Source organism: Acinetobacter sp. A2 (assembly GCF_048537555.1).
In the GTDB taxonomy this organism is placed as follows: Bacteria; Pseudomonadota; Gammaproteobacteria; order Pseudomonadales; family Moraxellaceae; genus Acinetobacter.
This window is the reverse complement of sequence record NZ_CP183239.1, coordinates 1,211,099-1,326,441: the sequence shown is the minus strand read 5'-3', so window position 1 is coordinate 1,326,441 and position 115,343 is coordinate 1,211,099. Positions and strand designations below refer to the sequence as shown.

Annotated in this window: 109 protein-coding genes and 5 pseudogenes (2 of these 114 running past the window's edge); 52 read left to right on the top strand and 62 right to left on the bottom strand. The window is 40.5% G+C overall.

Translation table 11 applies throughout. The features are described 5' to 3' along the window. Positions 1-1,036, top strand: the 3' portion of a protein-coding gene (locus ACNS8M_RS06195) for an amidase (RefSeq protein WP_419225290.1). 455 nt of this gene lie to the left of the window's left edge; 1,036 of the gene's 1,491 nt are visible here — the last part of the coding sequence; the start codon falls outside the window, past its left edge; its stop codon occupies positions 1,034-1,036. 94 nt (positions 1,037-1,130) lie between these two features. Here the strand turns inward: ACNS8M_RS06195 and ACNS8M_RS06190 are convergent, their stop codons facing one another. From ACNS8M_RS06190 to ACNS8M_RS06165, 6 genes and pseudogenes are all read right to left on the bottom strand, one after another. Further along, positions 1,131-2,303 (bottom strand): MFS transporter, encoded by a 1,173-nt coding sequence (locus ACNS8M_RS06190; protein WP_419225289.1) that lies wholly within the window; start codon positions 2,301-2,303, stop codon positions 1,131-1,133. A gap of 253 nt (positions 2,304-2,556) precedes the next feature. Beyond that, positions 2,557-2,751, bottom strand: a pseudogene (locus ACNS8M_RS06185) (I78 family peptidase inhibitor); the annotation flags it as partial. A 203-nt stretch (positions 2,752-2,954) separates the two neighbouring features. Continuing rightward, positions 2,955-3,260 carry a DUF4298 domain-containing protein gene (locus ACNS8M_RS06180; protein ID WP_168419494.1) on the bottom strand — a complete coding sequence of 102 codons (306 nt, stop codon included), beginning with the start codon at positions 3,258-3,260 and terminating at the stop codon, positions 2,955-2,957. A gap of 335 nt (positions 3,261-3,595) precedes the next feature. Next, positions 3,596-4,685: pseudogene (locus ACNS8M_RS06175) on the bottom strand (IS3 family transposase). Positions 4,686-4,980: 295 nt separating this feature from the next. Further along, positions 4,981-5,145, bottom strand: a complete 165-nt coding sequence (locus ACNS8M_RS06170) for a hypothetical protein (RefSeq protein ID WP_168417353.1) — start codon at positions 5,143-5,145, stop codon at positions 4,981-4,983. 540 nt (positions 5,146-5,685) lie between these two features. After that, the gene (locus tag ACNS8M_RS06165) at positions 5,686-5,916 is read right to left on the bottom strand and encodes a hypothetical protein (RefSeq protein WP_168417354.1); all 231 of its coding nucleotides are present in this window, start codon (positions 5,914-5,916) and stop codon (positions 5,686-5,688) included. 212 nt (positions 5,917-6,128) lie between these two features. Between ACNS8M_RS06165 and ACNS8M_RS06160 the strand changes: the two genes are divergently transcribed. Beyond that, on the top strand, positions 6,129-6,626 hold the full coding sequence (locus ACNS8M_RS06160; protein ID WP_168460714.1) for a CinA family protein: 498 nt from the start codon (positions 6,129-6,131) through the stop codon (positions 6,624-6,626). Between the two features lie 92 nt (positions 6,627-6,718). After that, on the top strand, positions 6,719-7,354 hold the full coding sequence (locus ACNS8M_RS06155) for an aminotransferase (RefSeq protein WP_168460712.1): 636 nt from the start codon (positions 6,719-6,721) through the stop codon (positions 7,352-7,354). 124 nt (positions 7,355-7,478) lie between these two features. On the opposite strand, the gene prpC is transcribed toward ACNS8M_RS06155, so the two are convergent. Both prpC and prpB read right to left on the bottom strand, forming a co-directional pair. Beyond that, a complete protein-coding gene (gene prpC / locus ACNS8M_RS06150) occupies positions 7,479-8,615 on the bottom strand; it encodes a bifunctional 2-methylcitrate synthase/citrate synthase (protein WP_004973461.1) in 1,137 nt (378 codons plus the stop codon). A 4-nt stretch (positions 8,616-8,619) separates the two neighbouring features. Further along, positions 8,620-9,504 (bottom strand): methylisocitrate lyase, encoded by an 885-nt coding sequence (gene prpB, locus ACNS8M_RS06145; protein WP_004973459.1) that lies wholly within the window; start codon positions 9,502-9,504, stop codon positions 8,620-8,622. A gap of 336 nt (positions 9,505-9,840) precedes the next feature. Here prpB and ACNS8M_RS06140 point away from each other — a divergent pair, with 336 nt between their 5' ends. The 3 genes from ACNS8M_RS06140 to ACNS8M_RS06130 all read left to right on the top strand — a co-directional run bounded on the left by ACNS8M_RS06140 (position 9,841) and on the right by ACNS8M_RS06130 (position 12,149). Beyond that, positions 9,841-10,491, top strand: a complete 651-nt coding sequence (locus ACNS8M_RS06140) for a TetR/AcrR family transcriptional regulator (RefSeq protein WP_168417358.1) — start codon at positions 9,841-9,843, stop codon at positions 10,489-10,491. A gap of 111 nt (positions 10,492-10,602) precedes the next feature. Then, positions 10,603-11,523, top strand: a complete 921-nt coding sequence (gene argF, locus ACNS8M_RS06135; protein WP_168460710.1) for an ornithine carbamoyltransferase — start codon at positions 10,603-10,605, stop codon at positions 11,521-11,523. A 182-nt stretch (positions 11,524-11,705) separates the two neighbouring features. Continuing rightward, the gene (locus tag ACNS8M_RS06130; protein ID WP_228284146.1) at positions 11,706-12,149 is read left to right on the top strand and encodes a hypothetical protein; all 444 of its coding nucleotides are present in this window, start codon (positions 11,706-11,708) and stop codon (positions 12,147-12,149) included. 71 nt (positions 12,150-12,220) lie between these two features. On the opposite strand, the gene ACNS8M_RS06125 is transcribed toward ACNS8M_RS06130, so the two are convergent. The 7 genes from ACNS8M_RS06125 to rpiA all read right to left on the bottom strand — a co-directional run bounded on the left by ACNS8M_RS06125 (position 12,221) and on the right by rpiA (position 19,051). Further along, positions 12,221-12,574: a YnfA family protein gene (locus ACNS8M_RS06125; protein ID WP_168417361.1), complete on the bottom strand. Its 354-nt coding sequence runs from the start codon at positions 12,572-12,574 to the stop codon at positions 12,221-12,223. Between the two features lie 87 nt (positions 12,575-12,661). Then, positions 12,662-14,938 (bottom strand): ATP-dependent Clp protease ATP-binding subunit ClpA, encoded by a 2,277-nt coding sequence (clpA, locus tag ACNS8M_RS06120; RefSeq protein ID WP_168417362.1) that lies wholly within the window; start codon positions 14,936-14,938, stop codon positions 12,662-12,664. 9 nt (positions 14,939-14,947) lie between these two features. Then, a complete protein-coding gene (gene clpS, locus ACNS8M_RS06115; RefSeq protein WP_168417363.1) occupies positions 14,948-15,364 on the bottom strand; it encodes an ATP-dependent Clp protease adapter ClpS in 417 nt (138 codons plus the stop codon). A 19-nt stretch (positions 15,365-15,383) separates the two neighbouring features. Then, on the bottom strand, positions 15,384-16,157 hold the full coding sequence (locus ACNS8M_RS06110) for a DUF6776 family protein (RefSeq protein WP_168460704.1): 774 nt from the start codon (positions 16,155-16,157) through the stop codon (positions 15,384-15,386). 78 nt (positions 16,158-16,235) lie between these two features. After that, entirely contained in the window at positions 16,236-17,291 is a 1,056-nt protein-coding gene (gene argC, locus ACNS8M_RS06105) for an N-acetyl-gamma-glutamyl-phosphate reductase (RefSeq protein ID WP_171525230.1), read from the bottom strand. Positions 17,292-17,487: 196 nt separating this feature from the next. After that, positions 17,488-18,165, bottom strand: a complete 678-nt coding sequence (locus tag ACNS8M_RS06100) for a M48 family metallopeptidase (RefSeq protein WP_168460720.1) — start codon at positions 18,163-18,165, stop codon at positions 17,488-17,490. A gap of 214 nt (positions 18,166-18,379) precedes the next feature. Next, entirely contained in the window at positions 18,380-19,051 is a 672-nt protein-coding gene (gene rpiA / locus ACNS8M_RS06095; protein ID WP_419225288.1) for a ribose-5-phosphate isomerase RpiA, read from the bottom strand. Positions 19,052-19,157: 106 nt separating this feature from the next. Between rpiA and ilvA the strand changes: the two genes are divergently transcribed. From ilvA to ACNS8M_RS06080, 3 genes are all read left to right on the top strand, one after another. Beyond that, positions 19,158-20,696 carry a threonine ammonia-lyase, biosynthetic gene (ilvA, locus tag ACNS8M_RS06090; RefSeq protein ID WP_168417367.1) on the top strand — a complete coding sequence of 513 codons (1,539 nt, stop codon included), beginning with the start codon at positions 19,158-19,160 and terminating at the stop codon, positions 20,694-20,696. A gap of 187 nt (positions 20,697-20,883) precedes the next feature. Next, on the top strand, positions 20,884-21,540 hold the full coding sequence (locus ACNS8M_RS06085; protein WP_168417368.1) for a potassium channel family protein: 657 nt from the start codon (positions 20,884-20,886) through the stop codon (positions 21,538-21,540). Further along, entirely contained in the window at positions 21,537-22,877 is a 1,341-nt protein-coding gene (locus tag ACNS8M_RS06080) for a TrkH family potassium uptake protein (protein ID WP_419225287.1), read from the top strand. The genes ACNS8M_RS06085 and ACNS8M_RS06080 overlap by 4 nt, the downstream gene beginning before the upstream one ends. Before the next feature lie 92 nt (positions 22,878-22,969). Here ACNS8M_RS06080 and ACNS8M_RS06075 read toward each other — a convergent pair whose 3' ends face one another. The 3 genes from ACNS8M_RS06075 to ACNS8M_RS06065 all read right to left on the bottom strand — a co-directional run bounded on the left by ACNS8M_RS06075 (position 22,970) and on the right by ACNS8M_RS06065 (position 27,703). Then, positions 22,970-24,118, bottom strand: coding sequence for a phospholipase A (locus ACNS8M_RS06075; protein ID WP_419225286.1), 1,149 nt, complete (start codon positions 24,116-24,118; stop codon positions 22,970-22,972). A 46-nt stretch (positions 24,119-24,164) separates the two neighbouring features. Next, positions 24,165-27,104, bottom strand: coding sequence for an insulinase family protein (locus ACNS8M_RS06070; protein WP_419225285.1), 2,940 nt, complete (start codon positions 27,102-27,104; stop codon positions 24,165-24,167). A gap of 149 nt (positions 27,105-27,253) precedes the next feature. Then, positions 27,254-27,703, bottom strand: a complete 450-nt coding sequence (locus tag ACNS8M_RS06065) for a GNAT family N-acetyltransferase (protein ID WP_131260878.1) — start codon at positions 27,701-27,703, stop codon at positions 27,254-27,256. A 139-nt stretch (positions 27,704-27,842) separates the two neighbouring features. Between ACNS8M_RS06065 and ACNS8M_RS06060 the strand changes: the two genes are divergently transcribed. From ACNS8M_RS06060 to ACNS8M_RS06025, 8 genes are all read left to right on the top strand, one after another. After that, positions 27,843-28,850, top strand: coding sequence for an adenosine kinase (locus ACNS8M_RS06060; RefSeq protein WP_168525408.1), 1,008 nt, complete (start codon positions 27,843-27,845; stop codon positions 28,848-28,850). A gap of 11 nt (positions 28,851-28,861) precedes the next feature. Then, on the top strand, positions 28,862-29,170 hold the full coding sequence (locus ACNS8M_RS06055) for a Rieske (2Fe-2S) protein (RefSeq protein ID WP_168417500.1): 309 nt from the start codon (positions 28,862-28,864) through the stop codon (positions 29,168-29,170). Between the two features lie 137 nt (positions 29,171-29,307). Further along, entirely contained in the window at positions 29,308-29,916 is a 609-nt protein-coding gene (locus ACNS8M_RS06050) for an OB-fold-containig protein (RefSeq protein ID WP_168460688.1), read from the top strand. Between the two features lie 558 nt (positions 29,917-30,474). Beyond that, on the top strand, positions 30,475-30,666 hold the full coding sequence (gene cydP / locus ACNS8M_RS06045) for a cytochrome oxidase putative small subunit CydP (RefSeq protein ID WP_019837291.1): 192 nt from the start codon (positions 30,475-30,477) through the stop codon (positions 30,664-30,666). Then, a complete protein-coding gene (locus ACNS8M_RS06040; protein WP_168460687.1) occupies positions 30,666-32,246 on the top strand; it encodes a cytochrome ubiquinol oxidase subunit I in 1,581 nt (526 codons plus the stop codon). The genes cydP and ACNS8M_RS06040 overlap by 1 nt, the downstream gene beginning before the upstream one ends. A 2-nt stretch (positions 32,247-32,248) precedes the next feature. Beyond that, the gene (cydB, locus tag ACNS8M_RS06035) at positions 32,249-33,394 is read left to right on the top strand and encodes a cytochrome d ubiquinol oxidase subunit II (protein WP_168525407.1); all 1,146 of its coding nucleotides are present in this window, start codon (positions 32,249-32,251) and stop codon (positions 33,392-33,394) included. 24 nt (positions 33,395-33,418) lie between these two features. Continuing rightward, positions 33,419-33,520: a cytochrome bd-I oxidase subunit CydX gene (gene cydX / locus ACNS8M_RS06030; protein WP_004860610.1), complete on the top strand. Its 102-nt coding sequence runs from the start codon at positions 33,419-33,421 to the stop codon at positions 33,518-33,520. Positions 33,521-33,524: 4 nt separating this feature from the next. Beyond that, positions 33,525-33,827, top strand: a complete 303-nt coding sequence (locus tag ACNS8M_RS06025; protein ID WP_019837288.1) for a cyd operon YbgE family protein — start codon at positions 33,525-33,527, stop codon at positions 33,825-33,827. 138 nt (positions 33,828-33,965) lie between these two features. On the opposite strand, the gene aroC is transcribed toward ACNS8M_RS06025, so the two are convergent. From aroC to ACNS8M_RS06010, 3 genes are all read right to left on the bottom strand, one after another. Continuing rightward, complete coding sequence (gene aroC, locus ACNS8M_RS06020) at positions 33,966-35,060, bottom strand: chorismate synthase (RefSeq protein ID WP_168525406.1); 1,095 nt, start codon at positions 35,058-35,060, stop codon at positions 33,966-33,968. 13 nt (positions 35,061-35,073) lie between these two features. Continuing rightward, entirely contained in the window at positions 35,074-36,084 is a 1,011-nt protein-coding gene (gene prmB / locus ACNS8M_RS06015; RefSeq protein ID WP_419225284.1) for a 50S ribosomal protein L3 N(5)-glutamine methyltransferase, read from the bottom strand. A gap of 107 nt (positions 36,085-36,191) precedes the next feature. Then, entirely contained in the window at positions 36,192-36,572 is a 381-nt protein-coding gene (locus ACNS8M_RS06010) for a lysozyme inhibitor LprI family protein (RefSeq protein WP_419225283.1), read from the bottom strand. A gap of 227 nt (positions 36,573-36,799) precedes the next feature. Here ACNS8M_RS06010 and ACNS8M_RS06005 point away from each other — a divergent pair, with 227 nt between their 5' ends. The 4 genes from ACNS8M_RS06005 (at position 36,800) to ACNS8M_RS05990 (ending at position 41,481) form a co-directional block, all read left to right on the top strand. Further along, positions 36,800-37,105 (top strand): hypothetical protein, encoded by a 306-nt coding sequence (locus ACNS8M_RS06005; protein ID WP_168460684.1) that lies wholly within the window; start codon positions 36,800-36,802, stop codon positions 37,103-37,105. A 164-nt stretch (positions 37,106-37,269) separates the two neighbouring features. Beyond that, positions 37,270-38,643, top strand: a complete 1,374-nt coding sequence (locus ACNS8M_RS06000) for an ABC1 kinase family protein (protein WP_168417379.1) — start codon at positions 37,270-37,272, stop codon at positions 38,641-38,643. A gap of 282 nt (positions 38,644-38,925) precedes the next feature. Next, positions 38,926-40,233 carry an acyl-CoA dehydrogenase family protein gene (locus ACNS8M_RS05995; RefSeq protein WP_419225282.1) on the top strand — a complete coding sequence of 436 codons (1,308 nt, stop codon included), beginning with the start codon at positions 38,926-38,928 and terminating at the stop codon, positions 40,231-40,233. 48 nt (positions 40,234-40,281) lie between these two features. After that, positions 40,282-41,481, top strand: coding sequence for an acyl-CoA dehydrogenase family protein (locus ACNS8M_RS05990; RefSeq protein WP_168460681.1), 1,200 nt, complete (start codon positions 40,282-40,284; stop codon positions 41,479-41,481). A 142-nt stretch (positions 41,482-41,623) separates the two neighbouring features. Here the strand turns inward: ACNS8M_RS05990 and ACNS8M_RS05985 are convergent, their stop codons facing one another. After that, positions 41,624-42,841, bottom strand: a complete 1,218-nt coding sequence (locus tag ACNS8M_RS05985; protein ID WP_419225281.1) for an alkane 1-monooxygenase — start codon at positions 42,839-42,841, stop codon at positions 41,624-41,626. Between the two features lie 166 nt (positions 42,842-43,007). Between ACNS8M_RS05985 and ACNS8M_RS05980 the strand changes: the two genes are divergently transcribed. Then, positions 43,008-43,949 carry an AraC family transcriptional regulator gene (locus ACNS8M_RS05980; protein ID WP_168525404.1) on the top strand — a complete coding sequence of 314 codons (942 nt, stop codon included), beginning with the start codon at positions 43,008-43,010 and terminating at the stop codon, positions 43,947-43,949. Positions 43,950-43,966: 17 nt separating this feature from the next. Here the strand turns inward: ACNS8M_RS05980 and lpxB are convergent, their stop codons facing one another. Beyond that, positions 43,967-45,142, bottom strand: a complete 1,176-nt coding sequence (gene lpxB / locus ACNS8M_RS05975) for a lipid-A-disaccharide synthase (protein ID WP_168525402.1) — start codon at positions 45,140-45,142, stop codon at positions 43,967-43,969. A gap of 212 nt (positions 45,143-45,354) precedes the next feature. On the opposite strand from lpxB, the gene ACNS8M_RS05970 reads away from it, so the two are divergent. The 3 genes from ACNS8M_RS05970 (at position 45,355) to ACNS8M_RS05960 (ending at position 48,086) form a co-directional block, all read left to right on the top strand. Then, the gene (locus ACNS8M_RS05970) at positions 45,355-46,242 is read left to right on the top strand and encodes a sulfite exporter TauE/SafE family protein (protein ID WP_168525400.1); all 888 of its coding nucleotides are present in this window, start codon (positions 45,355-45,357) and stop codon (positions 46,240-46,242) included. A gap of 172 nt (positions 46,243-46,414) precedes the next feature. Continuing rightward, positions 46,415-47,506: a 3-deoxy-7-phosphoheptulonate synthase gene (locus ACNS8M_RS05965; RefSeq protein ID WP_180051312.1), complete on the top strand. Its 1,092-nt coding sequence runs from the start codon at positions 46,415-46,417 to the stop codon at positions 47,504-47,506. Between the two features lie 61 nt (positions 47,507-47,567). Continuing rightward, positions 47,568-48,086, top strand: coding sequence for a fused DSP-PTPase phosphatase/NAD kinase-like protein (locus tag ACNS8M_RS05960; protein ID WP_168460675.1), 519 nt, complete (start codon positions 47,568-47,570; stop codon positions 48,084-48,086). 25 nt (positions 48,087-48,111) lie between these two features. Here ACNS8M_RS05960 and ispF read toward each other — a convergent pair whose 3' ends face one another. After that, a complete protein-coding gene (gene ispF / locus ACNS8M_RS05955) occupies positions 48,112-48,600 on the bottom strand; it encodes a 2-C-methyl-D-erythritol 2,4-cyclodiphosphate synthase (RefSeq protein ID WP_168460674.1) in 489 nt (162 codons plus the stop codon). 98 nt (positions 48,601-48,698) lie between these two features. Between ispF and ACNS8M_RS05950 the strand changes: the two genes are divergently transcribed. Then, positions 48,699-49,349, top strand: coding sequence for an A1S_1983 family putative colistin resistance protein (locus ACNS8M_RS05950; protein ID WP_168525398.1), 651 nt, complete (start codon positions 48,699-48,701; stop codon positions 49,347-49,349). Positions 49,350-49,372: 23 nt separating this feature from the next. Here the strand turns inward: ACNS8M_RS05950 and ACNS8M_RS05945 are convergent, their stop codons facing one another. The 7 genes from ACNS8M_RS05945 to ACNS8M_RS05915 all read right to left on the bottom strand — a co-directional run bounded on the left by ACNS8M_RS05945 (position 49,373) and on the right by ACNS8M_RS05915 (position 56,644). After that, entirely contained in the window at positions 49,373-50,281 is a 909-nt protein-coding gene (locus ACNS8M_RS05945; protein WP_168525396.1) for an AEC family transporter, read from the bottom strand. A gap of 124 nt (positions 50,282-50,405) precedes the next feature. Beyond that, positions 50,406-51,542, bottom strand: a complete 1,137-nt coding sequence (gene rodA / locus ACNS8M_RS05940; RefSeq protein WP_286428909.1) for a rod shape-determining protein RodA — start codon at positions 51,540-51,542, stop codon at positions 50,406-50,408. Positions 51,543-51,649: 107 nt separating this feature from the next. Next, on the bottom strand, positions 51,650-52,381 hold the full coding sequence (gene ispD / locus ACNS8M_RS05935) for a 2-C-methyl-D-erythritol 4-phosphate cytidylyltransferase (protein ID WP_168525394.1): 732 nt from the start codon (positions 52,379-52,381) through the stop codon (positions 51,650-51,652). Beyond that, positions 52,341-52,736 carry a septum formation initiator family protein gene (locus tag ACNS8M_RS05930; RefSeq protein WP_168460668.1) on the bottom strand — a complete coding sequence of 132 codons (396 nt, stop codon included), beginning with the start codon at positions 52,734-52,736 and terminating at the stop codon, positions 52,341-52,343. Before ACNS8M_RS05930 ends, ispD begins: the two co-directional genes overlap by 41 nt. Positions 52,737-52,748: 12 nt before the next feature. After that, positions 52,749-54,038 (bottom strand): phosphopyruvate hydratase, encoded by a 1,290-nt coding sequence (gene eno / locus ACNS8M_RS05925; protein WP_168417394.1) that lies wholly within the window; start codon positions 54,036-54,038, stop codon positions 52,749-52,751. Positions 54,039-54,114: 76 nt separating this feature from the next. Continuing rightward, positions 54,115-54,972 (bottom strand): 3-deoxy-8-phosphooctulonate synthase, encoded by an 858-nt coding sequence (gene kdsA, locus ACNS8M_RS05920; RefSeq protein ID WP_168417395.1) that lies wholly within the window; start codon positions 54,970-54,972, stop codon positions 54,115-54,117. Positions 54,973-55,003: 31 nt separating this feature from the next. Next, a complete protein-coding gene (locus ACNS8M_RS05915) occupies positions 55,004-56,644 on the bottom strand; it encodes a CTP synthase (RefSeq protein ID WP_168460667.1) in 1,641 nt (546 codons plus the stop codon). 226 nt (positions 56,645-56,870) lie between these two features. Between ACNS8M_RS05915 and ACNS8M_RS05910 the strand changes: the two genes are divergently transcribed. After that, complete coding sequence (locus ACNS8M_RS05910; protein ID WP_168460665.1) at positions 56,871-57,284, top strand: internalin; 414 nt, start codon at positions 56,871-56,873, stop codon at positions 57,282-57,284. Positions 57,285-57,422: 138 nt separating this feature from the next. Here ACNS8M_RS05910 and ACNS8M_RS05905 read toward each other — a convergent pair whose 3' ends face one another. From ACNS8M_RS05905 to ACNS8M_RS05895, 3 genes are all read right to left on the bottom strand, one after another. After that, on the bottom strand, positions 57,423-58,538 hold the full coding sequence (locus ACNS8M_RS05905) for a YheT family hydrolase (protein ID WP_168525392.1): 1,116 nt from the start codon (positions 58,536-58,538) through the stop codon (positions 57,423-57,425). 90 nt (positions 58,539-58,628) lie between these two features. Continuing rightward, the gene (locus ACNS8M_RS05900; RefSeq protein WP_168460663.1) at positions 58,629-59,042 is read right to left on the bottom strand and encodes a nuclear transport factor 2 family protein; all 414 of its coding nucleotides are present in this window, start codon (positions 59,040-59,042) and stop codon (positions 58,629-58,631) included. A gap of 124 nt (positions 59,043-59,166) precedes the next feature. Continuing rightward, entirely contained in the window at positions 59,167-61,191 is a 2,025-nt protein-coding gene (locus ACNS8M_RS05895; RefSeq protein ID WP_194558270.1) for an NADPH-dependent 2,4-dienoyl-CoA reductase, read from the bottom strand. A gap of 133 nt (positions 61,192-61,324) precedes the next feature. On the opposite strand from ACNS8M_RS05895, the gene ACNS8M_RS05890 reads away from it, so the two are divergent. Both ACNS8M_RS05890 and ACNS8M_RS05885 read left to right on the top strand, forming a co-directional pair. Continuing rightward, entirely contained in the window at positions 61,325-61,876 is a 552-nt protein-coding gene (locus ACNS8M_RS05890) for a PadR family transcriptional regulator (RefSeq protein ID WP_168417401.1), read from the top strand. Between the two features lie 128 nt (positions 61,877-62,004). Beyond that, positions 62,005-62,913, top strand: coding sequence for an alpha/beta fold hydrolase (locus ACNS8M_RS05885; RefSeq protein WP_419225280.1), 909 nt, complete (start codon positions 62,005-62,007; stop codon positions 62,911-62,913). A 62-nt stretch (positions 62,914-62,975) separates the two neighbouring features. Here ACNS8M_RS05885 and ACNS8M_RS05880 read toward each other — a convergent pair whose 3' ends face one another. Next, positions 62,976-64,169: an acyl-CoA dehydrogenase gene (locus ACNS8M_RS05880; RefSeq protein ID WP_419225327.1), complete on the bottom strand. Its 1,194-nt coding sequence runs from the start codon at positions 64,167-64,169 to the stop codon at positions 62,976-62,978. Positions 64,170-64,488: 319 nt separating this feature from the next. Between ACNS8M_RS05880 and ACNS8M_RS05875 the strand changes: the two genes are divergently transcribed. The 4 genes from ACNS8M_RS05875 (at position 64,489) to ACNS8M_RS05860 (ending at position 67,380) form a co-directional block, all read left to right on the top strand. Further along, positions 64,489-65,190, top strand: coding sequence for an SIR2 family NAD-dependent protein deacylase (locus ACNS8M_RS05875; protein WP_419225279.1), 702 nt, complete (start codon positions 64,489-64,491; stop codon positions 65,188-65,190). Between the two features lie 157 nt (positions 65,191-65,347). Next, the gene (trmA, locus tag ACNS8M_RS05870; protein WP_419225278.1) at positions 65,348-66,430 is read left to right on the top strand and encodes a tRNA (uridine(54)-C5)-methyltransferase TrmA; all 1,083 of its coding nucleotides are present in this window, start codon (positions 65,348-65,350) and stop codon (positions 66,428-66,430) included. Positions 66,431-66,671: 241 nt separating this feature from the next. Next, positions 66,672-66,896 carry a hypothetical protein gene (locus ACNS8M_RS05865; RefSeq protein ID WP_168417406.1) on the top strand — a complete coding sequence of 75 codons (225 nt, stop codon included), beginning with the start codon at positions 66,672-66,674 and terminating at the stop codon, positions 66,894-66,896. Between the two features lie 235 nt (positions 66,897-67,131). Then, positions 67,132-67,380 (top strand): hypothetical protein, encoded by a 249-nt coding sequence (locus ACNS8M_RS05860; protein ID WP_419225277.1) that lies wholly within the window; start codon positions 67,132-67,134, stop codon positions 67,378-67,380. Between the two features lie 31 nt (positions 67,381-67,411). On the opposite strand, the gene ACNS8M_RS05855 is transcribed toward ACNS8M_RS05860, so the two are convergent. Next, a complete protein-coding gene (locus ACNS8M_RS05855; protein ID WP_419225276.1) occupies positions 67,412-68,161 on the bottom strand; it encodes a phosphodiester glycosidase family protein in 750 nt (249 codons plus the stop codon). 138 nt (positions 68,162-68,299) lie between these two features. Between ACNS8M_RS05855 and ACNS8M_RS05850 the strand changes: the two genes are divergently transcribed. Next, complete coding sequence (locus ACNS8M_RS05850) at positions 68,300-68,833, top strand: lecithin retinol acyltransferase family protein (RefSeq protein WP_168417501.1); 534 nt, start codon at positions 68,300-68,302, stop codon at positions 68,831-68,833. 137 nt (positions 68,834-68,970) lie between these two features. Here the strand turns inward: ACNS8M_RS05850 and ACNS8M_RS05845 are convergent, their stop codons facing one another. Continuing rightward, entirely contained in the window at positions 68,971-70,695 is a 1,725-nt protein-coding gene (locus tag ACNS8M_RS05845; protein ID WP_419225326.1) for a glutamine--tRNA ligase/YqeY domain fusion protein, read from the bottom strand. Positions 70,696-70,901: 206 nt separating this feature from the next. Here ACNS8M_RS05845 and ACNS8M_RS05840 point away from each other — a divergent pair, with 206 nt between their 5' ends. Together ACNS8M_RS05840 and ACNS8M_RS05835 are read left to right on the top strand one after the other, a co-directional pair. Further along, positions 70,902-71,411, top strand: a complete 510-nt coding sequence (locus ACNS8M_RS05840) for a peptidylprolyl isomerase (RefSeq protein WP_019837255.1) — start codon at positions 70,902-70,904, stop codon at positions 71,409-71,411. Positions 71,412-71,521: 110 nt separating this feature from the next. Next, on the top strand, positions 71,522-72,241 hold the full coding sequence (locus tag ACNS8M_RS05835) for a UDP-2,3-diacylglucosamine diphosphatase (RefSeq protein WP_168460654.1): 720 nt from the start codon (positions 71,522-71,524) through the stop codon (positions 72,239-72,241). A 55-nt stretch (positions 72,242-72,296) separates the two neighbouring features. Here ACNS8M_RS05835 and hpaI read toward each other — a convergent pair whose 3' ends face one another. After that, positions 72,297-73,091 (bottom strand): 4-hydroxy-2-oxoheptanedioate aldolase, encoded by a 795-nt coding sequence (gene hpaI, locus ACNS8M_RS05830; RefSeq protein WP_168417410.1) that lies wholly within the window; start codon positions 73,089-73,091, stop codon positions 72,297-72,299. Positions 73,092-73,333: 242 nt separating this feature from the next. On the opposite strand from hpaI, the gene nfsB reads away from it, so the two are divergent. Further along, positions 73,334-73,987 carry an oxygen-insensitive NAD(P)H nitroreductase gene (gene nfsB, locus ACNS8M_RS05825; RefSeq protein ID WP_419225275.1) on the top strand — a complete coding sequence of 218 codons (654 nt, stop codon included), beginning with the start codon at positions 73,334-73,336 and terminating at the stop codon, positions 73,985-73,987. A gap of 304 nt (positions 73,988-74,291) precedes the next feature. Here nfsB and ACNS8M_RS05820 read toward each other — a convergent pair whose 3' ends face one another. The 4 genes from ACNS8M_RS05820 to ACNS8M_RS05805 all read right to left on the bottom strand — a co-directional run bounded on the left by ACNS8M_RS05820 (position 74,292) and on the right by ACNS8M_RS05805 (position 78,045). After that, complete coding sequence (locus ACNS8M_RS05820; protein ID WP_419225274.1) at positions 74,292-75,152, bottom strand: EamA family transporter; 861 nt, start codon at positions 75,150-75,152, stop codon at positions 74,292-74,294. Positions 75,153-75,269: 117 nt separating this feature from the next. Then, positions 75,270-76,307 (bottom strand): class II fructose-bisphosphate aldolase, encoded by a 1,038-nt coding sequence (gene fba, locus ACNS8M_RS05815; RefSeq protein WP_004973298.1) that lies wholly within the window; start codon positions 76,305-76,307, stop codon positions 75,270-75,272. Between the two features lie 137 nt (positions 76,308-76,444). Beyond that, the gene (locus ACNS8M_RS05810) at positions 76,445-76,717 is read right to left on the bottom strand and encodes a hypothetical protein (RefSeq protein ID WP_419225325.1); all 273 of its coding nucleotides are present in this window, start codon (positions 76,715-76,717) and stop codon (positions 76,445-76,447) included. 140 nt (positions 76,718-76,857) lie between these two features. Then, positions 76,858-78,045 carry a phosphoglycerate kinase gene (locus tag ACNS8M_RS05805; protein ID WP_104852090.1) on the bottom strand — a complete coding sequence of 396 codons (1,188 nt, stop codon included), beginning with the start codon at positions 78,043-78,045 and terminating at the stop codon, positions 76,858-76,860. A gap of 139 nt (positions 78,046-78,184) precedes the next feature. On the opposite strand from ACNS8M_RS05805, the gene ACNS8M_RS05800 reads away from it, so the two are divergent. From ACNS8M_RS05800 to ACNS8M_RS05790, 3 genes are all read left to right on the top strand, one after another. Continuing rightward, positions 78,185-78,568, top strand: coding sequence for a DUF2237 family protein (locus ACNS8M_RS05800; protein WP_096900874.1), 384 nt, complete (start codon positions 78,185-78,187; stop codon positions 78,566-78,568). A 7-nt stretch (positions 78,569-78,575) separates the two neighbouring features. After that, positions 78,576-79,169, top strand: coding sequence for a Maf family protein (locus ACNS8M_RS05795; RefSeq protein WP_419225273.1), 594 nt, complete (start codon positions 78,576-78,578; stop codon positions 79,167-79,169). Between the two features lie 108 nt (positions 79,170-79,277). Next, positions 79,278-80,444: a JmjC domain-containing protein gene (locus ACNS8M_RS05790; protein WP_419225272.1), complete on the top strand. Its 1,167-nt coding sequence runs from the start codon at positions 79,278-79,280 to the stop codon at positions 80,442-80,444. 28 nt (positions 80,445-80,472) lie between these two features. On the opposite strand, the gene ACNS8M_RS05785 is transcribed toward ACNS8M_RS05790, so the two are convergent. The 6 genes from ACNS8M_RS05785 to ACNS8M_RS05760 all read right to left on the bottom strand — a co-directional run bounded on the left by ACNS8M_RS05785 (position 80,473) and on the right by ACNS8M_RS05760 (position 87,058). Next, the gene (locus ACNS8M_RS05785) at positions 80,473-82,389 is read right to left on the bottom strand and encodes an ATP-binding protein (RefSeq protein ID WP_419225271.1); all 1,917 of its coding nucleotides are present in this window, start codon (positions 82,387-82,389) and stop codon (positions 80,473-80,475) included. After that, entirely contained in the window at positions 82,386-83,081 is a 696-nt protein-coding gene (locus tag ACNS8M_RS05780; protein ID WP_419225270.1) for a LuxR C-terminal-related transcriptional regulator, read from the bottom strand. The genes ACNS8M_RS05785 and ACNS8M_RS05780 overlap by 4 nt, the downstream gene beginning before the upstream one ends. A 241-nt stretch (positions 83,082-83,322) precedes the next feature. Beyond that, entirely contained in the window at positions 83,323-84,366 is a 1,044-nt protein-coding gene (locus ACNS8M_RS05775; RefSeq protein ID WP_168417418.1) for an alpha/beta hydrolase, read from the bottom strand. Next, positions 84,366-85,493: a YdcF family protein gene (locus ACNS8M_RS05770; protein ID WP_419225269.1), complete on the bottom strand. Its 1,128-nt coding sequence runs from the start codon at positions 85,491-85,493 to the stop codon at positions 84,366-84,368. Before ACNS8M_RS05770 ends, ACNS8M_RS05775 begins: the two co-directional genes overlap by 1 nt. A gap of 5 nt (positions 85,494-85,498) precedes the next feature. Then, entirely contained in the window at positions 85,499-86,539 is a 1,041-nt protein-coding gene (murB, locus tag ACNS8M_RS05765; protein ID WP_419225268.1) for a UDP-N-acetylmuramate dehydrogenase, read from the bottom strand. A 3-nt stretch (positions 86,540-86,542) separates the two neighbouring features. Beyond that, positions 86,543-87,058 (bottom strand): low molecular weight protein-tyrosine-phosphatase, encoded by a 516-nt coding sequence (locus ACNS8M_RS05760; RefSeq protein ID WP_419225267.1) that lies wholly within the window; start codon positions 87,056-87,058, stop codon positions 86,543-86,545. A gap of 118 nt (positions 87,059-87,176) precedes the next feature. Here ACNS8M_RS05760 and ACNS8M_RS05755 point away from each other — a divergent pair, with 118 nt between their 5' ends. Further along, complete coding sequence (locus ACNS8M_RS05755; protein ID WP_419225266.1) at positions 87,177-88,337, top strand: iron-containing alcohol dehydrogenase; 1,161 nt, start codon at positions 87,177-87,179, stop codon at positions 88,335-88,337. An 82-nt stretch (positions 88,338-88,419) separates the two neighbouring features. Beyond that, on the top strand, positions 88,420-88,893 hold the full coding sequence (locus tag ACNS8M_RS05750; RefSeq protein ID WP_419225265.1) for an acyl-CoA thioesterase: 474 nt from the start codon (positions 88,420-88,422) through the stop codon (positions 88,891-88,893). Here the strand turns inward: ACNS8M_RS05750 and ACNS8M_RS05745 are convergent. The 9 genes and pseudogenes from ACNS8M_RS05745 to ACNS8M_RS05705 form a co-directional block, all read right to left on the bottom strand. Continuing rightward, a pseudogene (locus tag ACNS8M_RS05745) lies at positions 88,890-89,117 on the bottom strand (transposase domain-containing protein); the annotation flags it as partial. The gene ACNS8M_RS05750 and the pseudogene ACNS8M_RS05745 sit on opposite strands and share 4 nt — an antisense overlap. 104 nt (positions 89,118-89,221) lie before the next feature. Further along, a complete protein-coding gene (gene ltrA, locus ACNS8M_RS05740; RefSeq protein ID WP_419225113.1) occupies positions 89,222-90,883 on the bottom strand; it encodes a group II intron reverse transcriptase/maturase in 1,662 nt (553 codons plus the stop codon). Between the two features lie 575 nt (positions 90,884-91,458). After that, positions 91,459-92,900: pseudogene (tnpC, locus tag ACNS8M_RS05735) on the bottom strand (IS66 family transposase); the annotation flags it as partial. Between the two features lie 74 nt (positions 92,901-92,974). Further along, positions 92,975-93,310 carry an IS66 family insertion sequence element accessory protein TnpB gene (gene tnpB / locus ACNS8M_RS05730; RefSeq protein WP_004828548.1) on the bottom strand — a complete coding sequence of 112 codons (336 nt, stop codon included), beginning with the start codon at positions 93,308-93,310 and terminating at the stop codon, positions 92,975-92,977. Then, a complete protein-coding gene (gene tnpA / locus ACNS8M_RS05725; RefSeq protein ID WP_002114018.1) occupies positions 93,307-93,690 on the bottom strand; it encodes an IS66-like element accessory protein TnpA in 384 nt (127 codons plus the stop codon). Before tnpA ends, tnpB begins: the two co-directional genes overlap by 4 nt. Before the next feature lie 174 nt (positions 93,691-93,864). Continuing rightward, entirely contained in the window at positions 93,865-96,111 is a 2,247-nt protein-coding gene (gene dnaX / locus ACNS8M_RS05720) for a DNA polymerase III subunit gamma/tau (protein WP_346805161.1), read from the bottom strand. Between the two features lie 65 nt (positions 96,112-96,176). Next, on the bottom strand, positions 96,177-97,460 hold the full coding sequence (locus tag ACNS8M_RS05715; RefSeq protein ID WP_346805162.1) for a serine hydrolase domain-containing protein: 1,284 nt from the start codon (positions 97,458-97,460) through the stop codon (positions 96,177-96,179). 93 nt (positions 97,461-97,553) lie between these two features. Beyond that, entirely contained in the window at positions 97,554-98,408 is an 855-nt protein-coding gene (locus ACNS8M_RS05710) for a MaoC family dehydratase (protein ID WP_168460636.1), read from the bottom strand. 140 nt (positions 98,409-98,548) lie between these two features. After that, a complete protein-coding gene (locus ACNS8M_RS05705; RefSeq protein WP_419225264.1) occupies positions 98,549-99,940 on the bottom strand; it encodes a 3-oxoacyl-ACP reductase in 1,392 nt (463 codons plus the stop codon). 239 nt (positions 99,941-100,179) lie between these two features. Here ACNS8M_RS05705 and ACNS8M_RS05700 point away from each other — a divergent pair, with 239 nt between their 5' ends. Beyond that, positions 100,180-101,694, top strand: a complete 1,515-nt coding sequence (locus tag ACNS8M_RS05700) for an acetyl-CoA C-acetyltransferase (protein ID WP_168417428.1) — start codon at positions 100,180-100,182, stop codon at positions 101,692-101,694. Positions 101,695-101,795: 101 nt separating this feature from the next. On the opposite strand, the gene aceI is transcribed toward ACNS8M_RS05700, so the two are convergent. Next, on the bottom strand, positions 101,796-102,224 hold the full coding sequence (aceI, locus tag ACNS8M_RS05695; protein ID WP_419225263.1) for a chlorhexidine efflux PACE transporter AceI: 429 nt from the start codon (positions 102,222-102,224) through the stop codon (positions 101,796-101,798). A gap of 107 nt (positions 102,225-102,331) precedes the next feature. Between aceI and ACNS8M_RS05690 the strand changes: the two genes are divergently transcribed. The 4 genes and pseudogenes from ACNS8M_RS05690 to ACNS8M_RS05675 all read left to right on the top strand — a co-directional run bounded on the left by ACNS8M_RS05690 (position 102,332) and on the right by ACNS8M_RS05675 (position 106,327). Further along, positions 102,332-103,222, top strand: a complete 891-nt coding sequence (locus ACNS8M_RS05690) for a LysR family transcriptional regulator (RefSeq protein WP_419225262.1) — start codon at positions 102,332-102,334, stop codon at positions 103,220-103,222. Positions 103,223-103,311: 89 nt separating this feature from the next. Next, on the top strand, positions 103,312-104,298 hold the full coding sequence (gene tal, locus ACNS8M_RS05685) for a transaldolase (RefSeq protein ID WP_419225261.1): 987 nt from the start codon (positions 103,312-103,314) through the stop codon (positions 104,296-104,298). Positions 104,299-104,396: 98 nt separating this feature from the next. After that, positions 104,397-105,077 (top strand): leucine efflux protein LeuE, encoded by a 681-nt coding sequence (gene leuE / locus ACNS8M_RS05680; protein ID WP_168417432.1) that lies wholly within the window; start codon positions 104,397-104,399, stop codon positions 105,075-105,077. A 75-nt stretch (positions 105,078-105,152) separates the two neighbouring features. Next, positions 105,153-106,327, top strand: a pseudogene (locus tag ACNS8M_RS05675) (benzoate/H(+) symporter BenE family transporter). A 39-nt stretch (positions 106,328-106,366) separates the two neighbouring features. Here the strand turns inward: ACNS8M_RS05675 and ACNS8M_RS05670 are convergent. Further along, positions 106,367-107,323, bottom strand: a complete 957-nt coding sequence (locus tag ACNS8M_RS05670; RefSeq protein WP_171525560.1) for an alpha/beta hydrolase — start codon at positions 107,321-107,323, stop codon at positions 106,367-106,369. A gap of 319 nt (positions 107,324-107,642) precedes the next feature. Here ACNS8M_RS05670 and ACNS8M_RS05665 point away from each other — a divergent pair, with 319 nt between their 5' ends. Beyond that, positions 107,643-108,092 (top strand): universal stress protein, encoded by a 450-nt coding sequence (locus tag ACNS8M_RS05665; protein ID WP_194558312.1) that lies wholly within the window; start codon positions 107,643-107,645, stop codon positions 108,090-108,092. Between the two features lie 89 nt (positions 108,093-108,181). Beyond that, entirely contained in the window at positions 108,182-108,628 is a 447-nt protein-coding gene (locus ACNS8M_RS05660) for a universal stress protein (protein ID WP_168417435.1), read from the top strand. 164 nt (positions 108,629-108,792) lie between these two features. On the opposite strand, the gene ACNS8M_RS05655 is transcribed toward ACNS8M_RS05660, so the two are convergent. Together ACNS8M_RS05655 and gorA are read right to left on the bottom strand one after the other, a co-directional pair. Then, positions 108,793-109,011 carry a hypothetical protein gene (locus tag ACNS8M_RS05655; protein ID WP_171525232.1) on the bottom strand — a complete coding sequence of 73 codons (219 nt, stop codon included), beginning with the start codon at positions 109,009-109,011 and terminating at the stop codon, positions 108,793-108,795. Positions 109,012-109,502: 491 nt separating this feature from the next. Next, positions 109,503-110,855, bottom strand: coding sequence for a glutathione-disulfide reductase (gorA, locus tag ACNS8M_RS05650; protein WP_168417437.1), 1,353 nt, complete (start codon positions 110,853-110,855; stop codon positions 109,503-109,505). Positions 110,856-111,103: 248 nt separating this feature from the next. Here gorA and ACNS8M_RS05645 point away from each other — a divergent pair, with 248 nt between their 5' ends. The 3 genes from ACNS8M_RS05645 (at position 111,104) to ACNS8M_RS05635 (ending at position 114,911) form a co-directional block, all read left to right on the top strand. Then, positions 111,104-111,316: a hypothetical protein gene (locus tag ACNS8M_RS05645; RefSeq protein WP_168417438.1), complete on the top strand. Its 213-nt coding sequence runs from the start codon at positions 111,104-111,106 to the stop codon at positions 111,314-111,316. A gap of 400 nt (positions 111,317-111,716) precedes the next feature. Continuing rightward, positions 111,717-113,684, top strand: coding sequence for a BCCT family transporter (locus ACNS8M_RS05640; protein WP_419225260.1), 1,968 nt, complete (start codon positions 111,717-111,719; stop codon positions 113,682-113,684). An 82-nt stretch (positions 113,685-113,766) separates the two neighbouring features. Next, positions 113,767-114,911, top strand: a protein-coding gene (locus ACNS8M_RS05635; RefSeq protein ID WP_419225259.1) for an IS3 family transposase whose coding sequence is annotated in 2 segments (ribosomal slippage) — positions 113,767-114,031 and positions 114,031-114,911 — 1,146 coding nt in all. Because the reading frame shifts where the segments join, the coding sequence is not laid out codon by codon here. Between the two features lie 199 nt (positions 114,912-115,110). Here the strand turns inward: ACNS8M_RS05635 and pepN are convergent. Further along, positions 115,111-115,343 carry the 3' portion of an aminopeptidase N gene (pepN, locus tag ACNS8M_RS05630; RefSeq protein WP_168525348.1) on the bottom strand. Its footprint extends 2,377 nt past the window's final position, so the window shows 233 of its 2,610 coding nt (coding positions 2,378-2,610); its start codon lies off the right edge, out of view — the gene reads right to left on this strand; the stop codon is at positions 115,111-115,113.

Genomic DNA, 115,343 nt, shown 5'->3' with positions numbered 1-115,343 from the left:
TTCGGGTGGTTCAGCTTCGGCAGTAGTAGCAGGAATTGTTCCAATTGCAGGTGCCAGTGATGGTGGCGGCTCTATTCGTATTCCAGCCTCATACTGTGGTTTGTTTGGCTTAAAGCCAAGTCGTGGTCGCACCCCGTGGGGACCTCATACCAGTGAGGCCATGCATGGTGCAGCCATGCAGCATATTTTAAGCAAAAGTGTGCGAGACAGTGCTGCAATGCTTGATGCAACTCATGGGCCAGACTACAACTCTTTATTTAAAATTGAAGCACCAAAAGGTCTTTATTTAGACGCGATTCAAAAGCCGCCTAAAAAACTGCGCATTGCCTATTGCACGCAATCACCTATTGGTACGCCAGTTTCACAAGATGCAGTTCAAGCCATTCAGCAAACTGTGAAACTGTTACAGGCTTTAGGGCATGAAGTGGTTGAAGACCGCCCTGCGATTGATGGAATGCAGTTGGCTAAAGATTTTATTACCACATGGTTTAGCCAGTTTGCTTATTTAATTGCAGAAATTCAAACACGTTTACCTGAAAAATCAGATAACTTTGAGCTAGATTCTTTGGCTTTGGCAGCCTTTGGTGCAAAAACATCTTCTGTAGATTACATTCGTAATTTAAATAACTGGGGTGTGTATGTCACACAAATGAATCACTTTTTTGAGAAATACGATCTGTATTTAATTCCAGCCACGGCATCTGTTGCACCTAAAAATGGTGAGGTCAAAACGCCTGCATGGCAAAAACCAATTTTAAAAACCTTATTGCATGCGGGTAAAGCTCATTGGCTGGCTCAAGGCAAGTTGGTAGACCACATTGTTAAAGAGAACCTAAAATGGGTACCATTTACCCAACTTGCCAATATTACAGGACTGCCTGCCATGTCAGTGCCTTTGTATTGGAATAAAGATAACTTGCCTTTAGGTTCGCAGTTTATTGCGCCCTTTGCAGGAGAAGATGTTTTATTACAATTGGCGGCACAACTTGAATATGCACAGCCTTGGTGGGGTCAATACGCAAAAATTCGCATTTAAGAAATCTACGCCCTATTCATATAGGGCGATTTAGCAGCAAAAGCACGCAACTGCAAAATTCAGTTGCGTGCTTTTAATTTAAAAATAGTATAAATCAAGATTTTTGCACTTCTGTAGATTCTACCTGTTTAGGTAAGCCCCAAATAAAAACCAATCCAATAAGCGTTGATAACCCTGCAATAATGAAAATCATCTCGCCAGAAAGTAAATCCCAGTAATGGCCTGCTAAAATACTGCCCAATGCAACACCTAAGCCCCACATCGTGCTATATAGAGCTTGTCCTCGACCTTGTTGCCCTGCAGAAAAATTCTGAAAAATTACCCGCATCGCAATAATATGAAATAGTCCAAAACTAAAGGCATGAATGCTTTGTGCGAAAAACTGTGCTATGAAAGTACTAGGAAATAAGCCAACCATCACCCAGCGTAGTGCTGTAACCACTAAACAAAAAGCGACTAAAACACGCCAAGACCACCGCTGTAAAAACCATGTGGCGTAAGCGAACATTATAATTTCTGCAATTACACCAACCGACCACAACAATCCAATCTGCGTAGTTGAAAAACCCGCTTGATGTAAAAAATTACTGTAAAAACTATAAAATGGTGCATGAGAAAACAGTAAAACCAGCTCAATCATAAAAAAGGAATACACCACCGGGCGCTTCAAAATAGGCATTAATGGTTCAAGTTGCTTTTGTGATGTAGGTGCAGCGCTGGGTTCCCGAATACTAAATGACCATAGAAATGCCAAAAGTGAAATGCTGAGTAATAGCATTGGCAGCATAGAAATTGGGATAATTTCTAAAATTGCACCAATACCAAACACCCCAACAATAAAACCAACCGAGCCCCATTTACGTACTTTTCCATATAATTCAGCACGTTTATCCCCTAGCCAAAATAAAGTCACGCCTTCAAACTGCGCCAAAATAGCATTCTGAAAAAAACTAAAAATGAGCATGAGTAAAGCAATCGACTGAAAGCTATTCGGAACTATAAAAATCAGCAGCCATATAAAGGCTTCCATCCATGTAGCAATGCGTACCAATAACATACGCTTGCCAGATTTATCGGCAATCCATCCCCAAATAAAAGGCGCAAAAAAGCGAGTTAAAATAGCAATTGAAGATAGAACACCAATTTCCTGATAGTTAAAGCCTTGATCTTCTAAATATAAACTCCAAAACGGAAGAAAGGTGCCAACGATTGCATAGTAGAAAAAGTAGAATCCACCTAAGCGTGTCGATATATTCAAGGCGTTCATTAAATTATTTTTCCTTGATTTTTCAAACACATGATTAAGTACATTGTCTAACCTGATCTAAAATGATTCAAATATTAAAAACCTGCCTATAATGACTAAAATTTATCTATCACTATAGCTTTAAAGCTAGACATATTTTAGCACTGTCGTATGAATATTTAGAAAGATCAGTACATTAAAAACACCCTGATAATAAGACCTAATTTGTCCTATTTGCAGGGTGTGTCTGATTTAAAAAATTGGATGAAATTGACTATCCGCAAGATGCTTGAACAATGATTCTTGTTTTAGGATCAATTACAACCGTGACCCGATTCATGCGGTAATCCATCGTCACAGGTTGATCAGGGGCAACCATACGCACAATTTCAGCTTGTGTGATCGCTTTAATTTCAGCTTCAGATAATTCAGTTTTACCAACTAGTTTCGCTGCGGCTTCAGGTACACAGTTTTGTATCACCGGTTTAGTCTCCACAGCTTTCATGTCAGAATTTTGGCTACAACCCGTAATTGCAACTAAAAATATCGCACTTATTGGAAAATAAAAGCGTTTTTTCATAATGGTTACGTCCTTAAGCCATGCTTAAGCATGCTTTATATATCAGACAATGTTAAGAAAAATATAATCTGCTGAACAGTTTTACCTATTCATTATTGTTCAACAACCTTTAGACCCAATTTCATCCAAGTGATTGCCTGTTGTCTACGTTCTTCCATTGCATTCCATAAAGTGTCTTGTGCCAAAATAGAATACTCGCCTTCACGACATGTTAATTCTGGTGAATTTTCATAATCAATCACCCATTGCTCACTTTGGTAATATTCCTGTAATTCTTGCCACAATTTTTCTGCTGCCTGCCATTGCTCCTGAGCTTTCTCTAATTGCTGATGTAGTTGATGCCATTGCTCAAATTGCTGCTGCAAAAACTGAGCATCGAATGTCTTATTTTTATCCATACTGAATCTCACACATAAAATTTGTGTTGAGCGTACAATATTTTTAAAGTTCAAATTGTGTGTTTATGTTGATTTCACTTAAATATGCACTATGATTTTTAAATAAAACTTATTATCACTTATTCTATTAAAAATCGAAAATATTATTTTAAGTGAATAATTGGTAATAAAAGTGTAATTCTATCTATTTTAATAAAATTATAAGAATTATTATTCATTTGCTTCAGTTTTTAAAAACAAGGTACACAGTATGAAGTATATTTTAGCTGCCACTATAATTGCATTTGGATTAGTGGGGTAATCCTCCCATAAATAACCGAAGTTAAAAGTAGAGGTTAAGCAGCCATTAGAGGTGGCTCTCCTTTGTTAGCTTGATGTGGTCTTTCATGGTTGTAATGCCACAACCAGTTTGTTGCATAATCTTGTACTTCATCCAAAGTATCAAATAAATGCTTGCTCAGCCAACTATAACGTATGGTCCGATTATAGCGTTCAATATATGCATTCTGCTGTGGCTTACCCGGTTGAATATATTCAATACGAATACCATGCTCAGTAGCCCAGCGCACAAATTCGTGACTGATAAATTCGGGACCATTATCGCATCGGATCACTAACGGTTTTTCTCTCCACTCCAGCAATTGATTCAACGTACGAATAACCCTGATTGTGGGCAATGAGAACCCTGCTTCAATGGCTAGGCCTTCGCGGCGGTAATCATCAATCACATTCAATAATCGAAACTTGCGACCATCGGAAAGCTGATCATGCATAAAATCTAATGACCAAACCTGATTTTCTCGGATTGGTTCTTTCAATGGTTCAGGCGCATGCCGTTTTAGTCTTCTTCTCGGTTTAATACGCAGATTCAGTGCCAACTCACAGTAAATGCGGTAAACCCGCTTGTGATTCCAGCAGCAACTCTCAACATGCCGTAAATACGAGAAGCATAAACCAAAGCCCCAGTCGGAATTTTCCTCAGTGAGTTCAATGAGCTGTTCAGCAATGAGTGCATTGTCATCGCTGAGTTTGGCTTGATAGCGGTAGCAGGTTTCACTAATGCCAAATGCTTTACAAGCCAAACGAATACTAATGGCATGCTGGGCAACTGGCTGTTGTGCCATCTTACGCCGGCAAGATGGCTTTACCCTTGCGCAGCAGTGCTGCTCATTGCCATCGCTTCCTGGATGATTTCGGCCTTTAATCGCTCTTCAGCATACATTTTTTTAGTCTGGTATTTTCTGCTTCCAGCTCTTTCAGTCGAGCCATCAATGAGGTATCCATACCGCCATATTTGGCACGCCATTTATAAAACGTGGCATTACTCATGCCATGTTCACGACAAAGGGTGGCTACAGGTGTGCCAGACTTCGCCTGTTTTAAAATGGACATGATCTGGCTGTCAGTAAATTTAGATGTTTTCATGCAGAATCTCCTGCTCGTATCTTAAGAGAAAATTCTACTTTTAGATCCTTTTATTTTTAGGGGGGATTACCCCCCTCACCACCCAACCAATGCTTTTAATAATTTTCAGGCAAAAAAAATCCCACATGGGAATGTGGGAAAACTAAGAAACTACAGCAATGTTCTATTCGCTTATTTTATCGTCATTCACTTGATATTCACTGGCAGAAAATTACAATTTCTTGCTGTGTTTTAAATCAATACATACCATTCAAACATCTCAACTTTAACGCTGATGTAAGGCCATAGAGTCTGATCATGGTTTTCGATCTAACTCGACCAATCCCTGACGGGCTTCAGTAATGATCATCTGGATTTCTTCATTCTGTTTTTGCTTCTGATCAAAATATACATACACACCCAGTGAAATTCCCACAGCTAAAATGATCAGTGCCATGCTGATGATTACATTTTGATTCATTGTATTTTGCTCAATCTTTCTTAGCCATCATTATGTGATGCAAGTCACATTTACAACAATAACAAAAAAGCTCAAAAGCTACAAACAAAATACAATATTGTAACTACATTATAAAAATCACTTTATAATTTAACAATATAAGAAAAACCAAAATATAACGTCTATTCAAATAATATTTTTATAAAATTCAATTATCTTTAAAAATTCTTGTAAGCATCTTGCAAACTGTACTATCGCTTTGAGTAAAGTGTAATATTTAGGACGTTGTTGCTAAAAAAGATCCTGTGGAAACTTTAAAATTCACCCTAAAATTTAAAAATATTAATAAACAAAAAGTTAGTCGTTTTTTTCAATTCAAACATCAAAATATGATTTTAGATAGACCCAAAGCATTTGGCATTTTGTTTCAGATGAACCCTATATTTCTGTAATCAAATATACCAAACTCTACAAAGAAGCGGCTCAAAGTGTGGATTTCACAATAAATACTTGTAAACCCTTCCTCAACCGCTTAGCTTCAAAACTAGACAATTGCTGTGTTTAAACCACAATAACTCTTACAATGATGGTCTGATTTTCTTCGTTTTCTTCAGTGAGCTGTAAACGCTTCTGCTCTTTGCTGATTACTCTAAATCGCATATTTTGATATTCGATAATATTTGGTATTTGATCAAAATATTGAGCATCTGCCTCAATTTCTTCCTGAAATAAAGGTGTACCCAATTGATAATCCAAACTTTTTAATACCATATATTTTACTGTTGTTTTCATGAGCACCTGCCTTATCTTACTTTTTGCTTTACTTTTATTTTTATCACCGTTTATGCCCTGATTAAACTCATAATTGTAAATTTCGCTGTATTTATATGCAGTTAAATCAGCAGTGATGAGATTAAAACCAATTTTAGATTGATGATTTTCCGCACAAGTACAGAAAATTCAGTACACTTAAATAGCTTACTCTATTCCCTTGCAGATGAATCATGCTCAAACATTGCTGTGCCTTACTTGAACAACGCCAACTAACAGTGGCTTTTATTGAAAGTGCCAGTTCTGGTTATTTATGTAGCCAATTTTCTATCTATAAAAATAGTGGTGCGAATATTTTACTCGGTGGATTGGTCAGTTACGATCCAAGCATTAAACGTGAAATCCTGAAAGTCAGCGCAGAACTAATTGATACTTATACCGCTGAATCACCCGAAGTCACTCAAGCCATGGCAATTCAGGGGCAAAAGTTATTTAGCCGTGCGGACTTTGTAGTAGCATGCACAGGTTTACTCAAACCAGGTGGCAGTGCCACACCTGAAAAGCCCGTCGGAACATTTTTTATCGCCATTCAATATCTGCAGCAGACTTATCATTACCAATATTTTTTAGAAGGTAATCCTTTACAACGTCTAGAACAATTAACCAATTTGGTTGCTCAAAACCTAATAGATTTAATCCAGCAAGATTCTAATACGCCAATGACATCTTGAAATAAACCTAAAAAGTAAACTGCATAATTCACACACTTTATTCATGGTTCAGTCGTACACTCGCTTTATGTATAAAGTGGATGATCTATGCCATGCGCTACAACGTTATTCTGTTCGTTACTGCCAGTTTATGGCTACCTAGTTTTGCTTTTGCAACTGTTGGTGGTCCACAAAATATTGAAGTTTTAGGTTTAGATCAAGCAGATCAAAAAGTCTATTTAATGCGACATTATTTAGATGGTCGTGGTCGTTTACCGCAATTGTATTACTATCAACTCAACCGTACACAAACGAATTCCAAACAGTCACCTGTAAAACTGATTGAGGTTAAATCACTGTATATCAATCCAAAAACCAAACGCATTGATTATGATCAGAACAGTCAAAAATTTGATCGTGAAATTGCTAAAATTAAAAAGCGGTTGAAACCTTTAACGCCAATCCGTGCCAGTTCTGCCAAAATTCAAATCCTTTCAAAGAAGACAGTCTACGTCGCATCCTGGTTTGATCCTGAAATTAAAGTTCCTCAATTTAGCTACACCTACCGCATACGATATGGCAAGTATAAAAGTCCTGTCCAAAAGGCAGTGGATTATAAAACAGGATTAAGTATTTCTCAGCGCTATCAAATTCCGCAACACAATAAAGTGCTAATGACCATGAAATATTTAGGTATCCCTTTTGAAACAGGTTATAGCATTGAAGACCCTGTGTTACTTTCGCCTTAAATTTGTTCAATTATTTACTGCTCAAAAAATAAGGTTCCATTCACTCAGAATGAAACCTTATTTTTAGTTTAAAAGCAGTATCACTAAACCAAAATTCTGGCTATACCGCTTTTTAGAGTGCCAATTAAGCTGCTGAACGCTCTGCAATTGGTACAACTTTGCGTAATTCAGGACCAGTATAATCTGCACTTGGACGGATAATACGGTTATCAGCGCGCTGTTCCATTACGTGAGCAGCCCAACCTGTGACACGACTCATCACAAAAATCGGGGTGAACAGTTTAGTTGCAATACCCATGAAGTGATAAGCAGACGCATGGAAGAAGTCAGCATTACAGAACAATTTCTTCTCACGCCACATCACTTCTTCACAACGTACAGATACAGGATAAAGTACAGTATCACCTACATCTTGTGCCAAACGCTCAGACCAAATTTTGATGATGCCATTACGTGGATCATTGTCTTTATAGATTGCATGACCAAAGCCCATGATCTTTTCTTTACGCTCAAGCTTACCTAGCATTTCACGCTCAGCTTCTTCTGGCGAGGTCCAGTTTTCAATCATTTCCATCGCAGCTTCATTGGCACCGCCATGCAATGGACCACGTAATGAACCAATCGCACCTGTAATACATGAATGCATGTCAGATAAAGTGGATGCGCAAACACGTGCCGTAAAGGTCGATGCGTTGAACTCATGCTCTGCGTATAAAATTAATGATACGTTCATCACTTGTTCATGCAATTCATTTGGTTTTTCACCGCGTAATAAATGCAAGAATTGTGCACCGATTGAGTCATCGTCAGTATTTTCTTCAATACGTACGCCATCGTGACTATAGCGATACCAATAGCAGATAATGGCTGGCAAAGTTGCCAAAATACGGTCTGCAACATCTTGTTGCTGTTCAAATGACTGTTCGGTTTCTAGGTTACCTAACATTGAAACACCTGTACGCATCACATCCATTGGATGTGAATCTGCAGGAATACGCTCAAGCACTTCTTTCAATGCTTGTGGCAATGCACGTAAAGATTTCAATTTTGCTTTATAGGCAGCCAATTGCTCTGAAGTAGGCAATTCACCAAAGAAAATCAGGTAAGCAACTTCTTCAAACTGGCAATTTTCTGCCAAGTCTTGTACATCATAACCACGGTAAGTTAAGCCTGCGCCACTTTTACCTACAGTTGAGAGTGAAGTTTTACCCGCCACTTGTCCGCGCAATCCTGCGCCTGTGAGTACTTTTCCTTCAGCCATTTTTTTAATTCTCCTGTTTGAACAGCTTGTCTAATGTGTTTTCAAAAGTGTGATAATCAAGGAATTCGTATAATTCTTTACGTTGCTGCATTTTGTCTAAGACATTAACTTGAGTGCCATCTTTACGAATAGATTGCATCACTTCTAAGGCAGCTTTTTGCATGGCACGTGTTGGTGAAAGTGGATACAACACCATACGAATACCCTGCTCCGCCAATTCTTCTGTGGTGTAGTATGGGGTATCACCAAATTCAGTAATGTTTGCAAGTACTGGTACACCTACTGCATCACATACTGTTTTATACATGGTAATGTCTGTCATCGCTTCAGCAAAAATTGCATCTGCACCCGCTTCCACACATGCACAAGCACGGTCAATCACCGCCTGCAAACCTTCTTTTTGCAAGGCATCTGTACGTGCCATGACAACAAAGTTTGAATCAGTTTTTGCATCAACAGCCGCTTTAATTCGATCGACCATTTCTTGTTGGGTTACAATTTCTTTGTTTGGACGATGTCCGCAACGCTTTTGTGCAACCTGATCTTCAATGTGTACTGCAGCAGCACCTGCAGCAATCATTTGTTTAATACTGCGGGCAATATTAAATGCACCACCCCAACCAGTATCAATATCCACCAATAATGGAGTATCTACACGCTCAGTAATACGACGCACATCTTCCAAGACGTTGTCTAAACTGGTCATGCCCAAGTCAGGTAAACCGTAAGAGTAATTGGCGACACCTGCGCCAGATAAATAAATGGCTTTATAGCCAACCTGCTTTGCCATCATTGCAGCATAAGCATTTACCGTGCCGATAATTTGTAATGGCTTTTCCACTTCTAAAGCTTGTCTGAATCTTAAGCCCGCAGATGTTTGTTCTGTCATCTTCCTTTCCGCTTTTCTTACTATATTTTTCGAGGTTTGAGTATATCGGGAATGCAACGCTGCGCCATGACTTTTTAGAATCTATGCTCTAAAACTTTAGTCAAATAATTCGAAATTTTATTGCACAATAAATTTTCGTGATATTGCTTATTATTTAAATTTAATAAACATAGCTTTTCTGCACACTAAATAAGCAAAATTTTGCTTATTTTGAGTGTATTTCTATTTTTTCTGAATTCAAGCACGCTGCCCATACACTTCAACACAGCACGCTGTACATAAATTTGCTATAATAACAATCTCTCCCTTTGATCATTTGCTGAAATATTATCCAATATGCAAGATATCGCTCATTTAACCCCTTTCGGTAAAGATGTCCCTCCAACAAAGCGTGGACATGAGCGATGTGTGGCGCTGCTCGTCAGTGCAACTGATCTGTTTTTAGAACGTGGCTACGATGCCGTATCTTTAGATGATATTGTGCAGCATGCTGGCGGTTCTAAAGCTTCTATTTATAAATACTTTGGCAATAAAGAAGGCTTGTTTAAGGCGATTTGTGATTATCGCCGTGACAAATTTTTTCAGGATATTCACATCCCTTTTGAACAAATAGATTCAAATTTACGTGGTTATCTAATCCAAACCTTGCTGAATTTTTATCATCATATTCTAGCGCCTGAAAATGCAGCTTTTATGCGTTTGGTTTTAGAGCAAAGTCAGCGCAACCCCGACATTGCTTTACATATCCATGAACGTGGCCCTCTACACGTGCAATTGTGCATTGCCAAAGTGCTAGAGCATGCCAGCCAACAAGGACTCATTCGCTGCGAACACCCTGTTTATTCGGCACAATTGTATTTTGGAATTTTAAGAAATTTAGAATGGCGCATTATTATGGGCATTCCAAAACAAGAAACTGAACAAGAAACAATCAATTATGTAAGTTATTGTGTAGATCGCTTTCTAGACGCCCATCAAAAAGTCTAGTTTTTTTGCAATTTCTTCATCCTATAGTATATTAGCCGATTCCCTTTTTCACTTAACCAACCAACAACTAATTGTTGTTTTTCTCATTCAGCAATTATTGTGGAGTAACGAATGGCTCTACGTCACTTTCTAACATTACGCGATTTATCGACTTTAGAACTGAATCAAATTTTGCAACGCGCCATTGAGCTTAAGCGTAAACAGCATAACAATGAAGTTTTCCAACCCTTTGTGGGCAAAGTCTTGGGAATGATTTTTGAAAAATCTAGTACCCGAACTCGTGTATCGTTTGAAGCAGGTATGAGTCAGTTTGGTGGCAGCGCAATTTTCCTATCATCACGTGACACACAGTTAGGCCGTGGTGAACTGATTGAAGATTCTGCACGTGTCATTTCAAGCATGCTTGATATAGTGATGATTCGTACTTTCGGACATGACATTGTAGAACGTTTTGCATCTTATTCAAAAGTTCCAGTGATCAATGCTTTAACGGACGATCACCACCCTTGCCAGTTACTTGCAGACATGCAAACTTACTTAGAGCATCGCGGTTCAATTGAAGGTAAAACCGTGGCTTGGATTGGTGATGGCAACAACATGTGTAACTCTTATATTGAAGCTGCGCACATGTGGGGCTTTAATTTAAAAATTGCAACGCCTAAAGGCTATGAACCTGAACAACGTTTCCTGTCTGAATTTGCACACTGTGTAGAATTAGTAGACTCTGCTGAAGATGCCGCAGTCAATGCTGACCTGATTGTGACCGATGTTTGGGCGAGTATGGGGCAGGAAGAAGAACAAAAAATCCGTGAAAAAGCCTTTGCAGACTATCAAGTCAATGAGCGCTTGATGGACTTGGCACATCCAGATTGCTTGTTTATGCATTGTTTACCTGCGCACCGTGGTGAAGAAATTTCTGAAAATATGCTAGATCATAAAAACGCTGTAGTTTGGGATGAAGCCGAAAACCGCTTGCATGCTCAAAAAGCATTGGTTGAGTTTTTATTGAACGAAAACCTCAAAAAAGACTAAACGACTTCAAAGCATTGAGTACGCTTTGATGAGTTTTGTTACAAACAGCACCAAATGGTGCTGTTTTTTATTTGGCTCGTTATAATCTAAAACGACGGTTATTTTCTAAAATTTCAAAAAGAGCCTAGATGAATAATATGATGTATAAAACACTTGCGACAATAACACTTTGCGCAGCTGCAATGCTTGCTCATAGCACAACCTATGCTAAACCTAGCGAATTAGACCAATATTTGGTTCAGCACGATATTTTAACGGTTGACTACAAAATTAAAAATGTAACAGCTTTAAAAGAAATTTTAGATGTAATTAGCGATGAAGATTCACGTACTATGCCGTATCAAGTCGATCAAAATACCGTGATTGAACAAAGTACAACTACAGACAAGCAAATTAACATTCGTGGTATGATTATTTCACCCGATTTTACTCAATTTGTAGAAAGCACGGGCTACAACAATGTTAAAAACATGATTAAACAAAACTTGATTCATAACTGCGATTCAATGTTTGAGCATCAATTTCAGCGTGTAAATCCGTATGTATTGAATTTACAACTCAGTGCAGAGAAAACACAATTTAATGTGCTATTGCCGAATAGTGAATGTAAATTTAAAACAGATTAAATAAAAATTCTATAAACATCACATCCTCATTACAGGTTTAATAGGTTGAATACTCGATAAACATTTGAGATTTAACGTATTAAACCTTGAGGTTGTAAAATAATAATCAATGCACCCAAAATAACCACCATTCCCCCGAACATATCCCAACGGGTCAAATTAACCTGATCCACATACTTTAGCCAAATCAAAGCGGTGCAAATATAGATTCCGCCATACGCTGCATAAATTCGCCCCGATGCCGCAGGATGCAAAGTAAGCAACCACACAAAAGCCGCTAAAGCCAAAACTGTTGGCACCCAAAGCCACTGCGATTTTCCCTGATTCAAAATTAAATAAGGAAAATAACAACCTAATATTTCCATCACTGCTGTTATAAAAAATAAGAGCAAGGTACTGGCAATTTTTGTGATCTGAACATCCATAAGCGACTTTACTTAAAAGTGGAATACATAAAAAATAACCCATGTTGAACATGGGTTATTTTCATTCATGATAATGCAATATAAACGTTAAGCTGGTTCAGCAGTTTGATCTTCAAATACTTCAAGTTTCAAACCAACCGCTTTACCATTCTCTTTCTTCACAGAAACAGCGACATTACCACCCTGTTCAGCCAATTCACCGAATAAAATCATTTCTGCTAATGGTTTCTTCAAGTGTTCCTGAATCAGGCGTTGCATTGGGCGCGCGCCCATCAAGCGATCATATCCATGCTCAGCCATCCATTCACGTGCATCCTGATCGACCTCAAGAATGACTTTTTTATCATCCAATTGAGCTTGTAATTCAGTCAAGAATTTATCTACTACATTTTCAATCACGGTAGTTGGTAGCGCCTTAAATTGAATCACACCATCTAAACGGTTACGGAATTCTGGCGAGAAGGCTTTTTTCATTGCTTCTTGGTTGTCATTACTGTTGTCTTGATCCATGAAACCAATGCTGACTCGTGAAATACTTTCTGCACCAATATTGGTAGTCAGTACTAAAATCACATTACGGAAATCTGACTTACGACCATTATTGTCGGTCAATGAGCCGTGATCCATAATTTGCAGCAATAAGTTAAATACATCAGGATGTGCTTTTTCAATCTCATCTAGCAACAACACACAATGCGGGTTTTTATGAATCGCATCAGTGAGTAAGCCACCCTGATCAAAGCCTACATAACCCGGAGGCGCACCAATTAAACGTGAAACCGCATGACGCTCCATATATTCAGACATATCAAAGCGTACTAATTCCACACCTAACAATTTGGCCAACTGCTTGGTCACTTCAGTTTTACCCACGCCTGTAGGGCCTGCAAAAACGAAGCTGCCGACTGGTTTGTCTGGTGTTTTTAAGCCAGCGCGTGACAGTTTAATTGCAGATGCCAAAGCTTCAATGGCTTCATCTTGCCCAAATACCACACGTTTTAAATCACGTTCTAAATGTTCAAGTACGCTCTTGTCATCTTTAGATACAGTTTTAGGTGGGATACGTGCAATTTTCGACACGATATCTTCAATGTTTTCAACTGTGATTAAAGTGTCATCCTGCTCGGCTCTTAAACGGCGCTGTGCACCCGCTTCATCAATCACATCAATGGCTTTGTCTGGCAAGAAACGGTCATTGATAAATTTAGCCGATAGCTCTACCGCAGACACCAAGGCTTTATCGTCATATTTTACATGGTGAAATTCTTCAAATTTCGATTTTAAACCACGTAAAATATCAACCGTTTCTGAAATTGAAGGTTCATTGACATCAATTTTTTGGAAACGGCGTGACAGCGCATGATCTTTTTCAAATACCTGACGATATTCTTGGAATGTAGTCGAGCCAATACAGCGTAGAGTGCCATTTGCCAACGCAGGTTTAATTAAGTTTGACGCATCCATAGTGCTGCCCATGCTCGAGCCTGCACCAATAATCATGTGAATTTCATCAATAAATAAAATCGCATCAGGTTTCTTTTTCAAGGCATTTAATAGTTGTTTTAAACGCTTTTCAAAATCACCACGATATTTCGTTCCTGCAACCAAAGCACCAATATCTAAGCTATACACTTCTGCATTGGCCAATGGTGCTGGTGCTTTACCATTCACAATCAACCAAGCCAAACCTTCGGCAATGGAAGTTTTACCCACGCCTGGGTCGCCTACCAACAATGGGTTATTTTTACGACGACGACACAAAATTTGTGCAGCACGCTCAATTTCTTTTTCGCGACCAATTAAAGGATCAGTTTTACCCTTTTGAGCTTCAGTATTTAAATTCAGCGTGTAAAGCTCAAGCGGGCCTGCATTGGCAGAGCTTGAACTTTCACCATCTAACTCTTCAATTTCTTCTTCAGCTTGTGTTTCATCTTTACGGGTCCCGTGTGATAGGTATTGCGTTAAAGTCAAACGGTTAATTTGATGACGTTTAAGCAAATACACCGCAAATGAATCTCGCTCAGAGTACATTGCCACTAAAATATCTGCACCTTCAACGGTGCGGTCACCACCGCTAGATTGCACATGGAAAATACCACGCTGCAAAATACGGTCAAAACTTTCGGTTGGATGTGGCGCCTGATCACTATTTTCAGCAAGTTTAGGGGTATGTTGTTCTACATATTCTTCTAATTCTTTACGCAGCACCACAACGTCTGCGCCACATGCTTTTAACGCATTAACTGCAGAATCGTTATCTAATAAAGCCAATAATAAATGTTCAACCGTTAAGAACTCATGTCTCTTTTGACGAGCCATGCTAACAGCCAAACGTAATGATACTTCTAATTGACGACTGAGCATGCAACCCCCTTAATCTTTAGGCTCAATCTGACAAAGTAATGGATGACCTTGTGATCGAGCGTAATTATTGACTTGGTTCGCTTTCGTTTCCGCAATGTCCCGCGGATAGACCCCTGCGACACCTTTTCCTTCATAATGTACAGTTAGCATTACTTGGGTGGCTTGGTCAAGATTCATTGCAAAGTATTGTTGTAAAATTTCAATTACAAAGTCCATTGGGGTGTAATCATCGTTCATTAAAACGACAGCATACAAAGGTGGGCGCTTTAATTGTGGTGGTGCAGTCTGAACTGCAATGTCGCCATCATCTTCATGCCCTTCATCATCCACCGCCAAACGTGGGCTTAAATGCCAATCGACATAGCCAGATTGATGAAAATTATTTTTAATTTCGTTTAAACAAATAGATCGTTTCTGGGTTCGCATAAGTTTTACATATCACACATTATTGAGCACTGGCTTCTGCTTGTGGAATTTCAGCAATAAATGCTGAATCGGCTTCCACAGCTTTGCCCTTACTCCAACTGAAACGCTTGATGACAGGCGTTGAGCCATTGACACGGACTTCAATAAAATCTGGATTAAAGCCTTTTGGCATTGTCCAGCGTCCCGTTAAACGCTCATAATTATCAAAATTAAAATTACTGTCTTCCATTGGAATAACCAATACTTCTGTGCCCTGAATTAAACGCAACTCGACTGTACCGCTTGCACGGCGTTTATTTGGGCTGACTTGTACTAAATCGACCTGATATTCATAGGCATTTTCAGGTAAAGGTTTTACCCCTAAATTCTGTACAGTCAGACTCAAACCTCCACGCTGACGCAATACTTCACGATAGATCGCACTCATTCCCTCAGTACGTTGCTTATCTTCAGTCGCTTGCGTAAATGCTTCGTATAAGTCATTCGAGTTACTCACCGCAACATCACGCTCTTGCACTGCAGCATTTAAACTTTTATTTAGGCTTTCTAAACGGGTTTTCTGTTCCTGAACCACTTCAACCAGTTGTTCAGCATCAGCATCATAACCCACCACTGTTAAGCCTTGACGATGTCCAACTGAATATCCTAAAAAACCACTGCCTAAAATTAAAATTGCAGCACCAATCGCTAAAGGCGCATTTGTTTCAAGAAATGGCTTTTTTTCTGGTGGTGGCGCAGATGGTGTCGTGGTTGAATTCGACTGTGACGTGGTTTCAGTATCAGAGTTATGCATCGTCATCTCTTGTTTTGATTCATTCAAAACACACATTTAAATCGAAATCTAAATGTGTGTGAAGTTGAAAAACGTGTTTTATGGTAATAAACCAATCACCTCAAGTCCTGCGTTTTCAGCAAAACCAAACATCAGGTTCATATTTTGTACGGCTTGCCCTGCTGCACCTTTCACCAAGTTGTCTTGTGCAACCAAAAGTACCAATTTTTTTGGTTGAGGTTTATACAACGCAATACGCAACTGGTTGGCGCCACGTACTGAACGTGTTTCTGGTGAACTGTTGGCTGGCATTACATCTACAAATTGCTCATTGGCATAAAACTGCTCATACAAGCTTTGTAAATCTGCTGCATCGCCAGCATCAGTCAAATCTACATAAATGGTGCTGAGCATACCGCGAATCATCGGCACTAAATGCGGTACAAATAATATGTGATTGAACACATTTTTTTGACCCGAAATATTTTCTAGTGCTTCTACAATTTCAGGATGATGGCGATGCCCCGCAACACCATAGGCTTTAAAGTTATCTGCATTTTCAGAGTAAATCATGCCCAGACTGGCTTTACGGCCTGCACCAGATACACCTGATTTTGCATCAATAATAATGCTTTCAGGTTTCACTAAAGCTTCAGCTTGTTTAAACAATGGTGCTAAACCAAGCTGTACCGTGGTTGGATAACAACCAGGGTTACCAATCACTTGCGCTTGTTTAATTTGTTCACGGTTAAGTTCAGATAAACCATAAACCGAATCTTTTAAAATTTCTGGGCAGGCATGCTGCATGCCATACCATTTTTCAAATTGTGCTAAATCCTGCAAACGGAAATCTGCAGCAAGATCGACCACTTTTGTATTGGCGGCAACAAGTTCCGCAGCATGTTGCATAGCAACACCATGCGGCGTAGCAAAGAACACTACATCGCACTGTTTTAATTCTTCGATGTTTAAATCGGAATAGCAAAGGTCAGTATGTCCACGTAGACTTGGGAACATATCATCTACACGGCGACCCGCTTCTGTACGTGAAGTCAGTACATTTACTTTTACATTTGGGTGTCGTAGCAAAAGACGCAATAATTCAACGCCTGTATAACCTGTACCACCGACAATACCAACTGAAATCACGTGCATTACCTCAATTCAAAAGCATGTTTAAGCTAACGCTATAGTATGACAGGAAGTTTTGGTTTTCTAAACTGTTTTACTTGGGTTTTAAGGCTTTTCTTTATTCTGTTGATTTTATATTGAAAAATACATTTAATTATAAACAATACGCCCAACACCTCTTCATTACAGCACAGCCATGTAATGTACGTGTTGGCTTTTTTTATTCATACCACCACCAAGGCAAATGTGTTGTTTTCAGCTGTTTACGGTGTTGCAAATAGTGCGCATCATGCCGCTGCACCTCTGCCCAAAACTTCGCACTATGATCAAAATGCCGTGTATGTGCCAACTCATGCACACTCACATAACGCACAATCTGTTTAGGAAATAAAACCAAAGCACTATTTAGCATTATATGCTGTTGCGCACTACAACTGCCCCAACGCGTTTTGGGCTGACGAACCGCACACTGTTTAAACGGAAAATCTGTTTCATTGCTCACCGTTTGCAAGTATGCAGGCAACATCTGTTTGGCATAAGCAATCACAAAAGCTTTTAAATATGCTGCGGGCTGGCGGTCACTAATAAAAAGACAATGCAGTTTTAAATCTAAAATAAAACTGTGTTTTTGGATTTGATAACGAATATTTAAAGGCTCAGCCAAATCAAAAAGTGACAACTGATTTGGCAATTCACGCTGAACAAGTCCTTGCTGCGCCTGTTGTTTATGCCAAGCATCTATCATCCACTGTTCAGATTGCTGCAAGAAATCCTGAATTTGTCGCTGGGTACAATGCTTTGGCACAGTTAAACGAATTTGATGCGGTTCGACACGTAAACGTAAACGTGTTGCTCTTGCATGTGGTGTGATTTGAATTTCAGGTAAGCTGGAAATCATATTTTTATTAGTATTTGAATTATCTTTACTCAAGCAAATACTCTACTCTCAGTGATTTTGATGATTTATAAAGATTCGGTCTTGGTTGTAAAATGTTTGTCGTAAAATGAATATTGAAAAGTTCCCTTTCCTTACAAAGAAAAGGAAACTTTCATTAGAGAAAAATATAAATCAAAACTCAATTTACATAACGGTTTATATAAATTTATATGCCTTAAACTGCGGTACGCTCTTCAATACCGTTATTGGTTGCAACAATCGCAATATTGGCTTTATTAATCGCAAAAATACCGTTAGTCACGACACCAGGAATATCATTCAGCGTTTTCTCTAATTCCAACGCATTCAAAATATTCAGGTTATATACATCTAAAATCACGTTGCCGTTATCGGTCACTACACCTTCACGGTAAGCAGGGTCACCACCTAAAGCCACAACTTTACGTGCTACCGCAGAACGTGCCATTGGAATCACTTCAATTGGCAATGGGAACTCACGCCCTAACTGCTCTACCCATTTAGAATCATCTACAATACAAATAAACTTACGTGCAATAGATGCCACAATTTTTTCACGGGTCAACGCCGCACCACCGCCCTTGATCATGTGCATGTGACGATCAATTTCATCTGCACCATCGACATACGCATCTAGGCTGCCTACAGAATTCATATCTACAACTTCAACACCAAGCTTTTTTAAACGCTCAGCCGTCGCTTCTGAACTTGCCACTGCAGCCTCAAGTTGCAATTCAGGCAATAAATCGATCAGGAAGTTCACCGTACTGCCTGTTCCCACCCCTAAAATTCCGCCTTTAGGCAAATGTTTTAAAGCTGCTTTTGCAGCGGCTTGCTTCTTTTCATCTTGGGTAGCATACAGACTCATGACTTCACTCAACTATTTTTGACATTTATTGCCGATTTTACAGCGCAAATGTGCAGGGGTTTGTTACAATAACCCCTTATTTTAAACTGTTAGATGGAAGATTAACATGCTGTCTCGTTTGGTTCGACAAATTTTACAAGCAACAGTCTACGATGTTGCAATCGAAACCCCACTCGAAGCAGCGCCACGAATTAGCGAAAAACTAAATAATAACATCCGCTTTAAACGTGAAGACTTACAACCTGTATTCTCTTTTAAATTACGTGGTGCCTACAACCGCATCAGTCAATTACCCAAAGAGCAACTTGCACGAGGTGTGATTACCGCTTCTGCTGGCAACCATGCACAAGGTGTAGCTCTGTCTGGGCAAAAATTGGGTATTCGTGCCATTATCGTCATGCCTAAGACCACACCCGATATTAAAGTACAAGCGGTGAAACGCTTAGGCGGTGAAGTGGTGTTACATGGCGACTCTTTTGATGTTGCCAATAAATATGCAATTCAGCGTGCCAAAGACGAAGGCATGACTTTTATTCCACCGTATGACGATGAATTGGTCATGGCAGGTCAAGGCACCATTGCCAATGAAATTTTACGTCAATGGCGTGATGTAGAATATGTCTTCGTTGCTGTTGGTGGGGGCGGTTTAATTGCAGGTGTTGCGGCGTATTTGGGGGATGTTGCACCACATGTCAAAGTCATACCTGTAGAATATGATGAATCGGCTTGTTTAAAAGCCGCATTTGAAGCCAATGAACGTGTGATTTTACCGCAAGTGGGTTTATTTGCCGATGGTACTGCCGTCGCACAAATTGGTGAAAAACCATTTGAAGTGCTGCAACTGCAAAAATCAGATCAATCTGGGCCAATTGTTGAGCGCGATGTCGTTTTGGTAAATACCGATGAAATCTGTGCCGCAATTAAAGATACCTTTGATGAAAACCGTAGTATTGTTGAACCTTCAGGTGCAATGGCATTGGCAGGTATCAAAAAATACGTCGAGCAGCATCAACTGCAAAATAAAAATATTGTGTCCATTGTATGTGGCGCCAATATGAACTTTGACCGCTTGCGCTACATTGCTGAACGCACTGAACTGGGCGAACACAAAGAAGCAATTTTTGCGGTGACCATTCCTGAAGAAAAAGGCGCTTTCCTCAACTTCTGCCGTGCACTACAAGGCCGCAACATCACTGAGTTTAACTACCGTGCCAGTGATGCCACAGCTGCACAGGTCTTTGTCGGCATTAGCTTAAAATCAGGTGAAAAAGAACGCCACGACATTTATGAGTTACTTAAAACTCAGTACGATGTAGATGATTTATCTGATGATGAAGTTGCCAAACTGCATATTCGTTATTTGGTAGGCGGTCATGCCGATATTGAAAATGAGCGTTTATTCCGTGTGGAATTCCCTGAACGTCCAGGTGCGTTACTCACCTTCTTAGAACGCTTAGGCCCAACACACAACATTACCTTGTTCCACTACCGTAACCACGGTGCAGCAGAAGGTCGTGTATTGGTTGGTTTAGAAGCATCGGATGCCAAACAGAACCCAGATGGTTTAATTGAAACGTTGGAAAATATCACTTATCCATACGCAGAAATTACCAATAACTTAGGCTATCAACGCTTCTTAAAATAATTTGCTGATTTGTTCCCATCTACAAAAAAAACCGCTGATTCAGGCGGTTTTTTAGTCATAATGCTACAGTGTGACACAAGGAATTATTTTAAAATATTCATCTCTGTTGAGCGTATTTAAAATACGCAGCTTCAGGCAAAATAAATCACAGCTCACGTACAATAAAACACTTTTTCAGGATAATGCTATGGCGCAATTTGCAGTCATTGGTTTAGGCAGCTTTGGTGCAACGGTTGCTACGCAACTGGTCAAGTTAAACCACGATGTTATTGGCATAGACAGCAATAAAAAATTTGTAGAAAACATTGCCGATCAAATTACCCATGCGGTCATTGCAGATGCCACCGATGAGCACGTTTTGGAAGAACTAAACATTCAAAATTGTGATGCTGTAGTTGTCGCAATTGGCGAAGATATTGAAGCCAGTATTTTATGTGTTCTCAATTTAAAGAATATGGGCATCACTAAAATATACGTGAAAGCCAAAAGTAAAGCACATACCATGATTTTAACCCATTTGGGTGTTACCAAAATTATTCACCCAGAAGAAGATATGGGCGTACGCATTGCGCAATCGCTAAGCTATCCTATGGTGAGTCGTTATATGAGCCTGAATGACGACCATTACATTGTAAAAGTAAAAATTAAAGACAACTTGCACGGCACACGTATTCAGAGTCTGATGTCACATGCCCCAGAAGTTAAACTTTTATTGTTCAAACGTGCCGAAACCATTTTCTATACACTTGAATCCAATTTAATGCTACAAACTGGTGATATTTTGGTTGTTGAAGGGCGACTTGAACCGCTCAAACGCTTATCTAAACAATTTAAATCAGAATGAAAACATCAACTAAGCTCCCTGCAAAAACGGTCAATTTAAGCCCGCCTAGCCTTTTAGCGCTGGGCTTTTTAAGCTTTATCTGCATTGGCACCATTCTGCTGAAATTACCTATTTCACATCATGGTGATATGACGTGGATTAATGCCTTATTTACTGCGACCTCTGCAGTAACCATTACAGGACTATCTGTAGTCAATATTGGTGATGCTTATACCGTATTTGGGCAAATGGTCATTATGTTGCTTTTACAATGTGGTGGCTTAGGTTTTATGACCTTTGCAATTTTAGCGGTTTTAAGTTTGTCCGCTAAAATTGGACTCAAACAACAAATTATGGCGCAAGACACGATTGGGCAAACCAATCTGTCTAAAATAGCAATGACCATTAAAGGGGTATTGCTGTATTCACTGTTTTTTGAAGGCATTGGCACACTAATTCTAACGATCGCTTGGATGCAAGATTACCCTTTTCAAGATGCCTTTTTCTATGCTGCTTTTTATAGTGTGTCTGCATTTAATAATGGCGGCTTTTCATTATTTCCCAATAGCTTAATGAGTTTTGCAGATCAGTATTTAATTACGCTCACCATTAGTATGCTCTACATTATTGGTGGTGTAGGCTTTGTGGTGCTCATGGATATTAAACGTGCCAAACGCTGGAAAACACTTTCACCCAATAGCAAACTCATTCTTTCCACTATTGCAGGATTAAACCTCGTTGCATTTTTGCTGATTTGGGCCATTGAAGCCAGCAATCCGCATACACTTGCTGCGATGAGTATTGGTGATCAAGCCCTCAATGCTTGGTTCCATGCTACCGTGCCACGTTCATCTGGCTTCAACAGTCTAGATATGGCCAGCATGCAAAATGCCAGCACCCTACTCACCATGTTACTGATGTTTATTGGTGGCGGTTCGCTCAGTACCGCAGGTGGCATTAAAGTGGGTACATTTATTATTGTTGTTTTAAGTGTAATCAGTTTTTTAAGACGCTCAGATGAAGTTCGTGTATTTAATCATGCCGTACCTGAACGGACGACTTTTAAAGCATTGGCTGTGGTCAGCATTACAGGAATGTTGATTACAATCGGTATCTTCAGCCTACTTCTATTTGAACCTAAGCAAAATTTTTTGGATTTACTTTTTGAAGTGGTTTCTGCTGCCTGCACGGTAGGTTTATCTCGTGGTGTCACAGGCGAATTACAACCTGCCAGTTTAATTGTATTAATGCTGCTGATGTTTGCAGGACGTCTAGGGCCTCTGACCTTGGCCTATTTAATTGCCACACCACAAAAAAGCCGTCTTAAACACCCTAATGCAGATATTCAGGTTGGATAAAACAAATTACATGCGATAGAAAAATAAACGCCAATCTTCAAGATTGGCGTTTTAAATTCAGTTAAAAACGTTTTTAAATCAATGCTAGGTTATTAAAACCAATTCATTAATGAAACACCTAAACCCACATAGGTTGCACGGTGATTATAGTCAATCAAGCTTTCTCCATAACCATCGAACAATTGGAAATGACCACGTAACTTACCACTAATCGGGAAAACCCAATCAAACTGTGCCGCACCGTGTGAATCATCACCACCTTTTAGGCTATGACGTAACATCAAAGAAAAGTCATGCTCTTTCCAACGATAAAATGCCAACATGTCACCACGCCCGATATAGTTTTTAATATCTGGGTTGTTGTCATCAGCGCGGTCTTCTTCAATGCGATACCAAGGACGCAACATCAAAGCAAAATTGTCTTTTTCAAAACCAAGATTGAAAATTACTCGATTCCAGCTACGTGACAAAGGGTCTGAACGACCATTGGACTGATGATTCAGCGTCAGCCCCATCAAACGCCCATGTAAACCAAAAAGCTGATAATTGGTACGGAACATTAAACTGGCTTCAGGCTCATAATTAGTTTCACGAAACGGACGTGACTCATCACCATTGTAAACTTGCCAGCGAGAAGACTGGGTATATCCTAACCAGACATCTCCATTATTCCCTAACAAGTTCTCTACCGCTTTGGTTTTTAAAGAAAGCTGAAATTTACTTTCCATTGAAGTGAGATTCTGCTCCTCACCCAATTGCACTGTGTTTTGCTCATTTAAACTTTGAGGACGTTCATTTTTATCACTGGTCCAAAAGCCAGGCATTAAATACACAGGCTGATAAGCACGTAAATTCCATGTACCCAACTTACTGTCTGCCGAAAGTTCCCAACGCTTATCCAGCAAAGAAACATTTGGATCCAGTTTAGGTGCATCAAAAGAAAATAAATTGCTTACGCTTACTGCAATTTTTTCTGTCACCGTTTCGGGTTCAGGCGCTAGTGCCTGAGCAGCTTGACGTTCGCTGATCAACGCTGTTTTTTCTGCTTCAGGAATTTTAAATAAAGCATCATAACAAGCCAGACGATCAGCATTCGCCTCAAGAGCCACACATGCTTCAGGTGTTGCAGGTGCAATCAGTGTTGCTGGGTCTTGTGCATAGCTGTTTGCCACAAACACTGTGCTGAGTGTACTTACTCTCAGCATTAGTGTTGTACGTTCAAAGGTTTTGAACGCGCTCATAGGTCACCCCAATGGTTTAGTTTTTATTTTGATTTCATTTAAAGCTTTAGTTCACTTGTTTGATTTCAAAACCAAGTGCTATTAACGCTTCACGTTTTGCTACAGGCGCAACCACAGCTTTAGAAACCAGCTGCTGACGTAAATACTGCTCTGCAACACGTTTTAAGTCGTCTAAAGTTACCGCCAGCAAACGCTCACGCAATACGGTACGGAAGGCAGGTGTGCGTGCGTGTAACAAAGCATAACATGCAGTAATCGCTTCACCCGCAGGCGAACCCGGCTTATCCATACTGGCAATTAAGCCTAAAATCGCTTCTTCAAGCTGATGTGGCAATTGCTCTGCGTCCAATAACCAATCAATACTCGCTTCAAAGTCTGCAAACGTTTCAGCTAAACGTGGGTCACGATAACTATAGAAACGGAATGAGCAAGCATTGCCATCATAACTTGCACCACCACCGTAAGCACCGCCTTTCTCACGAATTGCACTATGCAAGAAGCCATTACGCAAGTATGCAGCCAATACCATTAATGGTGCAGCATCAGGGTGTGAAACTTCTACAGCAGGATATGCCGCAGCACAGAATTGCACATTGGCCTGAATCAACCATGCCTGATCTTGTGTAGATTGATCGACATCTACTTGGGTTAATGTGGCTGTGTTTTCAGCAACAGTGAGTTTATCCCAAACTTCTTGGATTTCTTCAACCAAACGATCTGATTGATGCTCTTCACATACCAATAAGAACTGTTTTGGTGCTTGCAACAATTTATTGTGAATCAACTGCAATTCAGCAATTAATTTGGCATATTCGGCTTCATCTTTTTCAATTTTTCCGACCAAATCTGCCAACCAGTTTAATGCACCTAAACCTGTATTGTTGTAATCACGCTGCGCTAAAGCACTATGCTGACGTCCCGCAATTTGCATAGCATAACTATGCCCTGAACCCGACAAACGTGACTGCCAACGGGTTTTACGTTGTTGTAACAGCTCAATAATGCGGTCTTTTTCATCAAAGCGTAATTGTTCAAATGCAAGTTTCAGCAAACGAATCGCTTCTAAATTATTCACTAAAGACTTAGTGGTTAAAGTAAGCCATGCGCTAATCTGATTTTTGTCATCCACTTTAGAACGTAACGATGCGCCCATGCCCAAACCACCACTAACTGCGGTTTGGAGTTGTTGCAATTCTAAATAATTGTATTCTCCCGCTCCGACTTCGCCCATTAAAATAGATAACAAGTTAAAGTATGGCGACTGTACAATTTCATCTGGAATTTGTATCAACACTTGTTGATAGTAAATACCATTGGTACCTGCATGATATAAATTTAACGGATAATCAATGCGGTTACTGATAATTTCACGTAGTTCGCCTTGTACAATATGCAAAGCAGCTGGCACATCTTCCAAACCAACTTTTGGCAACAAGTTTAAATCATCTGGGGTGTCTTGACGGACTCTTAAAGCTTCTGTTTGCGCTACAATTTCGGCTTTCTGCTCTTCAGTCAATTGTGCAGCAATCTCTGCCAAACGTGCTTTTTCAAGTGCAGCATCTTTGGCCGATTTTTCTGCATCAGGCACCAACGTCATTTGTACCCGATGCGGGTTATCAATTAAATGGGTTTGAATTAATTGCGACAACCACATTGGGTCTTTCAGTTCTTCTTTAACCTGTTCAATTGCAGAATCCACATCCCAAACTTGAATTGGGTCATTGTGGTGAATGGCACTGCTCAAGCCATTTAAAATCAAGCTCAAACCATAAGGCATACCATCGCCATTAATTTCACGCTGATGCAATTCAATCTGATGTAAAATTGCATCGACTAAAGCGGTATCTACAGGTTTTGCAGCAACGTCTTGTAAAACCTTTAATACACCTGCCTGAAATTCGGCTGCATGTTCAGGGTTTGAACCTTGCACACCACAGAAGAATGTCATTTCAAAATTGGAGTCATCCACACCCATCAACGGGCCTGTCGATTGTGCATGCGCCCAAGTTTCTAAATAATGGCGTAATGGTGCAGCAGAGTTTTCAAGCAAAACACCTTCAACTAAACGCATCCCCAAACGCAATTTAATATCACTGGCTTCAGGCAATAACCACGCTAAGACATGGTAAGTTTTATCCTTCAGCTCTTCTGCATCAACAGCATAAGTTTCTGTAACTGCAACAGGCGCAGCAAGGCGACGTTCTGGCTTAGAATACAGCGTTTGCCCCTGCTCAAATTTCGCCAAGGCCAATTGTTCAAACTGTTCCTGTAAATCGTATGCAGGCGTATTACCAAACGTCATAAATACCGCATTACTTGGATGATAATGCGACTTATAAAAATCGACTAACTCCTGATAACTTAAATCTGGAATGTCTTTCGGGTCGCCGCCTGAGTTGTAGTGATAGGTGGTCTCAGGGAATAAATGATAAGCCAATTGATGATACAACTGATCGGATGGCGAGCTCATTGCCCCCTTCATTTCATTAAAAACCACGCCTTTATAAACAGGCTCACCATTTTCTAGCTCAATGCGAATACCTTCTTGTGCAAAATCCAAAGGATTTAAATTGGCTGCAAAAGCTGCATCCATATATACCGAAAGTAAGTTTTGAAAATCTTTTTTGTTTTGTGTCGCAAATGGATACGCCGTCCAGTCTGCAGCGGTAAATGCGTTCATAAAGGTGTTTAATGAACGACGAATCATTAAAAAGAACGGGTCACGTACAGGAAATTTTTCTGAACCACATAGCGCAGTATGCTCTAAAATATGCGCCTCGCCTTTGGAATCCATTGGCTGGGTGCGAAATGCAACTAGAAATACATTTTCATCATGATCTGTCGCCAAGTGATAATGCACCGCACCTGTAACTTTATGTTTATATTCAGACACTAAAATGTCTAAGGCTTCAACATGGTGTTGACGTACCAACTGAAACGCAGGATGTACAGTCTGGGAAATGGTTTCAGTGACATCTACAGTCATGTGATCTCCTAAATAAGCAAATAAAAAAACTAAAGCCATTATAGCTTTAGTTCTCCCTATAATTCACGTTGAAAACCCGACTAAATTGATTGAAATTTGCAAAGTATCAACAAAGTGCAGCACAAGTCGGGTTTTGCTACTGCAAAAAACTAAATCAGGTATTTAAAATAACTATAGTTTGGATGATTCTCAACATACACATAATTTTGTTTTTGATAGAAATGTGCTGCAGACTTAGTATCTGTATTCAGGCACAGCGCAGAGAAATTGGCACGTGCTTTTTTCTCTAAATGTTGCAATAACTGCTTACCCACACCATGTTTACGGTAATTTGGTAAAACATAGAAACGACGAACCCGCCCGATGCGACTTTCAATATCTTGCTCATTCCACTGTTGGTTTAAGCCACCGCAAGCAACCAATTGTTCGCCATCATAAACAAACAGTAAGAATTCACCAGGCTGATCAAAGCGGTTTTTACCACTTTCCCATTCTTCAATTAAACGATGGACAAAATCAAAGCCTTCCTGAGCAGCATGTTTTGCCAAAGTCTGTATTTGCGCTGGTAATTCCTGTGCTTCTTTAATTTCGATGTTCATCTAACCTTCCTGATAACTCTGCTAAACCCCTATTTTCCATCAATATCATTCATTCAACTGAATTTTATTCATGAAACTACAGCAATCCTGAGCATTGGTGTAAACTTAGCGTTTTTAATTTTGACTGTGATTTAAAGACATGGCAACTGTTGACCTTTTTGCAATTGGTAATGCATTAATTGACCAAGAATTTCAAGTCTCGGATGACTTCCTCATTCAACATAGCTTGCAAAAAGGTACTATGCAATTAACCGATGGTGAAACACAAGCAAATTTATACAACAACTTAATTAAAACGCAAAGACATAAAGGCCAAGCTTCGGGCGGTTCTGCAGCAAATACAACAGTAGCATTCAGTGCTTTGGGCGGACAAGCATTCTATGCATGTCGCGTTGGAAATGATGAATTGGGTGATATTTACCTCAAAGGTCTTAATGAAGCAGGTATTCACACTACAACAAAATCAGTCAGTGAGGGTGTTACAGGTACTTGTATGGTTTTGGTCAGTGAGGATTCTGAACGTACCATGCACACCTATTTAGGTATTACTGCAGAACTTTCTGCTGCACAAATTGATTTTGAACAGCTCAAGACTGCAAAATGGCTTTATATTGAAGGTTATCTATCGACTAGCGACACCGCACGTGCCGCAGTAAAACAAGCGCGCGAAATTGCTCAAGCCAATAAGGTAAAAATTGCACTGACTTTATCTGACCCTGCCATGGTGCAATATGCCCGTGCAGGTTTAGATGAGTTAGTTGATGATGGCATAGACTTGCTCTTCTGCAACCAACAAGAAGCGATGATGTACACAGGTACAGAAACAGCTGAAGCTGCGTTAGAACAGTTAAAACAAAAAAGCAAGTACATTGTCATTACATTGAGCGCACAAGGTGCCTTAATTTATGATGGTACAACCACTTTTACAGTACCAGGCCGCAAAGTAGATGCAGTAGATGCTAACGGTGCGGGCGATGCGTTTGCAGGTTCATTCTTATATGCCTTAAATGCAGGTTTAGATTTCCAAACTGCTGCCAAACTCGCCATTCTTATTTCAAGTGAAGTCGTATCTCAATTTGGCCCTCGTCTTGAAGTTGCAGATTACGCTAAACTCTTGCACAGCATTCAGAAGGAATCTGCAGAATGAATAAAATTTGTATGATGGAAGAAATTCCAGAACGCGAAGCACGTGCTTACGAAACACCGAATGGCGACACGATTTTTATTACCCAACGTGATGGTATGTATTATGCTTACCAAAATGTCTGCCCGCACTTACAGGTAGAACTGGAATTTTTAGAAAACCAGTTTTTAGATCGTGATCAGGAATACATTGAGTGTTCTACACATGGCGCTCTATTTGTGGTTGAAACGGGTGAATGTATTTCAGGGCCTTGTTTAGGGCAATCACTGGAAAAAGTAGAGATTAGTGTACATTCAGATGGTGGAATTTATTTGGTAGATTAAGGCAACCTTTTAGCTATAGCCAATCTACCAAAATGTGCAGATCATTTATTGCAAGACTTTTTGATAAAGTATAGATAGATGATCTGCCATCAAATTGATAATAATCACAATGAAAAATCACGATAAGAGTTTAGCGCATGCTTGAGTTTCTATACGATCTGAACTTAATGCCTTTTCACCTGAGTTTAGTGGTGTTGCTGATTCTCAGTACTGTGGAAACCATTGGTTATTATTTCAATTATCGCCCAAGCCAATTGCTAAAACGTGCTTTTTCACAGCGTATTACAACATCGCCCCTTTTAGATGTTAAATTCTCCAAAGTATTGATTTTTGTATTCTTACTGATGAATTTTAGCGTTGCAGGCTATTTCTTACAGTTTTTAATTTATTCGCAACAACAAAATTTTGTGCCCGCTTATTACATCATTATTCCTGCCCTGATCATTGCAATATTTTTTACCGTATTTATGATTCACTGCCTGGATCAGGTGATTAAACCCAAATACAGCGTAAGACAAGTCGATTTACTCGGTCGCTTGGCCACAATTTCTAGTGGCAATGCCCGACCTGGTTTTTCCGCACAAGCACGCGTTCGTGATGAATTTGGACAACTACACTATGTACAGGTTGAACCTGAATTTGGTGAGCTTGAATTTCAGGCACAAATTATTTTAATTCGTAAAAAAAAGTCACATTATCTTGCCAAAAAAATTTCAGATTCAAATAATTTATTTACACATCAATAAGCCACACAGTTATAGGCTTCAGCTCTAACAACTGAGTGATCTTGAACTATTTATCATGCATAACACTGACAATTTTAAATTCTGTACTACTTAAAATAACATCGCTATTTCATGTTATTTCTACCCAATCAGTCCAATCTACTTGGCATATAAGCATGTAAGAACGCCATATCAACAAGTATTCATTCTCCTACTGAGTCGCAAAACTGAAAGAAAAAATTCATCAAATTTTAACAAGACCATCAATATAATTACCGCCAAAAAATAGCCTTACATAAATGCTTAATTTTGGTTTATTTTTATTCATACTAATTTGGTTTGTTTTATAAAGAAATAAACATAAGTATTTTAGTCTGATTTTGAATTATTAATTACAAGTGTTTCAGTAAAGTATGAATTAATCAAAGTTAGTAATTAAAATCGACCAAAACACAAAAATAAACCATTGTTTTCAAAAAAATTAACAATATATTTTTATTTTAATTGTGCTGGCTATTTTTTTTTGTATGTTTTTGTTTAATAATATAAAACACAGTTTAAAAAATAGGCTTAAAAAAAGTGAGCTTAGTACCTAAAGATTTAAATAGAAAAGTTGTTCGTGAGCTCACGGCCATTTTAATTATTAAGGTCGTGTTGCTAATGGTTATCAAAAACATTTGGTTTGATGCCCCAACGATACCTCAAAATTTTGATTCACAAGTTGCTGAGCGTATAGCCAGCAGTCCTTCCTCAATCAAGGAGACACGTTGATGATTTCTGAAAGCGTGGTCGATCTCTCGCGGTTCCAATTCGCAATGACCGCGATGTATCACTTTATTTTTGTTCCACTGACTTTAGGTCTAGCTTTTATTCTTGCCATTATGGAAACCACGTATGTGATTTCTGGTAAAGAAATTTATAAAGATATGACTAAATTCTGGGGAAAACTCTTCGGTATTAACTTCGCTTTAGGGGTTACGACTGGTTTAACCATGGAATTCCAGTTCGGTACGAACTGGGCATATTACTCACACTACGTGGGTGATATCTTTGGTGCACCACTCGCAATTGAAGGTTTAATGGCCTTCTTCTTAGAATCAACCTTTATTGGTTTGTTCTTCTTCGGATGGGATCGCCTCTCCAAAGTACAGCACTTATGTGTCACCTGGTTAGTCGCGCTTGGCTCTAACATGTCTGCACTCTGGATTCTGGTTGCAAACGGCTGGATGCAAAACCCTGTCGGTTCAACCTTTAACTACGAAACCATGCGTATGGAACTTGTAGACTTCGGGGCATTGATTTTCAACCCTGTTGCACAGGTTAAATTCGTACACACTGTTTCAGCAGGTTATGTAACGGGTGCAATTTTCGTCTTGGCTATTTCAAGCTATTACTTATTGAAAAAACAAGACTTACCATTTGCGCGTCGTTCATTCGCTATCGCAGCAATTTTCGGTTTAGCATCTACTCTTTCTGTAATTCTTCTTGGTGATGAATCAGGTTACGAATTAGGTGATGTTCAAAAAACCAAACTCGCTGCAATCGAAGCAGAATGGGATACTCACCCTGCGCCAGCAGCGTTCACTTTATTTGGTATTCCAAATGAAGAAACGCAAACCACAGATTACGCAGTCAAAATTCCTTATGTTATGGGTATTATTGCAACGCGTTCTGTGACTGAAGAAGTGACTGGTATTAAAGACCTGATCGCAAACCATGAGTTGCGTATCCGTAACGGTATGGTTGCTTATCAACAACTTGAGCAATTACGTGCGGGCGATCAATCTCCTGAACTGAAGGCTGCATTTGACCAAACTCAAAAAGACTTGGGTTACGGTTTATTGTTGAAAAAATATACACCAAACGTTGTAGATGCAACAGACGAACAAATTAAAATGGCTGCTGCGGACACTATTCCACACGTACCAAGCTTGTTCTGGGCATTCCGTGCAATGGTTGCTTCTGGTTTCTTAATGCTATTGTTATTCGCTCTTGCAACTTTTGCTGTTGCGAAACGCAATGCTGAAAGCAAACCATGGTTATTAAAATTTGCTTTACTTGCTTTACCATTACCTTGGATTGCTGCGCAAACAGGTTGGTATGTTGCAGAAGTTGGCCGTCAACCATGGACAATTGGTGAAGTACTTCCTACTCACCTTTCTGCATCTTCACTCAGCACAGGTGACGTATGGGGCTCAATCATTGCATTGGCTGCGTTCTACACCGTATTGCTGATTATTGAAATGTACTTGATGATCAAATTCTCACGTCTAGGCCCAAGCTCGCTTCATACTGGTAAATACCACTTCGAGAAACTTGAAGCTGCGAAAAAAGCCAATGAGGAGGCTTAAGCATGATCGAATATGAATTACTCAAAATCATTTGGTGGGTGCTAGTTGGTGTACTACTAATTGGCTTTGCCCTTACCGATGGCTTCGACATGGGCTCAATGGCAATCATGCCATTTGTAGGTAAAAATGACGAAGAACGCCGCGCTGCAATCAACACGATTGCACCGCACTGGGATGGTAACCAAGTTTGGTTCATTACTGCTGGTGGTGCGTTATTTGCAGCATGGCCTATGGTATATGCAACTGCATTCTCAGGCATGTACTGGGCACTACTCTTAGTCCTATTTGCCCTGTTCTTGCGTCCAGTCGGTTTTGACTACCGTTCAAAACTTGAAAACACCAAGTGGCGTACATCTTGGGACTGGGCTCTAGCTGTAGGTGGTGCAGTTCCTGCATTAGTATTCGGTGTAGCTTTTGGTAACATGTTCCTCGGTGTGCCATTTACCCTTGATGAAACTGTACGTTCAACATATACAGGTAGCTTCTTTGCGTTATTAAACCCATTCGCTCTGGTATGTGGTTTAGTGAGCTTGTCTATGCTTTGTGCGCATGGTGGTGCTTGGTTAATGCTTCGTACAGATGGTGACTTACGTGCACGCTCTGCTAAAGCAACACAAATCATGGGCATTGTGTTCCTTGTGTGTTTCTTAGGTGCAGGTGCATGGTTATACTTCGGTGGTATCGAAGGTTATACCCTTGTTACTCCATACGACACAAATGGCGTTGCGAATCCATTGGCTAAAGAAGTGCTTACCAATGGTAACCCTGGTTGGATGAATAACTACTCAACTTACCCAATCACCATGATTGCGCCAGTAATGGGCATCTTGGGCGGTATCTTGATTATTCTTGCAGCTGGTAAAGGCAAGGCAGGTTTGAGTTTTACTGGTTCATCTTTAGCGGTAATCGGTGCAATTTTAACTGCTGGTTTTGCATTGTTCCCATTCTTAATGCCTTCAAGCCTCAACCCTGTTGCAAGCTTGACTATGTGGGATGCGGTATCTAGTCAAAATACGCTAACTGTTATGACTGTAGCAGCATGTATCTTCGTACCAATTATTTTGTTGTACACCACTTGGTGTTACTACAAAATGTGGGGCGTTATCACCAACAAGCACATTAAAGAGAATTCACACAGCCTTTACTAAGGCTGTGTCTAAGGAGAATAAATTATGTGGTACTTTGCATGGATTCTCGGTATTCTGATGGCATGCTTTGCAGGTGTCTTGAGTGCCCTGTATATTGAATCTCATCAAGACCTTGACGAGGAATAAATAGATGACAGACACTGCAGTGAACGCTGAAACAACAGTTCAAAAACCTAACAAAATTGCGATGGTTATTTCATGTTTATTGGCATTCCCGCTCGCAGCTGTACTGCTTCTACATCCAGCAGCAATGCTGGATGCCAACGGTGAATACAGCCACCGCGCCATGATGTTTATTATGATTGGTATTTCTGGTGGCTTTGTTCATGGCGTTGGTTTCATTCCACGCTTCTGGTTTTGGAAATGGCTCTTTAGCCCGTTTGTGGCATGGCCATTGATGATTTGGGGTTATTACACTTGGTTCTTTAGTTAATTAAGTGAACATCCTTTAAAAAGAGCGCAAAATGCGCTCTTTTTATTTATTGAATGTCTGCTATGTTTCAGCATAAAAAAAGCTAAACCATTTGGTTTAGCTTTTTTAAAACTCAAAATAAAATCTTAGACCAAACAGTTATTTTGGTTCAATAGGTGCAAACGGTGCAACCACATCGGCATTTTGTGCACGATGACGCATAAAATGATCCATTAACACAATCGCAAGCATTGCTTCTGCAATTGGCGTTGCTCGCACGCCCACGCAAGGGTCATGGCGACCTTTGGTCAATACATCTGTGTCTTCACGGTTTAGGTTAATAGTTTTACCTGGTGTGGTAATACTCGCCGTTGGTTTTAAGGCTATTGCAACACGGATATCCTGCCCGCTTGAAATCCCGCCCAAAATACCACCTGCATGGTTTGCCAAAAAACCATCCGTCGTGAGTTCATCACGGGTTTCATGACCAAACTGTTCTGCCACGGCAAAACCATCACCAATTTCTACACCTTTCACAGCATTGATTGACATCATGGCATGTGCAATATCGGCATCTAAACGGTCAAAAACCGGTTCACCCCAACCCACAGGTACTTTTTCTGCCACAATTTCAAGCTTCGCACCGCAGCTTGTGCCTTGCTCACGCAAAGATGTTACTAAAGCTTCAAAACGTGGCACAGCATCTACATCACCACAGAAGAATGGATTATTGACTACTTCATTCCAATCCAGTTTTTCAGCTTTTTCTGTACCAATTTGCGTTACATGACCACGAATCACAATGCCAAATTTTTCAAATAGATATTTTTTAGCAATTGCTCCCGCAGCAACGCGCATAGCTGTTTCACGCGCACTAGAGCGTCCACCACCGCGATAATCACGGAAACCGTACTTTTGGGTATAGGTATAGTCTGCATGTCCAGGGCGGAACGTTTGCGCAATGTTGCCATAATCTTTAGATTTCTGGTCAGTATTACGAATTAATAAACCAATCGACGTTCCCGTGGTTTTACCTTCAAACACGCCTGAAATAATTTCTACTTCATCGGGTTCTTTACGTTGTGTCGCAAATTTAGATGTACCTGGTTTACGGCGGTCTAAATCTTTTTGCAAATCTTCAGCAGACAGTTCAATGCCTGGTGGCACGCCATCTACAATGGCCATAAGCCCTACGCCATGAGATTCGCCACAAGTCGTTACACGGAAGAGTTGTCCAATACTATTGCCTGCCATGTCCAACGACTCCTTATGCTTGAACAGATTGAATAAATAAATCGCGGTACTGACGACATTGTGCTGCAGTCAGTGCAAAAATACCTGATCCACCTTTTTGGAATTTAAGCCAATGTAAATCGACCGTATTGAAGTTTTGCTTCATTGCCCATTCAGAATTACCCACTTCAATCACAATCAAACCATCTTCAGTTAGGTAATCTGCAGCCTGCGCCAGCATTTTACGCACTAAATCTAAGCCATCTTGCCCTGCTGCCAATGCCAACTCAGGTTCATGGTGAAATTCTTCAGGTAAATCTGCCATATCTTCAGCATCAACATACGGCGGGTTAGATACGATTAAATCGTACTGATTTTCTGCTGGAATTTTGGCAAATAAGTCCGATTCCAATAAAGCAATCTGATACTGTTTGTTGTGATGTTCAGTATTGATTTGAGCAACTTCCAAGGCTTCTTTAGAAATATCAGTTGCATCCACTTCTGAATCTGGAAATGCATAAGCCAATGCAATCGCAATACACCCTGAACCCGTACACATATCTAAAATACGTTGTGGCGTTTTTGGTACAGAATTAGCAGGTAAATTATTATCTGCTTCACGCATTTGACCATTTTCATCTAGGCAATATGGCGCAAAACGATTTTCAATTAGTTCTGCAATAGGTGAACGTGGAATCAAAACACGCTCATCTACATAAAATGGTTTATTAAAGAAATACGCCAAATTCAACAAATATGAAGTAGGTACTTTTTCGTTAATACGACGTTCAAGCAGACTTAAAAACTCAGCTACTTCGCTTGGTAAAAGTTTGGCATCTAATATTTCTGGGTCTGCATTCCAGTCTAAAGACATGGTTTGCAATACCAATGCAGAGCTTTCTGCAAAATAATCTTCTGTACCTTGACCTAAATGTGCATCGTATTGACGTAATGCTGTAACCCCAAAACGGATAAAATCACGAATAGTGCTTAGGTTTTCAGCAGCTTCCTGCAAATGTTCAGGGCTAATTGTCGGTCGATCCACTTAAGGCGCTCCAAGGTCTAATTTTAAAACGCTTTATAATACCCTGTTTTACTCGGTTTTATAATGTTTAAGCGCATTTCAGACAATTATTTTAAGCTGCGACTTGGCTATTTAATGCCTACAAATTGACCTTGATAATAATCCGCACGTTCTACTGTCTGTGCCAATACACATTGGCGACGTTGCATTTCTGCAAAATTGGTTTTGCCCGATAAATGGCAACGCTGTTTCACACGATTTTCCCAAAGTTGATACTGTTGTTGAATATTTTGAGCATTGCCTGCGCTACGCTTCACGTAGGCTTTATAATGTTTTTTCAATCGTTTAACTTGAGCTTTCTGCTCTTTGTGAATACATTTTTGTAATTTATCAATGCTCCCATAAGTATTATTCATACATTGTGTATAGGCCTGTGAAAAACCATTGGCCCAGACTTGGCTTGTACCCAAAGCCAACACCCCCATTAATGTAACTGTCCAAACTTTCATGTTTTCCCCTAAGCGCCTTTTAATGCGAGCGCGGTGATTCTTCAATATTTTATAATTTTGCGAAACGTAAATTGCTGTATTGATGCTACAAGATTCAGGCTCAAAATCCTATAGTCAACGCCCAGCTTTTATTGCCCAGTCAATGATATATACAGAATAATCATTGAAAAATGTGACGACATCCCAATAATTGAATTACTCATTTTATAGATGAATCGTTCAGCCTTATGAGCTACAAACACAATAATTTAATGGCCATGCGCCAAAGCTACTGGAATGACAACCATTCAGATGCGGTATTGATTGAAAAACAATTTTTTCAGCAAATCCTGATTGAAAACGGCATTTTTGAAAATGCGTCTATGGATGATGCCAAATATCTGTTTTTTTGCCTGCCTAGCGTGATTATTGTAAAAGGTTATGCACACGGTTTTTTACATGAATCGGTCAAAACCATGATTCTCAAATTCATTCAGGACAATAAAACCCTGTTAATGAAAAAAGCTGAAACCAAAGTACAATATCGCATGTAAAAAATTCATTTCGATGCTTTATTCTATTTTCCATGCGTTTTATAGGTTTTTTTTGATAGGAAACTCGACGTTCAGCAAGTTGAACTTTTTTAATACGTTAAGACACGGTAATATCCGTTACAATCTAATTTTCCTGCGAATTGCTGATTTAAGGATTGATTTTAATGTCAGATCAGAACGATAAGCTTAAACAACTCAAGACTTCCTCTATGGATCGACGCTTATCCATCGCAAAAGCATCCTTACTGGCGGGAACACGCTGGGCAGCTTCCAATGCCACTTCCATGTTTTCTAGCGAAGAAGAAAAAGAACGTAAACGCAAAAAAGCCATGAAAGAGCAAGCCGACTATTTGGTGGCGGAAATTGGAAAATTAAAAGGTTCAATCGTGAAGATTGGCCAAATGATGGCGCTGTATGGCGAACACTTTTTACCTGAAGAAATCACACAAGCACTCAACACACTGAATAACCAAACTGTTGCTTTGGCATGGCCTGCAATTAAACAGCAATTACAAGCACAATTGGGTGCAAAACTAGATGATCTGACTATTGATCACGAACCCTTAGGCACAGCCTCTTTAGCGCAAGTACACCGTGCTACACGCAAGTCTGATGGTTTAGAATTGGTGCTAAAAATTCAATACCCAGGCGTTGCAGATGCAATAGACTCAGACATGAGTCTATTCAAAAACATGCTCAAATTAACCCGCATGGTTCCTCAAACCCGCGAATTTGATCAGTGGTTTGATGAAGTGCGTGAGATGATGCACCGTGAGGTGAATTATCAAATTGAAGCAGACACCACTCGTCGCTTTGCAGCACGTTTAAAAGATGATCCACGTTATATCGTGCCGCAAATTGTAGATGAGTATTGCAGTGATCAAGTGCTGTGCATGACTTTTGAACGTGGTGTGCCAATTAACAGCCCTGTGATGCTTTCCCTGCCACAAGAACGCCGTAATCTATTGGGCGAAGCTTCTTTAGAAATTGCGGTGCGTGAAGTGTTTGAATGGGGCGAAATGCAAACCGACCCGAACTTTGGCAACTACTTGGTGCGTTTGGGTAATGGTGAAGATATTCACGATAAAATCGTACTATTGGACTTCGGTGCTATCCGTCAATTTGACCAGCACTTGCTGACTGTGGCACGTAATCTGATTAAAGCAGGTTATTACCATGACCCACAAATGATGGTGAATGCTATGACAGGTTACGAGTTTTTTGACAGTATTCCTGAAAGTATTAAACCCGATATGGCCAAAGTATTTTTACTGGCCACAGAAGCCTTTAGTCACCTAGACAATAACCGTGACTTACCTGCTGGCGTAATGGATGAACACTCTCGCTATGACTGGAAAAAAAGTCAGTTACATAGCCGAGTCATGCAACAGGCATCTAAGTCTATGGCTTCACGTTACTTTAGTGTACCGCCTAAAGAATTTATGTTTATTAGCCGTAAATTCATTGGTGCCTATACATTTATGACTGTGATTGATGCAAAAACCAATGTACGCAAGATGATTCAAAAGTTTATTTAAGTGAAAAAATTTTCTGCATTCATCACAACTTGAATCATCTAACTGGATTAAATGACCTAAACGGCAGACTGGCATTTCGCTTAATTGTCATTTAGGTCAATTTTTTTGAAATTAATATTTTTCAAAAAGAATAATAATTGTGCAATATCATTTAATTAATGCCACTTGCTGTTTAGTTTTTACCGTTTATCTTTGACAATTCTGCATGTCAGCAATGACATAGTTTTTTTATACGCTGCATGTCAGCATAAAAAAGCACTTTCTATGCAGGACAGCATAATCATGAGTCAAATGATCAATAAAGCCCAAGGATTCGGCTTAGCACTACTCACAAAAATGGCATCGAGTGACCGACTGGATCAACTCAAATTGCGCAAATGGGTCGAAAAGTCACTTTATCATTCTGCAAAAGCAGGATTTAAAACACTGGAAAGCACTCAAAAAACATTTAAACGTACCCAAAGCGTGCCACAGCAACGGTTGAAGCAGCAGTCGAAAGATTTATTTGATTTATCACTGAATGAAGAACAACAAATGCTGGTCGATGCGATGCAGCAATTTGCAACAGAGGTGATCTATCCTTTGGCTTATGAAGCAGACCTTCATGCGCAATTCCCACAACAACTTTGGCAATACAGCACAGATTTAGGCTTAAATAGCTACGCCCTACCCGAAGCCTTAGGCGGAGTGGCAACTGAGCAAAATATTGTCAGTCATCTTTTAATTGCAGAACAATTGGCGCGAGGCGATTTTAGTTTAACTGCAGGACTGCTTTCGACTTTTAGTGTAATCAATGCCATCACCCGTTGGGGTTCAGAAGCGGTTCAAAATCTTTATTTAACAGCCTTTGCTGAAGCAGAGTCTAGCGGGCTGACAATACAAGCTACATTTGCAGTGCAGGAAAATACTGCTGCTTTTAATCCGTATCAATTAAAAACCAAAGCAACCTTACAAAATGGACAGTACCTAATCACAGGTGAAAAAACGCTGGTGATTTTAGCCAAAACTGCCGATTTATTTTTAGTTAGTGCCGAGCTTGATAACAAGCCCGAAGTCTTTATCGTTCAGCGTGATGCAAGCATAAAACTGAAAGAATCACCTGCTATGGGGCTAAAAGCCTCTGAAACAGTCACTTTGAGTTTTAATCAAACCCCTGCAGAACGCTTAGGTACAGATGATTTTGACTATAGCGCCTTTTTAGATTTAGGCAATTTAATATGGTGCGCCATGGCCTTAGGTTGCTGTGAAGCAGTTAAAAGTTATTGCATTGGCTATGCCAATGAACGCACTGCATTTGGCGAGCCAATTTCACATCGTCAAAGTGTGGCATTTATGATTGCCGACATGGCCATTGAAATTGAAGCTATGCGCATGTTGTTGCTGAATGCCGCAAGTCTTGCAGAATCAGGACAAAATTTTCATCGTGCAGCGTATTTAGCCCGACTGCTATGTGCAGAAAAATCCATGCAAATTGCCACCAATGGCGTACAAATTTTAGGTGGTCATGGCTTTACCAAAGAACACCCTGTAGAACGCTGGTATCGTGATTTACGTGCAACGGCAATTATGCATTCTGGTTTACATGCTTAATGCTGAATTCAATCAAAAATAAAGCCAAAAAATATAAGGAATACAGGCATGAATTTACAAAACCCGAAAAAATTTAAAATGCTGATTGATCAGGCACATGAAGTTGCACTCAATGTCTTGCGCCCTATTTCTAGAAAATACGATAAAGCTGAACATGCTTACCCAAAAGAACTGGATATGCTCGCTGCCTTAGTCGATGGCATGAACCAAGCGGGAGATGGCATGAATGCGGGCGCAGCAGTCAATAAACGTGGTGATACATCTACAGGCAATAAAAATGGCGTAAATATGTCTACAGCCCTCAGTATTGTAGAAATGTGTTATGGCGATACAGGTTTATTACTCAGTATGCCACGCCAAGGTTTAGGTAACTCCGCCATTGCAGCGGTTGCCAATGAAGAACAATTGCAACGCTTTCATGGGGTTTGGGCTGCTATGGCCATTACTGAACCCAACTGTGGCTCAGACTCTGCGGCCATACGAACCACAGCCCGCAAAGATGGCGATGCATATATTTTAAATGGTGAAAAAATATTTGTAACCTCTGGCGATCGTGCAGATGCAGTAGTGGTTTGGGCAACTTTAGATAAACAACTTGGACGTGCTGCGATTAAATCATTTGTGGTACCTAAAGGCACACCAGGCATGACGGTAGAACGTTTGGAGCATAAATTAGGGATCAAAGCGTCAGACACCGCCAGTATTCGCTTTGAAGATTGTCGCGTGCCTGCTAGCAATCTTTTGGGTAATGCAGAAATTGATGTTGCGAAAGGTTTTGCAGGGGTAATGGAAACTTTTGACAATACCCGCCCTTTGGTTGCAGCCATGGCTGTGGGTTGTGCCAAAGCCGCATTGGAGCGTATTCAAAAAATTTTCAAAGACCACCTAGATGAACACTATGCCACCCCATATTTACAGTGCTCACATATCGCTGCACAAATTTATAAAATGGAAGCAGAATGGGAAGCTGCACGTTTACTGATGCTCAAAGCCGCATGGATGGCAGACAATAAACAGCCTAATTCACGTGAAGCCTCCATTGCCAAAGCCAAAGCAGGCCGAATTTGTAATGACATTACTTTAAGATGTGTCGAATTGGCGGCTGCGGTAGGCTATAACGAAGATGAATTATTGGAAAAATGGGCACGTGACTCCAAAATTTTAGATATTTTTGAAGGCACGCAACAGATTCAGCAACTGATTATTGCCCGACGTGAATTAGGAAAAAGCTCAAGCGAATTGAAATAATTTTACCCATTCAGACATATAACTTTATGCAATAAAAGACAGAATTTATTCAAACATCTTGGTAAATTTCTGTCTTTTACCCTATCACTTTTTCTTATCTCAACATATTATTGAGGTAATTTTTGCTATTAAAGCAGAAAGTTTAACGGCTTAACCAACGATCAATTACCGCAAATTTCTTAAAAATACGTGCACGACGCTTAGGTTGAATATTGGCTTTGTTTAAGTCGCCCTGATAATGCTCAAACACTCGCTGATCCATAATTTTAAACCACAGTGGTGGAATCAGTGCAGGCAGCAACATGCTGGCATATCCACTTGGTAATTCAGGCGCTTCATCAAAATGGCGCAGTGCCTGAAATGGCCGGGTCGGATACGCATGATGGTCAGAATGACGTTGTAATTGATATAAAAATAAATTAGTCACAATATTGTTATTGTTCCAGCTGTGTTCGGGCATGGTTCGTTCATATTTACCCTGCGCATCTTTTTGTCTGAGCAAGCCATAATGTTCAATATAATTAATCAGCTCAAATAGACTGATGCCATAAAAAGCCTGAGTGGCTAAATACGGTAAAATTCCTGTACCAAAACGTGCCAGCAATACACTATGAAAAGCAGCACTTATTCCCCAGCCTTGTAACAACTCATTCTCTTTAGACCAAAATTGTTTGCCCTTACGCTTTAAACGCTGAGTTTCAATTTGAATGGCAGATTGAAACGAGCCTTTCACTGTACGTGGCCAAAACTCATAAAATGTTTCACCCATACGTGAAGATGCAGGGTCTTCAGGCGTTGCTGCACGTTTATGATGACCGTAAGGATGTTCTACCCGAAAATGATTATAGCCTGTTGGTGCTAAGGCCAAATGTGACAGCAAATGATCTATTTTTGAAGATTTATGACTGAGTTCATGTGCGGTATTTACAGCAATACCGTTCACCATGCCCATAGAAATACCCAATAAAACTTTATCAAGTAATGAAGTTTGTGGGCGTCCAACCAAATAAGCAGCATAGATATTGGTGGCATATTGCAACGGAATAAAACTTTTCACCAAACGTGAATAATACGGGTCTTGTTCAAGTTGCTTTACATCTTCATTGCTTGGATTATTCGCATCTTGACCTATTAAGGTATCAATGGTTGGAATAATGACATGTAATAATAATGGCCCACCCAACGCAAATACTTTTTTGGCAGGCTTAGGTGCAAATTGGTATCCCGCTAAAATTCCCATACCCAACACAGGTAAAAATGGGCTGATCAACCACAAATAACGCTTCTTATCGAGTTGAGTAACGCTCTTATAAGGAACATCCTGTTCCATTTTTTCCATTAAATGAAGTGGTGCGTTCATTTTCTTAGCTTCCTTCTACGCTCATCTGTCTATATAGTTGAATATCAATACAAGAATGAACAGTTGCAGACGTCCAAAAAAACTATGCAAAAGTCTTTGGCGCAAAATGCGCAATATTGTCCCGAAATCACAGGTTTTTAATTTTACGTTTGTTTATGCTTAAAATATGGATGCTTTAAGTAAGATTTTTGAAGATATACATTTACACCAGTCTGCGTATATCTATTTGAATCCGCATGGAAATTGGTCATTTCAATATCATGATCAGGGTGCCATGCTGGCTTATGTGGTGCTACAAGGGACACTGCATGTGCACTTGTCTGAAAAAACCCAACTACAAGTAGATGCAGGCGATATTGTGCTGATTCCTTCGGGTTGTAGTCATTATGCATGTGCGCAAGCCAAGACACACTGGACTGAACATTTTGATATTTCAGACTTATTCCAACTTAAATCACAGCAGTCTGTTCAGTTCGGAACGGTTCATCACGAACAAGCTGAAGATGCATTTATATTGGTAATCCAGTGCCACATGGATACCACGATGGCAAAACCACTTTTAAATGCCCTACCCGAATATCTACATATTCCACATATTATGTGCAGCACAGCACCTGAATGGTTGCAAATTGGCTTACAGTTTTTAGCAGTAGAAAGTCATCAAATCCGACCTGGCCGTGACAAAATACTCGATCACTTGGTGAGTATTTTACTTATAGAATGTGTGCGGGATTATATTGCCCAGTTAGATGACTCCAATAACTGGCTTGGTGCTTTGGCACATCCCGAACTTTCCAATGCCTTAGCGGCTATTCACGGCCAACCCGAACAGGCTTGGACTGTGGAAAGCCTAGCAGAACAATGCTGTATGTCCCGCTCTAAATTTGCCAACTTATTTAATCAGTTAATTGGCGAGCCACCTTTGGCCTACTTACAACAACATCGTCTGCGTTTGGCATCAAATTATTTGCAGCAAGGCCAACTGTCGATACAACAAATAGCACATCGTGTGGGTTATTCTTCAGAAACCGCATTTAGCCAGACATTTAAAAAGCAGTTTGAACTGACGCCTAGCCAATATCGACAGCAATTTCAAACCACTCTATAAATAATTATGCGAATAACTTAGTGATCCAAAATTGCCAAAATTGCTTGGGCTGGGTCTTCGCTATTGTCTGACAGCAATTGTTTATGCATGGTCATGTGCTGCATGGCTTGAATCTGTGCAGCTTCAATATTCATTAGCTTTTCAATTTCAGAAGCCAAGCGTTCAGGCGTTGCATCATCCTGAATTAATTCCTGAATGACCTTTTTACCTGCAATAATATTCGGTAATGAATAATACGGAATTTGGACCAACAATTTTGCAATCCAGTAGGTAATACGGTTGAGCTTATAAAAAGTCACCATAGGACGGTGCAGCAACATCGCTTCCAAAGTCGCCGTTCCCGAAGCCAGTGCAATAATATTGGATGCATTCATGACCTGACGTCCAATTTTTGACTCCGTACCACGATTTTCCATAATCTTGATTTTGGCTTGTAATACTAGCGGATAAGACTGCAACAGATTTTCAATTTGTTGTTTGCGTGCGTCATTAATGGCAGGAATCAAAAAAATATACTGTGGATGTTTTTGGCTTAAAATTTGAGCTGCATCTAACACCAAAGGTCCTAAACGTTCAATTTCACCACGTCTACTACCTGGCAATAAGGCAATATGTGCCTGAGTGTCATCTAAACCCAATTCCTGCTTCGCTGCTGTAATTGGATTATCTAGACTTAACTGGCTCGCAAGTGGATGCCCAACAAAAGCAGCAGGCACATTCCATTTTTTAAAAAAGGCTTTTTCAAATGGAAATAGACACAACACCAAATCTATACTGGCTTTTATGCCATGTACCCGACCTTGACGCCATGCCCACACCGAAGGACTAACGTATTGTACCGTTTTAATGGGTAGGTTTTTTTGTTTTAAACTTTTAGAAAGACGTAAATTAAAATCGGGGGCATCGACACCTACAAAAACATCGACTGGGTTGTTACTCCATTGTTCGACTAGACCATCGCGCACCGCAAATAGTTTTTTTAGGTCTTTGAGTACTTCAACTATGCCCATCACCGATAAAATATCCATCGGATAATAGCTTTTAAAGCCTTCTGCAATCATTTGAGGCCCACCAATGCCTTCAAACTCTGCATCAATGCCTTGCTCACGAAAACGTCGCATAAGTTGTGCACCCAAAGTATCTCCCGATACTTCTCCCACAACGATACCAATTTTAAGTTTCCGATTTTGCAAAGGTTTTTCCTCTAAATTTTAATTTATATCACTTAGGGCATTTTAGCATAGCCACTGTATTTTGTAAGAAATAGAAATTTTAGATGACTATTTTCCTGAAACAGCCAAATTCACTATATCTGTTTTAAGAATAAGTAAATCATTAATCAAGACAACAGCTTATTTGCAAAAGTCATACTATATCCACGTTTTTTTATGTTCGGCAGCTTTTCATGGTTGGTCCTATTGAGTTTATTTTAGCGGGTGTATTGGTTGGCTTCTGCGTTGGTGTCACTGGCGTTGGAGGTGGTTCACTCATGACTCCTATTCTGATCAGCCTGTTTAAAATTGAACCGCACATTGCCATTGGGACAGACCTACTTTATGCCGCGATTTCAAAATTTTGTGGTTCTTTGGTGCATGCAAAAAAAATGAATATCGTCTGGCCTATTGTAATTTGGCTTGCTGTAGGCAGTATTCCAGCATCTTTTGCCACACATTGGGTACTAGAAAATTACTTAAGCCAATCAACCCATTATAAAATGGTGCTGACCGTTGTTCTTGGCTTTATGTTGACCTTAACTGGCATCTCAATTGTTTTCCGTAGCCAAATCGAAACTTTTTTTAATAAATACAGAAAACAAGAATTACCTGACATGACTCAGGATTTAGAAAAAGTCAAACTTCAGGCCGCAGATAAGCGCGTACTGATTGTAATTATGGGCATTGTACTTGGGGTATTTGTCACACTTTCATCAGTCGGCGCTGGTGCTTTTGGCATTATGGCTTTGGTGTTAATGTTTCCAAACCTACCAATGATTCGTATTATCGGCTCAGATGTCGTGCATGCAGTACTGCTAACCTTAGTTGCAGGCTTAGGACACATGAGTTCAGGCAATGTCGATTTCAATTTATTGATTTGGTTGCTAGTCGGTTCAATTCCAGCCATTGTGGTTGGGACTTTGCTCAGTTCCCGTTTACCTGAAAAAGTTATTCGTAAAGTTTTAGGGATTACCCTATTTGTGATTGGGATTAACTTTATGGTGAATCCTGTCAAATCTAAGCCTGTAAGTACACCTGAAACAGCGGTTGTGATTTCTGAAGCACAATCCAAGCAATAATTAACAAACTAAGTTTGAATATAATTTATAGAAATGGGCAGTTTAATTTATCTGCCCGATTCATCACTTATTTTTTAAAGAAGTATTCATCTTTTTATAACAAAATACAGTGAAATTCATGTTATATTCAGACTATTAAACAATCTTTTGTATGATCAAACCAGTGACGGCAATGAATACTTTACAGTCTAATCCTCTTACACAATCAGACATCGATGACGTGAATATTAAAAGTATTCAGCCACTCGTGACTCCTGCAGAATTAAAAACTGAGTTACCTTTGACTGAAACTGCTTATCAAACCGTTCTTCATGGTCGTGAAACTATCCGCAATATTTTAGATGGTAAAGACAAGCGTCTATTTGTGGTCATTGGCCCATGTTCTATTCACGATCCTGTTGCTGCACACGAATATGCAGATCGTTTGAAAGTTTTAAGCGAAAAAGTAAAAGACTCTCTTTACATTGTCATGCGTGTTTATTTTGAAAAACCACGTACTACTGTGGGCTGGAAAGGCTTAATTAACGATCCAGATATGAATGACTCTTTCAATATTGAAAAAGGCTTACGTCTTGGTCGTAAACTTTTACTTGAGCTAAATGAAAAAGGCTTACCATGTGCAACCGAAGCACTTGATCCAAACTCACCACAGTATTATCAAGATTTAATTTCTTGGTCTGCAATTGGTGCACGTACCACAGAAAGCCAAACACACCGTGAAATGTCTTCAGGTCTTTCATCTCCTGTTGGTTTTAAAAATGGTACAGATGGCGGTTTAACAGTTGCAACCAACGCTATGCAATCGGTAAAACATGGTCATAGCTTCTTAGGCCTGAATGATCAAGGTCAAGTTTCTGTAATTCGTACCAGCGGCAACCCATATGCGCATGTGGTTTTACGAGGTGGCAATGGCAAACCTAACTACGATGCTGGCTCTGTTGCAGAAGCTGAAAATGCTTTAACTAAAGCCAAAGTTAGCACCAAAATCATGATTGACACCAGTCATGCCAACTCCAACAAAGACCCATTCTTACAACCGCTGGTATTAAAAAATATTACCGAGCAAATTGTTGATGGTAATAAGTCTATTGTAGGCATTATGGTAGAAAGTCACCTCAAAGGTGGTCGTCAAGATATTCCTGCAAACTTATGCGATTTAGAGTATGGTAAATCTGTGACTGATGGTTGTATCGACTGGGAAACCACAGAAAAAGCATTACTTGAAATGCATGAAGCATTAAAAGACGTTTTAGCAAATCGTTAAGATTTAAAAAACGCCATCTTCATGATGGCGTTTCTATTTGTTGCATAGGAAATGACTCGCCATGAATGAACTTGAAACTCAACTTAGCCAAATTAAAAAATTCCAGTTTGTTCATGAACGCCTGTTTACTTCAGGTCAACTTACCGCAGACGAATTAAAACTGATTAAAGAGTACGGCATTGGCACAGTAATTAATTTGGCTGAAAGTGATGCCGAACACACCCTTCCCCATGAGGATAAAATTTGTCTAGATATTGGACTCAACTATATTCAGTTGCCAATTTCACTGGAAACACCATCTTCAGATCAGTGCTTATTGTTTTTAGATTTACTGGATCATTTACTGGAAAGCCAAATGGTCTGGGTTCACTGTAGTAACAATAATCACGCCAGTAGTTTGATGTATGTATATCGCCAATATTTTATGGATATGGATATTGCCACAGCACAAGACTTCTTACATGACATTTGGAAACCCAATGAAACGTGGACAGGTTTAATTCACGCAGTATCTTTACAGCTTCAAGGTCGTAAAGCCACTCAAGACTTACAGCAGGCTTTAGAATCTGCTGAAACTTGATTCGCCTCAGCAGATATCTTCATTTTTATTTAGTATGTGAAATTAGCACTGTTGCAGTTGCTAAAATACCTTCCTGACGTCCAGTAAAACCGAGTTTTTCGGTAGTTGTGGCTTTAATACTAATTTGTGTTACTTCCACATCCAACACATCGGCAATACTTTGGCGCATTTCCAAAGTGTGCGTAGCAAGTTTTGGACGCTCACAAGCCACCGTAATATCGGCATTATTCAGTTTATAACCACGGTCTAAAATGAGTTGGTACACATGTTTAAGCAGCTCTCGGCTATCTGCACCTTTATAATTCGGGTCTGTATCTGGAAAGTGCTGACCAATATCTCCTAAGGCCAATGCACCTAACAGCGCATCACACAGCGCATGCAACACCACATCACCATCTGAATGTGCTTTTAAACCTTGTGTATGCGGAATTTGAACACCTGCAAGCGTCACAAAATCCCCTGCTTCAAAGGCATGAACATCTAATCCTTGTCCAATTCGAATATGTGCAACCATGTTCAACTCCTGTAGAAATAAATCATTGAAATCTTGTATTCATACTTTCGATTTCGCTATAGTTAGACTAGCGCAACATAGTGAAAGTATAAGCGATCATGCTGTTGAAATCTGAAATTTATCTTATCAAAAACTTAGGCACACTGCTGCTATTTGGCTGTTTATATTCATCTTTCTCTTATGCTCAAGGGATTGATTGTTCTACTGCTGCCCAAACAAAGCTCAGCAAAGTGTGCAATGATGATTTTTCAGAATTACGTGAAAAATTAAATGATCAACATTTAACTGCATATTTGATGAGTGATGCGCCAATTCGCCTTATAGAAGACACTCAACAGTTGTGGATGCAACGCCTACAGCAATGTAAAAGTTTAAATTGTTATACCCAACAATTTGATGTACGTATCGATCAACTGAATTTTTTTACCTCTATGAATCAGAGCATGACCCAGCATTATTTAAAATATGAAAATGGTCAATTTGCTGCACAGCCTGTGCATTTACAGATTCATCAACTCAGTAAAAATAGCATTAAAATTGAAGGACTTGCTTATCGCAATCCGAACAATCGACTCGAATCGCAAAGTATTGCTTTTTTAGCCTACACCACACCTGAACAAAAAACAGAAATTACTGACAATGAACATGATTGCAGTTATCAATTTGACTATTCTAAAGCGATATTAAAAATACACACTCGCCAAAAAGGCTGTGAGCGCTTTGCAGGAATATACCGTTTATATGATTAAGTCTGTTTAAGCCTTATCAATCTTCAGATTAACCACCACAACACGAATGGTAAGCTTAAAGCTGCACACACTGTTTGCAGGCTAATGACCGTTGCCATCATCCGACTATCGCCACCTAAAACCTGTGTTAGAACATAAGCGGCAGATGCTGTCGGTAAAGCAAAAAACAAGACCAGTATTTGTGTTTCTAAAACTGGTAGTTTCAAACCCCAACAAACAAGCCATGCCAAAGCAGGCATAAAGAGCAAGCGACCAACGACATTTAATCCCAAAGGCATTAAGTCTCGCTGTAAACCATTAAACTGTAGTGCTGCCCCTACACACATCAGCCCTAATGGTAAACTACATAAAGCAATCTGCCGAATTAAATGCTCTGCGCCGATCCACAAACTCAGCCCTGATATGTTAAACAAACCACCGACTATACAGCCTAAAATCAGTGGGTTTTTCATCAGTGCATATAAAATTTGCTGTGGCTGTAAAGTCTTGGTATCACTCAAAGCAAGTACCGACAATACATTGACCAATGGAATGCAAAACACCAGAATAATTGCAAACAGTGCCATGCCCTGCGCTTGAAACAATGCTGCGACTAATGCTAAACCAATATAGGTATTGAAGCGCACCATGCTTTGCATATACACCCCAAAGCGTGCCGCAGGTGTCTTAAAATAATGCCGTAAAGCGTACAACAGAGAACTTGCCAATGTGACCACGATACCCACCACAAACATAATTTGTGCGATTGATTTCGCTTCAATGTGTGCTGTGGCAAGGTTTAAAAACAGCATGCTTGGAAATAAAATATAATAATTTAATTTCTCTGCACCTTTCCAGAATGGTTCATCCAGTACGTGAATACGCTTCAATGCATAGCCCATTGCAATTAAAGCAATTAAGGGGAACAGTGCAATAAAAATTAACTGGGTCATGATGTACTCGGTGTGCCACTGATCTGCTTAAATTTTATAGAGAACGTCTGTTAAGCTTCGGCTATTTCAGTAGTTTATAAGATGATGAAGAACTATATCCACTCCACCTTAATTTAGTTCAATATCAACGATGGGTATGAATTGACATCACAATGCCCATACTGGCAAGCATGGAAATCACAGCTGTACCACCATAGCTCATCAGCGGCAATGGGTCACCCGTAACAGGTAAAATACCACTCACCATCCCAGAGTTTAAAAACACAAAGAAAAAGAAAGTCAGCCCAACTGTACCTGCATACAAACGGCCAAAATTATGGAAACAGTTCATCCCTATCATTAAGCAGCGTAAAATAATGGCAGCAAACAAACTGAACAGTAAAAATACACCTATAAATCCAAATTCTTCGGCATAGGTCGACATAATAAAGTCAGTATGATGTTCAGGTAAGTAACCCAAGTGTGACTGGGTTCCTTCCAAATAGCCCTTGCCTGTAAAACCACCTGAGCCAATTGCAATTTTTGACTGAATAATATTCCAGCCTGCACCCAAGGCATCAGATTCAGGGTCAAACAAGGTCAAGACTCTTTTCTTTTGATATTCCTGTAAAAAGAACATCCAAAGCAAAGGTGCAGCAACAGCCAAAGCCCCAATTGCACCTAGAATCAAACGCCACGACATCCCACTTAAAAATAAGGCAAATACACCTGGAATAATCAGGCCAATATTCAAGTCAGGTTGTAAGGCAACAAGGACAAAAGGAATCATCATCAACACTAAGGCAACAATGATATGAATAAATTTAGGCGGAAAAGCACGACGAGAAAAATACCACGCCATCATTAACGGCATAGCAAATTTCATAAACTCACTGGGTTGCATGCTGCCAATTCCGGGTAAGCTGATCCAGCGTTTTGCGCCCATACGGGTTTCACCAATGAGCAGAACAAGCCCCAGCATGACCACAGCAAACATATAAAAATACGGACTAGCCGCCTGATACACTTTCGGTGGAATTTGCGCAAGAATGATCATGGCCACAAAACCAATCCCAAAACTAGTGGCTTGGCGTAAAACCATCCCCATGTCTTGTGCTGTGGCACTATACACCACCATTAAACCTAGAGTCGCATTTAGAATTAAAAAGCATAGCAACCACGGATCTAAATGTAGTTTAGTCCAACGTGAGGAATCATTTTTAATGCTTCTACCATCACGTAATGAGTGACGTAAAAAACGATACTGCTGCGATGGATTCATACGGCTCAAAGGTTTTAAATAGACAGAACGGACAATTATAGAAGCAAAGCTGCACAGAGTGAATCATTAAACTATAATCGCTGAAATTTCCACTTTATCTTGTGGTTTTACAGGGCTTGTTGTTGTGCAGATAAAATTAAACGTGCAAGTTCCAAATCATCAGGATAGGTGATTTTAATATTATCAGAACGCCCCTGTACGACATTGACTGCATACCCCATAGCTTCTAAAGCACTGGCTTCATCCGTAATAGTATGTTTCTGCTCCAAAGCAGATTCGATTGCGGTTTTGAGCACACTTAGTTTTGCAATTTGAGGGGTTTGCGCCTGCCAGAGATGGTCACGGCTGACTGTTTTTTCAATTTGAGGTGCATGTGCAACGTGCTTTAAGGTATCTCGCACAGGAATAGCTAAAATTGCACTTTGATCTGTGTCTTGTGCAGTCTTATACAGCTGCTCTAGACAAGTAGTCGTAACACATGGACGTGCTGCATCATGCACTAAGACCCAGTCATCTGCATGTGCAATTTCCGCCAAATAACGTAGCGCATTCAGTACAGAGTCTACTCGCTCGGCGCCACCTAAGCAAAAATGTGCTTTTTCTTTTTGGGCCAAATTTAGGTTTTGTGCTACATCATCTGCTTGACCTATGGCCAAAACATAGCCTGCCAACGGTAAATGATTTAAACGTGCAATACTATGTTCTAAGACAGTTTGATCTTGTATGGTTTGATATTGTTTTAATTCAGTTTTAGAAAAACGGCTACCTGAACCCGCTGCGGGAATAATCGCCCAAAGTTTAGGGTGTTGTGGCGGTTGCTGCGGGTTGTTGTGATTCATTGGTACGTAAATCTACAGTTGAATTGGGTTGAATATAAATGGGTTTATATTGTGTACTAATGGTGCTCATTTGCACAAATGTTTCATGTGGCTTAATCAAGCCTAAATCTAAACGGGCATGCTCTTCTATGGCTTCTACCCCATTTTTTAAGTCATAGACTTCTGCTGCAAGTACACGATTGCGTTCTTTGAGATCTTGATTTAATTCTGTTTGTTGTTGGATTTTTTCTGTCAGTGCAGCATGGTCCTGGTAACCACCCTCACCAAACCAATATAAATATTGAAACCCTGCGATCAAAAAGATCGCAAGGCCCAACAATGCTTTACTCGCTTTGGAGTCAAATACATTTAACATGCACAATGTCGCTTAGTTCAAACCTTTGAATTCAGCTTTACCGCGATATGCAGCTTTGGTCAATTCTTCAATACGAAGTAATTGGTTGTATTTTGCTACACGGTCAGAACGGCATAATGAACCTGTTTTGATTTGACCCGCTGCAGTACCCACTGCAAGATCTGCAATTGTAGAGTCTTCAGTTTCGCCTGAACGGTGTGAAATAACAGTGGTATAACCATTTGCTTTAGCAAGATAAATAGCATCAAGCGTTTCAGTTAAAGTACCGATTTGATTGTATTTAATCAGAATAGAGTTAGCAACTTTCTCATTAATACCACGTTGTAAGATTTTTGGATTGGTCACAAATAGGTCGTCACCTACCAATTGAATCTTGTCACCCAAAATAGACGTCAAGTAAGACCAACCTTCCCAATCAGATTCATCCAAACCATCTTCAATTGAGATAATTGGATATTGGTTGACCAAACCTGCTAAATAGTCAGAAAATTCATTGCTTGAGAATGCTTTATTGCCTTCACCTGCAAGAATATATTGACCATTTTTGTAGAATTCTGAAGATGCACAGTCAAGCGCAAGCATCATATCAGAACCAGCTTTGTAACCCGTTTTCTCAATTGCTTCAAGAATAACAGTAATTGCTTCTTCGTTTGAACGTAAGTTCGGCGCGAAACCACCTTCATCACCTACTGCAGTATTCAAACCTTGTTTTTTCAATACAGATTTCAACGAATGGAATACTTCTGCACCTGCACGTAATGCTTCAGAGAATGAAGTGAAGCCTACTGGCTCAATCATAAACTCTTGGATATCTACGTTGTTGTCTGCATGAGAACCACCATTTAAGATGTTCATCATTGGTACAGGCATAGTCAAAATTGTTTGACCACGTAAATCTGCGATGTATTGGAAAAGAGGAATTTTCTTTTCGTCTGCAGCAGCACGTGCAGCAGCCAAAGATACTGCTAGTGTAGCGTTTGCACCTAGTTTTTCTTTGTTTTCTGTACCATCAAGCGCGATCATGGTGTTGTCGATGTCTTTTTGTTCAAACACAGACTTACCTACTAACGCATCACGGATTAGCGTGTTCACGTTGTTGACTGCAGTTTTAACACCTTTACCCAAGTAACGTGCTTGATCGCCATCACGAAGTTCTAGAGCTTCACGAGAACCAGTTGAAGCACCTGATGGTGCACATGCACGGCCAACTACGCCAGATGCTAAGATTACGTCTGCTTCGATGGTTGGGTTACCACGAGAGTCCAAAATTTCACGTGCACGAATGTCAACGATTTGGCTCATGAACAATTCCTCAGTTGATTAATAACAAGATGCTTTTGATCGCATCAATGAGTCTATAATTTAATATACGTCTAACTTAGTGTGTATCTAGCTTTTTGAAACCTTTAACCAAGGTATCCAATTCTTTGAGCTGTGCCAAGAACGGCTCAAGCTGTGAGAGACGCAAGGCACAAGGTCCATCACATTTTGCCTGCTCAGGATCAGGATGCGCTTCTAGGAATAAACCAGCCAAGCCTGTTGCCATGCCTGCACGTGCCAAAGTGGTAATTTGTGCACGGCGACCACCTGCTGAATCTGCGCGACCACCAGGGGTTTGCAAGGCATGGGTTACATCAAAGAACACAGGAACATTCATTTCTTTCATGATGTCAAAGCCAAGCATATCTACAACCAAGTTGTTGTAACCAAATGCTGAGCCACGCTCACAAAGAATGAGTTTGTCATTCCCTGCTTCCAAACACTTATGCAAAATATGACGCATTTCGTGTGGCGCAAGGAATTGTGCTTTTTTAATGTTGATAATGGCTTGAGTTTTCGCCATCGCTTCAACCAAATCGGTCTGGCGACTTAAAAACGCAGGAAGTTGAATAATGTCAGCTACTTCTGCCACAGGTGCAGCCTGATATGGCTCATGCACATCGGTGATAATTGGCACATTAAAATGCTTTTTAATGTCAGCCAGCCATTCAATGCCTTTTTCCAAGCCTGGGCCACGAAACGAGTTCAGGCTTGAACGGTTGGCTTTATCAAAACTGGCTTTGAACACATACGGGATATCTAAGCGTTTGCAAATATCCACATAGGTTTCAGCAATTTCAAAAGCAAGGTCTTTGGACTCAAGGACATTCATGCCGCCAAACAATACAAATGGCAAATGGTTCGCCATTTGTATATCACCTAAACGGACAATTTCCTGTGGTTTTAATAGTGACATTTAAACTTCCTAGTCTATTCCTAAAGCCATCTTATTTGTTTTTTTGATGCTGTTGCTTCGCTGCACCAATAAAGCCTGCAAACAATGGGTGTCCATCACGTGGCGAACTGGTAAATTCTGGGTGGAATTGTACCGCAATAAACCATGGGTGTTGCGGAATTTCCACAGTTTCAACCAAGTGCTGAATTGGTGAATAACCCGAAATTTTTAGACCTGCTTCTTCAAGCACTGGAATATAACGGTTATTCATCTCATAACGGTGACGGTGACGCTCAACAATTTCGTTAGAACCGTACACTTGTGCAGTTTTTGTGCCTTCTACCAATTCAGATTTTTGTGCACCTAAACGCATTGTGCCGCCCAAATCAGAATCAACAGAACGCTGTTGCACTTCGCCGCGCTCATCTAACCATTCAGTAATCAAACCAATGAGTGGTGACTTGGTTGAACGGTTAAATTCTGTTGAGCTTGCATCGGTAATACCAGCCACGTTACGTGCATATTCAATCACAGCCAACTGCATACCTAAACAGATACCCAAGAAAGGTACACCGTTTTCACGTGCATACTGAATGGCCTGCATTTTACCTTCAGTACCACGCTCACCAAAGCCGCCTGGTACTAAAATCGCATCTGCATCTTTCAGTACAGTGCGCACATCTTGGCTTTCTAGTTCTTCAGCATTAACGTAGTCAATTTCAACTTTGACACGGTTTTGAATACCTGCATGCAGCAATGCTTCGTTTACAGATTTGTAAGCATCTGGCAGTTCAACATATTTACCCACCATAGCCACACGAACGCTGTACTCTGGGTTCAATAATGCTTCAACTACGTTGTCCCAATCAGATAAATCTGCTTCTGGAAGATCATTGAAACCAAAACGCTCGCAAATTAAATCGTCTACATCTTGCTCATAGAAAGTGCGTGGAATTTGGTAAATGGTTTTGGCATCTTTACACACCACTACCGCACGTGCTTCCACATTCGTGAATAGTGCTATTTTACGGGTCGTGTCAGCATCGACATCGTGTTCTGTACGACAGATCAGAATGTCAGGTTGAATACCGATAGACAGTAATTCTTTAACAGAGTGCTGAGTTGGCTTGGTTTTCAACTCTGCAGCAGATTTGATATATGGCAATAACGTCAAGTGCATCAACATAGTGCGCTTATGACCTAATTCCACCATAAGTTGACGTACAGATTCCATGAATGGGAGAGATTCAATGTCACCTACTGTACCGCCAATTTCTACGATTGCGACATCGTAGCCTTCGCCCGCACGAAGTACACGCTCTTTAATGTTATCGGTAATATGCGGGATTACCTGAACTGTACCGCCCAAGTAATCACCACGACGTTCTTTGTTTAAAACGTCTTGGTAAACACGACCAGAAGTAAAGTTATTTAACTTGGTCATTTTCGCACGACGCAAGAAACGTTCGTAATAACCCAAATCTAAGTCAGTTTCAGCACCATCCTCTGTGACAAAAACTTCACCATGTTGGAAAGGACTCATTGTCCCTGGATCGACATTAATGTATGGATCCATTTTGACCATGGTTACTTTCAAACCACGGGCTTCTAAAAGTGCAGCAACTGAAGCAGCTGAAATACCTTTACCTAGTGATGAAACTACACCACCAGTCACGAAAATAAAATGGGTCATTGGGTTTCTCGTACAATCGAGCCTAAATAGGCCTACAATGTTGCGCAATTTTACTTTACTCTGCACCAATAAAGCAAAGTCATTCCGCATCAATTCATAGAACAATAAACAATTGGTTATTCTATCAGCATTTCCAATAAAAAATTAGAACTTCTTGAGAGGATTTTCATCTGTCATTTTATTGCTATAATACGCTCGTCTATCCGATCTTTTATTTTGTGCGATTATGAATAAGAAACTTTTAATCTGTGGTGCAATTGCAACAGCGTTGTTGGTAACTGCATGTGTTAAAAAAGAACAGCCAAAGCAAGATGAGCAAGAGCAAGTTGAAGTTCAAACTGAACAAACCACCGAAACTGCTCAATTTGAACCACTAGAACCTGTGGAAAGCATTGAAGATGCTGAACCAGAAATGCCTGCACATGTAGAAGTAGAACGTACTGAAACAGCGAATACTACGACTGAAATTCGCCGTGAAACACCTGCGCAACCTGCTGCCGCACCTGCTCCAAGAGCTGAAGCACCTGTTGCAGAAGACAAGCCAACTCAGGCACGTCCAAGCAATACATCTGGCACACAATCTGAAGATGATGCAGTTGCCGCTGCCATTGCTGCTGCAACCCCAGCACTTGAGAACTAAGACATATTCAAGTTTGAAAGTGTAGACTACAAATCAAGTCCATTTAAATTTTGAACTAAGTCCAATGTTAAAAACCCAGTACATCTTGTTGATGGCTGGGTTTTTTAATGGGTTGAATTACTGCGCTATATCAGATGATCAATGAATTGGGTTAGGTCGTGGCAATTCTGACTGTACTTTAAAATAATTAGCAATCAGACGTGACGCCCATGATTTGGTAAACCCAACACCTTCATAAAAACCACAATGGCTACCTTTACGGGTAGTCACCACCATAATATTTGGCATGTTTTGAATGGTTTCTTTATAAGGATCAAAGTTCTTAATATGACATACAGGATCATCTTCCGCATTTAAAACCATGAGTGGAATTTTGACATTCTCAAACACATAAATTGGATTAATTGCCTGCGTATAGCTGTCGTAATCTTCAAATCCTGCCAATTCAAAATAGGCTTTTTCAAACTCCGCCAAAGTGGTTGCACTTAAAACTTGCGACAAAGATTTCACATTTTGCCAAATGTGCTGATGCGGCTGAATAAAAAATTTGAGCAGCTTTTTGGTCATCACCTTACTGTAAAAAGGATGCACATGCTGAAAGCCTGACTCCGTGTTATATCCTGGGCAGAGTGCAAATGCCGCCTTAAACGGGGCTTGCTCCCCTTCTTCACCCAAGTAACGTACCAGCAAACCGGTGCCTGCCGATGAACCAACAGCATATAATTCTGATTGTGGAAATTGCTGCTGAATAAATTCGATTTGTTCACGCAAATCATGGGTTGAACCAAATAGATTAATTTGCGGTACAGGCATCGGTAAATTGCCATGCCCACGGCGTAGACATAAAGCAATCCGCCATTGGGTTTGTTGGTGTAAATCTCGCACCAATTCACGCATACTTTCTAAAGACCCAGTAATAGTATGCATCAACACAATTGTAGGTGTATCTACAGGCAGGTCATAACCGACCCAAGCCACTGCGGTGACACCACCATCCTGCATAGTTAGTTGATCGACCCGATCATACTGCTGGCGAATGGTTTTCTTTTTAATTAAATCAAAATATAAAAGATGCGCATGTGTGTTAGATAACCACGGCGTCGGACGGTATTTTTCTTTCAGTTGTGGCAATTTATCTAGCACCCGACGGATTTCCCCATGCGGGTGATAATACAAGGTAGGTAAGTCTGCGCCTGTAACTTGATCTAATACAGCTTGTGTAATTTGCGCTATTTTTTGTAATGTAGACATCATTTTACTCCCAAGCAATACATGTATTTTTAAGCATGTCCACCCGAAAACCGATTTCTAAAACAAACCACACTGCCATACACACGCATTATTTTACTTTTCGGCTGGCATAAAGGCCGCCATACGCTGTCCCATTTGTACAGCTAAAGCCTCTAAACCACTTTTCGGGCGAATCATTACTTCAAAATCCACAATTTGTCCTTGTGTATTAAACTGGATCATATCAATCCCTTTTAACTTCTTATCTCCCACATTGGCAGAAAATTCAAGTACAACATTGCAACCATCTTGTGAATAAAATTCACGGTGATAAGTAAAGTTTTCAAAGACCTGTATTACATTGGTCAAAATAAAAAATACAACTTGTTTGCCCGCATAAGGTTGATAGGCAACAGGAGAACGAAATACCACTTCATCTGCCAGTAGCTCACTTAAAATAGACATATCACGGTTTTGCAGCATTTCATGCCAACGCTGCACGGCTTGTTGTGTTGTTTCCAGACTCATTATGATTTCCTTATAAATTTGAATATTTCAATCTATAAAATAAAAATTTTGTTCCGAAGGAGCTGACGCTTTATACTGCCCCACTCCTAAAAAGAACCAAGCAAATATAAAGCGCTAAAATTGTCTAGATTGTTGCGGCCAATTCAGCACCCTGACGAATCGCACGTTTAGCATCCAACTCGCCTGCTTCTTTGGCGCCACCAATTAAATGCACGTTTTTACCTGCTGCTTGTAATTGCTCGTACATCGCAGTGTAAGACTCCTGCCCTGCACAAATCACCACATGATCTACTTCTAGCACAGTACTTTGACCATTCACGGTAACGTGTAAGCCCTGATCATCAATTAGGTCATAGCTTGCACCTGCAATCATATTCACGTTACGGTTTTTTAAACCTGTACGATGAATCCAGCCTGTGGTTTTGCCCAAGCCTGCACCCACTGACGATGCTTTACGTTGCAGCAAATAAATTTGACGCGGTGAAGCTTCTACATTAGCTTTTTTAAGTCCACCAACCTGCGCATAATTGGTATCAATCCCCCATTCATCATAGAATTTTTCAGGGTTTAAACTGCCACTTTCACCTTCATGGCTTAAATATTCCGCAGTATCAAAACCAATACCACCTGCACCAATAATTGCGACTCGTTGCCCTACAGGTTTACGCTCTTTCAGCACCTCAATATATGACAATACTTTAGGATGATCGATGCCTGGAATATCAAGCTGGCGTGGTGTTACCCCAGTTGCTACTACAATTTCATCAAATGAAGAATTTTCTAGTTGCTCAAAAGTCGCAGGATGATTCAGTTGCAATTTAATATTCGGTTGCAACTCGATTTGACGCTTGAAATAGCGCAAAGTTTCATAAAACTCTTCTTTGCCCGGAATGGTTTTGGCAATATTGAATTGTCCACCAATTTGGTTAGATGCTTCAAAAATGGTGACCTGATGACCTCGTTCTGCAGCATAGGTCGCAAAGCTTAAACCCGCAGGCCCAGCGCCAATCACCGCAATATTTTTAGTTTGAGTCGCTTCTTTAAAAATCAGTTCTGTTTCATGGCAAGCACGTGGATTAACCAAACATGAAGCAATTTTCATAGAGAAAATATGGTCTAAACAGGCTTGGTTACATCCAATACAAGTATTAATTTCATCACTACGTCCTTGCTCTGCTTTTTGTACAAAGAACGCATCGGCTAGCATTGGACGTGCCATAGACACCATATCGGCATGTCCTGCTGCCAATACGTATTCTGCCATTTCTGGGGTATTAATACGGTTTGAGGTAATTAAAGGTACTTTAACTAAGCCTTTTAATTTTTCTGTGACCCATGTAAAGGCTGCACGCGGTACTTTTGTGGCAATGGTTGGAATACGTGCTTCATGCCAGCCGATTCCTGTATTGATAATAGTCGCACCAGCCTTTTCAATCGCTTGTGCCAATTGCACCACTTCTTCAAAGCTTGAACCGCCTTCGACCAAGTCCAGCATTGACAAGCGGTAAATAATAATGAAATTTTCACCAACTTCAGCACGGGTACGTTTTACGATTTCAATTGGAAAACGGATGCGGTTTTCATAACTACCGCCCCATTCATCATCACGGTGGTTAGTACGTGCAGCAATAAATTCGTTAATTAAATACCCTTCCGAGCCCATGATTTCGACACCATCATAACCTGCGTATTGTGCCAATTTGGCACAGTTCACAAAGTCTGCAATGGTTTGCTGTACTTCTGCCGAAGTTAAAGCATGTGGTTTACTTGGGTTAATCGGCGCCTGAATTGCAGAAGGTGCAACAATATCAGGCTGATAAGAATAACGCCCTGTATGTAAAATCTGTAAGGCAATTTTGCCGCCTGCATCATGCACAGCCTGTGTCACTACTTTGTGTTTTTCTGCTTCTTGACGGGTGTCGAGTTTATTGCCGCCTGCAAAGGTTAATCCAGCATCATTGGGTGAAATACCGCCTGTAACAATCAGCCCCACTCCACCTTTGGCACGCTCTGCATAAAAAGCTGCCATGCGTTCGTATCCACCCGGTGCTTCTTCAAGCCCCACGTGCATAGACCCCATTAAGACTCGATTTTTTAAAGTGGTAAAGCCTAAATCTAAAGGCGCAAGTAAGTATGGATAGCTAGACATAGAATCTCCCTGCTGGCAAAAATGCTGGCTGTTTTATGCTTAATGCAACTTGTTGCATACTTTTATATTCTAGATTTGATTTTTATGCAACATGTTGCATAATTAAAGCTGAAAAAATAAAGTTGTTCTGTTTATGTCGCTCGCTCACGTTTTATTGACCAGTCTGATTGAAAAACCCAGTAATGGCATTGAATTGGCACGCCGTTTTGACCGCTCTATGGGCTTTTTCTGGAATGCGACTCATCAACAAATTTACCGCGAACTAAATAGCATGCTAAAAAAAGGCTGGATTTCCACCCTTGAAGATGAAGATTCCAGTAGTCGCAGTAAAACCTATCAAGTAGAAGCTTTAGGGCGACAGGAATTGGCAAACTGGATGGTCGAACAAAGTCCGCCTGCACAATTACGTGAAGAACTGATGGTGCGTTTACGTGCCGAAGCTCAACTTGGTGGCAACAGTGTATTGCCTGAACTAGAGCGCCATTTGGTATTACACAAAGCCAAGTTACATACTTATCAACAAATTTTTTCCAAAGATTTTCGCCAAGCACCAGCTAACAACCGCACCCTATATATTCATAAAATGATTTTACAGCTCGGAATAGATCAAGAAATTGGCTGGATTGAATGGTTGGAAAAGGTCATTCCTGAACTTAAAAAATTTGATGCTGATAACTCACATTAAATGCAGATTTTTGGAATGATGAGTAATCCTTTGAATTATTAAATTAAAGCCAATCACCATACAGAAATGATCAGGCTATGCTATAAAGAATAACGCATCTTTAACCACAACCATGCAAGGAAATGCTGATGCCTTTTTACCGCATGCCCGATGGCGAAGCCCTATTTGTACGTGAATTTGGTCAAGGTGAGCCTGTGGTTGTACTTTCAGGTTTGGGCATGCACAGTTGGCAATGGTTGCCGTTTCTATATCAACATAAAAAGCAGTATCGCTTCATTATTCCAGACTGGCGTGGTTTTGGCGGTTCAGATCAATGTGCTGTTCCAGCGTTAGATGCCATTTCTAGTCATTGGCAAGATTTAAACAGCTTGATTCAACAGCAAAACCTACAACAGTTTAAACTGATTGGTTACTCGATGGGCGCAACCACAGCCATGCATGGCATGCAATATGGGCAACTGGGTTCGCGTTTAAACAGCTATTTGCAAATTGACCAAGCACCTAAAATTGGGGTAGATGAAAACTGGCCCTATGGTTTATTTGGCGATAAGCATCAGCAATTTAAAGCATTATTAATTCATCTGTCCGAGTTTTTACATCAGCATGCCGAATATACCCATATTCAGCAAATGGATGTATTGCAACGTAAAAATTTGGTGGAACTCTGGCTACAATTTATTGAGCTACAAGCCAGCAATAAAATTAGTCCTTTTTTATTTAAACTGGCGGTTAAGCGTCCTGTTTTGCAACGTTATATTTTACCTACGCAACGCCTAGATTATTTACGTTGGTATATCGACAATTATTTACACCATCAAGAAGATTATCGCGAAGCATTGAGTCAGCTCAGTTGCCCAACCCTGTTTTTTACAGGTGCACAATCAACCCTCTATGCAGCCGAGGGGCAACGCCAAGTGATGGAGCGTATGCCAAATGCTAAACAGGTATTATTTCACCAGTCGGGGCATACGCCTTTATTAACTGAGCCACTGAAATTCAGTCAGGAAATTGCCCAGTTTTTAAAGCTAAATCCCTAAAGTTAAATCAGTGGAAAATGTATTGCGACATTTTCCACCGCAGTTTCTCTCCACCATACGTCTTAATTTGCAAAAGCGGCTATACCTGTTTGCGCACGACCTAAAATTAGAGCATGCACATCATGCGTTCCTTCATAGGTATTCACCACTTCCAAGTTGACCAAATGCCGTGCTACGCCATATTCATCGCTAATACCATTACCACCTAACATATCACGCGCCATCCGTGCAATCTCCAACGCTTTACCACAGTTGTTACGCTTAATCAGTGATGTTCCTTCAAGTGAAGCAATGCCTTCATCTTTCATACGACCAAAACGCAGTGCAATCTGTAAACCCAGCGCAATTTCAGTTTGCATATCGGCAAGTTTCTTTTGAATTAGTTGATTAGCCGCCAAAGGACGCCCAAACTGGATCCGATCCATTGTGTATTGATGTGCAGTATGCCAACAGAATTCAGCCGCCCCCATAGCACCCCATGCAATACCATAACGTGCACTGTTCAAACAGGTGAATGGCCCTTTTAAACCACGTACGTGTGGTAAAAGATTCTCTTCAGGTACAAATACATCATCCATGACAATTTCACCGGTAATTGAGGCACGCAAACCGACTTTGCCATGAATGGTCGGAGTTGAAAGCCCCTGCCAACCTTTTTCCAAAATAAAGCCACGAATATCGCCCACCTGCCCATCTGCAGACACTTCTTTTGCCCACACCACAAATACATTGGCAATTGGGCTGTTGGTAATCCACATTTTTGCACCCTGCAAACGGTAACCCCCTGCGACTTTATGGGCACGGCTATTCATGCTGCCTGGGTCAGAGCCAAAATCGGGTTCAGTCAAACCAAAACAACCGACCCATTCCCCCGATGCCAATTTAGGTAAATATTTTTGCTTTTGTGCTTCACTACCAAATTCATATATCGGCACCATCACCAAAGAACTTTGCACACTTGCCATAGAGCGATAGCCTGAATCGACCCGCTCTATTTCTCTTGAAATTAGGCCGTAACTGACATAACTTAAACCTGCTCCACCATATTGTTCAGGAATGGTGGGGCCTAACAAGCCAAGCTCTCCCATTTCACGAAATATTGTGCGATCTACTGTTTCATGTCTGAACTGATCACGCACACGTGGTAGTAATTTCTCCTGACAATACGCATAGGCACTGTCACGAATCATACGCTCGGTTTCTGTCAGTTGTTGCTCCAATAAAAATGGATCTTTCCAGTCAAAATTTATTTTCATGTTATGGCTTGTTGGCGTGTGATTAGACGGTGAATTCTGTTGTGACATGGCATCCTCTGCGCATTATTTTGTTCAAACATGGCTCATCCCTATTTTAATCTTGTATTGCGTAAAATGGTCTGAGCAATACGTTATGTTCTAACATTAAAATGCAGTAATGAGAAGAAAAATGAACCAGTATTCACTTATTAAGAAAAATTCAAGTTAATCCTGCTTTAAATATTTAGATACTTAAAACTCGTAAAAAATAAGTGCTGGATTTGTGTTTCTATTTTGAGAACTTATACTCAATTCAAATAGTCCATCATGAGAATAAAACATGCGTAAATTAGTGGTCTTTTCGGGTGCAGGTATGAGTGCTGAAAGCGGGATCAATACTTTTAGAGATAGTGATGGCTTATGGGAAAAACACCGTGTTGAAGATGTAGCTAGTCCAGAGGCGTGGGCTAAAAATCCTGCATTGGTGCAGCGCTTTTACAACGAAAGACGCAAGAACATTCTTGATGCGCAGCCCAATTTAGCACATCAGTTAATTGCTGAACTTGAAGATGATTTTGATGTGCAAGTGATCACACAAAATATTGATGATTTGCATGAACGTGCAGGCAGTTCGGAAGTTTTACATTTGCATGGCAATATCCGCTTGGCTAAAAGTTCTGGACCAAGCGCACAATACACCACCGAATTTTTACCGATACAAGGTGACTCGCTGGATTTAGAACGTGATATTTGCCCGCAAGGCTACCCTTTACGTCCACACGTAGTTTGGTTTGGTGAAGCTGTTCCTGCGTATGGAGACGCGATTGATCTAGTTCAAGATGCTGATATTTTTATTGTGATTGGCACCAGTCTAGTGGTTTACCCTGTTGCAGGTTTGGTGCATGAAATTCCAAAGAATTGTCAGGCTTATTATATTGACCCTAAAGCTATGCAAGCCAAGCTTCCTGTACAATTTCAGCGTATCGCACTCACAGCAACAGAAGGTATGCAGCAGTTATTTAAACAATTACAGCAAAACTAAAGTAATTACACCATTTGAAATTTAATCTGTGCTAGATGTCAAAAATTTGCTCAGGCTATTTCTGACATCTGATGCATCATTTTTACAATAGTTTTAGGTATCTCATTAAAACTTTGTTACCATCACTTTTTCTCTGTGTTTGTGATGTTTACTGCATATGACCTCATCTTATCAGCAACAGCTTGATGCAAAAGTTGCCCGTATTTCTGCCCAATTTGCCGAATTTGAACCGCCTGCTTTACAAGTATTTGCATCACCTGAACAGCACTACCGTATGCGTGCAGAATTCCGAATTTGGCACACAGAAGATGACCTGTTTTATGCCATGTTTGAACGCAGTGAAGATAAACAAAAAAATGTGATTCGCATTGATGAGTTTCCAATTGCAGATCGCAGCATTAACGTATTGATGCCCAAACTTTTGGCTGCAATTAAAGCCAATCCCGCATTATCTACCCGTTTATTTGAGGTGCATTTTTTAGCAACCTTAAGTGGTGAAATGCTGGTGTCATTGCTTTACCACCGTAAACTCGAACAAGATTGGGAACTTGCCGCAAAAGACCTTGCAGCTGAATTAAATATTAAATTGATTGGCCGTAGTCGTGGGCAAAAGTTTGTACTGTCGGATGAATACGTGGTTGAACAGTTACAGGTTTTTGATCGGGCTTATACTTATAAACAAATTGAAAGTAGTTTTACCCAACCCAATGCACAGGTTTGCCAAAAAATGTTGGAATGGGCATGCACGGTAGCCGAGCATTCAGAACAAGATTTACTGGAACTGTACTGTGGTAACGGCAACTTTACCCTGCCATTATCAACTCGTTTTCATCGTGTGTTAGCAACTGAACTGGCAAAATCATCTGTATATGCAGCACAATGGAATATTGAGCAAAACCAGATTGAGAATATTCAGGTTGCACGTTTGTCTGCTGAGGAATTTACCCAAGCCTATAATGGCGAACGTGAATTCCGCCGTTTGCAAGAAGCTGAAATTGAAATCTCAAGTTATGATTTTGATACAGTCTTTGTCGATCCACCACGTGCAGGTATAGATGATGCGACCTTAAAATTATTACAGCGATTTAAGCGTATTATTTATATTTCATGTAATCCTGACACTTTGCATGACAATTTAAAAACCTTGTGTCAAAGCCATAAAGTGACCCAATTTGCACTGTTTGATCAGTTCCCATACACCCACCATGTTGAATCTGGGGTTTTACTGGAAAAGATTTAAACAATTTGTTGCAATATTCACCCATATTTACAAGATGAGTTTTCTTAGCTTTGCAAATATAACGATGTAAATGAATCAGTTAAAGAATTACAAGCACTTTAACTGTCATAATTTCGTTAAGAAAATGCAATATCATCGAAAATTCTGCAAGTCGTTTGCTGCTTTTATCACTTAGGTCGACTTGATTTATTTTTTATATTGGCTATATTTCGATCTATGTTAGGTTGTGAATGAAGGCTCTATGAGTTTTTGGCAAAAGTTGTTCTCTGCAGAACAGCAAAACGAGCATAAAAATCAAATTGCTTGTGTTGAAAATGATTGCTCTTGCAAGACGAATGAACAACTTCTCGACGCTTTAACTAAAGCGACCGATGAAGATGTGATTATCGGAATTAAGAAGGTTCTCGCATCGCGAGGTTTTAGCCGCAAAGAGTTGAATGAACTCCAGCATCTACCATTCCAGTAATGGAATATGACAAAAAGGCATTTAGTTTAACTAAGTGCCTTTTTTAATACCAAAACTTCATTACTAAAAATCAATCTGCCAAATAGTTTTGTAGCGCACGCTATGCGCTAGCTTGCATAAAAATTCCATTCAGCTTAATTCTAGCCAATCTTATTTTCATAATCCTGCGGTAGTATTTCTAAAAATAAACGACACACTGCCATTCATCAATAATTCTAATTCAGAGCATCACACCATGAAAAAAACTAAACTTGCCTGTCTTGTACTCATATCGCTCAGTGTCAGCGCATGCAGCCCAATGCCTAAAGAATGTGCCGAGACTTGGGAGAAAATGGAAAGTTTTGCTAAAAAAATGGATATTTCAGATGAACAACTCAAACAGCAAAAAAAGCAATTTGAAGATGAAGTCAAAAATATGAAGGCTGATGAGGCTACCAAAATTTGTAGCATGCAGAACACTGCTTTAAGCTTCATTCCTCAATAGCATGAGAGCGTTAAAGCGCTCGTTCTAAACATCATGCCCCACAAGCGGTTGAATCGATATAGGCAAATATAGGCCCCAAGTCACGGTGTATAGCAACCTGACGCTGTAATTGTGGAATGTATGCTGTAGAAATAGAACCATCTAAATACAAAGCATTTGGAGTTTTCAGTTGGTCTTTAAAAAATCTAGCAAATTGATAAAAAGTCACAGGTGTATTGCTTATGACAAAATACAAATGCTGGTTTTTAAGACCTACCCCATTTCTAATTTTGTACGACTGACTGTCTGCAAGAAAACGTGAATTTAACTGATTGTTGATAACCAACATAGGCCCCGATTGGGTAGCATAACTTGCTGCAAAGTTTTGATCTGCATATTGCTGGGTCGTACCCAAGAAAATTTGCTGCTGATTCCAAGCCAATACACCATTTGGCTGAATCAAAAAATTCCCCCAACCTTGCTGCTGCCTGTTTAATTTCTGAATTTGTCGTCCTTGCTCAATATACAGACCCACAGGGCGATAATTATGATGAAACATGCCTGCATTCATCGCAAATTGTAATTTCTCACAGAATGCTAAAGCCTGTTGCAGCTGTGAGATTTGCTTAAACGGTTTTGCATTTAGCTCATTCAGATATAAGCGCAAATGCTGCAAATGACTAATCTCAACGACATCTACATCAATATGCGCATCTTTTACAGTCCATGCACGTATCCCTGCTTGTGCGACAGTACTAAGCAGCAGACTACTCAGTATCAAGCAGCAAAATATATTTTTCATTCTACTAGCTCCTGCCATAGCTATGTTACAAATTGTGCATATATCTGAATGGGTTATCGCATATTTACCTCAGACACAGTACACTATAAACCCTCTTCTTATTTCTTTACTCATGTTACTTTATTGGTCAAACGTACAATGCTCAAGCAGAAAACACGATTTCCTTTAGGGGCACATTTAATTGTGAAACACTTCGGCTATAGCCATCATGGTATCTATGCTGGACGTGGGCGCGTGATTCATTATTCGGGTTTTGCACATCTTTTCAAAAAACACCCGATTGAAATGACCAGTATTGAAAAGTTTAGCCACGGTAAAGAAATTAAAGTACAAAGCTACCATGCAGCCAAATATAAAGGGCGTAAAGTGGTACGTCGTATGCGTTCCAGAATGCATGAAAATAACTATCATCTAATTATCAATAACTGCGAACACTTATGTACCTGGGCCATTACAGGTGTAGAAAGCAGCCCTCAAGTGTTTAAGATGATGGATCGTTTAACCACGATTGGATATGTCAGTTCACTGATGAGCTACATGAACAGTATGCTGCTCACGCTCACTACCACTTGCTTTGCACTGGTTCTGTATATTAAGAAAAAACTGCGTGATAAAGCTAAAATGCAGTTACCACAAATACTGATGAAGCAGGAACAGCATAAAAACCGCTAAGTGCTTATCTTTCCAAATCGCTATTTTATGATGCTTAACACAAGTCCCAAATCTATTCGATTTCCTGCTATAAAAAAGCCCAACTTGGATTAACAAAGCTGGGCTTTTACAACATTTACTAAAATTAGAAATGTAGCTTATTTTCCAGGTTTAAAGCTGTCTTTTAAGTCTAAAATACGGTTAAACACTGGTTTTTCAGCACTGTGATCATACTGATCTGCAACGAAGTAACCTTCGCGTTCAAACTGGAAACGATCTTCAGGTTGTGCTGTTGCCAAAGCAGGCTCAACAATGGCTTGAACCACGGTTAATGACTCAGGGTTTAAATTCGCCAAGAAATCATCGCCCACTTCTGGATCAGATTCGGTGAACAAGCGATCATATAAACGGACTTCTGCTGCTACACCTTTCGTTGCAGATACCCAGTGAATCACGCCTTTCACTTTACGTCCCTCTGGGTTTTTACCCAAAGTTTTTGGGTCAATTGAACATTTCAGTTCAATCACTTCACCGCTGGCATCTTTAATCACTTCATCACATTTAATCACATAGGCATGGCGTAAACGCACTTCACCTTCTGGCACTAAACGTTTAAAGCCTTTAGGCGGCACTTCTTCAAAGTCTTTACGATCAATGTAAATTTCTGATGTTAAAGGAATCGTACGCTCACCCATATCTACATTTGGATGACGTGCATGGACCAAATCTAGTGCTTCAGGCAAATTGGTCAAAGTCACTTTAAGTGGATTTAACACCGCCATGCCACGTGCTGCGGTATTTTCCAAAGACTGACGGATACAGTATTCAAGCATTGCCACATCCACAATACCATCTGACTTAGATACGCCCACACGCTTACAGAAATCACGCAAACCTTCTGGAGTAAAACCACGACGACGCATACCCACTACTGTTGGCATACGTGGGTCATCCCAACCATTTACAAAACCACCTTCAACCAATTTACGCAATTTACGCTTTGAGGTGATGGTGTAATCGATGTTCAAACGGCTAGATTCATACTGATGCGGTACAGCCTCAGATTTCACTTTTTCCACCACCCAATCATAGAATGGACGATGGTCTTGGAACTCTAAAGTACACAATGAATGGGTAATGCCTTCAATAGCATCGGATAATGGATGCGCATAGTCATACATTGGGTACACTTTCCATTTATCGCCCGTTTGGTGATGCGATGAATGTAAAACACGATACAAAATCGGGTCACGCATGTGTACGTTTGGAGAGGCCATATCAATTTTGGCACGGAGTACTGCCTGACCTTCACCCAATTCGCCATTGCGCATTTTTTCAAATAAAGCCAAGTTCTCTGCCACAGAGGTATCACGGTATGGCGAGTTCTTGCCTGACTCTACAAAAGAACCACGGTTTAGCTTAATTTCATCTGGAGTTTGCAAATCGACATAGGCATCGCCTTGTTCAATCAACTGAACAGCCCAAGCATATAATTGATCAAAATAGCTTGAGGCGTAGCGTGGCTCGCCATTCCATTCAAAACCAAGCCATTTCACATCATTGGCAATACCATCTACATATTCTTGTTCTTCTGCATCTGGGTTGGTGTCGTCAAAACGTAAGTTACACACCCCTTGATATTCTTGTGCGATACCAAAGTTCAAGCAAATAGCTTTCACGTGACCAATATGCAAATAACCATTCGGCTCAGGCGGAAAACGTGTCACAACCTGTTGAGTGCGACCAGCCGCAATATCATCGGTAATGACTTGACGTATAAAGTCCAAGCCCGGCTGTTGTTCTTGCTGCACAGCATCGACAGAGGCATTTGAACTTGGTGTCGGGGTGTTTGGCAGAGATGCAACAACATCATTTGGCTTCATAGCAATAAAATCACTTCTAAAATAAAATTGAATTAACTGGGTTGCAAAAACTTCATCAGTGAAGCATTCATCACCCATTGGAACGCTTTTCCTTGTTTTTAACAAAGAAAATAACGTTTTTACTTGCCTTGTAGTTTACAGTTTGCTTATGCTTCTCTCAACCAAAAAACCCATGGCATTCGTGTCCATGTTTAGGAGATTACACAATGAGTTTTCCTCAAGTCGAATTAAACACCAATAAAGGTCGTATTGTTTTAGAATTGAATGCTGAAAAAGCACCAATTACAGTTGCTAACTTCTTAGAATACGTTCGTGATGGTTTTTATGACGGCGTAATTTTCCACCGTGTTATTGATGGTTTCATGATCCAAGGCGGTGGCATGGATGAGAACTTCAAAGAAAAAGCAACACGTGATGCAATTGAAAACGAAGCAGACAACGGCTTAAGCAACGATGTTGGCACAATTGCAATGGCGCGTACTCAAGCACCTCACTCTGCTTCTGCGCAATTCTTTATTAACGTTAAAAACAACTCGTTCTTAAACCACACCGGCAAAACTGCACAAGGTTGGGGCTATGCCGTATTTGGTAAAGTGGTTGAAGGCATGGACGTTGTAGATGCGATCAAAGGCGTGCGTACAGGTAACCGTGGCTACCATGCAGATGTTCCACTAGAAAATGTTGTGATTGAATCTGCAAAAATCATTTCTGAATAAACGTCTTCTCTGCTTTGTGCATCTGTTTTAAAGCATCACTTTAAAATAGCAGCATCGGCACAGCCCCTCCTGTTAGATGGGGCTGATAAGAGTACGAAAAGGAAAAGATAGTGACTTATTTGTTTATCGCAGATTTACACTTGTCACCTGATCACCCTCGACTAGTTCGGGGGTTTTTAGATTTGCTGCATGCTTATGAGCATAAAAACACCCAGCTTTACATATTGGGTGACTGGTTTAATGCATGGATTGGCGATGATTACACCGCGACATGGTTAGATGAAATCATTGTGCAGTTAAAACAATTCACCCATGCAGGTAATCAAATTTATTTTATTGTGGGCAATCGTGATTTTGCCTTAGGACAAAAATTCCTAGATCAGTTTTCTGGGCAACTCCTGCCCGATGTACACACCCTTCAAATTGGCTCACACTATATACGTATAGAACATGGCGATGCACTGTGTACCGATGATGTGTCCTATCAAAAATTCCGTAAAATTATTCGTAATCCCATCATTTTAGGCATCTTAAAGAAAACTCCGCTCGCTTTTCGGCAAAAGCTTGCACAAGGTTTCCGTAAAAAAAGCCAACAGGCCAATCAAGTCAAAAGTTATGACGTTATGGATGTAAATGCTGATGCCGTTGCACAAGCCTTACAAGATGCCGATGTGTTAATTCATGGGCATACACATCGCCCAAACATTCATAACGAACATGGTAAACCCAGAATTGTGTTGGGTGACTGGCGCAAAGATGCGGCACAGATTTTAGAAATTGAACCCTCTCAAGAATTACAAGATTGGCAACTCAGCACGTGGAAATATTAATTCCAATATCCCCATTACATACAAGTCATTTATACAAAGGGAAATTTGCTTCGAATTAATAGCCGCCTTCAGACTGAATGACTTCCGCATCCGCTTTATATTTAGCCAGTAATTCACGCAATGAATTCATCAATACGCTGGTATCTACCCCAACTGCCACGAATTCTGTGCCTAAATCCAAATATTTTTGAGTCACTTCATGCTGGGTCGATAAAATACCTGCCGCTTTACCTGCTGCGCGAATCCGCTGAATTGCATCTACCACAGCAGCTTGTACTTCTGGGTGGTTCGGATTACCTTCATAGCCCATAGTGGCTGATAAATCGACCGCACCAATAAATACACCGTCGATGCCCTCTATGTTTAAAATATCATCCAGATTTTCTAAACCAGTCACTGATTCAATCTGAATCAATAAACAAATATTTTCATGTGCTGTTGCATAATAATTTGGAATACTGTTCCAGCGCGTTGCGCGTGCTAAAGCTGCACCTACGCCTCGTACTCCTTCTGGTGGATAGCGTACTGCTTTTACCATCAATTCGGCTTGTTCAACGGTTTCGACCATTGGAATTAATAAAGTTTGTGCGCCAATATCTAACAATTGTTTAATCAGTTGCACACTGCCTATAGGCGGGCGTACCACCGCTTGTGATGGATAAGCAGCGATACTTTGCAATTGTGACAAGGTGGTTCTTAAATCACTTGGTGCATGTTCACCATCAATTAATAGCCAGTCATAGCCTGCATTGGCGGCAATTTCAGTGCCGTAAGCATCTGCCAACCCCACCCATAAACCAATTTGCTGCTGGGTTTTCAGTTTACGCTTAAAATAATTGATATATTCCATCCATACACCTTCGGGATGCACCATTTGCAACTTTATATTTAACGCCTATTTGCAATAAACAACCAATAGCAAAAACGTCTAGCATGATTAAATTTAACACTAAGTTTAAATCGCTTGATTGCACACCTCTCCGCTTTATAGCACATAAATACGGCATGGGTTCGTTCCGCTCACCTGCTCTGGCATGTTAAGATTTTTAACTAAACCTGCCAGAACAAATTACCTTTGAATGGAGATGATTCATGGATTTATTAAATATTGCTCAAACTCGCTACACAACCAAAGCGTATGATGCGAGTCGCAGTATTCCTGCAGCACAATTTGAGCGTTTATTAGAAATTCTGCGTTTAGCGCCATCTTCAATTAATATTCAACCATGGCATTTTTTTATTGCAGATCATGCTGATGCCAAACAACGCATTGCCAAAGCCTTAGTCGGTAAATACGCTTATAACGCACCAAAAGTACTGGATTCATCCCACACCATTTTATTTTGTACTAAAGCCGACATTAGCGACCTGCATCTTGAAAATTTATTGAATCAGGATGCTGCTAGTGGACGTTTTAAAGATGAAACAGCCAAACAAGGTCAAAAAGACAGTCGCACAGGTTATGTCGATTACTACCGCAATGAAAAAGGCGATATTCAACGCTGGGCTGAAAACCAAACGTTTATTGCACTTGGGCAAATGCTTTTGGCTGCAGGCGTTGAAGGTATTGATGCCACACCAATTGGTGGTTTTGATGAAGCAATTTTAACGCAAGAACTGCAACTGGCTGAACAAGGACTGATTCCTTCAGTTTTACTATGCTTGGGCTATCGTAGTGAACAAGATTTTAATGCCAAGCTACCTAAATCACGCCTAGATAAAACAGAGATTTTCACGCAACTGTAAAATAAAAATGCGATAACGCTAGGGACAAAATTTGTCCCTATTTTTTGGTCTGAATTTTGCAATATCTATATAGACAGTAAGTGCTCAATCTCTATCAAAATAAAAACGAGGTGTATGATGCTTAATTTACCTGCAATGCCACTAAAACTGGAATGTAAACGCTGCAAAAAACTGTATTTACATCAAGCGATAGCCAATCATCAAACTGTATGCTGCCCAATTTGCCATAAAACGACAATGTTGCACGGTCTTGCAGAAACTGCAGATTTAGTGCGACACCCTTTCAGTTTTATATTCAGTTATTTTAAACCGTCATGGCATAAGCGAGGCAAAGTACACTAAGCACGGCAAAAATTAACCCGAGTGTGGTCGATGTTTTTAGTTTTTCTTTGAATAACAACAAACCACTGATGACTCCAAATACCACGACTAAAATATTCATGCTGGCAAAGACAAGTGCAGGACTGTCTTTGAGCAGCATGTGGGCTTTGACATACAAAGCGATATTGGCAAAATTCAGTGCACCTAAAATTAGACCTGCACTGATATTACGCACATTGCCAATAGTTTTCTCGTGCAGCAAAATATAACCAACAGATAAAACAAATGCGCAGATAAACATCAGATTCAGGGTTACTGCAAACTGAAGCCCCAAGCCTGTGGTGTATTTAAGCAACACATCTATTAAAGCATAGCCTACCCAGACACAAGCCAAGTATAAAATACCCTGTAATGCTTTAGAGGACTGCCCTGCAGCACGATGTGAATATAAAATACATAAGACGGCAACAATGCCTAATGCTATGCCAGCAAGTTTTAATTGAGTAAATTTTTCCTGAAAAACAAAATATGCCGCAGCCAAAGACAGCACCACAGACAAACGCTGTGCAATTTCTGTTTTTAAAATTCCAGCACTGTCTAAAGACTTGGCTAGGGCTAAAAACACGCTAGGCAGTAGCACACCTAAACTAAGAATGAGCAGCCATGGTGTTTGCTGTATTGAAATATGAACTAAATTGGGTTTAAACCAATAGAAACACAAAATACTGGCACTGACATAATTCCAAGTAATCATTTGCATGGGTCTAAAGCCCTGTGTTTTGCAAACTTTCAGTAAAATAGACACCAGTACACTACAAAAAGCAGCGGCAATAATCAGTTCCATGACACGCTCGAATATTGGTTTTCAATCATTGTTTTTGTTCTTTATTCAGTTTGCTATTGCATCAGTAAAAAGCCCACAATTGTTGTGGGCTTTTATATTCTTAATGAAAATTAAGCATTATTTGTAGCGTTCAACCATTTTCTCTAAAGAAATTGGGCGAATTTTATCTGCATTGCCTGCAGTACCAAATGCTTCATAACGGTCGATACAAATTTGTTTCATTGCATCTACAGTTTTGGCAAAGAATTTACGTGGGTCAAATTCGCTTGGCTGTTCTGCCATCATACGGCGCATTGCACCTGTAGACGCTAAACGCAAATCTGTGTCGATGTTGATTTTACGCACACCATGTTTGATGGCTTCAACCAATTGCTCAACAGGTACACCATAAGTTTCTTTGATGTCGCCGCCATACTGGTTAATTACAGCCAACCATTCTTGTGGCACAGAACTAGAACCATGCATTACAAGGTGTGTATTTGGCAATGCTGCATGAATTTCTTTAATGCGGTCAATTGCAAGAATATCGCCTGTAGGTGGACGAGTAAACTTGTACGCACCGTGAGAAGTACCCACTGCAATTGCCAAAGCATCTACATTGGTATCTGCCACAAAGCTACGCGCTTCTTCAACAGAGGTTAACAATTGAGAATGGTCAAGTACACCTTCTGCACCTACACCATCTTCTTCACCTGCCATACCTGTTTCTAGGCTACCCAAGCAACCAATTTCACCTTCAACTGACACACCACATGCATGCGCCATTTGAACCGTACGACGAGTCACTTCTACGTTGTATTCATACGATGTTGGTGTTTTACCATCTTCACCAAGCGAACCGTCCATCATGACTGATGAAAAACCAAGTTGAATTGAACGTTGACATACGTCAGGGCTAGTACCATGGTCTTGGTGCATAACCACTGGAATATGTGGCCATTCTTCAATTGCAGCCAAAATCAGGTGACGCAAGAAAGGTGCACCTGCATATTTACGCGCACCTGCAGAAGCTTGAACAATGACAGGTGAGTTTGTTGCATCTGCGGCTAACATAATTGCGCGCATTTGTTCTAAGTTGTTGACGTTAAACGCTGGAACGCCGTATGCATGTTCGCCGGCATGATCCAAGAGCTGGCGCAATGAAATAAGAGCCATAATATCCTCCCAAATAATGCTGGTTATTCTACCCTGTGATTTGTTTCAATTCAGCAACAAATCATCTTTTTCAAAAAAAAATCCCTGCATAGCAGGGACTTTTAAACAAATTACAACAATTCTTTATTTTTCAGCACTTATTGCGCTTCAGAAGCAGCAACTTCTGTGTCTGCAGTCGCAGCATCAGCAGGTGCATTTGCAACGTCTTCAGGAATATCAGTGTTGCCTTCATCCATAACAGGTTGGTCAATCGCATCAATTGCTACTTGTTGTTCTGGGGTTACTTGTGCGTTATCTACAACTGCAGAAGATGCATCAGTTTCAGTCGCAGGTGCACTTTCTTTTTTTGCACAAGCAGTCAAGGCTAAAGATGCAGCGATTAAAGCAGCAAGTGTTAGTTTTTGAATCATCATTATTTCCTACAGTTAGGTCATTCATTAAGACTAATTTTATTGCATATTTATGACATTTTTATGACTGTGCTATGACCCACAATAAAAAAGGTTGACCGAAGTCAACCTTTTGTGCAGTTTTGTTGAATAATCAACAATTAAGCACGTTCTAATAAAACCGCAACTGCAGGTAAGGTTTTACCTTCTACAAATTCAAGGAAAGCACCACCACCTGTAGAGATATAACCAATTTTGTCTGCAACTTCGTACTTGTCAATCGCAGCGAGCGTGTCACCACCACCTGCAATCGAGAAACCTGCAGATTCAGCAATTGCCAATGAAAGTGCTTTGGTTCCTTCACCAAATTGATCTACTTCAAATACGCCCACTGGACCATTCCAAAGAATTGTTTTTGAAGTTTTTAAAATTTCTGCAAATGCTTTCGCTGTTTCAGGACCAACATCCAAAATCATGTCGTTGTCAGCAACATCTTCAACTTTTTTTACAGTGGCTTTCGCTTGAGCCAATGAGCCTAAGAAATCTTCAAAGTTGATTTCAGACGCATCAGCAACCACAACATCGGTTGGTAATGGTACTGAAACTTTTGCAGCAATTGCTTTTGCAGTGTCAATCAAATCATTTTCGCATAATGATTTGCCCACGTTATAGCCTGCTGCAGCTAAGAAGGTATTGGCAATACCGCCACCTACAATAAGTTGATCACAAATATCAGACAATGATGTCAATACATCTAACTTAGTCGATACTTTAGAACCTGCAACAATTGCCACCATTGGTTTTTCAGGTGTTTTTAAAGCACGACCTAGTGCATCCAATTCAGCGGCAAGCAATGGGCCTGCTGCTGCAACTGGTGCTAAACGTGCTACGCCTTCGGTTGATGCTTCTGCACGGTGTGCCGTACCAAAAGCATCCATCACAAATACGTCACACAATGCTGCATATTTTGCTGCAAGCTCAGGGTTGTTTTTCTTTTCACCGTGGTTAAAACGGCAGTTTTCTAATAAAACCACTTGACCCGGTGCAACTTCCACACCCTCTAAATAGTCAGTGATGAGTTGGACATCTTGACCCAAAGCTTGGGTTAAATACGCAGCCACAGGCGCTAAAGATTGTTCAGCTTTTGGCTCACCTTCAACGGGACGACCTAAGTGAGAATACACCATCACTGCCGCACCTTTGGCAACAGCAGCTTGAATCGTTGGCAATGCCGCACGTAAACGTGCATCGCTGGTAATCACACCATTTTTAACAGGGACGTTTAAATCTTCACGAATAAGGACACGCTTACCTGCTAAATCGAGGTCAGTCATACGCTGAAAGTTCATGTATAGCTCACTTTATTGATATCAAAACGCCACGATTTTAAATGATTATGCAGAAAAAGGTTAGCAACTTTTGTAGAATTGCTGTTTAAAGCAAAAGTTTTGATTATGATAGAGAAAAGCCACCATCTTTCTCGCACTTATGTCTATCCATCCTGATCCGAATATCAATCGTTTAAACGTTTTGGGCGAACCTCTCGCCAGTTGTTGTTTTGACCCTATTACCGGGTATTTCCGTAACGGTTTTTGCCATACCGCCCCAACCGATTTAGGTCAGCACACCGTTTGTGCACAAATGACTTCGGAATTTTTAAATTTCTCGCAAAAAATTGGCAATGATTTAATCACGCCAGTACCCGAAGTTGGCTTTAATGGCTTACAACCAGGTGATTTCTGGTGCATTTGTGTCACCCGTTGGGTTGAAGCCTATCAGGCAGGTCAGGCACCACCGATTAAAATTCAAGCCTGTCATCAATCAGTATTGTCTTATGTGCCCTTAGATATCTTGATGGACTATGCGGTGTAATGATCTGATGCAACATCCTCAAATTATTTTGGCTTCTGGCAGTCAAACTCGGAAACAATTGCTGGATCGCTTGCATTTAGCGTATACATCTATCTCCCCAGATATTGATGAATCAGCATGCGGTGAAACTCATGCCGATGATTTAGCACGACGTTTGGCTTTTGAAAAAGCGCGCTGTATTGCGCTGCAACATCCTGATGCAATAGTAATAGGTTCAGACCAAGTCGCATGGCGTGAGCATGCACCACATATTTTTATCGGTAAACCACTTACTACAGAAAATGCTATTCAGCAATTACACGCCAATTCAGGTCAAACCGTGTATTTCAGTACGGCACTCAGTGTACAGCAGTTATCTACAGGCTTTGTACAAACAATTGTAGAGCATTACACCGTCAAATTTCGCAACTTAACTAATGCTGAAATTGCACGATATGTTGCTCTCGAGCAACCACTGCAATGCGCAGGCAGTTTTAAATGTGAAGGTTTGGGTATTAGCTTGTTTGAAGCTATGCAAGGCAATGATCAGACCACGTTGATGGGACTACCTCTGATTCAACTGTGTCGTATTTTAAGAATGCTGAATATTCAAGTCCCCTAATGTTGACTCATTTGAATCTGCATATCAGCTAGAAATCATCTTGCCCTTTCAAGCGACAAAATAGACAATATCAAGATTCTCTATACTCAGACCTGCTTAGGCTATTTTATGTCGCAACCTTTAGATGTTTTAGGCGGAATTACTGCAGAACAATTCCTAAGTGAATATTGGCAAAAAAAACCATTATTGGTACGCAACGCACTCCCAGAAATTGCAAACCTGCTTGAACCTAGTGACGTCATGGAGCTGGCACTGGAAGAAGATGTCACTGCCCGTTTAATTAAACAAAAAGACAAAGACCCAAATCAGTGGAGTGTAAAATCATCGCCGCTGATTAAAGGTGATTTTCAAAAAATGCCAAAACTTTGGACACTGTTGGTACAGGCAGTCGATCATTATTCTTTTGACTTGGCAGAACTTTGGAAAAAATTCCCTTTTATACCGCAATGGCGACGTGATGACATTATGGTGTCTTATGCCCCTAAAAGTGGTTCTGTAGGTCAGCATTTTGATTTTTATGACGTCTTTTTACTACAAGGTTATGGTCACCGTCGTTGGCAGCTTGGGCAAATGTGTGATGCAGAAACTGAGTTTGTAGCAGGACAACCGCTCAAATTATTGCCTGAAATGCAGGTTAATTTTGATGAAGTACTTGCACCGGGTGATTTACTTTATGTTCCACCTGGTTTGGCGCATTATGGTGTAGCTGAAGATGATTGCCTGACTTTCTCATTTGGCTTCCGCATGCCAAATATCAGTGAAATGATGGATCGTGTGAGTGATAAATTCTCTGCCGATGAAATGTTACGTACTCCGCTACATGACATCGTTCGAGAACAAAGCACCCAGATTGGTGAAATGACCGCAGCAGAACTGGATTATTTGAAAGCAGAATTATGGGCACGCTTGCAAAATTCATCAGTTTTGGATGATGCAATTTTAAGTTTAATGTCTGAACCTAAATACCCAGAAAATATACCTGAAGTTGATGAAATGGGTGTAGGAGACTTAGAAGAAGCGCTTGATCAGGGTTATCAGATTATGCTTGAGCCCGCCTCTCGTCTGCTTTATACAGCACAAGACGGTCAAATTCTGTTTTGGGCCAATGGCGAGGCAATTTGTGTCGCAGATACATCGATCAACACGCTACAAAAAATAGCGAATGGTGAGCGTGTCTTGCTTGATGAAAACCTGTACGACCCAGATATTTTGGAAGATTTAGTACAACTCTTGAACGATTCCGTGTTAATGCTGCTTCCAGCAGAAGAAGCTTAAACGGCTCTATCCATACATAGCATAGACTCTAAGATGATTCATTCATCTTAGAGTTGGCTTCATCAAAGTATAAGATGGCTTGAATTAATGTATAGCCTGGGGTTGAACTCAGTTTTAACTGCCCACCAACCCGTTCTAAACGCATTTTCATGCTGCGCATACCGATACTCATGCCTTGCTCCAACACACTATTGGCTTCAAAACCAACCCCATCATCCTGAATTTTGAGCAACAACTGATTCGGTTGCATAAATTGCATCGAAACAGCTACGTTTTTTGCCTGACTATGTTTAATCACATTGGTTAAGCTTTCTTCAAGCACTCGCATTAAAGTCAGACACTGTAAAGCATTCGGTTCAATGAGCCATTCATTCGGAAAATCCCATCTAGAGTGAATATCCATTTCATCCATTAACTGACTAAAACGGTGCCGTACAGGTGCAACCCAGACTTTCGGATTTTCAGGCACTTTTGAACCAATTGAAGAGCCACTATCAATAATTTGACGTAAATCATCACGCAATAATTTCAACATCGATAAAAATTGCTGATTACTCATTTCATCTTCATTTTGATCTACCAAAATCATTGATCGAACCAAAGATGCCCCGAGTCCATCGTGTAAATCATGTGATAAATGAATACGCTCCTGTAAACGTACGTTCTCCAATTCTAAATAGTGCTTTTCCGACATACTGCGTTTTAAGTCTTCACTGACTTCAAAAACCCGAAACTCCAAATCTTGATTAAATTTTTCAATTTTTTGAATATTTCTTTTTAAACGCATACCAAGAATCAGCGCAATGAATAAAGTGATTACTGGTGAGGTATAAGGCGATAATGGCTGATATAAACTCGCAGTTTCAGCATTTCCTAAACGGACAACATCGACACAGGCAAATAAACCAATTAAGGTTAAACAAAAAATCAATAAATATAATTCTGTTTTTTGAGTTTTATAACTGAGATAAGCCAAGTAAAAATAAACCACAACCAATAATGATGCATAGCTTAAGAAAACAGTCCCTAAGACAATTTTTGCATAATCCAGTGGTGTGAAAAATATACCGACAATCACCGCAATACTAAATACAAATAAACTCTCTTCAAGCACAGGAAAACGCCGATCTGCAAACCTGAGCAAATACACACTAAAACAGAGTATATACAGAATAAAGAAACTTAGATTTGCTTGAGCAGCCGCCAAAGTTGTGGGGTAAGGATAAGTTTCAGTTGTCAAAAATTGTGAAATGAAAAGTAGCCATAGCAAACAACTGAGTGCAAACCAGCCAAAACTATTATCACGGCGGATAAATAGCCAAATCACCAAACATAAAATACCTAAGGTGGCAGATAAAATGGCGTTTATTTCAAATAAAGTGCGCTTCTTCCATAGACTTTTTTGGTGATGCTTTATATTTTCATGCACGTTATTGAATGTGATTTTGCCCAAACCTGCATTTTGAAATGCATAACCATTTACATAAACTAAAATTTGATTTTTACCCGGCTTTAAGCCAGAGACAGGTAAAATCCAATAACGTGGCATATTCCAGCTTTTAGACAATGGTTCTTGTAAATGCTGACTCGCCCAAAGCAAATCTTTATTTAAGTAAACTGCCCCAGCACTATTTAAATAATCCAAAGCAAACACAATGGGTTGATTTAAACTATGCTCACGCTCACAAAACCACTCCCAATCAATTTTATACCAGACACCACCGTTATAATTTTTCCAGCGTATATCCCAAACATCGGGTAATTTGACATTTTCCCAACCAGTTTCAGGGCTTTTATTTTGTGATGCTGTTTTAGCTGAGCTAATAGAAAGCACATGCACATTACAGTGCTGATTAATTGGATAGACAATTTGCTGCGCATAGCTTTGCCACGCACAGATCAACAGGCATATTCCGAAGGCATATTTTAGCCAGCTGCGCATCATAAAATGCCTAGTGTTCTCGCAGTACTGACCGCTTTGGTGCGCTTGGTCACCGATAATTTACGGTAAATATGTTTGATATGACTTTCAACGGTATAACGTGAAACAAATAATTGTTCTGCAATTTCTCGATTACTTAAACCTTGTGCCACAAGATTTAAAATTTCAAGTTCACGTCCCGTTAATTGTTCATAATTGCTATTAAATGTTTCCGAATTATTGCTGTTTGCAGAATCATCTGAAGCAACAGCAACTTTCTTATGAGATATTTTCGATAAAATTTCCCGTGCAATAAATGGGTCAATGGGTGCTCCACCTCTTAAAATACTGCGGATGGCAATCACGATTTCTGCATCATCACGTTCTTTTAAGACATAACCTGTCGCACCTGCTTGTATTGCGGAAAACAGGCTATCTTGCGTGCTCCATGCCGATATCACCAAAATTAATGCACTTGGGTCTCTAAAATGTAATTGTTCTATTAGTTCTTTGCCATTGCCATCTGGCAAGCCTAAATCCACCAACGCCAAAACAATCGGCTGCTCTTCTATACACTTCATGGCAGCTTTAAGATTGCTGACAAAAAACAGCATGTCATCCTGATAGCCAATATCATGCAAAATTTTTCTGAGACGCGACTGAATAATAGGCTCATCTTCAACAATTAAAACCGGCACTGGTAATATCGTTTCCATTGCTGCCTTCAACCTCCCCAAAAATATAAATTCAAATATAACAATAGTTTTTCTACTAAATCCATCCCTAGAATTAAGGAGTTTTTATGGCAATGCCTGTTGTTCTATTACAATGAGCATAGCATTGAAAATGTTTAATCGGTATTTATTCCAATAAATATTGAAAATAGCCCAAGTGTCATACTGATTGCCCACACTTTTATGGGCAATTCAGCATTAGCTTGAGCAATTACACAATCGTTTAGTAATATGTTTTTGAACTATGTGCATGTAAAAATGCAGGAATTAAACCCGTTAAAGCTGCACGAATATCTGCACGCTCATTGATTAATTGATGAGAACCTTCTTCAAGCATTAATAAGGTTTGTAAGCGGAATTTACGACGGATAAATTCGATGTTGTAACGCCAGTCTACTGTTTGGTCTTGCGCGCCTTGTGCCAACCAAACAGGAATACGACATGCTGGACGCTCTTCCATTTCAAACATCCATTTAGACATCGCCAGAATCCAGTCCATACCCATCATTCTAGGCTGTAACGGGTCTTTTAAACGTACAAATCTTAAAAACTCAGGGTTATGGTTATTACGTCGGAAATGTCGTGGTACTTCACGCTTAATACGACGGATAATGCCTAAACCAACAGAGTTATGCCACCATGCAGATTTCGCAGGACGAATCAGCGGTGAAAGTAATAAAACCCGCTCTACAAATGGATTTTCACGACGTTGGGCAAACTCCAGTAGATGATGCATCCAAATTGCACCACCTGTACTTTGGCCAATACCTAACCATGGTTTTGGCAATTGATCAGCATTTTTAACATATTGATAAACCGCATGTAACACTTGTTGATAATGATCAAAGTTTTGAATATTGGCAGGTGAACCATTACTAAGACCATGCCCAGGTAAATCATAAGTTAATACACTAAAGCCTTGCTCAAGTAATTCTTTGACAATGGGCTGATAAATCCCGCTATGTTCTAAATATCCATGCAGTAAAAATACAGTGCCCTGAATTTTATCGAACTTGGTTTTAGTTAAATCAGGCTGAAAAATTTGCACGTGCAGCTTGAACAACGGCATTTGTACATAACCTTGCCAATGCTCACAATCTAGCAAATGAAAACCATAAAGCTGTCTATATGCCTGTAACTCTACACTTGGCTCAAAGGCTCGATTTAGGTTTAAAGGCTGTAAAATTTGTGGCGTGGTGTCTCGACTCGGTACAGGTAAATCGAGCTGTTTTAAAATGCTTGGATTCAAAAAAGGCAAATCAGACATTAAGGCACCTCGCGACATGCGCTAGAACCAAACAAGACATCCCGAATGGTGGCAAGCATTTCATAATTGGCACGACGGCTGTGATCATAATTTTGTTCACTAGGACGCCATGCGGTAAGCTGGGTAGGCATTGGAGCTTCTACAGGAATAGTTTCTATACCGTTCAAGGCAAATAACCGTCGTGTACGCGGCATGTGATAACGGTCTGTAATCAAAATCACCGTAGGTGCACCACCCTTTTTTTGTAATAATAACGAACTAAAACGTGAATTTTCACAAGTATTCATACTGCGGTCTTCTAATAATTTTGCATCGACTTCGTATTGTTGTAACCAGCGCTGCATATAAGGTGCTTCTACACCGCTGAGTACAATTGGTAATTGATATTGTTTTACCACCGCCAAAGTCGTTTCTAAACGCAGACGTGTATATTGATTTACTACAATATCTTTACCATTGTCATCTAAGGTTAATCCACCACCTAACACTACAATTGCATAAGGTTTCGAGTTTTCTGGTATTTTGGGTATGTTTTGTTGATGAATCAAAGCAATATCTTTAAAAATCTCTTCATCTACAGTGTTATTTTCGGCTTCAGCAATTTTATGAGTATTTAAAAACTCCAAATATTGTTCCATTAATGCCTGATTTTCATGGCTATCTAAATTCAGTAAAGCTTTGACATTTTCTGAAGGGTCTTCAGGTGAAATTTCTGATGCTGCTGTAGGCGCGAGCAATGGTACTTGTGGCTGATCTTGCTCTAATTCTAATTTTCTTTGATTTTGCTCTTCAACAATCAAGGCCTGTAAGGCTTTATAACGTGCCTGTATCAGAGTTAAATTTTGTGAATTTTCAGATTTAATTTCTTGTTCCATTAACTTTAAATAAGCTTGTCGTGCAATCCATAAATCTGAACCAGGTTCTAAGCTGTCCTGATCACTAAAAGCAGCCATTTGCTGACTTTTCGCCGCCACTTCATTCACTTCAACAGGCACGAAGGTATTTAAAGCTTTTACCACCATTTTTGAATAAAAAGGTGAATAGATAAAAATCATTAGACAAGCAAATAATACAAATAACACCGTCGCTATTTGTACTAGTCTGACCATCCAATGGGTATGTTTCATCTATTTTAACCTACGGGCTGATGTGCACGAATCAAACCTGTGTCATCAAATAAGACAGGTTCAGGTTCTAACAAAATACCAAAACGGCTCAATACATCATGTTGCACGGCACGATAAGTCTGTTGCACATCTGCCAAGGTAGCCTCTGCATAATTGACCAAAACCAAAGCTTGTTTATGGAACATACCGACTGCACCTAATTGTTTCCCTTTCCAGCCGGCCTGATCGATCAGCCAACCAGCGGCAATTTTAACCTGCCCATTCGGCTGCGGGTAATGGGGTAAATTCGGATATTGTTGTGCAATTTGGTCAAATTGTTGTGCTGAAATGACAGGATTTTTGAAGAAACTGCCAACATTAGGATACTCAGCAGGATTCGGCAATTTGCTTTGACGTATCTGAATGACTTGTTGCTGCAAGTTTTCAGCAGTTTGGTCATCACCAACCGCCGCTTTTAAGTCACCATAATTTAATTTTAGCACTGCGTGTTTCAGTAATTTAAAGGTCACATGCGTAATAATGTAACGATTTGGCTGATCTTTAAAAATACTGTGCCGATAAGCAAACTGACAATCTTGCGCAGAGATCGCACAGAATTGTTGTAGATCACGGTCATAAACATGCACAGACTCTATAAACTCACCGACTTCGACCCCATAGGCCCCAATATTTTGTACTGGCGAAGCTCCAACCAACCCAGGAATTAACGCTAAATTTTGCAGACCGTAGAGTTTTTGTGTAGTCGTCCATAACACAAAATCATGCCAAACTTGCCCCGCACCTACTTTCAATGTGACGCTTGTTGCATCTTCGCTCAGTTGTTCGATGCCCTGAATATCCATGTGCATCACCAATGCATGAATATGTTCAGGCAATAACATATTGCTGCCACCTGACAAAATTAGCACATTTAACTGTTCAGATTTGGCAAATGCCAAGGTATCTAAAATATCCTGCGTATGATGAATTTTCACATAATGCGAGGCTGTAGCATCCAAATTTAAGGTATTGAATGGTTTGAGTTGCATAGAATGTTGAATGTGCATGACTTAAACCTTAACCTTTAATTCAAATTGTTGTTGCAGCACCTGTACCCATGCACGACTGCTCGACTCACATTGATCGAGCACACGCTCAAAACCATCGGCTTCACCATAGTACGGGTCGGGTAATTCTTGCTGAGTATAGAGAGGATCGTGCTCACTCATTAAGGCAACTTCGGCACGTAAAGTACCAAATTCAGCTTTGGCACGCTGCATCAAGGCCTGAATATTGCTTAAGTTTTCCAAATCCATCGCCAGAATTAAATCAAACTCAATAAAGTCTTGAATCTGTAATTGGCGTGCACGTAATGCAGATAAGTCATAGCCACGCTTCAACGCATGCTGCTGGCTGCGTAAGTCGGGTGCTTTGCCCGGGTGATAATTACTGGTTCCTGCAGAATCTACCCAAACATTCAGTTGCTGTTCATCACAAAAATGTCGCAGTACAATTTCTGCCGTAGGTGAACGGCAAATATTTCCTAAGCAAACACATAACACCTTGTATGGCGTTTGGGATGACATAAACAACCTCAGAGCTACTTTATTTTTAAGAGCCTTATGTTAAGTTATTTATGATATGAATCCTATATCGTGACTACACAATAATGTTGAATTAGGTATAAATAATAAGGATAAGCGTATGCAAAATTTTCAATTTCAAACTGTTGGCAACATTATTTCAGGACTTGGCTCAATTTCTGAGCTATACAATATTTTAAAAGCAAAGCCTTACCAACGCCTATTATTGGTCACCGATGCTGGGATTTTACAGCAACAATTGCATCTGCCTATTTTAGAGATTTTAGAACAACTTCAACTGGATTATGCAATTTACGCAAATGTGCAAGCAGACCCCGCAGAACAGATTGTTTTAGATGCGGTTGCCTTTGCCAAGCAACAAAAAATTGACGTGGTTGTAGGGTTTGGCGGTGGCAGCGCTATGGATGTTGCCAAGATCATTGCTGTATTGAGTCATCCTGAACAACACCAACAACTGTCAGACTTATATGGTGTGGGCAATGCTCAAGCACCACGTTTGCCCTTAATTTTAGTTCCCACTACTGCGGGCACAGGTTCTGAAGTGACACCTATTTCGATTGTCACTACAGGTGCAACCAGCAAAACTGGCATTGTCTCGCCTATTTTATATGCCGATGTTGCTATTTTAGATGCCAATTTTACCCGCAACCTGCCTGCACAGATTACTGCAGCCACAGGGATTGATGCGATGGTACATGCCATTGAAGCCTATACCTCTAAAATCAAAAAAAATGCTTATTCAGACTTACTGGCAAAACAGGCACTGCGTTTATTAGATCAAAACTTGAAACTGGTACTTGAAGATGGCAGCAATATGCAAGCACGTCAAAATATGCTATTTGGTTCAATGTTGGCAGGACAAGCCTTTGCCAATGCCCCTGTTGCCGCAGTCCATGCACTCGCCTATCCATTAGGTGGACATTTTCATATCTCGCATGGACATAGCAATGCCTTGGTACTGACTGAGGTTTTAAAATTTAATGCACCTGTAGCCAAACAAGATTATGCAGAACTCATGTGCTGGTTAGACCCACGTAGTAAAGGCTGCACCGATGGACTGTGTGATTTGTTTATCGATCATTTTCAAAACCACCTTGAGCAGAGTGGCTTAACATTAAAACTCAATACACTAGGCGTACCAGAAAATATGTTAATACAACTTGCAGAAGATGCCCTGTTACAAACTCGCTTGCTACAAAACAATCCTAAAGAATTACAGGTACAAGATGCCTTAAACGTTTACCAAGCCATTTATGCTTAATGGATGAAACATTGCAACCTATCAACAACTCAACGAATCCTGTTCAGCCACCGCCACCATTAAAAAATATAGAGTCAACTTTGTGAAACCTGAAATTAAAACCCGTAATCAATACGCTTTTTTCGTTCCCATTCAAACCCGCTGGGCAGACAATGACATGTATGGGCATGTCAACAATGTCACCTATTACAGCTATTTTGACAGTGCGGCCAATGCCCTATTGATTCAAAAAACAGGTTTTGAACCCAAGCAATCACCTTGCATTGGTTTAGTGGTTAGCTCCACCTGCCATTTTTTACAGGAATTGTCTTATCCCGAAGTCATTGAGGTCGGAGTCGCCATTCAAAAAATTGGGAATTCATCGTTGATTTATGATTTGGCAATTTTTAAGCATGGACAACAACAAGCCTCTGCACAAGGGCAAATGGTGCATGTGTTTGTAGAACGAAATACACGTCAAAGTTTCCCGATTCCACAAAATATGCGTGAAGCTTTACAAGCTTATATGAGTGTAGAGATCAGTAAGCGTCCGCTGAACCCCATGCCTATTTTTTAATTCGATTTAGGTTTCCAGCGGTGTGGTAGCAATTCTTCAATCTGAGTCACTTTATGTGTCGGCAACCTTTTCAGCACATCACTTAAATAGGCATAGGGATCCAGCCCATTCAGCTTTGCTGACTGGATTAATGTCATAATATTGGCTGCTCGCTGACCGCTGCGCAGCGAACCTGCAAATAACCAGTTCTTACGTCCCAACGCCCAGGGGCGCATCTGGTTGTCGGGTAGTCAGACGCAGTTACCTACGTCCAACCCCCTAAGAACCGTGCATGCGAGTTTCCCAGCACACGGCTCAAGCCTCTGCTAAGGCGCCATTCGGCACCCGGTTATACATCGTTGACATTGGCAAACTGAACACTCCTCGGACAATACAGATGGTAAATCTCAAGATTAGCAACTGCATCCGTTCCACCATGACTTAGCTTCACAATATGACGGCTGTGCCATGGTGTATCTTTGGTGACTGGTTTAAGACAGGCGCAGCAGCGACCACCTTGTTTTAGCCACACCCGATACAGCTTGGCTCGCCCCTTTGCGGAGACCAGCATTCTTTTACCCCATCGGGATTCGAAGTACTCATCCCATGCGGGGTCATGAGGGTTAGCAGCAGCCTTGATCTTGATATGTCGCACAATTGGCGTGTCCGAGGCAGACACTAATGTGTATTGTCGCTTCCGACCATCGGCGGACTGTTCATCACATGAGAACACCCATCGACGCGCTCCTTGTACTTTGAAATACCGATCTTTGACCCATCGGAGTGTCTTGCGAGGGTGGCGACGTACAGCCCATCGCCAGAGCATTTCCCACACTGCGTTGTCTACCTGGTTGAAAACCTTCTTGGCAACGACATGACTATGATAGTTGGCCCAACCCCTTAGAATCGGGTTGAGCAAACCGATCAAAGTGGCCTGTCGTGTCGCTTTGTTTGCATTGATTAATGCTCGCAGCTTGTCAAGATGAGCGCTGATGTTTGCCTTTGACGGCTTGATCAGTAGCTTGCCGTTGTACTTACGTACGTTCCAGCCAAGAAAATCGAACCCGTTCCCTATGTGCGTGATTTTGGTCTTTTCCTGAGAGAGCACGAGACCGCGCTGCGCCAGAAATTCAACCACGGCAGGACGAACTTCATTTTCGAGCCACTCTTTAGAATACCCCGTGATGATGAAATCATCCGCATACCGTACCAGTTGCAGCTTTTTGCCTGTCCATTTGGCGTTAGAGAACCTCTTAGCCAGCATCGTTTCCAGTCCGTCCAAGGTCATGTTGGCCAGCACCGGGGAGATAATACCTCCTTGCGGTGTTCCGGAAAGACTGGGAAACAGCTTGCTTTGGTAGACGTAACCGGCTTTGAGCCATTTCCGTAGAATCACCTTGTCCATTGGGAGGTTGGCGATCATCCAGTCATGGCTGATATTGTCGAAACAGCCTTGAATGTCACCCTCTAGCACCCACTCCGCACTTACTTTTCTTGACAGCACACCAAAGCACTGTGCTGCAGCATCCGCGGTTGAGCGTTGTGGTCTGAATCCATAAGAGTTCCGATCAGCGGTGGTCTCCGCGATGGGTTCCAAAGCCAGCAGATGGAGCGCCTGCATGGCCCGGCATTTCATCGTGGGTATCCCGAGAGGTCTCATCTTGCCATTTTTCTTCGGAATAAGGACTCTCCGAAGCGGAAGGGGCGTGTAACCTCGCCTCTTCAACGACATCATCGCACCGGTCTTGGCCTTGGGTGTATTCCAAGTCACCTTGTCGACCCCAGCCGTGTTTTTGCCTTTGTTTTCAGACACTCGTTTTACGGCCAATGCTTTGCCACTAAACGAGTGAGTCAGCAGCCATTGCAGAGCTTTCGCCTTGTTATACCTGCCGTCTTGTACCGCCTTCACAATACGCGCTTGCAGCCCTCTGACATGACGCTGTACAGCAATCCAATCGATGCTGTCCCACGATGTGCTGGAAGGCGCACACGCTGATACTGCTGCGTTCATTTGCTCTCCCTCCATTAAAAGGGTTCTACACACTCTCTTGTGATGAGAGACCATAAGGACGTCAGCCCGCTTTCGCGTGAGGTAATGTTTCAACCTCTATCCAACCCATTACAGACTGGCATTCGCTTTTTCCTCGTTCCTTCGCCCGCATCACCATGGGCAGTTTTTGCAAACTGCTTTCCCAATGGGGGTAATACGGGATTTCCACGTTCCGCTTACTGAAGTACATCGGCTTAGGTGCCTGCTATCGACCGGGAGGCGTATGGGTCACGAATGCGTAGTAGAAAGACGCGATTCCCACCTCCATTACCGTTTTGGTTCGAGCGTATTAGCCATTTCCGCTCGTTCAATTTAACGATCGTTGCGCAGATTCACATGTGTTCACCATACCGATTATCTAGCCCTTGTCCGGCTATGGCTGCCAGAAGAGTACGCCTCTCACGATTGATACCCCGCACCTTACGGTGCCTCGTTACATTGTCGAAGGCGCTCTTTATTCAGCCTTCTAGATTCACCCGGTGACACGGGTGGTTCCCGCAGGGGGAACAACTTCATTAAGCGACTTCGTGTCGCACTTCCACCCAATTATTATCTATAGGTAGATTGCCATCATCCAGATAGCGGCTTAAGGCTGGCCAACGCTTCAGAGTGTAATTGATGGCCTTGGCGGTTGGAGAACTCGATGGCACCGTCAGATAATGTTGGTTGAGCCATTCATACAGTTGTTGCATCACCGGTTGGCTGTGCTGTTGTCGGTATTCGCGGCGGTCTTCCGCTGTACCATCGGTCTTTTTCCTGAGCTCTGCTTCTATCGCATACAGTTTCTGAATCAGCACTAATGCCTGTTCAGCGATCTGACTTTTCCCGGTCACATGCAGTTCATGGAATTTACGACGTGCATGGGCCATGCAGCCCACCTCAATGACCTGGCCTGATTTAAAGCGTGCTTTATAACCACTGTAATCATCACAGACCAGATAGCCCTGCCAGCCTTTCAAGAACTCTGCAGCATGCTGGCCTGAACGACTATCCTGAAAGTCATAGATCACTGCCTGAACTGGATTGTACTGTGTAGTGGCATAGGCCCAGACATAACCTTTCTTCGGTTTTTTATCATTCTCACCCATCCGCATGATGGTGACCGGTGTTTCATCGGCATGGATCACCCGCTGTTGCAGCACCACCTGTTTTAAGGCATTGGCCAGAGGTTCCAGTTCTACACCGCAGCGACCTATCCAGTCAGATAACGTTGATCTAGAAAGCTCGATCCCGCCCGCTGATAGATCAGACGTTGACGGTACAGCGGCAAATGATCGGCATACTTCGATACCAGCACATGGCTGAGCAGTTCAGGTGAAGCAATGCCTTTATCAATCACATAGGCAGGCATCGCTTGCTGAGTCAGGGTGTCACACTGATCACAGACCCATTTGCCACGCACATGCTGTTCCTTATAGAACTGTGCCGGTCTGAAATGCAGTTTTTCACTGATATCTTCGCCGATACGACGTAACTGGCAGCCACAACTGCATTGGGTTGATGCTGGTTCATGCTCAATACGAATGGTGTGTAGATGATCCGGCAGCAGTCGACGTTTAGGTTTGTTGACTGTGGCTTTCTCTGTCGCTGCATCGGTTTTATCTGCATTCAGCCGCTCCAGTTCCAAATCAACTGCTGCGATATCTTCTTCAACCGCTTCATCCCATAGGTGGATTTGTTTTGCGGTGAGATGTTCGTTTTTACTGCCGAATTTATGCTGTTTAAACAGCGCCAGTTCATGCTCGTATTTTTGATTGAGAATAGAAAGATGCTGAACTTTAGAATCTAATTGCTGATTGGTGACTTCAAGATGTTGAACTTTGGCATCTAATTGTTGATTTGATACTTCCAGATGTTGAACTTGAGCATCTAATTGTTGTTTATCTTCTGCGAGTTGTTGATGCTGCATCGCCAACTGCTGGGTGAATTCCAGCAGTTGTTCATGGGTCAGTTGGCTTAAATCTGGCAGCGTATTCATGACCGCAGTATGCCTGAGGTCATGAGAAGAATGAAATAGAACGTTTGGAGGATGGCAGAATAGCCGAGCTTGGTTTAGAGCATCGTGACCACCTGCTGTCGTCCAATGCGCTGCCAAGGCAAACCCTGGATTAATGCCTGTAACTGTTCCGGGTTGAGAGCTACGCTTTCACCCTGGTGAACTTTAGCCCAGTGGAATTTTCCCTGTTCCAGCCGCCGGGCACACAGCCAGATGCCCAGTCCATCATGTACCAGCACTTTCATGCGATGGCCACGTTTATTACAGAACAGGTAAGCACAATGCGGTTTAATGTAGCCAAAGGCTCTCACCACCTGAGCCATGACAGTATCCATCCCTGCTCGCATATCCAGAGGTTGGGTAGAAAGCCAGATTTCATCGATACGGATCATGTTGCCAGCACCTTGAGTAATTCTGCCAAGGCAGGTATTTCTGATACTTGCCATTTCAAGCCAATTTCTGCTTTTGAGTGGGGTAAAGTAATTTGAACTTTTAACATGTCAGTAGGAGTAGGATCTAATGGTGCAGAGCAAGATAAGGCAATAAATGCAGGTTTATTCGGTAGTGGTGAGCGATCACTCCCTGGCTTAGCATCAATTAAGCGAATCCATTTGGATACAAGATTTGTATTCAATCCATGTTGCAAAGCGACTGAAGCAATTGAAACGTCCGGTGCTTTACAAGCCTGAACGATCTGCTGTTTAAATTCAGCACTGTATGTTCTTCGTTTTTTCGCAAGAGATGCGATGGATGTCTGATTATTTGTAGTCATAAATTTAAGTCCCCACTTGTTTCTAAGTGGGGACTAAATTAAGGCTTATAGGATGAATTCAGAAGGTGTGTTCAGCGGACGCTTACAGAGATCAGCCTGATCTAGAGCTAAAAAATAAGGCTGGTTTGAACCAGCCATTTAATTTAAACGTTAAATTCAGCAGTTTGGGTCTGCTTATTTGAGCTGAATATTGTGCAACTCGCCTTCAAAGTTTTGCAAAAGCTCTTGCACAGCAGGCTCTTGGTGTAACAAGTTTTCCGCTCGTTGATACGCCCGATGTTTACGTTGTTGCTGCAAAACATACGGCGTGGTGTCATCTACATTTTCATACTGCACTTTAAACAGCGTTTTACTCCATTGGCTTTTTAAAGCGCCTTCCAAGGTATGTTGCAATTGCGCTAAAAGCTGTTGGTATTGCTCTGGAATATGAAAAATTGATTCGCCATCAATCTGCCCTGTCATCACCCCATGCTGCGCTAGCTCTTGTACAGCTGGAGAAAGATCACTGTGTCTAAACCAATATTCCCACTTGTCTAAAGTCCACTCGCCCTCTAAAACTTGTGGCTGTAAGCGCAGAATATCCTGTGGCATTAACTGCGCATCACCGTTCGGTGTAGAAGTTGAATTTTGTGTCTGTGCTGCGGTGATGGCAGCATCTACAGAAATATCTTGCACAGAATCAAATAAAGAAGGTTCTCCTTCATTGGAGTTTGAAGCATCATTTGTAGAATCTTGATCAGACGGCGTTAATTCTAAAGGCTCAGAGTCTGCTGATGCTTCAATGCTAGCTAATGGCGCAATCGCATCAAAACTTTCCAATAATAAGTCATCCTGATTTGGTGTATTGGTTGCCGCTACCGTATTATTTTCTGCTTCACTGTCTAAACCAAATAATGGTTCTGCTGCATTTGGGTCAAATACAATCTGTTCTCTTGGGGCGGTATTTTTAGCACTTGATACTTCTGGTGCAGACTGTTCTACAGTACTTTCAGGCAGCGCATGCTCATGATTCTGAACCACGCTATTTTGTTCATCACCTTCAGATTCATCATCCAAAAAATCATCGGAAGATGGTTCTGCTATGGCAGTCTGTGCTGTGTTTTGCTCAAGGTATTCATCATCTTCATACTCAAATCCATCAATATCCTGCCTAACAGCATGATGAGTTTGAGTATCAGATGCTGCACCTGCGTCCAATTCAGCCGCTTGATGCATCTCAACGTCTGAGTTTTGCATTACAGGCTGAGGGGCTTGCTCACTGTGAGTAACAAACTGAGCAGAATCAGGTGCTGTTTGTGCCGTATTAGGCACAGCAGAAACCAACACTTCATTGGCTTGCAAAGGACGAAATGCCAGCAAACGCAGCACACACATTTCAAAGCCTTGCTCTTGGGTCACTGCTATTTGTAAATCGGCACGTCCTTTACAAGCAATCTGATAATAGAGCTGAATATCCTGCGCAGAAATCAGTCCTGCAAGCTGTTGTATTTTTTGATTGATCTCAGCACTGTATTTCAGGTTCAAATCTGGCAGATATTGCATGATTGCCAGTTCGTGCAATGTCGAAATCAATTGATCCAGCACCAAAGACACATCTAAAGCTTGCTGTCTGAATTGCAATAGCAACTGGCTCACACGCTGCTGCTGGTTTTGATGAATCGCTAAAATCAAATCATAAATAATGGTACGGTCAATCAACCCCAACATGTCTTTAACATCTTGATGATGAATTTCCCCCTGACCATAGGCAATTGCTTGATCGGTCAAAGACATCGCATCACGCAAAGAACCTTGAGCAGATTCTGCAATCTGCCAAATCGCATCTTGCTCGGCCACAATCTGCTCTTTGGCTAAAATATCGGTTAAATGCTGAGTGATTTCGTCAATTTGCAAAGGACGCAAAGTAAATTGCAGACAACGTGAAATCACCGTAATTGGGAGTTTTTGAGGGTCTGTGGTCGCAAACAGAAACTTTACATGCTCTGGTGGTTCTTCCAGAGTTTTGAGCAAAGCATTAAATGAATGCGTAGACAGCATGTGCACTTCGTCAATCAGGTAAACTTTGAAACGACCTTGCGTCGGAGCATACGGTACGTTATCTAATAACTCACGTGTATCTTCAACTTTGGTGCGAGATGCCGCATCAATTTCGATCAAGTCAATGAAACGACCTTCGTTGACTGCTGTACAGGTTGGACACACTTCACACGGGGTTGATGTCACGCCTGTTTCACAGTTCAGGCATTTGGCCAAAATACGCGCAATCGTGGTTTTACCTACGCCGCGCGTACCTGTAAAAAGATAAGCATGGTGTAAACGACCACGTTCTAAAGCACTGGTCAATGCCCGTGATACATGGTTTTGCCCCACCAACTCATTAAAATTACGAGGACGATATTTACGCGCAAGTACCTGATACATGAATGCTCCTTTTTACAGGTCTAAGCATACTGTTTTTTTGCACAAGAGTGAACGTACAATCACGCTTAAAACCAGCCTTTACGCCCTTGCAACTGCCGATCTGCACAGCGAATGGCTTCCTGACTCAGTCCCCAAAGTCGATAATCACCAATTAAAGAACCTGCAGCAAAATTATGGGTATAAGCAAAGCTGAGCTGACGCTCAGGATCACACCACGCCCCTGAACCATTGAAGCCCATGTGTCCAAAACCATTTGATGCCTTACCCAAACTTAAAATACGGTGATAACCCAAGCGCCAGAGCATCGGGATAGGCATAACCCGATCACGCTGTCGGTATTGTACTTGGCTTAATTGTTGAAAGATCGCAGGCTGAATGAATTGCTGCCCATGTAAAGATCCACCCTGCGCCAACATGGCATAAATACGTGCCAAACTTTGCGCGCTAAAAACGCCATTGGCTGCAGGAATCACAGCCTGTAAGCCTTCATCGCTAAAAAAGCTAAAATTTTTCATGCCCTTGGGAATCATACCATCCTGAAAGTCTTGCGGATCTTGCCCACTCCAAGCAATGGCTTTATCTAAAATAGACACAGGACGTTTTACTGACTTAGATTTTAGGGATGGCGATGATGCCTTATTGGCTGGAGGTATTACGGACTTTGGTGGAGTGACAGACGTTTTAAATGGCCGTGCAACACGAGAAAGCCCAGATGTAGGCACACCAAAATAAGCACCATCCAAAGCTAAAGGTTCAACCAAATATTGCTGCATCAATGCAGCCAAAGATTGCCCTGTGGCTTTTTCTAAAACACCACCAACAAGCCAACCAAAAGTTAGAGGTTGATATGCCGCTTCAGTTGCCACTTCAAAACGTGGTTTAGCTTGAGCCAAAACATTCAGCATGTGTGACCAATCTGCCATTTCAGTTGCATCGGCAATGATATTGCGAATGTCGTACAAACCACTTTGATGACTCAGCACATGCCTTAGCGTCATACTGGCTTTGCCATTTTGAGCAAATTCAGGCCAATACAGACAAATGGGCGTATCGTAATCGAGTAAACCCTGACTGACTAAAATATGCGCCAGTGTTGCCAACACCCCTTTCCCTGTGGAATAACAGACCGATAACGTATCTGACTGCCAGTCTTCAGTCGCGGACTTCTTACCCGTCCATATATCGACAACTTTTTGACCCTGAAAATATACTGCAAGTGCCGCACCGCCTTGTTGAGTACGTGCATCTTGCAGGCGGCTAAATTGCTTGGCTAAATCTTCAAATTCAGGTGTAACCCATCCCGCATAATTTCTAGTTTGTGCAAATAGGTAATCTTTAATGTGTTGCATGTTCCCATCCATGGAATTGTTAGACACTGCGACCTAAATTTAACGCCGCAAAAAGAGAAAGCCTAAATTTACAAAATTTAGGCTTTTATCTATTTATAGCGCAGTAACTGTTCCTGTTACATGCGGTTTTTGATTTTTACTGTTACGAATCAAAAAGTCGGTATTTTTAGCTTCCTTTGCAGTTAAAAACTCAACTTTTGAAGGCAAATACATTGGGAGTTTGAACCAAACATCGGCTTCATAGGCATCTGGCAAAGTTAAGCTTGATAAAGCTTTAGCTTTACTCCACATACCGTGAGCAATGGCTTGTTTAAATCCAAATGCTTTTGCGGTAATGGCATGAATATGAATCAGGTTAAAATCACCAGAGGTTAAGGCATAACGGCGTCCCGTATTTTCAGAAACTTCCCATTCAGCCTGAACAGCATAATTAGGAGCTTTACTTTCTGCTGCTTTGCTTGCTGCTTTAGTGGTGGTTTTTTGACGAGCTAAATACGTGGTAATGCCTTCAATAACCACGTCATTTCCTACTTTTACAGTAGTGATAAAATCAAACTGCACACCTTTGTCGTGCGGTTGAAGCTCACCAAATTTACATGACAAAGTCAGCTGTTCATTCACCCCAACTTTACGACTTTGCTTGACTTGATTGCGAATGTGCACCAAACCCAAAATTGCAAAAGGAAAAGCTTCTTGCGTCATCATGTGCATTTGCAGACTTTGCGACAAAACAGCCAAGTAAATTGCTGGAATATAGCCGTTGTTTTTAAAACCTGTTACTGCGTTATAGGCTTTTAAATGCTTTTGATCGACCTTAAATGAATCCACCACATATTCAACTTGCGGCAGCACTTTTTCGCCTTTGGGCTTTTTAAAAATTAAGCTCTGAATCACTTTAGGATAGGCTAAATACGGTTTTGGAAGTTGACTAAAATGGCGAGTATTCATACTGAACCTTTGAGAAGTTTTTCTAATTTATTTAATGGAGTTCTCTCTCCCGTTGAGAGAGAGCTAGAGAGAGGGTGAATAATATATCCCCTTATCTCCCTCTCCTAAATCCTCTCCACAAGGGAGAGGACTTTAATGTGTTAAGCCCCTAACAAACTTTGACCACAGACACGAACCACGTTGCCGTTGATCCCTGTCGATGCAGATGAAGCAAAGTAAGCAATGGTTTCTGCAACATCTACAGGTAAACCACCTTGACTCATTGAGTTCATACGGCGGCCCGCTTCACGAATAGCAAATGGAATTGCAGCAGTCATTTGCGTTTCAATAAAGCCTGGAGCAACTGCGTTGATGGTAATGCCGTTGTTTAGAACAGGCGCTGTAAACTTCACGACACCTACCACGCCCGCTTTTGACGCTGCATAGTTGGTCTGACCTAAGTTACCCGCAATACCCGAAATTGAAGATACGCAGACAATACGACCATTGGCATTCAAACCATCATTTGCCAACAAGTAATCATTAACACGCTCAATTGCAGACAAGTTAATGTTAATTACCAAGTCCCAAAGCTCTGGTTTCATATTCGCCAATGTTTTGTCACGGGTAATACCAGCATTATGTACAATAATATCCAAACCACCCTGCGCAGCAGCAGCTGATTTAATTTGCTCACCTGCATCTGCAGCAGTAATGTCAATTGCTAAAGTTGAACCACCAATTTCAGCAGCAACACGGTCTAGGTCAGCTTGCTGTTGTGGAACGTCCAGGCAAATCACATGTGCACCATCACGAGCCAATACATGGGCAATCGCTTCACCAATACCACGACTTGCACCCGTTACCACAGCAGTTTTACCTGCCAATGGTTTTGCCCAGTCTACATCAACTGTTGCAGCATTCGACACACGAATAACCTGACCTGAAACATAAGCAGAACGTGGAGAAATAGCAAAACGTAAAGTTGATTCTAGGTTTTCACCTGCGCCTTGATCGACATAAATTAAGTTAGCGGCAATGCCCTTTTTGAACTCTTTGCCAACTGACTTCACAAATCCTTCCAATGCACGCTGAGCAATGGCTTTTTTGACGCTGCCCGCAGTTTCTGGTGTTGTTCCCACCACCACCACTCGGCCAGAAGCCTGAATTTGGCGTGCAATTGGGTTAAAGAAATCATACAGTGCTTTTAATTGTTCTGAATTTTCAATACCTGAAGCATCAAATACCACAACTTTAAATTTAGACTCTTTATCGCCTGAGTTAAACGCACCTAAATTTAAGCCTACTTTTGCTGCAGCCTGTTGCAATTCTGCATTATTGCCCGCGTAACTGTTGGCATGTACATTGGCCAATACTTGTGCAATTGCTGCAGACAAGTCGCTTGCAGGTGCTGCGCCTAAAAGTACCGCACCTTTTACCACAGGTGCTGCAGACTCAAAACGCTCTAAAAAAGTTGGGGATGGAAGACCCAAATTTTTAATGACAAATTTACCAATAGGAGATTTAGCAAATGTTTGGTATTGATCAGTCATGGTTATTATCTCTCATAAATTCATTTTTTGATGGAATACACGTTATCTTTAAACATCAATATGATGCCAAATGCCCGCATTTCAATAGCGCCACCCGTTTCTGCTAAATCATACTTGAGTTAATAATCAGATGTCTTGACCTGAATGCATTCTGCAATGTCATTGTAGTCAATTCAGCTGTCATACTATTATGCTAATGTACGCATCAAGTAGACCTTTAACATGCTTGGAAAAGCCTTATGAGCAAGACAACTCAAGAAAATCCAGCAGTGGAAAATTCTGCAACGGAAAATGTGTCAAATACATCAACTGGTACTAAACGTACAAGCAAAAGTACTAACACTGCAAGCCGTTCCAACACGAGTACGACAAAAACTACACGTACCCGCACGACCAGCCGTGCTAAAACAACTGCTTCAACGCAAACAAAAGCACCTACTAATACTAAGACCTCTGTTCAACAGGATAAAATTATGAGCCAAAACACTGTTCGCCGCGTTGCTATTATCGGTGGTAACCGTATTCCTTTCGCACGTTCAAATGGTGCTTACTTTAGTGCATCTAATACAGATATGTTTACAGCAGCATTAAATGGTTTGGTTGAACGCTTCAATTTACAAGGTCAACGTTTAGGTGAAGTGGTTGCTGGTGCAGTACTCAAACACAGCCGCGACTTCAATATGACCCGTGAGTGCGTACTGAATACTGCCCTTGCACCTGAAACACCTGCTTACGATTTACAACAGGCGTGCGGTACTGGTTTGCAAGCTGCATTTTTAGTCGCCAATAAAATTGCTTTAGGTCAAATTGATGTTGGTATTGCAGGTGGTGTAGATACTACCTCTGATGCCCCAATTGCCTTTGGTGATGGTTTACGTAAAGCTTTGCTTGAACTCAACATTGCAAAAACAGGTAAAGACCGCTTAAAAGCATTAACTAAAATCAACGTTAAAGACCTGATGGATGCGCCACGTAATGGCGAACCGCGTACTGGTTTATCTATGGGTGACCACCAAGCAATTACTACGCTTGAATGGGGCATCTCTCGTGAAGCGCAAGATGAACTCGCAGCATCTTCACATCAAAAAATGGCGGCTGCTTATGATGAAGGTTTCTTTGATGATCTCATCACACCATTCTTAGGTTTAGAGCGTGACAATAACTTACGTGCAGATTCAACTGTAGAAAAACTAGCGAAGTTAAAACCTGCTTTTGGTAAAGGCGATGCGCGTACCATGACTGCGGGTAACTCTACTCCACTTACCGATGGTGCATCATGTGTATTACTTGCATCTGAAGAATGGGCAAAAGCCAACGGTCATGAAGTCTTAGCTTACTTGACATTCCAAGAAACCGCAGCAGTTGATTTTGTAGGTAAAAAAGAAGGCTTGTTGATGGCGCCTGCTTATGCCGTACCACGTATGCTTGAGCGTGCTGGCTTAACTTTACAAGACTTCGATTATTACGAAATTCACGAAGCGTTTGCATCTCAAGTATTGTCTACCTTAAAAGCATGGGAAGATCCAAACTTCTGTAAAGAACGTTTAGGTTTAGAAGCACCTTTAGGTTCAATTGATCGCAGCAAACTGAACGTTAAAGGTTCATCTTTAGCGGCAGGTCACCCATTTGCAGCAACAGGTGGTCGTATTATTGCAACTGCAGCCAAACTTCTGAATCAAAAAGGTTCTGGTCGTGTATTGGTTTCAATTTGTGCCGCAGGCGGTCAAGGTGTAACAGCAATTATTGAAAAATAATTCTGTCTTAACCTGATTTAGATTCAAATAAAAGCCACTTTGCAAGTGGCTTTTTCTATTGTGTGGCACCTACTGCAACGACACAAGTAGTCGCTTCTAGTTTATGTGCGGTATTGAGGTGCATAACCTAATTTAGCCTCAATATGGTCATAGCAATATTGGAAAATAAAGGTATAGACCAAAATGCTGAGCGTCATCACCAAATCAACTAAAATCGCCTGCCTGATCGACATTTGTAAGGCATAGGCCACCATTGGAATGGTCGCGAGCATCAGTCCGCCTTCAAAACCTACGGCATGTAATACCCGTATTTTCAAGGTTCTATTGAGTTTGTGTTTGGCTTCAAACTTTTCAAAATAATGATTAAACAGCATATTCCAAAGCACCGAAGTCACTGCCATTGCAATACCTAAACCACCAGTAACTTGTATGGGCATTTCAAATACAAAACTAAGTGCCAAAGCAATAATAATTAATAAAACTACTTCATAGCTCAGCGCATGTAGCAATCTTCTTTTGGAAATTAACATGATCCCACTCAATGACGTTAAATACTGAGGAGTATTTTATGTTCATAGTTTTGAACGTTCGAGTTAGAATCTATCAATAATATTGAAAGATGAATCAAGTACCAATAATGAATATCAACCAAGATCAGCTGATTATTTTTATAACTGTCATGGAAATGGGCTCTTTTTCCGCAGCTGCACGTAAATTAAATAAAGTACCGTCTGCAGTCAGTATGTCGATAGCCAATTTAGAAATTGATTTAGACTTAAATCTGTTTGAGCGAGTTGGGCGTGAACCTATTCCCACTCCACAAGCCCAGATCTTGTATGAAAAAAGCAAACAACTGCTTATCGAAATGAAACAATGGAAGCAGCATGCTTTTGCCCTCAGCTCAGGACTCGAATCACATTTAAATATTGTGGTGGTGTCTGAATTACTACACACACGCTGGACAGATTATATTGTGCTGTTAGAACAGCAATTTCCAGAATTACAGATCAATATTTTCTCTGCCCCGCAAGAAGATGCACTACAGCTGCTCATGACCCAAGCAGCCGATTTAGCATTTATGTTTGAACGTGAACAATTACAAAGCAGTGAACAATTTGTTGAGTTAAAGCGCGAAATTTTAGTACCTGTTGCGGCCAAACACACCGCATTGGCTGCTTTATCTCAGGTGAGTTTTGAGCAAATTGCACAGAGTCGGCAAATTGTGGTGGCCAGCCGTGATCAACAGATTAAACCTGAATTATTATTCTCTAAACAGTATTGGCGTACCGACAATCATCACTCTGCCTGCAGCATGATTAAACAGGGTTTAGGCTGGGGTGTCCTGCCCTTAGAAATGCTAAATGAATATCCCGAATTGCAAACCGAATTGAAGATTTTGCAATTGCTCGACTTCACACCGAAATTTGAATATTTTGTCGATTTAGTCTGGAGTCGGGAAAGCCAATTGGGTGCTGCTGCTCATTTTTTGATTAATCACGTCCGAAATCTGAGAAAAACTGGCAAATAATCTATAAACTCGGCCGCTTTTGACTTGGGTTAAAAGCTGTTTGTGATATAACTGAATGTATAAGCATTAACCTAAGAACTAGATCTCGCATGACCCAGACAGCCTTACACCAATTAAAAAACTTAACCACAATTGTTGCAGACAGTAGCGACTTAGCTGCGATTGAAAAGTTTCGTCCTTTGGATGCGACCACCAACCCATCTTTAATTACTGCAGCAGCCAATCAACCTGAAAACAAAGCCTTAATTGAAGCAGCATTTGAACAAGCTAAGTCAGAAAACTATACAGGCGATGCACTGGTTGAACGCAGCATTGATATTTTAACGGTCAAATTTGGTGTTGAAATTTTAAAGCTCATTGAAGGGCGTGTTTCAACTGAAGTAGATGCATCTTTGTCTTATGACACAGAAGCGACCATCGCCAAAGCCAAAGCATTATTGGCGTTATATGATGCTTATGGTATTTCTCCAGACCGTATTCTGATTAAAATTGCTTCAACTTGGGAAGGAATCCAAGCCGCAAAAGTATTGGAAGCTGAAGGAATTCATACCAATCTAACCTTATTGTTTGGTTTGCATCAAGCACATGCCTGTGCAGATGCCAAAGTCACCCTGATTTCACCATTTGTAGGTCGTATTCTAGATTGGTATAAAAAAGCTGAAAATGTCATGTATTACCCAATTGAAAAAGATCCGGGCGTACTTTCAGTGAAGAAAATTTATCAATTCTACAAACAGCATCAAGTACAGACTGAAATTATGGGGGCAAGTTTCCGTAGTATTGATCAAGTGTTGGCTTTAGCAGGCTGTGACTTACTCACTGTTGCACCAAATTTATTGGCAGAACTTGAAGCTGATGAGCGTGAAGTACTCGCTGCATTATCTGCAGATGACATTCAAGTTCAGGCAGAACCACTTGCTGCCATTGAAAAAGAGCAATTTAAAGCACAGCTTGAAGCTGACTTAATGGCCTTTCAATTATTGCAAGGTGGGATTGATGGCTTTATTAAAGCGCGTGAGCAACTTGCCACCCTATTACGCCAGTCGTTTGGTTTAGATGTAGACATTAAAGCTTAATCTTTAAGCTAAACCACGTAACATCCATAATATTTAGTAAGCCGCTTAACCGATGTTGCTATAATCCAACATCGGTTTTTTATTGGGATGAGTTGGCAGTGTTTGGTATTACAGACCTCAGCACATTCATCATTGGCACGACATTAATTGTGCTTTTACCTGGCCCAAACTCTTTGTATGTGATGTCTGTGGCCTCACGTTTTGGCATCCGCACAGGTTATGCCGCTGCACTAGGTGTGTTCACTGGCGATCTGATTTTAATTTTATGCACGATTCTTGGGGCAGCATCTTTATTACATGCTTTTCCATGGCTATTCACCTTATTAAAAGTTGTTGGTGCGCTCTACTTAGGCTATTTAGGTATCAAACTGCTGATGGCAGCCTATAAAACATGGTTTCCAATTTTTCGAATAAAACTTGCATCATCTGCAGCTGCGCCACCTACAACGACCACGATCAGCCCCGAACAAACAGCACAGATACATCCTTATCGTACAGCCTTGATGATTAGCGTGATTAATCCTAAGGCTATTTTGTTTTATTTATCGTTTTTTGTGCAATTTGTTCATCCTCATTATGCTCACCCAATGCTCAGTTTTGCTATCTTGGCTATCGTCTTGCAAATCATTAGTATGGGATATTTATCGCTACTGATTTTCTCTGGGGTAAAATTGGCCAGCTATTTTAATCAACGCTATAAAATTGCTGCATTTTGCGTGGCTGTGATTGGGCTACTGTTCTGCGGATTTGGCTTTAGACTAGCGACATCGACCCTATAAAATTTCAAAAACACTTTTGACTACTTGTTCAAATGTGTATCATCACGCTGTAATTGAAAATAACTCTAAGAACTCATGCAAAAACTTTTAAGTGACTTTTCTGTGCCTGCTGTATTTGCTGGCTTCATTACCTTCTTGGTGGGAATCAGTGTATCTGCTGTATTGGTGATTCAAGCCGCCCAAATTTTAGGTGCAAACTCGGTGCAAATCAGTTCTTGGTTTTGGGCACTCGGTTTAGGTATTGGTTTAAGTGGGCTGATTTTATCGTGGAAATTTAAATATCCTGTCGCGACATCATGGTCTACTGCAGGATTGGCACTCATTATTGCCACAGGCAGCGGATATAGTCTACATGAAGCCATTGGTGCATTTTTACTGTGCGGGATACTGACTGCAGTTTTAGGCTTCTTAGGTATTTTTGAAAAAGTACTCAATACCATTCCACAAAGTTTAACTAGCGCCATGCTGGCAGGCGTATTACTCAAGTTTGGTGTGGCGTTATTCACCAGTTTACAAGAGGCATGGGCCTTTATTCTGTATTTATTGGCAGGCTATGTATTGGCCAAACGCTTTAGTCCACGTTATAGCTTTGTTTTAACGGTGCTAATTGGGGTAGCTTTATGTCTGGTTTTTTTACAGTTCCAAATCCCTAATGTGCAATGGGGACTTGCCCAACCTGTTTGGATGCAACCCGAATTCAGCTGGTCAGTGATTTTTGGCTTAGCATTGCCCTTATTTGTAATAAACATGGCATCACAATATTTGCAGGGCTGGCCATGATTAAAAGTTATGGCTATACCCCGCATGTACGTCATTTAATTGGCTGGACAGGTACGGCACAAGCGCTGTTTGCACCTTTTGGCTGTTTTAGCGTCAATATTGCTGCAATTAGTGCCGCAATTAGTTTGGATGATCAATCACATCCCGATTCAAGAAAGCGCTATATTGCAGGAATCAGCTGTGGCTTGTGTTATATCCTGATGGGGATTTTTGCTGCCACATTAACCAGTTTGCTAATGTCATTCCCCGCTGTTTTTATTACTGCTTTGGCTGGTATTGCCTTGTTGGGTACGATTGGACACAACATCGCCCTTGCCTTTCAAAATACCACGGAACGAGAAGCGGCATTACTGACCTTTTTATTTAGCGCCTCTGGTGTTCAATTTTTTGGTATTGGTTCAGCATTTTTGGGGCTGATTTTTGGTTTTGTGGTTTTAAGCATTTTTAAGTTTAAACATGCCAAAAACTAAATGACTGCTTTGATTATTGATTCATACCAAATACACCTATCAATCCTGATCTGTAGTACTTAGGATAAATTCCACCGTTTTCGCAAAGGTCTGCTGACTTTCTTTTTGGTGCATAAAAAATTGATATTCATGGATAAGCCATGATTTGCTCTCAGGATAAAACGCTGTGGTGACAGGAATCTTGAACTGTTGCAACGCACGTAGCATTGGCATAGATTGGGTTTCCGTTAAAAAATCTTTATTACCGCCACTAATGAAAACTGCAGGATAATCTGCAGTTAAATGCTGTATTGGTGAAATTTGCGCTAAAAACTCGCTGTCCTGCTTACGCTCTCCCGTATAGGCTTGCACTAAATTATATACACCCCACTCCACAATATTCATTTCATCGGGTGCTGTTTCAACAAAAGCTTTTAAATCGTAAATACCACAATGCAAAATCAACCCTTTGACCTGTTTTAGCTCTATAGAAGGTTTAAAGTCTGACTGTTGTGCAAACTGTGGATTACTCAGCAATGCTGCATAATGACTTGCCAAATTTGCACCAGCCGAATCACCCGCTAAATATAGTTGCTGAGGGTTAATGTGGTATTGCTGAGCATATTGAGTTAAGTGCTGTAAAGCCTGATCAATTTGTTGCAACTGAGTCGGATATGTTGCATCAGGTGCAAACTGATATTGCACGGCAACGACATTAAAACCCTGTTCTGCCAATAATTTAAAATAACCACGTGCATGTGCTTTTGAACCTGCAATCCATCCACCACCATGTATCCAAACAATGGTTGGACGCTTGACTAAATCTGAAAATTGACTGGACTGATATAAATCAAAAGTTAAATGACTTTGGGCTGCATAGACCAAATCACGCTGAACCAATATGTCTTTGGGCGCATAACGATCCATAATTTTTTGTTGCAAACCAGTGCTAAGATTAAATGCGCTGGCAATAATGCGACTATTTTGCTGAGTCGTCTGACAAGCAGTTAAAAGCAAAGCACACAAACACACCCACAAAAATCTCAAAGCACACCCCAAGTATTTATCAAAACAAGGTTTAGTAAACTCAGGCAATTTAAGCCAATTCAGCTCAAATTAAAAGTATAGAATTTGCAATGCATCCAAGCTATAAATTAATAAACCTTTTATTAATCTGCGCCATTTTTCCTCGCTAAAATCAGTATTTATTTAACTTTTATTTACAAGGTAATTAAATGAATTATCAATAATTTTTCAGATTTTAAATTGAACCTGTAACGACTATATGCTATCTATAAGTTAACGGCGAATAATCATAATTTCTGGAGTTACCCGCATGTCTTTTCAAAATATTTTAGTTCCTGTAGATGGTTCACAAATTTCTTTTTCTGCCGTAAAACATGCTGCTGAAATTGCAAAAGCATTTGACAGTAAACTCACGCTAATTAGCTTGGTTGCCGAAGACCCATTTAATGATTCAGATTTTTATTACAACTATTCCTCTGCAATCATGAAAGAATATTTTGTACAAGCGACTGCCAATGCACAAAAAGCACTACATGACGCAGATGCAATTGCACAAGAAATGGGGGTCACTGCTGAAACACGTGTAGTTGAAGGTTTGGTTTCTGCAGAAGGTGTGATTAAAACCGCTCAGGCTGCACAGGCAGATTTAATTGTGATGGGCTCACACGGTCGTAAAGGCTTCCAAAAATTATTATTGGGCAGCTTCGCAACAGATGTATTACGCCACACAGAATTACCTGTGCTTGTGATTAAAGCTTAAACCTTATAATTTCTGATCAAAACACATCAGAAAAAGATAACTTACAGATTTTCATAATTTTTAATTATAGATTTAACCAAGGATTTGCCATGACAACCTATAAACACATACTTGTACCTGTAGATGAATCACCAATGTCTTATGCTGCAGCTGAACAGGCAAGATCACTGGCTAAAGAATTAAATTGCCCTGTCACCATTATGAGTGTAATCGCTGTAGATCCATTTGTAGGGGTTGATTTCTATAAAGTAGCTCCTGCTATCACGGACTATTTCATTCAGGCAGAACAGAATGCACAAAATCGTCTTGCTGAAATTGAGCAATCGTTTAGTCGTGAAGGTATTCAGGTAGACACTAAAATTATTCGTGGCGTTGCAGCTTCTGAAGGTATTGTTCAAATTGCCAACGAAATTGGTGCAGACCTGATTATTATGGGTTCGCATGGCCGTACTGGCGTTAAAAAAATGATGTTAGGCAGCGTTGCACAGAATGTCCTCACTCAATCGCCTGTGCCTGTATTAATTGTTAAAGTTTAATAGATTGCTTGCTTTTATTTCTAAAAGCCAAAATCAAATAAAAAAATCCCGCTCAATCAATGAGCGGGATTTTTCTGGATACAAACTTTTAATATCTTTTCTAAACCACGGGGTTTGCGTGGGCAAATTTAGCAGATTTTTTAGACTAAATTTCAGTCTAAAGCTTAATTCACACGATGTGGTAAGCGGAACATTTCATGGATATCAGTATAAAAACTACGTCCATCTACATTCAGTTCAATTTCCTGCCCACATTCCAATAATACGTGCTTACCCACTTCAACCCATTTAAAGCCTTCACGGGTATTTTGCATTTTTTTAGAAGCGACTAAAGACACCACAATTTCACGACCATTCACTGCTTTCGCAAGCACTTTTTCCATTTTTTTCAATATTTACACCAATTCATTTACAGATAAAAGCTCACATTAAAAATGTGAGTATAATTTTTAGATACAACAAATCTCAGCGCATATTAATCGCTTGCATATTAGGGTTATAAAATGCAAAACATTGAGAGATTCCCACGAGAGAATAAATATGTTTTTATTGTATAGTTACATTATAACATAGATTTAAATACTTTTCACATTATCTATAAAGTTCAGCTAAACAAATACCACATTTATTAATTAAACCTAAATTTTAGGGTTGTGATACTATATAACAAACACAATGGATGGTGTTTGATCGCACAAGCCCACTTCGGTGGGTTTTCTTATAATTAACTATAAATAATAGATACTTACACCACTCAATACACATCTTTACACCTACTAAAATATAGCGTTTGATAAAATCCAAATGTACCCCCAAATAAAAAGAGCACTGATTTTAAATCAATGCCCTCTTTGACTTGTCACAAGCTCACTGATTAGCGCATAGTGACAAATTCTTCTGCAGCAGTCGGGTGAATAGCAACAGTATTATCAAAGTCTTGTTTGGTTGCACCCATTTTCACAGCTACGGCAAAACCTTGCAAAATTTCATCCATCCCATAGCCAATACCATGTACACCAACCACTTTTTGCTCTGCTCCAACACAGACCAATTTCATTTTAGATGCTTGACGGTGCTGAGTTACAGCCGTGTACATTGAGGTAAAAGAAGACTGATAAACTTTAACCTGATCTTGACCATATTCTGCAATGGCTTGGGCTTCGCTAAGACCTACCGTCCCAATAGGTGGATGGCTAAATACCACCGTTGCAACGTTGTTATAATCCAAATATTCATTTGGTTTTTGATTAAATAAGCGTTCTGACAGTTTACGTCCTGCAGCAACTGCAACAGGGGTTAGTTCAATTTTACCAATAATATCGCCTACAGCATAAATGCCTACCTGATTGGTATTTTGATACTGATCTACGCAAACATACCCTTTTTCATCTATTGCTACATTTGCTGCTTCAAGGTTAATTGCCTGTGTATTCGGTTTACGTCCAATCGCCCAAATCAGACAATCTACCTCATGTTGTGAGCCATCTTCCAAATGTAGCAATAAGGACTGATCGGGCTGTTGGGTGATTTTTTTCGGAATGGCCTGAGTATGTACCTGAATATGCTCATTACGCATACATTCAAGTAATGTTTCACTTAAAAAAGCATCCAAACTGCGCAGTGGTAATTGCTTACGAATGAATAAGCCAACTTCCGAGCCGAGTGCATTTAAAACACCTGCCAGCTCTACGGCAATATAACCAGAACCAATAATCGCGGTACGTTTAGGTAATTTTTCTAAAGCAAAAAAGCCGTTAGAATCTATTCCTAATTCTGCACCTTCAATCTCTGGACGTGTGGGTTCAGTTCCTGTCGCAATCAGAATATGATCTGCTGTGTAGTGTTGTTGATTCACTTCTACAGTTTTTTCGTCAACAAATTTGGCAAACCCCTGAATCACATCGACATTATTTTTAGCTAAACCCGATTGATAAGAAGCGTGAATTCGCTGAATGTAGGCTTGTCGATTCTGAATGAGCGTATCCCAATTGTGGGATTTTAATTCAGCATTAAAGCCGTAATCTGGGCCATATTTTTGAATGGCATCGGCAATTTGGGCCGAATACCACATGACTTTTTTAGGTACACAGCCTACGTTTACACAGGTGCCACCTAAGTCTGCTGCTTCAATTAAAGCGCATTTTTTTCCATATTGTGCCGCACGATTCACTGAAGCAATACCGCCACTACCTGCCCCAATTACCAGATAGTCATAATGTTTAGCCATTTTATGCCTCATATTGTGTCATTAATTTGAATACTGATCTGTATTAATTCATCGCAGAAAAACAGTCGTTTTCATTCAAACTAACATACAAGTTTGTATTTCCCAAGTCAGATGAGGTGAGTAAATGTACAACACTCATAATTCCGCTTTTCATGTAAATTCCTTCTCTTACAAAACTGATTATTCACTTAAATTGCATGCATTTAAGGCTATAATATAGCTTTGCTTTTTGTATGATTGGGATAAGTGTGAAACCGCTGTTTTTTGTTTTAATTTGTACTTTTATGATTTCTGGTTGCTCCCAATCTCAACCAACACAACAAGAATTAAGCATGTTTGATGAGCTTGATGCCATCAACAGCAAAATGAATGACCTCTTATTTCGTGATTTGGATAATTACTCTGCCGAGGAGCATGAAAAGATTATTTATAAGGAATATACGCTACTTTATAAAAATTAATATGTGCCAATGGTGCTTAAAAACTCGATACAAGAATATCGACAAAATAATGAGAAAAAATTACTCTCAGAATTAAATGAAATTTACACCGAATACAAAAATGAATATCAAATTCGATGTGAGTAAGACTTATTTTAAAGCATCAAATAGTATCTGTTGAACAATGTTACCAATTTCACAATTCTTTGACTGAATCATGCAAATTAGACCAGAGCTTGACCCACGAATCATAGATTTTACTCAATGGTAAATTCAATGATACAATTCTAAAATAGTTGTTCTTCCGATAAATCAGCATCAAGAACAATCAGCTTCGGATGAATTTCCGACCTTTTTTCACTCTGCATGAAATGTTTCATTTTTTCTTTTTATTTCAACAACTACAAAATACGAGGGAATTATGCCTTCCAAAAAAGCATCTTGGTTTGATAACGTCAATCCAAATGTATTTTTTAGTACCGTGATTATTATTGCTGTTTTTTTAGCTCTCGTTATATTTATTCCAGATGCGTTCAACTTACTTACCAAACAATTAAACCAATGGATTACTGCCTCTTTTAGCTGGTTCTATGTAATTGCGGTTGCCATTTTTCTAATTGCGCTCACCTGTATTGCCCTATCTAAAATGGGCCATATTAAATTAGGCCCAGACCATAGTGAACCCGAATACAAAAATAGCTCATGGTTTGCTATGTTGTTTACCGCAGGTATGGGGATTGGATTAATGTTTTTTGGTGTAGCTGAGCCTGTCATGCACTATGTTAGTCCACCCACTGGTACCCCTGAAACGATTCAATCTGCACAGCAATCTATGCGCATCACCTTTTTCCACTGGGGTTTACATGCATGGGCTATTTACGCTTTAGTTGGTTTAAGTCTTGCTTATTTTTCTTTTAGACATCACTTGCCTTTAAAAGTACGCTCAGGTTTATACCCAATTATTGGTAAGCGAATTTATGGCCCAATTGGCGATGGGATTGATACTTTTGCAACCATAGGAACAATCTTTGGTATTGCAACCACTTTAGGCTTTGGTGTTACTCAAATTAGCTCAGGACTCAACTATTTATTTGGTCTAGAAAATAGCATTCAAACCCAAATTATTTTAATTGTTTTAGTCAGTGCACTTGCATCATTTTCAGTTTTTCTTGGACTGGATAAAGGCATTAAACGGCTATCAGAACTGAATATTATTTTGGCGGTAATCCTACTCACATTTGTATTTTTCGCTAGTTCTAGCATCTATGTTTTGCAAACCACCATCCAAAATATTGGCCAATATGTTTCTAATTTATTTGCAATGACCTTCAATCTTTATGCTTATCAACCAACAGGTTGGATTGGCGGTTGGACCATCATGTATTGGGCGTGGTGGATTTCTTGGTCGCCTTTTGTAGGAATGTTTATTGCCCGTGTTTCTCGCGGACGTACCATCCGTGAATTTATTGTTGGGGTATTGCTTATTCCAACTGGGTTCACATTGGTTTGGATGGGGTTTATGGGAAATGCTGCGCTATTCAGCATTCTATTCGAAAACCAAGACAGTTTGGTGGCTGCGGTAGAAAAAGACTCCTCTGTGGCTTTATTCGAGTTTTTAAGGCACTTGCCACTCTCAGGTATTTCAAGCTTACTTGCTACAATTTTAGTTTTTCTATTCTTTGTGACTTCTGCTGATTCTGGATCTTTAATCACTGATTATTTAACAGCAAAAACAGAACATTCACCTGCATGGCAACGTCTATTTTGGACTGCAACCATTGCTGTACTTTCTATTATTTTATTGATCGCTGGCGGTTTGGAAGCATTACAATCTGCGGTCATTATGAGTGCCCTACCATTCACGTTTATTATGCTGTTGTTGTGCTTTGGGCTTATTAAAGCTTTACGTTTAGATGTGACCAAAGTTCAAGCATTACAAAGTGCTCGAATTACGCCTCGCGCCATACATAATCCAAGAAGCTGGCAACAGCGTTTAAGTTTAATTATGCATTATCCGCATAGCGAGTCTGAGGTTAAAGCATATATTGAACACAATGTGCGCCAAGCATTTCAAAATTTACAACGGGAATTTCAGCGCCGTCAGCTAGATGTATCTATTGTAGAGGTCGATCATGGCTTATTACTCAAGGTCAATCATCACGATGAAATTAATTTTATTTATCAGGTGGTTGCCAATAGCACTCGTGCACCAAGTTTCATGCTGCAGGATCAACATGAAGAAAATCAACAATTCTATATTGCTGAAGTGTTCTTACGTGAAGGTGGTAAAAACTACAATGTGATGGAGTGGACGCAAGAAGACTTACTTCAAGATATTCTGGAACAATATGAAAGACATTTATATTTCTTAAACGTAGTGCGCAACTAAACAGTGAGAGATGGATCCGTAAATTTGAACAACTCCTATAAGTGATATTCTGCTCCTCAAATGATGTTATAAACATCAATATATGGAGTATTTTATGGCACGTAGACCAAGAAGAAATCATTCAAATGATTTTAAAGCTAAGGTAGCACTTGCTGCGATTAAAGCAGAAAAAACACTTGCTGAATTGAGTGCTGAATTTGATGTTCATCAAAACCAAATTATTGACTGGAAAAATCAATTGATCTCAGCTTCCTCGCAAGCTTTCAATCAATCAAAAGCTCCATCAGAACCCCCCATTGATCTTAAAAAGTTACATGCAAAAATCGGTGAGCAGGCATTAGAAATTGATTTTTTAGAAGGTGTGTTGAAGAAACTGGGCCGCTTCAACCACAAAAGTTAATCGACGACTCACTTCAGATTTCAGTATCTAAGCAAGCTAAGCTGCTGAAAGTCTCCCGTGGTTGTTATTATTATCGCCCAAAACCTGTTAGCTCATCAGATCTGAAGCTGATGCGATGTATTGATGAATTACATATGCAATATCCTTTTGCAGGCAGTCGTATGATGCGTGATTTGTTGAATCGTCAAGGGCATCATATAGGACGACGTCATACACGTACTTTAATGAAGAAAATGGGTATTCAGGCGTTATATTGCAAACCAAATTTAAGCCAGGCTAATCAAGCTCACCGTAAATATCCATATCTGCTCAAAGGGTTGGCTATTCAGCGCAGTAATCAAGTGTGGTCTACGGATATAACGTATATCCCTATGGCAAAAGGCTTTGTTTATTTATGTGCTGTGATTGATTGGCATAGCCGCAAGGTACTTGCGCATAGGGTATCGATTAGTATGGAAGTGGGTTTTTGTATTTCGGTTTTAAATGAAGCGATTGAAAAATATGGATCACCTGAAATATTGAATACAGACCAAGGCAGTCAGTTCACCAGTGATGCATTTATTGATGTATTGAAATCAAATGGCATTCAAATCAGTATGGATGGTAAAGGTCGATGGGTAGATAATGTGATGGTTGAACGATTATGGCGGAGCGTTAAATATGAAGAGGTGTATCTCAAAGCTTATAGCAGTGTCACAGATGCGAAAAAGCAATTGAGTGCATATTTTGAGTTTTATAATCTGAAACGACCTCATTCGAGTCTAGACAAAATGACACCAAATGAGTTTTACTATGATCAGCTACCCCAACAAAACAAGGTGGCTTAACTAGAGCGGAATATCACTTATAAATACGCTTTTAGTTGTTCAAACAAGTGGGACCACCTCTGTGATTCTTTTTCATTGTTTGAGCATTCAAAATAAGAAAAGCCTACACTTGCAGGCTTTTCTTATACAACTTAAATGAATTGTGCTTTTATAGACTGATGCTTGTACATCAATCCAAGCTACTCAAATATAATATCAATTAAACATCCAACATCGAATTTAAGGTCTCAACCACATTCTTGGATTTTACCACTGACTGCAACCCAACCAATGCAGCTCGTACTTGACTACGCTGTGGCTCTGCCAAGGTGTACCAACGCGACAACACTTGTAATAAACGTGCACCGACAATTGGGTTTTTCTCGTCTAAATACTTGGCTAAGTCAATAAAATGCTGAACACCGAAACTCCATGTATTCACAGGGTTGCTAT

Excerpts from the sequence above, each read along its gene's own strand:
- ACNS8M_RS05655 (WP_171525232.1), bottom strand. The coding sequence starts at position 109,011 with ATGGAAAAAGTGCTTGCGAAAGCAGTGAATGGTCGTGAAATTGTGGTG.
- ACNS8M_RS06080 (WP_419225287.1), top strand. The coding sequence starts at position 21,537 with ATGAAAACATCAACTAAGCTCCCTGCAAAAACGGTCAATTTAAGCCCG.
- ACNS8M_RS05895 (WP_194558270.1), bottom strand. The coding sequence starts at position 61,191 with ATGTCTAGCTATCCATACTTACTTGCGCCTTTAGATTTAGGCTTTACC.
- ACNS8M_RS05915 (WP_168460667.1), bottom strand. The coding sequence starts at position 56,644 with ATGACCCATTTTATTTTCGTGACTGGTGGTGTAGTTTCATCACTAGGT.
- gorA (WP_168417437.1), bottom strand. The coding sequence starts at position 110,855 with ATGGCTAAACATTATGACTATCTGGTAATTGGGGCAGGTAGTGGCGGT.
- ACNS8M_RS05845 (WP_419225326.1), bottom strand. The coding sequence starts at position 70,695 with ATGAAGCCAAATGATGTTGTTGCATCTCTGCCAAACACCCCGACACCA.
- dnaX (WP_346805161.1), bottom strand. The coding sequence starts at position 96,111 with ATGTATCAGGTACTTGCGCGTAAATATCGTCCTCGTAATTTTAATGAG.
- ACNS8M_RS05805 (WP_104852090.1), bottom strand. The coding sequence starts at position 78,045 with ATGAACTTTCAGCGTATGACTGACCTCGATTTAGCAGGTAAGCGTGTC.
- cydB (WP_168525407.1), top strand. The coding sequence starts at position 32,249 with ATGATCGAATATGAATTACTCAAAATCATTTGGTGGGTGCTAGTTGGT.
- prpB (WP_004973459.1), bottom strand. The coding sequence starts at position 9,504 with ATGACAGAACAAACATCTGCGGGCTTAAGATTCAGACAAGCTTTAGAA.
- ACNS8M_RS06070 (WP_419225285.1), bottom strand. The coding sequence starts at position 27,104 with ATGACTGTAGATGTCACTGAAACCATTTCCCAGACTGTACATCCTGCG.
- ACNS8M_RS06165 (WP_168417354.1), bottom strand. The coding sequence starts at position 5,916 with ATGAAAACAACAGTAAAATATATGGTATTAAAAAGTTTGGATTATCAA.
- aceI (WP_419225263.1), bottom strand. The coding sequence starts at position 102,224 with ATGTTAATTTCCAAAAGAAGATTGCTACATGCGCTGAGCTATGAAGTA.
- ACNS8M_RS05855 (WP_419225276.1), bottom strand. The coding sequence starts at position 68,161 with ATGAAAAATATATTTTGCTGCTTGATACTGAGTAGTCTGCTGCTTAGT.
- clpA (WP_168417362.1), bottom strand. The coding sequence starts at position 14,938 with ATGCTCAGTCGTCAATTAGAAGTATCATTACGTTTGGCTGTTAGCATG.
- hpaI (WP_168417410.1), bottom strand. The coding sequence starts at position 73,091 with ATGGAATATATCAATTATTTTAAGCGTAAACTGAAAACCCAGCAGCAA.
- ACNS8M_RS06050 (WP_168460688.1), top strand. The coding sequence starts at position 29,308 with ATGCTTGAGTTTCTATACGATCTGAACTTAATGCCTTTTCACCTGAGT.
- ACNS8M_RS05775 (WP_168417418.1), bottom strand. The coding sequence starts at position 84,366 with ATGTCTGATTTGCCTTTTTTGAATCCAAGCATTTTAAAACAGCTCGAT.
- ACNS8M_RS06140 (WP_168417358.1), top strand. The coding sequence starts at position 9,841 with ATGCAAGATATCGCTCATTTAACCCCTTTCGGTAAAGATGTCCCTCCA.
- ACNS8M_RS06055 (WP_168417500.1), top strand. The coding sequence starts at position 28,862 with ATGATGGAAGAAATTCCAGAACGCGAAGCACGTGCTTACGAAACACCG.
- eno (WP_168417394.1), bottom strand. The coding sequence starts at position 54,038 with ATGAGCCAAATCGTTGACATTCGTGCACGTGAAATTTTGGACTCTCGT.
- aroC (WP_168525406.1), bottom strand. The coding sequence starts at position 35,060 with ATGGCAGGCAATAGTATTGGACAACTCTTCCGTGTAACGACTTGTGGC.
- ACNS8M_RS06060 (WP_168525408.1), top strand. The coding sequence starts at position 27,843 with ATGGCAACTGTTGACCTTTTTGCAATTGGTAATGCATTAATTGACCAA.
- ACNS8M_RS05965 (WP_180051312.1), top strand. The coding sequence starts at position 46,415 with ATGAATACTTTACAGTCTAATCCTCTTACACAATCAGACATCGATGAC.
- trmA (WP_419225278.1), top strand. The coding sequence starts at position 65,348 with ATGACCTCATCTTATCAGCAACAGCTTGATGCAAAAGTTGCCCGTATT.
- ACNS8M_RS06125 (WP_168417361.1), bottom strand. The coding sequence starts at position 12,574 with ATGGATGTTCAGATCACAAAAATTGCCAGTACCTTGCTCTTATTTTTT.
- ACNS8M_RS05700 (WP_168417428.1), top strand. The coding sequence starts at position 100,180 with ATGAGCAAGACAACTCAAGAAAATCCAGCAGTGGAAAATTCTGCAACG.
- tnpA (WP_002114018.1), bottom strand. The coding sequence starts at position 93,690 with ATGACTACAAATAATCAGACATCCATCGCATCTCTTGCGAAAAAACGA.
- murB (WP_419225268.1), bottom strand. The coding sequence starts at position 86,539 with ATGCACATTCAACATTCTATGCAACTCAAACCATTCAATACCTTAAAT.
- ACNS8M_RS06190 (WP_419225289.1), bottom strand. The coding sequence starts at position 2,303 with ATGAACGCCTTGAATATATCGACACGCTTAGGTGGATTCTACTTTTTC.
- ACNS8M_RS05820 (WP_419225274.1), bottom strand. The coding sequence starts at position 75,152 with ATGGAACTGATTATTGCCGCTGCTTTTTGTAGTGTACTGGTGTCTATT.
- ACNS8M_RS05705 (WP_419225264.1), bottom strand. The coding sequence starts at position 99,940 with ATGACTGATCAATACCAAACATTTGCTAAATCTCCTATTGGTAAATTT.
- ACNS8M_RS06075 (WP_419225286.1), bottom strand. The coding sequence starts at position 24,118 with ATGAGCGCGTTCAAAACCTTTGAACGTACAACACTAATGCTGAGAGTA.
- ACNS8M_RS06155 (WP_168460712.1), top strand. The coding sequence starts at position 6,719 with ATGCGCTACAACGTTATTCTGTTCGTTACTGCCAGTTTATGGCTACCT.
- ACNS8M_RS05875 (WP_419225279.1), top strand. The coding sequence starts at position 64,489 with ATGCGTAAATTAGTGGTCTTTTCGGGTGCAGGTATGAGTGCTGAAAGC.
- ACNS8M_RS06110 (WP_168460704.1), bottom strand. The coding sequence starts at position 16,157 with ATGCATAACTCTGATACTGAAACCACGTCACAGTCGAATTCAACCACG.
- ACNS8M_RS05950 (WP_168525398.1), top strand. The coding sequence starts at position 48,699 with ATGCTGTTGAAATCTGAAATTTATCTTATCAAAAACTTAGGCACACTG.
- ACNS8M_RS05980 (WP_168525404.1), top strand. The coding sequence starts at position 43,008 with ATGGATGCTTTAAGTAAGATTTTTGAAGATATACATTTACACCAGTCT.
- ACNS8M_RS06040 (WP_168460687.1), top strand. The coding sequence starts at position 30,666 with ATGATTTCTGAAAGCGTGGTCGATCTCTCGCGGTTCCAATTCGCAATG.
- ACNS8M_RS05780 (WP_419225270.1), bottom strand. The coding sequence starts at position 83,081 with ATGGAAACGATATTACCAGTGCCGGTTTTAATTGTTGAAGATGAGCCT.
- ACNS8M_RS06160 (WP_168460714.1), top strand. The coding sequence starts at position 6,129 with ATGCTCAAACATTGCTGTGCCTTACTTGAACAACGCCAACTAACAGTG.
- ACNS8M_RS05660 (WP_168417435.1), top strand. The coding sequence starts at position 108,182 with ATGACAACCTATAAACACATACTTGTACCTGTAGATGAATCACCAATG.
- tnpB (WP_004828548.1), bottom strand. The coding sequence starts at position 93,310 with ATGATCCGTATCGATGAAATCTGGCTTTCTACCCAACCTCTGGATATG.
- ACNS8M_RS05910 (WP_168460665.1), top strand. The coding sequence starts at position 56,871 with ATGAATAAGAAACTTTTAATCTGTGGTGCAATTGCAACAGCGTTGTTG.
- nfsB (WP_419225275.1), top strand. The coding sequence starts at position 73,334 with ATGGATTTATTAAATATTGCTCAAACTCGCTACACAACCAAAGCGTAT.
- ACNS8M_RS05970 (WP_168525400.1), top strand. The coding sequence starts at position 45,355 with ATGGTTGGTCCTATTGAGTTTATTTTAGCGGGTGTATTGGTTGGCTTC.
- ACNS8M_RS06010 (WP_419225283.1), bottom strand. The coding sequence starts at position 36,572 with ATGAAAGTTTGGACAGTTACATTAATGGGGGTGTTGGCTTTGGGTACA.
- ACNS8M_RS05945 (WP_168525396.1), bottom strand. The coding sequence starts at position 50,281 with ATGACCCAGTTAATTTTTATTGCACTGTTCCCCTTAATTGCTTTAATT.
- argF (WP_168460710.1), top strand. The coding sequence starts at position 10,603 with ATGGCTCTACGTCACTTTCTAACATTACGCGATTTATCGACTTTAGAA.
- ACNS8M_RS06170 (WP_168417353.1), bottom strand. The coding sequence starts at position 5,145 with ATGAATCAAAATGTAATCATCAGCATGGCACTGATCATTTTAGCTGTG.
- rodA (WP_286428909.1), bottom strand. The coding sequence starts at position 51,542 with ATGAATCCATCGCAGCAGTATCGTTTTTTACGTCACTCATTACGTGAT.
- ACNS8M_RS05795 (WP_419225273.1), top strand. The coding sequence starts at position 78,576 with ATGCAACATCCTCAAATTATTTTGGCTTCTGGCAGTCAAACTCGGAAA.
- ACNS8M_RS06130 (WP_228284146.1), top strand. The coding sequence starts at position 11,706 with ATGCTTGCTCATAGCACAACCTATGCTAAACCTAGCGAATTAGACCAA.
- clpS (WP_168417363.1), bottom strand. The coding sequence starts at position 15,364 with ATGCGAACCCAGAAACGATCTATTTGTTTAAACGAAATTAAAAATAAT.
- ACNS8M_RS06005 (WP_168460684.1), top strand. The coding sequence starts at position 36,800 with ATGAGCTACAAACACAATAATTTAATGGCCATGCGCCAAAGCTACTGG.
- ACNS8M_RS05755 (WP_419225266.1), top strand. The coding sequence starts at position 87,177 with ATGCAAAATTTTCAATTTCAAACTGTTGGCAACATTATTTCAGGACTT.
- kdsA (WP_168417395.1), bottom strand. The coding sequence starts at position 54,972 with ATGTCACTATTAAAACCACAGGAAATTGTCCGTTTAGGTGATATACAA.
- ACNS8M_RS05810 (WP_419225325.1), bottom strand. The coding sequence starts at position 76,717 with ATGATTCAAAAACTAACACTTGCTGCTTTAATCGCTGCATCTTTAGCC.
- ACNS8M_RS05995 (WP_419225282.1), top strand. The coding sequence starts at position 38,926 with ATGAGTCAAATGATCAATAAAGCCCAAGGATTCGGCTTAGCACTACTC.
- ACNS8M_RS05890 (WP_168417401.1), top strand. The coding sequence starts at position 61,325 with ATGTCGCTCGCTCACGTTTTATTGACCAGTCTGATTGAAAAACCCAGT.
- ilvA (WP_168417367.1), top strand. The coding sequence starts at position 19,158 with ATGCTGTCTCGTTTGGTTCGACAAATTTTACAAGCAACAGTCTACGAT.
- ACNS8M_RS05760 (WP_419225267.1), bottom strand. The coding sequence starts at position 87,058 with ATGTCATCCCAAACGCCATACAAGGTGTTATGTGTTTGCTTAGGAAAT.
- ACNS8M_RS05990 (WP_168460681.1), top strand. The coding sequence starts at position 40,282 with ATGAATTTACAAAACCCGAAAAAATTTAAAATGCTGATTGATCAGGCA.
- ACNS8M_RS05960 (WP_168460675.1), top strand. The coding sequence starts at position 47,568 with ATGAATGAACTTGAAACTCAACTTAGCCAAATTAAAAAATTCCAGTTT.
- rpiA (WP_419225288.1), bottom strand. The coding sequence starts at position 19,051 with ATGAGTCTGTATGCTACCCAAGATGAAAAGAAGCAAGCCGCTGCAAAA.
- argC (WP_171525230.1), bottom strand. The coding sequence starts at position 17,291 with ATGCACGTGATTTCAGTTGGTATTGTCGGTGGTACAGGTTATACAGGC.
- ACNS8M_RS05840 (WP_019837255.1), top strand. The coding sequence starts at position 70,902 with ATGAGTTTTCCTCAAGTCGAATTAAACACCAATAAAGGTCGTATTGTT.
- ACNS8M_RS06065 (WP_131260878.1), bottom strand. The coding sequence starts at position 27,703 with ATGAACATCGAAATTAAAGAAGCACAGGAATTACCAGCGCAAATACAG.
- prpC (WP_004973461.1), bottom strand. The coding sequence starts at position 8,615 with ATGGCTGAAGGAAAAGTACTCACAGGCGCAGGATTGCGCGGACAAGTG.
- ACNS8M_RS05710 (WP_168460636.1), bottom strand. The coding sequence starts at position 98,408 with ATGAATACTCGCCATTTTAGTCAACTTCCAAAACCGTATTTAGCCTAT.
- ACNS8M_RS05690 (WP_419225262.1), top strand. The coding sequence starts at position 102,332 with ATGAATATCAACCAAGATCAGCTGATTATTTTTATAACTGTCATGGAA.
- ACNS8M_RS05715 (WP_346805162.1), bottom strand. The coding sequence starts at position 97,460 with ATGCAACACATTAAAGATTACCTATTTGCACAAACTAGAAATTATGCG.
- ACNS8M_RS05860 (WP_419225277.1), top strand. The coding sequence starts at position 67,132 with ATGAAAAAAACTAAACTTGCCTGTCTTGTACTCATATCGCTCAGTGTC.
- ACNS8M_RS05665 (WP_194558312.1), top strand. The coding sequence starts at position 107,643 with ATGTCTTTTCAAAATATTTTAGTTCCTGTAGATGGTTCACAAATTTCT.
- ltrA (WP_419225113.1), bottom strand. The coding sequence starts at position 90,883 with ATGAACGCAGCAGTATCAGCGTGTGCGCCTTCCAGCACATCGTGGGAC.
- ACNS8M_RS05900 (WP_168460663.1), bottom strand. The coding sequence starts at position 59,042 with ATGAGTCTGGAAACAACACAACAAGCCGTGCAGCGTTGGCATGAAATG.
- ACNS8M_RS05905 (WP_168525392.1), bottom strand. The coding sequence starts at position 58,538 with ATGATGTCTACATTACAAAAAATAGCGCAAATTACACAAGCTGTATTA.
- ispF (WP_168460674.1), bottom strand. The coding sequence starts at position 48,600 with ATGGTTGCACATATTCGAATTGGACAAGGATTAGATGTTCATGCCTTT.
- ACNS8M_RS05880 (WP_419225327.1), bottom strand. The coding sequence starts at position 64,169 with ATGAAAATAAATTTTGACTGGAAAGATCCATTTTTATTGGAGCAACAA.
- tal (WP_419225261.1), top strand. The coding sequence starts at position 103,312 with ATGACCCAGACAGCCTTACACCAATTAAAAAACTTAACCACAATTGTT.
- ACNS8M_RS05865 (WP_168417406.1), top strand. The coding sequence starts at position 66,672 with ATGAGTTTTTGGCAAAAGTTGTTCTCTGCAGAACAGCAAAACGAGCAT.
- ACNS8M_RS05785 (WP_419225271.1), bottom strand. The coding sequence starts at position 82,389 with ATGATGCGCAGCTGGCTAAAATATGCCTTCGGAATATGCCTGTTGATC.
- ACNS8M_RS06100 (WP_168460720.1), bottom strand. The coding sequence starts at position 18,165 with ATGATTTCCAGCTTACCTGAAATTCAAATCACACCACATGCAAGAGCA.
- ACNS8M_RS05800 (WP_096900874.1), top strand. The coding sequence starts at position 78,185 with ATGTCTATCCATCCTGATCCGAATATCAATCGTTTAAACGTTTTGGGC.
- ACNS8M_RS05770 (WP_419225269.1), bottom strand. The coding sequence starts at position 85,493 with ATGAAACATACCCATTGGATGGTCAGACTAGTACAAATAGCGACGGTG.
- cydX (WP_004860610.1), top strand. The coding sequence starts at position 33,419 with ATGTGGTACTTTGCATGGATTCTCGGTATTCTGATGGCATGCTTTGCA.
- ACNS8M_RS06180 (WP_168419494.1), bottom strand. The coding sequence starts at position 3,260 with ATGGATAAAAATAAGACATTCGATGCTCAGTTTTTGCAGCAGCAATTT.
- ACNS8M_RS05790 (WP_419225272.1), top strand. The coding sequence starts at position 79,278 with ATGTCGCAACCTTTAGATGTTTTAGGCGGAATTACTGCAGAACAATTC.
- ACNS8M_RS05640 (WP_419225260.1), top strand. The coding sequence starts at position 111,717 with ATGCCTTCCAAAAAAGCATCTTGGTTTGATAACGTCAATCCAAATGTA.
- ACNS8M_RS06085 (WP_168417368.1), top strand. The coding sequence starts at position 20,884 with ATGGCGCAATTTGCAGTCATTGGTTTAGGCAGCTTTGGTGCAACGGTT.
- ACNS8M_RS05885 (WP_419225280.1), top strand. The coding sequence starts at position 62,005 with ATGCCTTTTTACCGCATGCCCGATGGCGAAGCCCTATTTGTACGTGAA.
- fba (WP_004973298.1), bottom strand. The coding sequence starts at position 76,307 with ATGGCTCTTATTTCATTGCGCCAGCTCTTGGATCATGCCGGCGAACAT.
- ispD (WP_168525394.1), bottom strand. The coding sequence starts at position 52,381 with ATGAATCACAACAACCCGCAGCAACCGCCACAACACCCTAAACTTTGG.
- ACNS8M_RS05985 (WP_419225281.1), bottom strand. The coding sequence starts at position 42,841 with ATGAACGCACCACTTCATTTAATGGAAAAAATGGAACAGGATGTTCCT.
- ACNS8M_RS06000 (WP_168417379.1), top strand. The coding sequence starts at position 37,270 with ATGTCAGATCAGAACGATAAGCTTAAACAACTCAAGACTTCCTCTATG.
- ACNS8M_RS06025 (WP_019837288.1), top strand. The coding sequence starts at position 33,525 with ATGACAGACACTGCAGTGAACGCTGAAACAACAGTTCAAAAACCTAAC.
- ACNS8M_RS05930 (WP_168460668.1), bottom strand. The coding sequence starts at position 52,736 with ATGTTAAATGTATTTGACTCCAAAGCGAGTAAAGCATTGTTGGGCCTT.
- ACNS8M_RS05850 (WP_168417501.1), top strand. The coding sequence starts at position 68,300 with ATGCTCAAGCAGAAAACACGATTTCCTTTAGGGGCACATTTAATTGTG.